We start from the raw sequence: 113,162 nt of genomic DNA, 5'->3' as shown, positions 1-113,162 counted from the left end.
TCAGCGCGACGATGGGGTTCTTGTAGGTCTCGATGGCGCGGTTATAGGTATCGGGGCTGACCCGAACCAGCGCGGTGTCCAAGACGTGCACGAAGAGGAAGAAGAAGATGGTGACACCGGTGATCCGGTGCAGCGCCCACGACCACATTCCGGGGTCGCCTCGGTACAGCGTCTTCCGCTTCGGCTGTGCCGGAGCTTCTATCGTGGTCATAGAGTGCGGTGCCTCCAACGTCGTTGATGGACCCGGTTGCAAGTCCGAGGCAGGCGACGTGGATGTAAATGCCCAGGTGGCTGCGCTTTGCTGCTCCAAATAGCTCGCGCGGGGCCCGCCGCCGGGAACCTGAACCGATCTGTTCTGGACTCTAATCCCCTCCGAATCGCGGAACTAATTCGGCGTGCCGTGCGTTGCGCTACAGTCGGGCGAGTTAGGTTTACCTTTCTTGATGCGTGAAGGGTTCCGTCGTGGCCCTCGCGCGGGCAAGTGAAGCTCGGCTCACGAGGGGTTATCGATGCCGGAAATCGACTGGAAAATCTTGCGCGACAAGGCAATTCAAGTTATGCGCAATGCCTATGCGCCATACTCGCGGTTTCCGGTCGGCGCCGCGGCTCTCAGTTCGGACGGTCGAATTGTGAGCGGATGCAATGTGGAAAATGTCTCATATGGATTAGGCCTGTGTGCCGAATGTGTACTCATCGGTAACTTATTCGCGGGCGGTGGCGGGCGGTTGCTCGCCCTCTCCGTCACCGATTCTCGGGGCGAAATCCTGATGCCGTGCGGCCGTTGTCGTCAGCTGCTCTACGAACACGGCGGACCCGATCTCCTGGTGGACCACAAGGCCGGACCCGTCCCGCTGCGAAGCCTGCTGCCCGACGCCTTCGGGCCCGACGATCTGGATGCCGGACAGCAGTAATGGGTGCGGGCAGATGGCTGCCGCCCGTCAGCATTCCTCCTCGAACGACGCGTCGATTTCGGCTTCGGTAGACATCTCGACCGCTGTGACCTCGATCGGCGAGAACCCCATCCGCTCCATCATCAGCGCAATACCCCTCCCGATGGCGCTCGTCTGATCCGCGAGTCGGCGCGTGCAGATCTTTAGCCCCCGAACGTCTCTGGACAGCTGGTAAAGCGAGTCATCATGGCTGGTCTCGACCTCGTCGAGCCGTGCAGCGAGCCTCTGCACCCGGCGGTCCAGATGCGGTGCCGACGTCATTGCTCCCCCTACTTCGTTGCGATGATGCGCAGAGGCTATCGGAGGGCACCGACAAGTACCAGGGCTCGAGTGTGTCCCGTGCCAGACTGGCCGATGTGACGGCAGTGGACGCGGTTTCGATCATTACGGCCAAGCGGGACGGCGGGGAGCTGTCGGATGCGCAGATCGATTGGGTGGTGAATGGATTCACCAAGGGGGCGGTGGCCGACGAGCAGATGGCGGCGCTGGCGATGGCGATCGTGTGGCGGGGGATGACGCGGCGGGAGACCGCGCGATGGACGAACGCCATGATTGCATCGGGGCGGCGGATGGACTTCACCGATCTGCCGCGGCCGACCGTGGACAAGCACTCGACCGGTGGAGTGGGCGACAAGATCACGCTGCCGCTCGCGCCATTGGTCGCCGCATGTGGTGCGGCGGTGCCGCAGCTGTCGGGGCGCGGGCTCGGGCATACCGGCGGAACGCTCGACAAGCTAGAGGCGATCCCGGGGTGGCGGGCCGATGTGCCGGTGGCGCGGATGCGGGAGATATTGGCCGATCCCGGTATCGGTGCGGTGGTGTGCGCGGCGGGCGCGGATCTCGCTCCGGCGGACAAGCGGCTGTACGCGCTGCGCGATGTGACGGGGACGGTGGAATCCATTCCGCTGATCGCCAGCTCGATCATGAGCAAGAAGATCGCCGAGGGCACCGCCGCGCTGGTGCTGGATGTCAAGGTCGGCTCGGGAGCCTTCCTGAAAACCTTGGAAGGCGCGCGCGAATTGGCAGCAGCGATGGTCGAACTCGGCACCGATGCCGGGGTCCGGACGGTGGCGCTGCTGACCGCGATGGACACCCCGCTCGGCCGCACCGCGGGCAATGCGCTCGAGGTCGCGGAGTCGGTGCAGGTGCTTGCGGGCGGTGGCCCCGCCGATGTCGTCGAACTGACGCTCACGCTCGCGCGCGAGATGGTCGCCCAGGCCGGACTCGATATCGACCCGGCCGATGTCCTCGCCGACGGTCGCGCGATGGACCACTGGCGCGCGATGGTCCAGGCGCAGGGCGGCGACCCGGACGCACCCCTGCCGCGCGCGACGCACACCGAGATCGTGCGGGCCGACGCGGACGGAGTGCTCACCCGCCTCGACGCGATGGGCGTCGGCATCGCCGCGTGGCGACTCGGCGCGGGCCGCGCCCGGCAGGGCGATCCCGTCCAATTCGGCGCTGGCATCGAAATGCACGCCAAGCCAGGCGAGCCAGTGAAAGCTGGCGCCCCCCTCCTCACTCTGCACACCGACACCCCCGCCGCCTTCCCCGGCGCCCTCGCCGCTCTCGCCGACGCAATCACCATCGGAACTCCGCCCCCACCAGTCCCGCTGATCCTGGACCGCATCGCCCCCTGACCCGGCAATCTTCAGTACGGCATCGAAATTCGCCTGCTGAATACGGCTTCGTCCACTGCGCGGTCGCGCTGCCGTGGATGGATCGCTCGCGGTAGGTGGTTTGCTGCTGCGCATGGTGCATCGATCGACTGGAAATCCGATGCGGAGTGCAACTACTCATCCGAGGTATACGCGAGTCGATTGCGGCCCACTGTGTTGTCGGCGGGGTTTGCGGGGCGGGTAGGAAACCGACCGCTACGTTGACTCTTGGCTGGTGTAAGGGAGGTTTCCGATACGGCATGGTGCGGCGATCTGCCACTCGAGCAGGCATATTGAGGGCGATGTCTCGGGTGGGGACGGCGGAGAGCGCAATCACAGCCGCATGGCGGGGTCGGTGCGGCTAACGTGTGGTCATGACAGGACCGATGCCTTTGACCCTTGCCTCGATCCGCCAAGCTCCCAAGGCGCTGCTGCACGATCATCTCGACGGTGGTCTGCGGCCCGCGACGGTGTTGGAGCTCGCCGCCGATTGCGGTTACCACGACCTACCCGCCACCGATGAGGCCGCGCTGGCGGCGTGGTTCCGCGATGCGGCCGACAGCGGCTCGCTCGAGCTCTATCTGGAGACGTTCGCGCATACCGTCGCGGTGATGCAGACCCCGGAGGGCCTGCGCCGCGTCGCTCAAGAATGCGCGGAAGACCTCGCCGCCGATGGTGTGGTCTACGCCGAGGTGCGCTTCGCGCCCGAACAGCATCTGGAGCGCGGCCTGACCCTGGACGAGGTGGTCGAGCACACCCTCGCCGGATTCCGGGAGGGTGCGGCGGTCGCGGCCGCCGCGGGACGCCCGATCGTGGTGATCTGCCTGCTCACCGCCATGCGGCATGCGGCGCGTTCGCGTGAGATCGCCGAACTCGCGGTGCGTTGGCGCGATCGAGGCGTCGGCGGATTCGATATCGCGGGCGCGGAGGCGGGCTTCCCGCCCAGCCGCCACCTCGACGCCTTCGAATACATGCGGGCCAATAGCGCGCATTTCACCATTCACGCAGGTGAGGCGTTCGGATTGCCGTCCATCCACGAGGCGCTTGCGTTCTGCGGCTGCGATCGGCTCGGGCACGGCGTGCGGATCACCGATGACATCCACGTGCCGGGTGCGATCGAGGACGCCGAACTCGGTCTGGTCGCGAACTATGTGCGAGATATGCGAATTCCGCTGGAACTGTGTCCGTCCTCGAATGTGCAGACCGGTGCGGTCCCATCGCTGGACAAGCATCCCTTCGATCTGCTGGCGCGGCTGCGCTTCCGGGTCACGGTCAATACCGACAACCGCCTGATGAGCGATACCAGCATGAGCGAGGAGATGCTCAAACTGGTGGAAACCTTCGGCTACGGCTGGAGCGACCTCGAACGCTTCACCATCAACGCGATGAAGTCCGCATTCATCCCCTTCCCCGACCGCCTACGCATCATCGACGACATCATCAAGCCGGGCTACGCGGTCCTGCTCGGATAACGTTGTGCGGCAACGGGTTTCGTGCACTGGATACGAAACCCGTTGCCCACCGGTCGCGAGCACGCCCGCCGCTGTGAGCGCTGTCCGCTGGTTTCCGGCGCTGTCCGCGGTTTCGAATGTTGCCCGCTGGTCCCGCGCCCTGCCCGCCGGTTTCGGGCGCACCCGACGGGTTCTTCGCCTGCGGTGACTCCGGCGGCGAACCGGCTGAGCACGACGTTGAAGGCGACGGCCATGGCGTTCCCAGTGCGCCGTCGCGAAGGCACGGTCGGCGCGGATCCGCTCACTTCATGCCCGCCCCTCTCGTGCGTATTGATCACTTTTGCGTCGAATATCTGCCATTTTCCGGTGCGCTGAACGCACCCCAAGACGAGGCCGTTACCGTGGCCAAGTGTGACGATGGTGCTGATTCCGAGTCGATTCAATGGTCCGCCCGACTCTGGGAACGGCGGGTATGTGGGCGGCCTGCTGGCCGAGCGTGCGGGAACCGATGACGGTGCGGTGACCGTGATTCTGCGTAGCCCGCCGCCGCTGGAGACGCCGCTGCGGATTCGCGACGGCGAGTTGCTCGATGGCGAGACGTTGGTCGCTCAAATGCGTGCGGGCGAATTCGAGCGCACCGCACCGCAACCCGTGGCGTATGCCGATGCCGTCGCGGCGTCGGGTTCCTATCAGAGCAACGATATGTTCGCGTCCTGCTTCGTCTGCGGCAGTGGCCGCGCCGACGGCCTGCGCATCGAAGCGGGTGTCGTCGGCGAAGGCCGGGTCGCCGCGGCGTGGACCCCCGATGACTCACTGCCGATGGGCCCCGCGGTCCTGTGGGCCGCGATGGACTGTCCCGGCGGCTGGTCCCTCCCCGAAATGTTCGACCGCCCCGCCCTTCTCGGCTCCATGACCGCCGCCGTACACGACCTCCCCGAGATCGGTGAACCCTGCGTGGTGGTCGGGGAGAGCCACGGCGAGCAAGGCCGCAAGTCGTTCGCGTCCACCGCCGTCTACGGCTCCGACAACCGTCTGCTCGGCCGAGCTGAACAGATTTGGATCCGCTTGACCTAGTCGCCGACGAGGCCACTCACGTCGATCCTGCTCGACTACAAGGACCGCCGGATCGACGTGAGTATGTTCGGTCCAGTCGCAAGCCGTGTGCTGATCGTGACCGGCGGGTGGTCGAATCCTTCCGCGCGTTGCGGGAGCCGACCGGAGACCACCACGGCACCATTCGCCCAGCGATGCATGCGATGCCTGAGACGGAGCGGGCTTCTGACGTTGCAAAATGCCGCCGATCGGCAAGCGCGGGTCGGCGGCATGGGCTCGGTGTAGCCGGGCCTACTTCTGCGGTGTGAGTCGGGACTCGAAGTTTCGCTCCAGTTCGCGCCAGCCCTGGGCTTCGGCGGTGAAGGGCGGGTTCGGGGCCATGCGGGTCGGGTCCGGGTTGAGCAGGTAGGAGACGTACCAGCCGAGCGGGGTCGACTGGGCGAGTGCCTGCTCGACGGCGTCGTCGTCGGCGTAATCGGCGGCATCGGTGAACAATTCGACCGCCAGATCGAGCTGTTCGATATCGACCGCCTCCGGGCCCTCGCTCAGATCGTCGGCGAGTCCGGGCAGCACGTACACGTTCTCGTCGGTGACCTCGACCTCGAGTGATCCGTCGACCGCGGCGGTCTGCACATCGGTGTAGGTGCTCACCCGCGCCAGATCGTGTTCGTGGTCATCGGCCAGGTAACGGGCCAGTGCGCGTTCGGAGCCGAAGACCGTGATGGCACCGTCCTTGCCGAGGAAGATCGGCTCGTCGTCGAGGTAGCAGCGCAACGTGAAGTAGCTGCCGTCGGAGGTGACGATCTTGACCGGGTCGATGCCGACCTCGTGCCAGAACGAATCGTCTTCCTCTTCGTCCTCGTCATCCGCATCGAGGTCGACGGATTCGAACTCCTCGTCCTCCTCGCTGTCGGCAGCGTCGTCGGCGTCGACGACGTTCTCCTCCGCGGCGAGCAGTTCGGCCTCCGCGACCGCGACCGCCTCGGCGTCGACCTCGGGGGTCTGCACCACGGAGTCGATGGCATCGAGGACGTCGTCCCAGCCCTTGGCGATGGCGGCGCCGATCTGATCCCACAGCTCTTCGCCATCGCGCCCGACGAACGCGCTGACGCCACTGGCCAGCGCGCCGACCACCGGATGCGACCCGAAGAACTTGGTGACCGTCTCCAGCTCGCACACCTCGCCGATATTGCGCACCATGCTGAGCGTGTCGTCGAGCTCGGCGATGGTGTCCACATCGGGATCGCTGGCGACCAACTCCGGCACACCGACCAGATCGAAGGTGAAGTTCTCCTCCGGCTCCAGTTCCACCGCCGAGAGCCCCGCCACGACCTTCCATGCGGGATGGTCGACGAGATCGTTATCGGAGTTGGTCCGAATGAACGCGGCCAGCTCCGCAACGGTCTCGAAACCGTAGAGGGAGTCCTCATGTCCGAGGAACGCCTCCCACTCGTCGTCACCGTCGCGCCAGCGCGGTGCCCACAGGGTGACGAGATCGCCGTCGGTCAGGCCGAGCTCGATCGGGACGATGTCTCCAGAAGCCATGTGCGGAAGCCTATCGACCTTCCGAGTCAGTGACTATCCGGCCCGCCCCCAACGCCTCCCTGAGCACCCCCCGGGGCCACCGCGAACGACTCGTTCAGTGTCGCAACGACCTTCGAACGCTGTGCGCCCGCGTCCTCGGCGGCCTGGCGACAGGCCCATACGATCAGCTGGCCGACCTCGGCGGGCGCCAGTGCGGTGACCGACTCCGACAGGCTCAACGCGACCAGTGCGCCGTCGCTGTTCACCTCGACGCTGACCGTGCCGTCCTCGGTCCGGAACCGCCCGTGCACCTGCTTCAGGCCGTACAGCGCGGCCTCGAGCGCCTCCAGTTTCGCCGTCGCGTTGGCGACCAACGCGTCCATCTCCGCGCTCATGCCCGCGCCTCGCTCGACTTCAGCCCATCTGCCGTTGTGCTCATCGTCGGCTCGCTCATACCGGCCTCATCCAGCTCGTGGGTCCCGTGTCCGCGTCATCGATCCGGTCCAGCTCGTCCACCGCGGCCTGGCGGGTGGGCAGTCCGAGCTTGTCCAGGATGTCGGCGGGCATGCCCGCCTCGGCGAGCAGTTCGCGTCGGCGGGCTCGCGCCGCGACGGTGGAGCGCTTGGTGAGTCGCAGGATCTCATCGGCGAGAGTCTGTGCGCCGTAACGGTATTCGCTGCGCTCGAACTTGATCTCGATCGGCATGCCCTGATCGGTGGCACGGACCGAGATGGTGCCCGATCGGTTGCTGCTCGACGCCACCGTCACATTCGGTATCGGTGGGGTCTGGGGCTGGGACATTATTCGTTCGCTCCGCTCACTTAAGAGGTCGGCCGGTAGAAGCCGTAGAAGTTCATACCCATGTTGTCCGTTCGAACCGAGCTGATCTGGACCGGATTACCGGCCTCGACGAACTGCCCGTTGCCGATCACCATGGCGACGTGGCCATCCCAGACGGCCAGATCGCCCGGCATCAGATCACCGGGTGACACCTGCATATGGCCGCTGCCCTGTTCCTGGGCCAGGCGGGGCAGATCGACGCCCGCCTCGCCGTAGGCGTATTTGGTGAGGCCGCTGCAGTCGAGTCCGGAGCCGGGCGAATTGCCGCCCCACACATACGGCGTGCCGACGGCGCCGATGGCCGCCTTGACCGCCGTCGCCGCCTTCTCGTTCGGGGCCTCCACGACGCTGCCATCGGGCAGTGTGATCTTCACACCCGTGCCCGAGGTCGACGACTGTCCGGTCCCGGTCGTGCTGCTCGTATTCGGTTTGCTGGTCGACGCCGTGCTCGCGGTCGTCGTGCTCGCTTTGCTGGCAGTGCTCATCAGGCTGCTCAGTACGCTGCCCGCACCGCTCGCGACAGTGCCAACGGTCGAGGACAATTGCGACGCACCCTGCGTGGCGGTGCTGACCGTGCTGGCGATATTGGACAGCGATGGCGTCGACGGCGCGGGCGTCAGCTCGTTCATCGACGCGGTCTGGGTGTCCAGTTCATTGCGCACGCGGCCGACCACATTCAGCCCCTGACCGATGTGGTCGATCGCGGAGCTGACGAGCACCGTCAGACCCTCCGGCGTGGCCAGTGCCGGGCCGAGGCTCGTGGCCTGGTTCACGAACGACTGGACGATCCCGTCCAGATCCTTCTGACCCGATTCGACTTGGGCGGCAGCCTGATTCACGACGGTAGCCATATCGTTGCCACGGTCGGAAATGGTGGCGGCGGAGGTCTGTACCCGCAGCGCCTTCGCGGTCACGGCATCGGCGGCCTCGCCGTCCCATGCGTTGTTCACCTGGTTGATGCTGTTGCGGCCGACCGCGTGCACCTGGTCGATGGCGGTGGAGGTGGAGGTCAGTGCGTCGGCGGGCCCGCCGGTGGGGAGGACGCCGGTGCCGAAACTGGAGAGCAGGTCGAGCAGTGGCTGGACCAGGGCGCTGACATCGATCACCGCGTCACCCGTCCAGTCCGGTGGCGTTGAGCCCGGCGGCATTGTTCAGGTCGGTTTCCTCGAGTACGACGGCCGAACCGGTGGCCGCGCCACCCATGCTCGCGAGGACCGCCGACAACTGACCGATGGACGCGACGTGCCCGGCGTGCGCAGCGGCATAGGCGGCCATGAAATCACCCCCGATCAAGCCCATGATCGGACCGAGGAGGGTGGGATCTGCGGCCGCGGCGCTCACCCCGGCGGCGGCGAGATCACCGGACATGGCCGCGGCGGTCGCGCCGTAGGCGGTTATGCCCTCGGTGTCCGCCGACATCTTTCGCATAGTGCTTCCCCCATCTGTTGTTCCCAGGCAGAGTACGTCATCCACCTAGTTCGACGCGCTGCCTTACCGATCGGTTCCAGCCGTTCGAAAAAAATTCGGGTGGAGGTTCGCCGCCGAACGCGACTTCGACCTTATCGTTCCCTCATGCGCACGCACACCGTGGATCATCCACTCGCCGCCGCCCTGCTGACCACGATGCGCGATGCCCGCACGGCAAATCCGGCCTTCCGTGCGGCACTGCGCGATCTCACCGGGATCCTGATCTACGAGGCGCTGCGCGAAGCGCCGGTGACCCATTTTCCGATCACCACACCGGTGGCCAGCGCCGAAGGGACGCGCCTGGCACAGCCGCCGCTGCTGGTGCCGGTGCTGCGCGCCGGGCTCGGCATGGTCGACGCGGCCGCCGAGCTGATCCCTGACGCCAGAATCGGTTTCGTCGGCATCGCCCGCGACGAGACCACCCATCAGCCGGTCCCGTATATGGAGTCGCTGCCCGAGGACCTGTCCGACCTGCCGGTCTTCGTCCTCGATCCGATGCTGGCCACCGGCGGCTCGATGCGCCACACCCTACAGCTGCTCGCCGCCCGCGGCGCCACCGACATCACCGCGGTCTGTGTCGTCGCCGCCCCCGAAGGCATTGCCGCCCTCGCCGATTCGGGCCTGCCCGTGCGCCTGGTCACCGCTGTCGTCGACACCGGCCTCAACTCCGACGCCTATATCGTGCCCGGTCTAGGCGATGCGGGCGACCGTCAATTCGGCCCCCGCTGAGCCACTTTCGCGGCGAATGCGCGAGCTAAAAGTCCCATGCCGGGCCTGCTTCGCGATCCCGTGGTGGTCCACACGGCGACCGAGTCCGCCGAGTGAGGTCCTCGGCTCAGAGCCCTTGGCAGAAGGCGCGCAGTTCGGCGATGCGTTGTCCGGCCGCGGTTCTCGCCGCAGCGAGAGCCGCACGGTCGGCGACCGGCTCGACCACTTCCAAGTAGCACTTGAGTTTCGGCTCTGTGCCGGATGGGCGGACCACTATGCGTGAGCTGGATCCCTCGAAAATCAGTGCGTCGGTGCGCATTCGGCCGCGTACCTGGAGTAGATCGGTGAATTTGACGGGTTCGGAGGCGATCTCGTCGGGCGGGGCGGCGCGCAGTCGACTCACCAGATCCGCTGCGGCGGCCGGGGTCGGGAGGCGAAGGGCGACCTGGTCGGTGGCGTGCAGGCCGAATTCGACCGCGTAGTCGTCGAGTTCGTCGGCGAGGGTGCGGTCGGCGGTCTTCAGGCGGGCAACGAGGTCGGCGGCTAGCACCGCCGCGGAGATGCCGTCCTTATCGCGAACCGCGGCGGGGTCCACGCAGTGACCGATGGCCTCCTCGTAGGCGTAGACCAGGCCGTCGCCCGCTCGGGCAAGCCATTTGAAGCCGGTCAGCGTTTCGGCGTAGCGAGCGCCGCGGGCGGCGGCGAGTTTGGCGAGCAGTCGCGACGATACGACGGTGGTCGCGACGAGCGAATCCGGGGGTGCGGTGCGCAATACGCAATCACCGAGCAGCACACCGGTTTCGTCACCGCGCAGCATGCGCCAGCCGCCGTTGCGGCCCTGATCGTCGGGTATCGCGATGGCGCAGCGATCGGCGTCCGGGTCGAGAGCGATGGCGATATCCGCGCCGATGCGGGTGGCCGTGGCGAGCAGCAGGTCGGTGGCGCCGGGCTCTTCGGGATTCGGGAAGGCGACGGTGGGGAAGTCGGCGTCGGGCGCGAACTGCTCACCGACGACGTGCACATGGTGGAATCCGGCCGCGGCCAGGGCTGCCACCGCTGTATCGCCGCCGACACCGTGCAGCGGGGTCAGGACGATTCGGATATCGGCGCGTTCACCTGGCCCGCCGATCAACTCGGGCAGCCGGGCCACCCGATCGAGGTAGCGGCGCACCAGATCATCGTCGGCCGGGATGACCGGCATGCGGGCGATCGGTTCGGTGACCGCCTCGATGCAGCGCTCGATCTCGGTATCGGCCGGTGCGATCAGCTGCGAACCGCCGTCCAGATACACCTTGTAGCCGTTATCCGTCGCGGGATTGTGCGATGCGGTGATCTGCACTCCGGCAACAGCTCCCAACTCACGCACCGCGTAGGCGACGATCGGCGTCGGCAGCGGGCGGGGCAGCAGCGTCACCGGAAACCCGGCGGCCGCAAAGATTTCCGCGGTGGCGATGGCGAATTCGGCGGAGCCGTGGCGGGCGTCGCGTCCGACGACCACCGCGCCGCCGCCCAGGCAGCGCCCGCGCAACCAGTCCACCAGCCCCGCCGTCGCCCGGCTGACCGTATCCAGGTTCATGCCGTCGGGGCCGTCCTGTAGCGGCCCACGGAGTCCGGCGGTGCCGAAGCGCAGCATCTAGAGCCGTTCCAGCACGCCGCGCAGCAGTTTGCCGAGTCGCGGTGCGGCCGCATGTCCTTCGGCGAGCACCTCGGCATGGGACAGATGCGCACCCGTGACGCCCGCGGCGAGGTTGGTGACCAGTGAAATGCCGAGCACCCGGGCGCCGAGCGCGCGCGCCGCGATCACCTCGAGCACCGTCGACATGCCGACCAGATCCGCGCCCATGGTGCGCAGCATCCGGATCTCGGCGGGTGTCTCGTACTGCGGTCCGGTCAGACCCGCGTACACGCCCTCGGCCAGACTCGGGTCGATTTCCCTTGCCAGCGAGCGCAATTCGGGATCCCACGCGTCGACGAGATCGACAAAGGTCGCGCCGGTCAATGGCGTGCGGCCGGTGAGATTGAGATGGTCGCCGATGAGAACCGGATCACCCACGCGCAACCCCTCGCGGATCCCGCCCGCGGCATTGGTGAGCACCACGGTTTCCGCGCCCGCCGCGATCGCGGCACTCACCGGATGCACGACCTCGCTCGGCTGGTACCCCTCGTACAGATGCTGACGTCCCATCAGCAGCAGCACCGGAGTGTTGTCGACGGCGACGGAATGCACCATCCCGACATGCCCTTGGGCGCTGGGTGTCCCGAATCCGGGCAGCTCCGGCATCGGTATCGACGCACGCGGCGCACCGATCTCCGCGGCCGCGTCCTGCCAGCCCGATCCCAGCACCACCGCGACCCGGTGCCGCTCCACTCCCGTACGTTCGGCAATCGCCTTCGCGGCCTGTTCGGCAAGCATGAAGATCACGATAGCTGTGTTTGATTTGCAGCGCCTCCGGCGCTGCGTGTTCGCGGCCACCTTGGTCTCGCGTCCGAGCCGTCGAGACTCGCGACTTCGTCGCATGCGCTTCGACGACTCGGACGCGAGACGGGCCGCGAACGTCGCTCGTAAGACTCGCTCCCGTGTGGTCGCCTCGAGCGGGTAGTTCGGCGCCCGAGGTGCACTGTCCGGTGGGCGAGATTCGTGTCTGTGGCGCATGTGCCTCGATGACTCAGCCGAGTTCGATCGCCGCATGCGGACGCGAGAGGGGCCGCGGACGGTCGCTCGTGAGACTCGTTCCCATGTGGTCGCCTCGAGTGGGCGGTTCGGCGCCCGAGGTGCACTGTCCGGTGGGCGAGATTCGTGTCTGTGGCGCATTTCGATGACTCAGCCGAGTCCGATCGCCGCAAGCGGCGCGAGACGGGCACCGAACGGCCGCACGTGAGGCGATTCGTCGGACTCGCGGCGACGGATCGGGCGAGGCGGCGCTCATGGCCGTGTCCGTGCGAGGTGCGCACAGGCCCGCCGAATGTTTGCTACCCGCGAGTAGGTGTGCTGCCGTACACCCGTTACGCTGCACGCATGCCGTATCTGGAACGTGAAGGGGATGTGTTCGTCGTCTACCTCGGGAGCGAGGGGCAGACCGACAGTGAGAACCGTTTCCATCCGGATTGGATCGATGAATTCCACGGGCTGCTCGACCAGGTGGAGGCGTCCGAGGGGCCGGCCGCGCTGGTCACCACGGCGACCGGGAAGTTCTACAGCAATGGCCTCGATACCGACTGGCTGTTCGGCAATGTGGACAAGATGCACGGCTACCTCGACCGGGTGCACAGCATCTACACCAGGCTGCTCACCTTCCAGATGCCGACGGTGGCCGCCGTCAACGGCCACGCCTTCGGCGCCGGCGCCATGCTGGCCACATCGCACGACTTCCGGGTGATGCGCGCCGACCGCGGTTTCTGGTGCCTGCCCGAGGTGCACCTCGGCATGCCGTTCACCGTCGGCATGAACGCGCTGCTCACCGAGCGACTGACCAACCAGGTCTGCGTCCAGGCCATGACCGCGGGTCACCGCTTCGCCGCCGACGAGGCCATCACCGCGGGCATTGTCGATGCGAAGGCCGATGCTGACGAGTTGCTGAAGTCCGCGATCGAGCGCGCGGCTGCACTCGCGGCAAATCGCAAGCCGAATCTGCCGGTGATCAAGCGCGCGCTGCACGCCAAGGCGCTCGCCGGTCTCGCGACCCCAACGACTCCGGAGAATCTGGCGTTCGCCGGGCAATAACCTCAGGCTGATCGCAATCCCGGGGGTGCGCCGGCGCATCGCGCCCGGGCGCAGGGTGCGCTCGATCGGCTGCGCAGTGCAACACTGTGTGCCATGCCACCACCGCGCAGCGGGCAGCCCGAATCACGCACGGACGACCAGGTCGCGCGCGCCGTCGGCGACTGCGCGCCGGTCGGTCCGAACGGCACGGATGCGGCGGCCTCGGATGCCGCGATCCTGGCCGCGGCGGCCGAACTGATCGCGCTCTCGCATTCCATCCACGCCGAACCCGAGTTGGCCTTCGAGGAGACCCGCAGCGTCGCCAAGACCATCGCGCCGCTGGCCGCGCGCGGCTTCGAGATCGAGACCGGCATCGCCGAACTGCCGACCGCATTTCGCGCCAGCTACGGCTCCGGCGAGCTCACCGTGGGTATCTGCGCCGAGTACGACGCGCTGCCCGAGATCGGACATGCCTGCGGGCACAACATCATCGCCGCCTCCGCGGTCGGCGCCGGGCTGGGCTTGGCCGAGGTGGCCGATGCGCTCGGCATCACCGTCGTCGTCTTCGGCACCCCCGCCGAGGAGAGCGGCGGCGGCAAGGTGCTGATGCTGGAGCGCGGCGTTTTCGACGATGTCGCGATGGCGCTGATGGTGCACCCCGGCCCCTTCGATATCGTCGACGCGCGTTCGCTGGCGCTGGCGGATCTGTCGGTGGTGTTCCACGGACTCGAGGCGCATGCGAGTGCCGCGCCGGAATTGGGCCGAAACGCGGGCGACGCAGTGACCGTCGCGCAGGTTGCTCTGGGATTGCTACGTCAGCATCTCCAACCCGGACAGCAACTGCACGGTATAGTCAGCGACGGTGGCGTAGCCCCCAACATCGTTCCCGGACGTGCGGAACTGCTGTATTACCTACGTGCAGTCGACTCCGCATCCCTCGACGATCTGATGCGACGGGCGTCGGCTTGTTTCGAGGCGGGTGCGCTGGCGACCGGCTGCACGCACGAAATCCGAACGGTTGCGCCGACATATACCGAGCTAACCCCCGATTCGGCATTACTGTGTGCCTACCGCGAGCAGATCATCGGCTTGGGCCGGGTGCCGATCGCACCGGAACTCGAGGCGCAGCGACCGCTCGGAAGTACGGATATGGGCAATGTCACCAACGTCATTCCGGGCATCCATCCGGTCATCGGCATCGATGCCGGTGGGGCGGTGACGCATCAGCCCGGCTTTGCCGCGGCGAGTATCAACGCCTCGGCGGATCGCGCGGTGACCGACGGTGCGATCGCCCTCGCTGGTACCGCTATCGCGGTCGCTCGCGATGCAATACATAGAGACAGGTTGTTGCAACGGCTCGTTCAACGACAGGAGGACATTCGGTGAGCAGTACCGGCCGCCCTGCGGCGCGCGCGGGGGGTCCCGAGGCGGCAGCGCGCGTGATCACGGTTGATCCGCGCAGCACCGCTGTGGACATCGCACAGACCGGGCAGGAAGCGGTCGAGGCGTGGCTCGCCGAGCACACCGTCGACCTCGTCCAATGGCGCAGGCATATCCACGCCAACCCGGAGCTGTCCCGCACCGAGTTCGCGACCACCGAGTTCGTCGCCTCGTGGCTGACCAAAGCCGGGCTGACGCCCCAGAAGATGCCCAACGGCACCGGAGTGCTCTGTGACATCGGTCCGGTGGACGCACCGCGGATCGGTTTGCGCGCCGATATGGACGCGCTCCCCCTGCAGGAGTTCACCGGGCTCAGCTTCGCCTCGACCGTCCCCGGCGTCTCGCATGCCTGTGGACACGACGCGCACACCGCCATCGTGCTCGGCACCGCACTCGCGCTGGCCGATCAGGAGCTGCCGGTCGGCGTGCGGTTCGTCTTCCAGCCCGCCGAAGAGATGATGCCGGGCGGTGCGATCGATATGGTCGCCGCCGGTGCGATGGAGGGCGTCGACCGGATCTTCGCGCTGCACTGCGATCCGCGCCTCGAGGTCGGCCGGGTCGGCATCCGGGTCGGTGCGATCACCTCGGCCGCCGACACCATCGAATTGGTGCTCGATTCGCCGGGTGGGCACACCTCGCGCCCGCATCTGACCAGCGACCTGGTCTATGCCATCGGCACCGTGATCACCGGGCTGCCCGGACTGCTCAGCCGCCGCATCGATCCGCGCACCAGCACCGTCATGGTGTGGGGTGCGGTCAGTGCGGGTAAAGCGCCCAATGCGATTCCGCAGACCGGCATGCTCACCGGCACCATCCGCACCGGCGATCACGCGACCTGGTCGTTGCTGGAACCGATGGTGCGCGAGATCGTGGACGGCCTGCTCGCCCCGACCGGGGTGCGCTACCAGCTGAACTACAAGCGCGGCGTGCCGCCGGTGGTCAATGACGAGCAGTCGACCCGGATGTTCGAGGACGCGATCCGCGAACTCGGCACCGACGCACTCGCCGACACCATGCAGTCCGGCGGCGGTGAGGATTTCTCCTGGTACCTGGAGGAGGTGCCCGGTGCGATGGCCCGCCTCGGGGTTTGGTCCGGGCACGGCGAACAGCTGGATCTGCACCAGCCGACATTCGATATCGATGAGCGCGCGCTCGCGGTAGGTGTCCGGGTGCTCAGCAAGATCGTGCTGAACGCGGGCTGACCGCAAATACTGGGAAGTGGCCGATCCGAATGGATCGGCCACTTTCGTTTCCGCTCAACTGCCGAAGAAGCCGGGGCCGACGTTCTTACTGTTGCGCGTGCGCAGCGCGTGCACGTATTCCGCTGGTGCGCCCGCCTTTTCGGCCGCGTCCGCGATCACACCGATATACCGGGCGGAGGGTAACCCGCCCTCATAGGCGTCGAGTACGTACAGCCAGGCCAGGATCGGCTCGGAACCACTGCCCGGGCTCGGCGTGACGCGCAGCCGGACCTTGCGGTGGATGCCGAAGTCGGAGCCCTCCCAGCGGTCGAGGCGCTGTTCGTCCTCGGGGGATACGTCGTACAGCACGACGAACACCCGGGAGTCCGGCTCCTCGACGACGGTTGCCAGCGGGCCCTCCCAGCCGATGTCGTCTCCGCTGAAGGTGAGGCGCCAGCCCTCTAACCATCCTGTCCCGGACATCGGGGAGTGCGGACAGCGCTCGAGCATCTGGGACGAGTCCATGTTCGACCCGTAGGCGGCGTAGATCGGCACGACGCAAGGGTATCCAATAACCTGCGCACATCGTCTCTATCCCGGCGAGATGACCGTGTGTTCGCCAGCTAACGTTGTTTACCGGCACCGGAGATCCCGGTCGAACAGCTCGAGCGGAGGTATCCATGACCCGCATAGCGATCATCGGTGGCGGACCGGCCGGTTATGAAGCGGCCTTGGTTGCGGCCCAACACGGAGCAACGGTCACCCTGATCGATTGCGACGGCATCGGCGGGGCATGCGTCCTGTGGGACTGTGTGCCGTCCAAGACCTTCATCGCCTCGACCGGCGTGCGCACCGATCTGCGTCGCGCTCGTGACCTGGGCATAACCCTCGATCCGAGTCAGGCGCAGATCGAATTGGGCGAGGTGAACGCGCGGGTGAAGGCGCTCGCGCTGGCCCAGTCCTCCGATATCCGATCCAAGGTGCAGGCCGCCGGAGTGACGGTGCTGGCCGGACGCGGACAGCTCAGCGATCCGGCCACCGGGTTGGCCGCGCATCGCGTTCGCGCGCTGCTGGCCGATGGCACCGAGGAGACCATCGAGGCCGAAGTTGTGTTGATCGCCACTGGTGCGAGCCCGCGCGTGTTGCCCGGCGCCGAGCCCGACGGCGAGCGCATCCTGAACTGGCGTCAGCTCTACGACCTGGAAGAACTGCCGGAGACCCTGGTAGTGGTCGGTTCCGGTGTGACCGGTGCCGAATTCGTGTCCGCCTATACCGAGATGGGCGTCCAAGTGAAGTTGGTCTCGAGCCGCGACCGCGTGCTGCCCGGCGAGGACGCCGATGCCGCGCTGGTACTCGAGGACGCACTCGCCGAACGCGGCGTCGAACTGGTCAAGCATGCGCGCGCCGATGCGGTGGAGCGCACCGCCGAGGGCATCGTGGTCAAACTTTCCGATGGCCGCACCGTCACCGGCACGCATGCGCTGATGACCGTCGGCTCGATCCCGAACACCGACGACCTCGGACTGGAGCGGGTCGGCATCGAACTCGACCGTGGCGGGTACCTGCGGGTGGACCGGGTGTCGCGGACCTCGGTGCCCGGTATCTACGCGGCGGGCGACTGCACCGGTCTGCTGCCGCTGGCCTCGGTGGCCGCGATGCAGGGCCGGATCGCGATGTACCACGCGCTGGGCGAGGGTGTCAGCCCGGTCCGGCTGAAGACGGTCGCCTCGGCGGTCTTCACTCGACCCGAGATCGCGACTGTCGGCGTGAGCCAGACCGCCATTGATAACGGCGAGGTGCCCGCACGCACGGTGATGCTGCCGCTGAACACCAATCCGCGGGCCAAGATGTCGGGTCTGCGCCGGGGTTTCGTCAAGATCTTCTGTCGACCTGCGACCGGTGTGGTCATCGGCGGCGTGGTCGTCGCCCCGATCGCCTCGGAGCTCATCCTCCCGATCGCCCTGGCGGTACAGAACAATCTGACCGTCAACGATCTCGCCCAGACCTTCTCGGTGTACCCATCGCTCACCGGTTCGGTCACCGAGGCCGCGCGCCTGCTCATGCGTCACGACGACCTGGACTGAATCTATTTGCAGCGCCTGCGGCGCCGCGAACTCCTCGCTCGTAAGACTCGCTTCGTGCCAATTGCGACTCGAAGTGATCCGGCGGCAACCTGGGTGATCTCGGGTGCCCCCAGACCTCTTGTCTTGTCTGGACTTTCACCGCGTTGCCAGTCCGGCGCTCATGTGGTTCACTTCCGGCAGAGATGCGATCGGCGGGCGATCGCGAGGTTCTGTGTGGGGGGATCGATCCTTTCCAACGGGAACGGCGAACGGCCGCTTGGTCGTTCGCCGGTCCTCGTTTGTGGGCTAAGCGTCTCACCAGGGATAACTGCGTGCGACCCACCCGGTCGCACACGGGAAGGGATTGCGAAAAGTGAAACATCGTAAGCCGAGTCGGGCGCAGCGAGCGATGGCGAGCACGTCGTTGCCACTGGCCACCGCGGCGGCCGTGGCCACTCTCTTCGCGGCACCGGCGGCGGCGGTTCCGGATCAGCCGAGTACACCGACCACCCCGGCACCGGCTCCGGCCGATCCGGGCACCACGGCGCCCACGGATCAGGGCCAGCCGGAGACCACCAAGCCAGACCCGGGCAAGCCGGACACCAAGCCGTCGCCGAGCCAGCCGACACCGAGTCAGCCGGGTGTCACGACGCCGGATCCGAACCAGGTGATGCCGAATCCGCCGAAGGATCCGAAGCTGTCCGTGCCGACCCAGCCGGGTGTCACCACCCCGCGCGTCGCGCCGCTGCCGGTTCCGGGTCAGACCGGACCCGCGGTTCCCGCGGTCGTGCCGGAGACGGCTCCCGGCACCGCGCCCAAGCCCGCGCAGCCCGGCACCACCGGGCCGGGTGCGTCGACTCCGAGCGATCCGAATGCCAGGACCGCGCAGCAACCGGAGACCGAGACGCTGGTGCAGCAGCCGCGTTGGGAGGCTCCGCGCTTCCAGCAGGCCCCGGCCGCACCGGTCGTCGAGATGGACGGTCCGCACCAGGAACTCGGCGCCAATATCGACGGTGGCAGCCTGGCGCCCGGCTATGTGGCCAACACCCACCACTTCAACAATGCCGCTGGCTACGTCGGCACCGTCGGGTACCGCACCCCGACCGGGCAGGGTGAGGCCGGTGTCTCGGTGGAGTACGTCGGAGCCAACACCGTCAAGGTGACCACCTACACCGGTGGTGAGGGCCTGGCCGACAACAAGACCGAGGTGATCCTCGACACCACGCAGGCGAATATGGCCAAGGCCGCTGTCGAGCACTGGATTCGGGAACAGCCGGGTGGCGCGGCTGCGCTCGAGGCCGCCGCGCAAGTTAAACTTCCGGTGCCGCCAGGCGAACTGGCTCCGCAGACGGTCAACGTTGCCGGGGTCACCACCCAGTGGGGTGGGTCACTCCAGTACTGACACGAGCTGATTCGACGGGTGGGGCGGTCGTTCGCGACCGCCCCACACGTGTGTCCTGGGGAAAGGATTTGGTGTGGGCTCCGAGGGTGATGGCAGGAACAACGAATCCGACCAGTCCGGGTCGGAGTTCGGTCCTCCATTGGACGATTTCGGCCCGCCGGTCTCCGAATTCGGCCCGCCGGTCGGTGAATTCGGTCCACCGACGGGTGGTCGGGTTCGACCGCAGTGGTCGGTGCCCGAGCCCGCCACCGATCATCCCGAGCTGATCTGGCGTCCCGCCGACGAACCGCCGACGGTGCCGCCACCTCCTGCGCAGTACCGCGCACCGGATACGACGGTATTCGGCGACGCGCCGCCGCCACCCGCCCGACGGCCGGAGCCGCCGGCCGAACCCGATCCCACCGAGGCCACCGTCCGGCATGCGACGCCGCCGCAGCGCGAGACCTGGTGGAGCAGCCCGACCGAGTCCGGCGGGGTGCCGAAACCACCGTCCGAGCCGTCCGGCCTGTCCTGGGCCGATGATCCGATCGCCAAACGCCTTGCGCCGAAGCTGCTCTCCGATGACATCACCGCGACCCCTGCGCGCTCCGGTTCGCGCGGCCGGTGGATCGCGCTCGGTGTGCTCGCCGCGGTCGTTGTGGTCCTCGCGCTGGTGGTGACCTTTGTCGCGGTCAGCCGCGACGACGACGGCAGCCCGAAGGCGGTGCCACCGCCACCGCCGAGCACCTCCGCCGCGCTGAGCTGCCCAGCGAGTAAGGACGGCAAGGTGACCCGGGGCAATGGCCAGGGCGACACCTCGAGCGGCGCCGGCGCGATCCTCGGCTTCCAGTACGAGTTCTACGTCGGCCGCAATGGCGAGCGGGCCAGGAAGTACGTCGCGTCGGATGCGGAGAACGTGTCGACGGCCGAGATCATCCAGCAGGCCATCAACGAGCAGATTCCGGTCGGAACCACGCATTGCCTGCGGATTGCCGAGGTCGCCACCGACACCTTCGAGGTGGACCTGACCGAGCATCGTCCCGATGGCACGACCAATGTGTACCGGCAGACCGTCACCACGGTGATCCGGGACGGCAAGACCGTCATCTTCGCGATCAAGGAACGCATCTGAGTGGCTCGGTTTCAGATCATGGGATGAATATTTCATATCTTGGCGGCAATGTGGGACAGTGGGGTTTCCGCGTTGTATCGGAGGTTTCCCATGTCGCCGACCAATCCACCGCTCGCGGCCAAACTGGGCGGACTGAAGAGTTCGGCGATCCGTGATCTGCTGACGCTGACCACCCGCGCCGAGGTGATCGGCCTCGCGGGCGGGCTGCCCGATGCGCAGCTGATGCCGCGCGAGCGGCTCGCCGCGGCGGCCGAGGCCGCGCTGCGTAGTTCCGCGGTGCTGCAGTACACCGAGTCGCCCGGGTGGGCGCCGCTGCGTGATGTGCTGCGGCAGCGTGAGTCGGCCAAGCTGGGCCGTGCCGTCGAACTCGGCGAGGTGTTCGTGACTCACGGTTCGCAGCAGGCGCTATCGCTGCTCGCCGAGGTGCTGCTCGACCCGGGCGCACTGGTCGTGGTCGAGGATCCGGCGTATGTCGGTGCGCTGCAGGTGTTCCGGGCGGCCGGGGCGCGAATTGTGGCGGTGCCCTTGGACTCCGATGGCATGCGGGTGGATGTGCTGAAGGAGTTGCTGGCCCGCGGTGAACGCCCGACGGTCGTGCACACGGTGAGCAACTTCCACAATCCGGGTGGGGTCACGATGAGTTCGCCGCGCCGTCGCGAGTTGGCCGAACTGGCCGACGCGTACGGCTTCTGGGTGATCGAGGACGACCCGTACGGTGAGCTCTGGTTCGACCGGCCCTCGCCCGATCCGGTGGCGACCTATTCCCGCAATGTGATCCGGCTCTCCAGTGCCTCGAAGATCCTCTCGCCCGCGCTGCGCGTCGGCTGGCTGGTGGCCCAGGACCGGGTCTGTCGCGCGGTCGAATTGCTGAAACAGGGTGCGGACCTGTGCGGCTCGGCGCTGACCCACCAGATCGCCGCCGAACTGCTCACCGACGAACCGTGGCTCACCGGCCACGTCGATACCGTCCGCACCGCCTACGGCGACCGCGCCAAGGCGCTCGTGCACGCCGTTCGCACCCGCTTCGGCGATCGCCTCACCTGCACCGACGCCACCGGCGGCATGTTCGTCTGGGCCGATTTCACCGATGGCACCGATACCGATCGCCTGCTGCCGCGCGCCATCGAACACGGCGTCGCCTTCGTGCCCGGCTCCGCGTTCGCCGTCGATACCGATTACAGCCACTCGATGCGCATGTGCTTCACCACTTTCGACCCGGCGACACTGGAAGTGGCCGTCGATCGGATGGCCAGGGCCGCCGAGTAGCTGCGAGCCGGTCAGGGCGAGCCCACCCAGTTGTACGTGCGCTCCACGGCCTTGTTCCAAGCGACGAGGTGGGTTTCGCGGTCGGCCGCCGACATCGCGGGCTGCCAGGTCTTATCCGCGGCCCAGTTGGCCCGGATGTCATCGGTGCTCTCCCACAGCCCGACGGCCAGTCCGGCCGCGTAGGCCGCACCGAGTGCCGTGGTTTCGTTGACGACCGGGCGGACCACCGGGACGTCGAGAATGTCGGATTGGAACTGCATGAGCAGATCGTTGCCGACCATGCCGCCGTCGACCTTGAGGGTGGTCCGTTCCAGCCGCAGTTGCTGGGATTCGGCGTCGGCGCGCATCGCGTCCATCACCTCACGAGTCTGAAATGCGGTGGATTCCAATACCGCTCGCGCCAGATGCCCCTTGTTGACGAAGCGGGTCAGGCCCGCGATGACACCGCGGGCATCCGGGCGCCAGCGCGGCGCGAAGAGGCCGGAGAACGCCGGGACGATATAGGCGCCGCCATTGTCCTCGACGCTGCGGGCCAGCGGCTCGATATCGTCGGCGGTGGAGATGATGCCGAGATTGTCCCGGAACCATTGCACCAGTGCCCCGGTCACCGCGATGGACCCCTCCAGCGCGTATACCGCGGCCTCGCCGCCGAGCCGGTAGCAGACCGTGGTGAGCAGCCCGTGCTTGCTGAATACCGGTGTGGTTCCGGTGTTGAGCAGCATGAAATTGCCGGTGCCATAGGTGTTCTTGGCCTCGCCGGGGGAGAGGCAGGCCTGGCCGAAGGTCGCCGCCTGCTGATCGCCGAGGATGCCCGCGACGGGTATGCCCGACAACGGGCCGGAGCCGATCTCCGCGTAGATCTCCGATGAGCTGCGGATCTCGGGCAGCATCGACCGCGGCACGCCGAATTCGGCGCAGATCTGCGGATCCCATTGCAGCGTACGAAGATCCATCAGCATGGTGCGCGACGCATTGGTCACATCGGTGATGTGCTGACCGGTGAGATTCCACAGCACCCAGCTGTCGATGGTGCCGAAACACAGCTCGCCCGCCTCGGCACGTGCCCGCGCGCCCTCGACATTGTCGAGGATCCAGCGCAGTTTCGGCCCGGCGAAGTAGGTGGACAGTGGTAGACCGGTGCGGTCCTGGTAGCGCGTCGCGCCGAATTCACCGCCGAGTTCGGTCACCAGACGATCGGTGCGAGTGTCCTGCCAGACGATCGCGTGGTGAATCGGCTTGCCGCTGGCCCGATCCCACACCACCGTCGTCTCGCGCTGATTGGTGAGCCCGACCGCGTTGATCTCATCGGCGGCGATACCCGTGCTGCGCAGCACCTCGCCGAGCACGAATTCGGTATTGCGCCAGATGGTTTCCGGATCGTGTTCGACCCAGCCCGGCCGCGGGAAGATCTGCTCGTGCTCGCGTTGCGCGATACCGACGACGCGGCCCTGTCGGTCGAAGATGATGCACCGACTCGAGGTCGTGCCCTGATCAATGGCGGCCACATAGCGACGCATTCGTGCAGGCTACTAAAAGCGGCGCGGCCCGCGGGGAAAACAGCGGAGCGGCCCGCGCATCACCTCGCGACCAGCAGCCTGCCGGACGAGTGTCGGTATCGGTTACCGGCGAGTAGCACAGGCTATCGGCCCCGGCGACACGGCTGCGGCTCTGACACGCTGACCGGCACCTACGGGTGCTGGTGAAACCGGCCCGGAAGACGCCGGAACCGACGTTCATACCTTCGTGGCGTTAACCGACGACGCCCCAGAAGGGGGGTGCCTGCATACCCACATGGGTTTCGGACGCGCTGTTAGCCTGTACAACAGAACACCCCCTGAGCAGCTCGATCGTGGGCCCGAAGACCACAAACGCCGTCTACACCCCGACGCCGCGTCGGCGGGAGGAGTCGAGCATGACCAATAAACCGGAATCGCAGTTTCTCGGCCCCGAGCAGCGCGCGACGGCATGGGAGCGCTTCGGCAAAGACCACTTCGATGTGGTCGTGGTCGGTGGCGGTGTGGTCGGCTCGGGCATCGCGCTCGACGCCGCGACTCGCGGTCTCAAGGTCGCGCTGGTCGAGGCGCGTGATCTCGCCTCCGGTACCTCCAGCCGGTCCTCGAAGATGTTCCACGGCGGTCTGCGCTACCTGGAGCAGCTGGAATTCGGGCTGGTGCGCGAGGCCCTGCGGGAGCGTGAACTCGCACTGTCCACCCTCGCCCCGCATCTGGTGAAGCCGCTGCGCTTCCTCTACCCGCTGACCCATCGCGGTTGGGAGCGCCCCTACGTGGCGGCCGGGCTGGTGCTCTACGACACCATGGGCGGCGCGAAATCCGTTCCCGGCCAACATCATCTATCCCGGCACGGCGCAATGCGGCTGGCCCCCGGCCTGCGCCGCGATTCGCTGATCGGCGGCGTCAGCTACTACGACACCGTCGTCGACGATGCCCGGCACACCATGATGGTCGCCCGCACCGCCGCGCACTACGGCGCGGTGATCCGCACCTCCACCCAGGTCGTCGGCTTCCTGCGCGAGGCCGACCGGTTCGTCGGGGTGAAGGTGCGCGACAGCGAGGACGGGCGCACCGGCGAGATCCGCGCGCATGTGGTGATCAATGCGACCGGTATCTGGACCGATGAGGTGCAGGCGCTCTCGCACAATCGCGGTCGCTTCCATGTGCGCGCCTCCAAGGGGGTGCACATCGTGGTGCCGCGCGACCGCATTGTCAGCGATGCCGCGATCATCCTGCGCACCGCCACCTCGGTGCTGTTCGTGATTCCGTGGGGCGCGCACTGGATCATCGGCACCACCGATACCGACTGGAATCTGGATCTGGCCCATCCGGCGGCGACCAAGGCCGATATCGACTATCTGCTGAACCGGGTCAACCAGGTGCTGGTCACGCCGCTCACCCCCGGTGATATCGACGGCGTCTACGCGGGTCTGCGGCCTTTGCTCGCGGGCGAGAGCGATTCGACATCCAAGCTGTCGCGCGAGCATGCCGTCGCGCGGGTGGCACCGGGTCTGGTCGGCATCGCGGGCGGCAAGTACACCACCTATCGGGTGATGGCCTACGACGCGGTGGACGAGGCGGCCCAGGATATTCCGGCGCGGGTCTCGCCATCCATTACCGCGAAGGTCCCGCTGCTCGGTGCCGACGGCTATTTCGCGCTGATCAATCAGACGGTGCAACTGGCGGAGGCATATGGCGTGCATCCGTACCGGATCAAGCATCTGCTCGATCGCTACGGCTCGCTCATCGACGAGGTGATGGCCATGGCCGATGGCAAACCCGAACTGCTGCAACCGATTATGGACGCACCGTCGTATCTGCAGGTGGAGGCGGTGTACGCGGTGGCGGCGGAGGGCGCGCTGCACCTCGAGGACATTCTGACCCGCCGGACCAGGATCTCCATCGAATATTCGCACCGCGGCGCCAACTGCGCCGAGCAGGTGGCCCGGCTGGTCGCGCCGGTGCTCGGCTGGGACAATGACGAAATCGACTGGGAGGTAACGACCTACCAGGCCCGAGTCGCGGCCGAGATCCGTTCCCAGACCCAGCCGGACGACGAATCCGCCGATGCCCTGCGCATCGTGGCCCCGGAACCGCGCCCACAGATCCTGGAACCGGTCCCGTTGGACACCTGAGGATTATCCGATCGGCGGTGGCGGCAGCACGATCGCCGCAATGGTGCCGCCACCGGCGGCCGGCTCCATTGTCGCAGTGCCGCCGTGTAATTCGGCGATCCAGGCCACCAGCGCCAGTCCGATGCCGCTGCCGCGGCCGGCGGTCACCCCGCGCTGGAACGGATTGCTCGACAGCTGTGGCGTCAAGCCAGCGCCATGGTCGCGCACGCTGACGCGGCCGTCGGCCACATGCACCTCAATGGGCGCACCCTGATTGACCGCGCCGTGGGTGATCGCGTTCTCGATGAGATTGCGCACCGCCAGGCTCAGCAGATTCGGATCGCCGACCACCACCGTGGGATCGGCCCGCAGCACGATGCCGGCCTTCGGGAACTCCTCGACCACCGATTCGGTGAGCTGGTCCAGCAGTAGCTGCACCTGCTCCATGGTGGTGACGCCCGCTTGCATCCGGGCGCGCGCCAACAGTCCGGCGACGATCCGCTCCATCCGCGCGCCCAGCGCCCTGGCATCGACCAGCGCCCGTTCGACCTCGTGCGGATTGCGGCGGCGCGGCGCGGTGACCAAACCGAGAGTCGTGAGCGGTGTCCGCAATTCGTGCGCGGCGTCGCCGAGGAAGCGCTCCTGCTCTTCGACCATGACGATGGCCTGGCGCATGCTCCGACTCGCGAGCAGATGTCCGGCCACCGCGGACAGCGCGACCAGCGTGAGTCCGCCGACCACGAGCCCCCAGATCAGCAGGGCCCGATCACGGTCGAACGCACTGGGATTCGTGCCCGCGATGACGACCGCCTTGGTCTTGGACTCCTCCCAGATGATCGGCGTCGCCGCGATCCGGACCGGGCGCCCGGCACCGTCGTATGCGTCGCGGAAGATGGTTTCATCGGCCAGGTCGGCATCATCGGCCAATCCGGCGGCGCCGTCGTCCTTGGGCAGCCAGGAGCGCAGATGCGCGAAGCTCTCCTGCCATGTGCCATCGCCCGGCGAACTGAGCACCAGCACCGCCACCTCGCCATTGGCGAGTGCGTCGTTCTCGAGCTGGCTGACATCGATGGTTTCCTCGCCCTCGGGCAGGTTGACGGCGCGGAAGAGCCCGCTCACCACCCGATCGAGGGAATCATCGAGGGCGCTCGCGCGTGAGCGGGCGTCGATGGTCGCCGCGACAATGCCGAGAATGATCAGACAGGCCGCGGTGATCGCGGTGATCAGCGCGGTGAGCTGCCAGCGGGTGCGGCGCAGCCGGGCCACGGCGGGGCGGGCGTCCGCCGTGGAGATCAAGGTGCGAATGGGTCACTTCCGATCATGAAGCCGGTGCCACGCACGGTTTCGATGACCGGCGGTGCGCCGAGCTTGCGGCGCAATTGCGCGATTACGGCGTCGACGACATTCGATGCGGGTTCGGCCATTTCGTCCCAGCAGCATTCGATCAGCTCCGAGCGCGAGACGACATTACCGGCGCGGGTGGCGAGCAATTCGAGGACGGCGAATTCCTTCGGAGTGAGCGAGCGCAGAATGCCCGCGCGCTGCACCCGATGGCGCGGCAGGTCGATATCTATGTCGCCGAGCAGGATACGCGCCGGTGCCGGATGCTCGCGCCGCCGCGACAGTGCGCGGACCCGGGCGGCGAGTTCGGGCAGTGCGAAGGGTTTGACGAGGTAGTCGTCGGCGCCGTTGTCGAATCCGGCGATGCGATCGGCCAGTGCGTCGCGGGCGGTGAGGATCAGGACCGGAACCCGCTGGCCCCTGGCTCGATGTGCCGAGACCAATTGCAGGCCATCGCCATCGGGCAGACCACGATCGACGACGAGGACGTCATAGACATTGACGGAGATCTTGAAATCGGCATCCGCGAGATCGGGGGCGAGGTCGACCGCGAAACCGGCCGATCGCAGTCCCGCGGCGACTTCATTGCCAAGACCCGCATCGTCTTCGATCACCAGCACCCGCACGAGGTCCGAGAATAAGGTATTTCACACGCCGTGCGGAGGCCGGAGTCCGAGTGGCCGACCCCCTTCGGCCACTCGATCCGCAGCTGCTGCTCAGTAGGTGTAGAGATCCCAGCCGTCGGCGACCTCGCGGCATTCCCATTGGGTGCCACCGGTCTTCGGCGAGTTCCCATCGGCGGCGCAGGCATCGTAGGTCGCGTAGTTGCCGATGAAGGGGGTGTGCATCGGGGTCGGCGCGGCCGATGCGACACCGGCGCCCGCGGCGACGGCGCCGAGGGCGAACATTCCGGCGGCGATTGCGGAGCGGATCTGCATGGTCGTTTCCTCTCGTTCTCGCGGGTCGTTCCCGCGGTGGAACAAGAAAACCAATGCGTCCATGAGAATTTCGTGATGTAGGTGAAACCGCTGTTCAGTGGGTATTTTTCGGTGCTTCGAGGTGCACCGCCCACGAGACGAGGGATCGAATGTAGCGCAGTACCAGCTCATCAGGGTATTGCTGCGGATCGACCAGATGCAGCCGGGCCAGTTCCTCCAATGCCGCGAGCAGGATGCGCTCGGTCGCGCCGTTCGGATCGACCGTGACCCCGGCATAGCGCGACAGATGCCGCGCGCCGATCGCCCGCGCATAGGCCCGGCCGAGCTCGAGCCGGTCGCGCAGATCGGGTGGTCCGCCGTCGGGTGGGCTGAGAATGATCCGCCAACTGGTCGGCGCGGTGTGCAGATAGGCGAGGATGCCACGGCCGAGCTCATCGACGTCGTCGTCGGTGCCGGTCCGATCGACAGTGCCGATGCCGGCGAGCGCGATCGCCGATTCTCGATCCACCAGGGCGGTCATCAGTCCGGACAGATCGGTGAACTGCTGATACACCAGGGCTCTCGCGACCTGTGCCTCGCGCGCGACCCGGTCGATGCTCACCGCGCCGAAGCCGTCGGCGGCGACGATATCGCGCGCCACGTCTAGTAGCTGTGCGCGCCGGTCGGCCGCGGACATGCGGCGCTTGGGCGTGGTGCATGGCTTCGCGCTGGGGTGTTCGGACGTCGAGCGCTCCGTGGTCACGGCAACGACGGTAGCGCAAGCAGCAGATCCACCGCCTTGGCGGCGCTCTGCACCGCGCTCTCCATGGTGGCCGACCAGTCGGTTGCGGTCCAGTCACCGGCCAGTACCAGCGTCGGTATCGAGGTGCGCTGGTCCGGGCGCAGGCCGTGCGTGCCGAGTACCTGTGAGAAGGTCGCCTTCGGCATCCGAACCACGTGTCCCTGAACGACTTTCGCGTTTTCCGCGGCCGGGTAGTAGCGGCGCAGCAGCCGCATCTGCTCGTCGAGGATCTCCTCGTTGGTCTTGTGGATCTGCTCGTAGGCGCCGCTGGTGGTCAGGCAGTACAGCCAGGCCTGGTCGGTGCTGCGACCGGTCATCAGCTGCCGGTCGAAGACCTCGTCGATAATGCCGGTGCCGCCGATCAGCGCCTCGAATTCGGCCTTGGTGCCGAGCGGACGATCCAGGTAGAGGTTGGTGCTGACGATCGGCGTGTAGCCCAATTTATCTGCGGCGGCGTAGATTTCGGCATGTTCGGGCAGTTCGTCGAGCAGGCCGCCGATATTGGAATTCGGCACCGCGCAGACGACGGCATCGGCAGGGACGACCGATCCGTCGGCGAGGACGACCCCGGTCACCGCCCCATTGTCGATATTGATGCGGCGAGCCACGGCGCGGTGCCGGACCTCGACACCATACTTCTCGAAAACCCTGTGGGCCCCGGCGATGAAGAGCGTATCGAGGTCGGTGGTCGGATGACCGATGGTGACCGCCCTGCGGTGTCGGATCCCGAGCCGGATGCCGGTTGCCAGCAGATCGGCGAGGATCTTGGCCGATTCCTGCTGCACTGGCTCGGCCGCGAGACCGAGAGCGAGCCAGTCCCACAACGCTTCTCGCGCCGCAGCGGGCATACCCACCCGGTTGAACCACTGTTCGGTGGTGAGGTCGGCGAGGTCGGCGGGCTGGTGCAGACACTGCCAGCCCAGTCGCACCGTGGCGCGGGCGGCGCGCAGCCGATCGAGCAGGCTCGCGTCGGGATGTGCGCCGAACAGGGTGCGCCACGCGCCCCAGCCCTTGGTCGACATGAACACGCTGCGCCCGCCCGGCCAGCGCAGCGTCCCACCGTGCGGGAAGGCGACGTGCCCGCGGGTGCCGACGCTGGTCAGATAGCGGAACAGATGGTCGTAACCGCTGGCGATCACATGCTGGCCGTTATCGGGAAGGTCATCGGCCGCTTCGACCTTCATCGCATGTGTCCGGCCGCCGAGTCTGCCGCGACGTTCCAGCAGGGTGACCTGCTTGCCCGCCTCGGCCAGCCAGACCGCGGACGCGAGTCCGGCCAGGCCGCCACCGATGACCACGTACCGCCGCGGATCGTTCACGATGCACTCCCTAATCAACTTACATTTTGCAAGTTAATCGGGAGTGCTTGGGCCGTCAAGGGTTTGGGGATCGACTAAACGACAACCTGCTCCAGGGCGTGGAATTCGATCGAGCTGTGCGCGGAGAACACCGTGACCTCATCGCCGTGGTCGCGCACGAGTTCGCCCATCCGCCGCTGATTCTCGATGCGCGCGGCCGGAAGTATCTGCACTTTCCTTTCGAACAGCGCCGTCCCGATGGGCTGATGCGGACGCACCAGGTCGAGGACGCCAGGATGGAAGTACGAGTCGCCCGCTGACAGCAGCCAGCCGCTTCCCGTATCGACGGCGACGCCGGTATGACCGCGGGTATGTCCGGCGAGCGGGATCAGCAGGATTTCCGGTGGCAGCCCGGTCAATTCGCGCACCGCGTCGAATCCGAACCAGCTTTCGCCGGTATCCGCGTACGACTCCCAGCGCGGACCGTGCCGGAACTGAGGTTCCCGGTAGCGCAGGCGTTCTTCCTGGGTGTGTCCGCCTTGCAGGGCGTTCAACTCTTCGGCGTGAACGTGCACCCGGGCGTGCGGGAAGTCGGCGATGCCGCCCGCGTGATCGAGATCGAGATGGGTGAGCACGATATCGCGAACGTCCTCGCGCCGGTAGCCGAGCGCTTCGATCTGATGCGCTGCCGTCTGGGTCAGGTCGAGGACGGGGTTGTTGCGCCGGACGAAGCGGCGGCCGAGCCATTCCTCGGGCCGGTGCACCGCCTGCTCGCCCAGACCGGTCTCCACCAGGACGAGTCCGGCATCGAGTTCGATGAGCAGGCAGTGGCAGACCAGTTCGGCGCGGCGGAAGATGCTGCCGGTGCCGTCGACGAGTCGTCCGCCGAGTGGGCGCATGGTTCCGCAGTTGAGGTGGTGCACTCGCATCAGGAAAGCTCCCGTTCGAAGGTGGTACGCAGATGAGCGGCGACGGCCCGCAGCGGGGCGGTATCGCGTTGGGTCTTGGCGAGCAGCAGGGCGCCCTCGATCATGGCGAGGGCGACGGTGGACAATTCGGCGGCGCGCGGTCGATCGATCCCCTTGTCCCGCAGGAACTTTTCGATCGACACCCGCCAGGATTCGAAACCGGTGACGCAGGCCTGCCTGATCGGTTCGCTCTCGCGTCCCGCGTCGAGTGCGATGGTCGCGATCGGGCAGCCGCGTTCGAAGTCGGAATCGACCAGCAGTGCGGTCAGGGCGTCGAAGACGGTATCGAGATCGCCGCCATTGGCGAGGATCGCGTCGAGTTGGTCGTGCAGTTGTCTGCCCGACTGGGCGAGAGCCTCGGCGGCGAGCTGTTCCTTGCCGCCCGGAAAGTGGAAATACAGCGAGCCCTTGGGTGCGCCGCCCGCGCTGACGAGTTGATTCAAGCCGGTGGCGTGATAGCCCTGGGTGTGGAAGAGGTCGGCCGCGGCGTCAATGAAGCGCTGGCGCGAGTCGGTGCGAGGTGCCACCCGCCCTACGGTACGCGAACTATGACGACCGGTCTAGTGAGTTCTGGAAACTGGCGCACTGTCGATGTGGCCGGTGGTGTTGGTTGCGGGGTGTCCGAGTCGCCGGCCGGTGAAAATGTGTGCAGCAGCAGATAACTGAAAGCTGCGGTTGCGGCGATGGCGAGCAGCGCGGTGAACAGCCGACTGGCAATCGCGATCAGGCGACGCGTGTCCGTGCCCATTGCTATCACGCTTGCCAGCTCCTGCCCGCTTGTCGGTGTTCCGAGGTGTTAGTCGTTGAAAAATGGACAAGTGTTAGCAACTGAATGGCAAATAGATCCGCTGGCTCTAGTGCGCGACGGTGCTCAGGCGGGTTCGGGCTGGCACCGCGGGCAGAAGTAGATGCCGCGTTCGCGCTGGGTGATGCGGTCGGACTGGGTGATGCGCGCGGTTCGGCCGGGCTTGGGCTCGGGCTCGGGTTCGCCGAGCAGATGGACGACCATGCGGGTGCCACAGCGCTGGCACGGGCGGCGCGCCCGGCCGTAGGCCAAGGGCCGCCATGGTGGTTCGGTGGCGGCCTTGGTGAGCACGCGGTGCGCCTCGTGCACCAGTGCGAGCAGGTCGGGGACCTCGCCGACCGGGGTGGCCGGGTGCACGCGGCGCAGGAAGCAGATCTCGCTGCGGTAGATATTGCCGATGCCAGCCAGGTTGCGCTGGTCGAGCAGGGCAAGGCCGATCGGCTGGGCCGGATACCGTGACAGCCGCCGCACCGCCTCGGTCACATCCCAGTTGTCGCCGAGCAGGTCGGGACCGAGATGGTCGGTGGCGGTGTGTTCTTCCGCGCGCCGCAGTACCTCGACCGTACCGAGCGAAAAGCCTACCGCCTCGGTGTCGTCGGTGCCGAGCACCAGCCGGGCGGTGACCGGTGGTCGCGTCCACCGCTCACCGGCGCAGTAGGTCCGCCACTCGCCCTCCATCTTCAGGTGGGTGTGCACGCTGACCTCGTCGGTTCTGACGAAAAGATGTTTGCCATAGCTGGCGACACCCTCGACCCGCTGTCCGACCAGATCCACCGTGGCATAGCGCGGCACCCGGAAGTCGCTGCGGATCAGCGTCTTTCCCGCCAACGCCAGCCGCAGCCGAGCCGCGGTGAGGAAAACGGTGTCGCCTTCAGGCATGGCTCGACCATAGGCCGGTCGGGATCGAACGGAGAATCGTCGGCTCCATACGAGTCCGCTCGTCGGGTCCTGCTTCGCCGCGCAGTTCGGGCCGGGCGGTGATCCCTCGTCGGATCACGGCTTGCTCCGTAGTCGTAGGCCGCGCGGCGTCGCGGAGAATCCGGCCTCGGTCAGGAAACCGGCGAAGGTGTTGCCGTGCACGGTTTCTCCGTCGACTCGGTCGATCACCAAGGAGTCGACGCGGCGGTCGCGCACCAGATCGGCCAGGGCGGTGGCCGCGGCTTGGCGGGTGTTCGGGTCCTCGGTGAAGGTGAGCAGGGTCTTGCCGCCGCGCTCCAGGTACAGCGCCAGTTCGCCGTCGATGAGCACGACTATCGCGCCCGCCTTGCGTCCGGGGCGGTGGCCGGCGCCCTCGGATGGTCCCTTCGGCCAGGGCAGTGCCGCGCCGTAGGGGTTCGCGGGATCACTGGCGGCCAAGGCGAATGCGGTGCTTCGGCGTTGTCCGCCGGTGCCCTGCCGTGCGCGATCGGTATCGAAGGAGCGCAATCGGTCCACCACATCGGTGGTGGAGAACTGGGCGCCGCCGAGCGAATCGACGAAATAGCCACGGCGGCACCGGCCGCGATCCTCGAATTCGGTGAGCACGCGGTACATGAGCGCGAAGCCGCCGGGCACGCCCTCGTTCTGCACCGAGCCGCGGGTCAGCACGCCGTAGCGCTCCAGCAGGGTGTCGGCGGTCGCATGGGCGCGCAGGGTGTTGTCGGCCACCCGTTCCGGCAGTAGCGACCAGCGGCCGGCCACCGCGGGCGGTCCGGATCTGGTCGGCAGATTCGGGCGCGGCAGATACGCCCGTCCGCGCGGTGCGCGCCGTGGCGTGCGATGGGCGGTTGTGGTCCGTGCCGTGCCCGAGAGCAGCGCACGCACGGGTGCGAATGTGTCACCGGAGACGACACCCGCCCAGACGAGTTCCCACAGTGCGGCCGCGACCCGGGGGTCGTCGAGTAGTCCGGTGGCGTCGGCGAGCTGCCGGAAGAAGTACGCGCCGCCGCCGTGCAGGACAGGCGGAAGTCGAAGTGGTGCACCGCCTGGGTCTGTCGGGCGGTCCCGCTCCGCTGAAACTCCCGGTGCCGCCTCGTCATCCAGCGATACGACCTGGTCGGTGCCCGATCCTGGCGCACTGAGCGATGTCTGCGCACCGGAATCGATGGGAGTCCACGGCGTGATCGATGCCCCCAACGCGTTGAGCAGGCGCAGGTGCACCTCGGACAGTTCGATCTCGTCGGCGGGTGTCAGGGTGAACGGTGCCTGATCGGCCAGATGCAGTGCGATCCAGCCGTCCTTCGCGGTAATGGCACCGTGTCCGGACCAGATGACCTCGCCGGTGGCCATCAGTTCGTCCAATAGGGCGGGGGAGTAGTCGCGGACCCGGGCGGGCAGCACGAGCGATTCCCACGCGGACGCGGGAATCGGCACTCCGGCAAGCTGTTCCACCACGGCTGCGACCCCGTCGACTCCACGCAGTTCACCGGTGCCGACGTGCTGCCACGAGGGCAGGAAGCGGCCGAAGGCGGCGGTGGCGACCGGTTCCACCTCGTGCCGGGCGGCCGCCAGCGAGCGGCGGCGCAACCGGCGCAGCACCTGCGCGTCACACCACTCCGAGCCGCTGGCCGCCGGGCTGAATTCGCCTTCTACCACGCGTTTTTCGACTATCAGCCGATGCAGCGCCGTCGCGGCGACCGCGGTGCCGAGGCCGAAGCGGGCGGCCACCGCCTCGGTGGTGAACGGTCCATGGGTGCGGGCGTAGCGCCCGATCAGATCGCCGAGCGGATCGGCGACCGGTTCGATGAAGGCGGCCGGGGTGCCGATCGGCAGCGGTACGCCGAGCGCATCGCGCAGGCGTGCGGCGTCCTCCACCGCGACCCACCAGGTTCTACCGGCGAAGGTAACCTCCAGTGCGCGCTTGGCTTTCAGCAAGCTGGCGAACCATTCGGTCGGGTCACCCTGCGGTGGGCCAGCATGCCTGGTCTCGCTGGGCTCGTCATCGTCGAGTGAAACGGCAGCCGCCGCACCGACACAGCGCAGCGTCGCCTCCTCGGCGGTGAGCGGTCCGAGCAGCCGCAGCAGATCGGCCAGTCCCTCCGCGTCTCGCGCCTGCCGTTCGGGGGTGAGCCGCTGCAACTCCCGCTCGGTCTGCTCGATAACGCTGGCGTCCAGTAGTTCTCGCAGCTCCACCCGGCCGAGCAGTTCGGCGAGCAGACTCGAATCCAGTGACAGCGCGGCGGCCCGGCGTTCGGCCAGCGGGCTGTCACCGTCGTACATGAACTGCCCGATGTAGTCGAACAGCAGGGAATTGGCGAACGGTGAGGGTGTCGCGGTCTCCACCTCGACCAGCCGCACCTGACGCCGCGCCACCCGCCCGAGCAGATCCCGCAGTGACGGCAGATCGTAGACGTCACGCAGACATTCGCGCACCGTCTCCAACAGGATCGGAAAGTCCGGGAACTTCCGGGCCACATCGAGCAGCTGCGCCGACCGCTGCCGCTGCTGCCACAGTGGCGCGCGCTTACCGGGATCGCGCCGGGGCAGCAGCAGCGCCCGCGCCGCACACTCCCGGAACCGCGATGCGAACAGTGCCGACCCGCCGACCTGCTCGGTGACGATCTCATCGATCTCATCGGGATCGAAGACGAAGAGCTCCGCACCGGGCGGATCGTCGGTGGTATCGGGCAGCCGCACCACAATGCCGTCATCGGAGGCGTTGGGCGCCACATCCACCCCGAACCGCTCCCGCAACCGCGCCCCGATCGCCAATGCCAACGGCGCGTGCACCGGCAGTCCGTAGGGCGAATGCAATACCAGCCGCCAGTCGCCGAGTTCGTCACGGAACCGCTCGACGATCAGCGTCTTGTCGGTGGGCAATTGTCCGGTGGCCGTGCGCTGTTCGTCGAGCAGGGCCACCAGGTTGGCGACCGCATTGTCGTCGAGACCGGCACCGCGCATGAGCTCGTCGGTGATCGGGTTGTCCGGGGTCGTCCGGGTGCTCTTCTTGCCGTCGCCCCCGGTTCCGAGATCTGGATCGGACTCGTTTCGTCTCGGCCCGTGCGTACCGGCCTTGCGGATGAATTCGCCGAGGGCGGCGCCTAGTTCGGCCGGTCGCCCGAGTCCGTCGCCATGCCAGAACGGCAACCGCCCCGGCTGTCCGAAAGCGGGCGTGACCAGCACCCGGTCGAAGGTGATCTCCTCGATGCGCCAGCTGGTCGCGCCGAGGGCGAAGATATCGCCCACCCGCGACTCGTAGACCATCTCCTCATCGAGTTCACCAACCCGCGAGGCCTTTTCGCCGACCATGTAGACCGCGAACAGACCACGGTCCGGAATCGCGCCACCGGAGGTCACTGCCAGTCGCTGCGCTCCGGGGCGACCGGTGAGCGTGCCCGCGTCGCGGTCCCACACCAGCCGGGGCCGCAGCTCGGCGAACTCGTCCGACGGATAGCGACCGGCGAGCAGATCGAGCACCGACTCGTACGCCGACCGGGGCAGTGCGGCGTAACTGCCGGTGCCGCGCACGGTTTCGAACCACGCGTCGACATCGATCGGTTCGAGCGCACAGGCCGCGACGGTCTGCTGGGCCAGAATGTCCAAGGGATGTGCCGGGATCTGCAGCGCCTCGATCTGCCCCGCCGTCATCCGCTGTGCAGCGACCGCGCAATGGATGACATCGGTGCGGTGCTTGGGGAACAGCACCCCGCGCGAGATCTCGCCGACCTGGTGTCCGGCCCGTCCGACCCGCTGCAATCCGCTGGCCACCGACGGCGGCGCCTCCACCTGCACCACCAAATCGACCGCGCCCATATCGATTCCGAGTTCGAGACTGCTGGTGGCCACCACGCAGCGCAGCCGTCCGCTCTTGAGATCGTCCTCGATGATCGCCCGCTGCTCCTTGCTCACCGAACCGTGGTGCGCGCGGGCCAGCAGCGGTTCCGCACCATGGATCACCTCGGTGGACGCGCCCAGCTGCGCGGGCGGTTTGTGATCCGTTTCGACGGCATCGCCGAGCCGAGCCGCGTAGGCCTCGTTGAGCCGCGCGGTGAGCCGCTCGGCGAGCCTGCGCGAGTTCGCGAAGACGATCGATGACCGGTGTTGCAGCACCAGATCCACGATCGCCTCATCCACATGCGGCCAGATCGAGCCGGGCTGATCGGAGTCGCCCGGCTCGGTCATATCGGTGATCGGTACCTGCACGGACAGATCGAAGGTCTTGGGCGCGGGCGGCGAGACAATGGTGATCGGCGCATTTCCCACCAGGAATCGTCCGACCTCCTCGGGGGGCCGCACCGTCGCCGAGAGTCCGATCCGCTGAGCGGGCCGCTCGGTCAGCAGATCCAACCGGGCCAGCGACAGCGCCAGATGCGCACCGCGCTTCCCACCCGCGATGGCGTGCACCTCGTCCACGATGACCGTGCCGACCTCGCACAGCGTCTGCTTGGCCGCCGAGGTGAGCATGAGGAACAGCGATTCGGGTGTGGTGATCAGAATGTCGGGCGGTGTGCGCTGCATCGATCGCCGATCCGCCGCACTGGTATCGCCGGAGCGGACACCGACGCTGATCGCGGGCGGATCCAGCCCCAGCCGTTTCGCGGTCTGGGTGACCCCGACCAGCGGTGCTCGCAGATTCCGCTCGACATCCACCGCCAAGGCCTTGAGCGGTGACACATAGAGCACCGAGGTGCCGCGCGCCGTCTTACCCTCCGGCTTCGCCCTTGTCGCAAGCTGATCGATGGCCCACAAGAATGCCGACAGCGTCTTACCCGAACCGGTCGGCGCGACGACCAATGTGTGTTCACCTGCGGCAATGGCTTTCCACGCGCCGAGTTGGGCGGCCGTCGGCGCGGGAAAGGCGCCGTCGAACCACTCCTGGGTCGCGGTGGAGAATTGAGCCATAGCATCAGTGTGCACCTGGGCACCGACAACCCGGCGGGCGCTGGTGAAACGCTCGAGTCCGGCAAATGGCCCGCGGTGACACGGGAGCCGAGCGAAGGGGTGGCAATCGAAGTACGACCACCACTGACGCCCCGTACGCTTCCAAACGTGCAGAAGGTGCTCAGACTCGACCTGGTCAGCCATGGTATGACCGAGGCGATGCGAAAGGCACGTTTTCCAGTCGATGAGTCGCTGACCGAGGCCGGTCGCCGAGCAATCGCGGCAAGTGGGCGCCTGACCGCGGCTCGCGTACTCACCGGACCCGAGCGCAGGACCGTGGAAACCGCTGCGCTGATGGGACTTCCGGGCGAGGAGGACACTCGACTGCGCGATCTGGACGCGGGGGCGTGGCGCGGAGGTGAACTGATGTCGGTGCCCCAGGACGAGCTATACGCCTGGCTGACCGACCCGCAATTCCGTGGCCACGGCGGCGAATCCGTGATCGATGTGGTCGAGCGGACCAGGTACTGGATGGCCGAAATCGCATCCGAGGGCATGTCGACCATCGCGGTCACCCATCCGGCGGTAATCCGTGCGGCGCTGCTGGTGACCCTGGACGCCCCGCCGAAATCGTTCTGGCGGATCGACATTCCGCCGGGCAGCGTCACCCGGCTGCACTACCGCGGCGAATGGACGCTGCACTTCACGGCGTGAGATTCGTACTCATCCCACGCAGCGGTCCCGCGCCGACCGTCACGAGCAGCCGCACCGCGTCGGTGATCAGCCGAGCGGGTATCGAAGGATCAACGGCCCGTTGCATGCCCAGGCCGATACCCAAGCTCAGGACCGCGGTCGCGGCATCTTCGGCGGGTATCGGCAGTGGGATTCCGATCGTGTCCGAGAGCGTCTGCAGCTGCGCCGCGACGGCCCCGCGCATCATGGCGAGGCTGGAGACCAGTGCGGCCTGCAGTTCCGGATCGTCGCGGGCGACCGTGGCGAATTCGAATTCGAGCAGGGTCCAGCCGACATCGCCGATGGTCCGCTCGGCCCATTCGTGGAACCGCGCCAGCTGATCGTCCAAGGTCTCGCCCGCCGCGAGCAGATCGGTCACCTCGCCGAATTTCGTCGCGTGGATCAGTGCGAGCACCTCCAGGCACAGCTCCTTCTTGGTGCGGAAATTCGAGTAGACCGCACCCTTCGAATAGCCCGCCTCCTCGGCGACGCGCTCGAGGCTGGTCTTCGCATAGCCCTCGGCCAGGAAGAGATCGCGTGCGGTCGCGATCAGATCGGCCCTGGTGCGGGCCTGACTTTCGGACCGGGTCAGACGTGCCATACCGGTGATTCTACGTACCGATAGATTTCGGATACCGAAGGTATTTGAATTCTGCTAGTGTTTGAAACCATGGGTAACAAGAACGGGTCGCATCGGCGCGGCCTGGCCATCGGCTGCGGTGGCACGCTCGGGTTCGCCTGGATCGTCGCCGCGCTGGCCGCCACCCGCGAGGTGCTGGACTGGGATCCGCGCGAGGCCGATGTGCTCATCGGCACGTCCGCGGGTGCGGAGACGGTCACCATGCTCGGCAGCGGCATCGCGGTGGACGAGCTCGTCGCGATGCAGCGCGGCACCTCGACGAATCCGATTCTGCTCGCGCATATGCGTGCCGAGCCCGGACGGTTCCCGCCGCTGCCCCGGCCGCGGTTGGGTGGGCCGGGTTTGGGCCTGCGTGCGCCCAAGACCGGACAGCGTTTGCTGACCGCGGCCAGTGGCCTGCTGCCGGTTGGCGGTGGCGATGCGAGTTGGCTACAGCATTTGGCGGATCGGCTGAATCCGGGTCGCCCCTGGGTATCTCATCCCGCGACCTGGTTGGTGAGCATGGATTACGTGACAGGAGAACGGGTTCCGTTCGGTGCACCCGATGCGCCACCTGCCGACTTGGGTGCGGCGCTGCGCGCATCGTGGGCGGTGCCCGGCTGGTTCCCACCCGTAACCATCGCGGGGCGGCGCTTCGTCGACGGCGGCGCCGGATCGAGCGCATCGGTGGATCTACTCGCGGCACGACAACTCGATGAGGTGCTGGTGCTCGCACCGATGGCCTCCGTCGACAAGGTTCCCGCGACCGGTCCCGGCCATTTCCTGGAACGGCAGCTGCGCAATCGGATGAGCGCCCAGCTCGCGGCCGAGGTCGCCGTGCTGCGCGCCGCGGGCACGCGCGTGCTCGTCATCGGTGCCACCGCGGCCGATCTCGCGGTGATGGGTCCCAACTTCATGGACGGCCGTCGCCGCCGCGCGACCTTCGAACACAGTCTGCACAGCACCCGTACGGCGCTGGAACAAGGAGAATTCGCATGAAAATCCTCGGTCACGCTTATCCGGATATCGACCTGAAGGGCGCGCGGGTATTGATCACCGGCGCGGGCCGCGGCATCGGCCGGTCGACCGCGGAACTGTTCGCGGATGCGGGCGCTCGGATCGCCATCGCCGATGTGGACACCGCCGCAGCGGAATCCGCCGCGGCCGCGATCGGCGCGCACGCATACGAGCTCGACGTGCGTGCCCGCGAGCAGTGGGACAAGGTCGTCGCCGACTTCGGTGCGGTGGACGTCCTGGTCAACAATGCGGGTGTCATGCCAGCGGGCGCGTTCCTCGACGAATCCGACGCGGTCGGCCACGCCACCATCGATATCAATGTCTGGGGTCTCATCCACGGCATGCGCGCCGTGGTGCCCGGCATGATCGAGCGCCGCCGCGGCCACGTCGTCAATGTCGCCTCGCTCGCGGGCAAGGTTCCGGTGCCCGGCCTCGCCGTCTACAACGCCAGCAAGTTCGCGGCCGTCGGCCTGTCCGCCGCAACCCGTTTGGAGTTCGCGCCGCAGGGCGTCAGCGTCAGCTGCGTCATGCCATCGGCAGTACGCACCCGCCTGTCCTCGGGCCTGACCCTCGGCAAGGGGATGCCCACCGTCGACCCGGAAGACGTCGCCGCCGCCATCCTGCAGACCTGCCACACCCGCAAGGCCGAGGTGGCCGTCCCGAACTACTTGGGCCCCATCGATATAGCCCTGGCCGCCGCTCCCGAACGCGCGGTCCGCCTGGTACGCAGGCTCTTCGACGGTGACCGCGCCCTGCATCCCGCCGATGGCGAAACCCGCGCGAAGTACGAAGAGCAGGTTCGTTCGATCACCGAGTAACCATCGGTGCCAACAAAAGCGGTCCCGGAGCGCACCTCCGGGACCGCTTTTGTTATCAGCAGCTGGTCGGGACCGGATCGCCCCGGAACCGGGCTTCCACGTAGTTCCACGCGTCGGCGAAACCGGCGACCGCGGTGGTCATATGCTCCGCGATTTCATAGGGGTGGAAGTCGATCGGCGCGCCCGCCTTGCAGTAGCGGTCGGCGACCTCGGCCACCGGATTGAAGAAGGTCAGAGTGTCGAAGCGGCCCTGCCAGATGAAGGTGGGCACCGCTGGAACTCCGGGGAAGTACCGCAAGCTGTTCTCCCGCAACACCGCTCGCGCCTCTGGACTGTCCATCAGACTCTTCGACGCCGCCATCTGCTCGGCACTGCGGAAGGCCCCGTGGAACAGCAGGAAGCGACGACAGGCGTCGTGCGTGAATTCCCGGAACCACAAACCGTTCTGGTTGAGCTGATCCGAGATCGGCAGCCGGTTCGGATATTCGCGCTCCAAGCCCATGGCGGCGGCGAAGGCCAACCCGAAGCCGGGGTGCGGATCGAAGCCGAGGGCGAGGGCCATCTCCTCCATATCGGCGGGGATGCCGCCCGCGACCGCGGCGGTCAGCTTCAGGTCCGGGGCGTAGGTGGGTTGCAGCGCGGCCGCCCAAGCGGTGGCCATGCCACCGCCGGAATAGCCCGCGATCGCGACCGGCGAGTTGGCCAGACCGAGGTCGGCCACCTTCTGCACGGCCTTGACGCTGTCCAGCGTCATCATGCCGCTCAACCGCGCCGCACCGTAGGCAGCGGTGGGGCCGAGGTAGTCGGGCAGTGAGATCGCCCAGCCGCGGCCGATGGGCAGCATGGCGCCGACCGCGTCCTGCAGTTCGCCATTGAACAGTGACCGCGATGGATTGCACTGGGTGCCAAGGGAATTGATCAGCGCCTGATAGGAGACCAGCGGTGGGTTCTTGACACCGGCCGGGAGCAGTACGGTGGTCACGCCCATGACCGGGTTGCCCTGCGAGTTGGTGGAGCGGTACGCCACCTGCCAGCCCTCGGTGCCGACGTAGAGTCCGGTGTCGATCTTGCGGGTGCGCACCACATCGCCGGGCTGTAGCGCACCGAGATCGGCCGGTGCGCTGTAGAACAGATCGGGATCGGGGGTCGGGTAGAGCGGATCGGCCTGCGCCGGCAGGCCCAACAGCCCGAGCGAGACGATACTCGAGATCAGGACCGCGATCCTGAAGAGATCTCTGGACAAGACTTTCCTTCGATGGTCAGCCGCCACCGACGACACGACCGAAGGCCCCGACACACCTCGGCCGACGTCGGACGGACCGGCACTACAAGGGGATTCGCAGCGATTCACTGCACGGATGGGAAGAAGGAACCGGCGGCCGAATCGAACGCGAGCCGATCGCGGCAGACTTCTCGCACCTCCTTCGGCTCCGCGGCCACCCGGTTGCCGCGAGAAGCGGCACCATCCGCTGCGAAATTAGCGCAAGGCCGGGCGATTTCGCGATGCGATTCCGATGGAATGAGATACCTCACAATGCAGACCGCGAGCCTATCGGCCCGCGCACACGATCTTGTGCCGGTCGGTACTGCCGCTGGACGGCCGAGCGCGGGGTATGGCGCCGCTCATTTCCCCTCGCGTGTCCGAGGTCACATTTCACCTCGCATCCTGCATAGCCTGTGCCCATCGCGTTGAGAAAGAATTGAGCAGTTTGCTCAATGTTGCGGGCATCGGTTGTGCGTTCAGCTCATCAAGGACAGTATGACGGCAAGAAATGCTCAACGAAGCGAAGCGCCAGATCGGCGCCTAGCGGACGGGTGGACGATATGACCGAGCTCGCCGACCGCGAACTGATCCCAGCCCCCTATGACCTTGCCGACCGCTACCGCGTCGGCGCGGGCACCGTTGTCCTCACCGGCGTCCAGGCGATCGCTCGACAGCTCGTCGAGCAGCATGTTCGTGATCTGCGCGCCGGACGACGGGTCGGCACCTTCGTCTCCGGATACCAGGGCAGCCCGCTGGGCGGCGTCGACAAGATGCTGAACGGTATGCCGAATGTGTTGGCCGAGCACGATATTTCCTTTGTGCCCGGCTTGAACGAGGAGCTCGCCGCCACCTCGGTGTGGGGCAGTCAGGCCGATCTGCCCGCGGGCAATGCGACCCATGATGGGGTTGTCGGGGTTTGGTACGGCAAGGGTCCCGGGCTCGACCGCGCGACGGATGCGCTGCGGCACGCCAATATGTACGGCGCCAATGCCCATGGCGGTGTACTCCTGCTGGTCGGCGACGATCCGGCCTCGAAATCCTCCACCGTGCCAGCGGTGAGTGAGCGCTCGCTCGCCGCGATGGGCATTCCGGTGCTGTTCCCTCGCAATGCGCGCGAGATCATCACCATGGGTCTGCACGGTGTGGCGCTGTCGCGGGCATCGGGATGTCTGGTGGCGCTGAAGATCGTCGCCGACGTGGCCGATGGCGCGTGGACGGTCGAGGGCACGGTGGGCGATATCGACATCACGGTGCCCGAGATCGAATGGGAGGGTGAGCCGTTCACCTACCTTCAGCGGCCGATGGCCGCGCCGACCGACAGTGTGATCGCCGAGGCGGATCTGTACGGACCGCGCTGGGAGCTGGTCAAGGCCTACAGCACGGGCAATGAACTCGATGTCATCGAGGTGAATCCGGCACGTGCGGCCGTCGGAATCGCCGCCACCGGAACCACCTTCGACGCCGTGCGCCAGGCGCTGATCGATCTCGGCGTCGACGATGACGCACTGCTTCGCGCGGGCGTCCGGCTGCTGCGTATCGGCATGCCGTATCCGATCGCACCCGAGCGGGTCCGGCAGTTCGCCGACGGGCTGGAGCGAATCGTGGTCGTCGAGGACAAGACCGCGTTCATCGAAACCCAGATCCGCGAAATCCTCTATGGCACCGCAGATGCGCCGCAGATCATCGGTAAGCGCGATGCTGCGAACCGGCCGCTGTTCGCCCAGGACGGCGAGCTCACTTCGGGTCGGATCGCCGCACCGCTGCGCCGTGCGCTCCAAGGCCAGCTGGAGATGAAACGTCCCTTGCCGCAACCACTGTCGCTGGCCGTGCTGCCCGCGAAGCGCGCCGCCTACTTCTGCAGCGGCTGCCCGCACAACCGGTCCACCGCCGTACCGGAGGGATCGCTGGCCGGTGGCGGCATCGGCTGCCACACCATGGTGACGATGTCGGGCCGCGATGACAGCAAGGTCACCGGGCTGACCCAAATGGGTGGTGAGGGTACGCAGTGGATCGGGCAGGCACCGTTCACCACGGTGCCGCATCTGTTCCAGAACATCGGTGACGGAACATATTTCCACTCCGGCCAACTCGCCGTGCAGGCCTGTATCGCCGCGGGCGTGAACATCACCTACAAGCTGCTCTACAACGATGTCGTCGCGATGACCGGCGCACAGGACGCCGAAGGCGCTCTGGCGGTGCCGATGCTGACCCATAAACTCACCACCGAGGGCGTGCGGCAGATCATCATCTGCGCCGACGAACCCAAGAAGTACCGCAAGCGCGACCTCGCCGCTGGAACCCTCCTGTGGCACCGGGATCGGCTCGACGAGGCGCAGCGCACGCTGCGTGAGATTCCGGGCGTAACCGTGCTCATCTACGACCAGCACTGCGCCGCCGACGCGCGCCGCCGACGCAAGCGGGGCACCCTGCCGGTCCGGCAGACCCGGGTGGTCATCAACGAAGCGGTCTGCGAGGGCTGCGGTGACTGCGGCGTCAAGAGCAACTGCCTGTCGGTGCAGCCGGTCGACACCGAATTCGGCAGCAAGACCCGGATCGATCAGACCTCGTGCAATACCGACTACAGCTGCATGGACGGTGACTGCCCGTCCTTCGTCACCGTCGAATTGCCGGATCCGGCGAAAGCGAAGAAGCGTAAAGGAATTCGACGCGCCGAGCCGCCGGTGCTGCCCGACCTCCCGAACGCTGTTCCGGCGACAACCCAGAATGTCTTTCTCGCTGGCATCGGCGGTACCGGCATCGTCACGGTGAACCAGGTGCTGGCGACGGCGGCGATGCGCGCCGGATACGAGGTGGCGAGCCTGGATCAGATCGGCCTGAGCCAGAAGGCCGGACCGGTCGTCTCGCACCTGCGTTTCGCGAGTGGCGAATTGGAACCGGCGAACCGGCTGGCACCCGGTTCGGCCGACTGCATTGTCGCCTTCGACCTGCTCGCCGCTACCGATAACAAGAATCTGGCCTACGGCTCGACGCAGACCACGTTATCCGTCGCGTCGACCAGCAGGACCCCGACCGGCGAAATGGTCTATGACCGGACCATCGCGTATCCCGAAGAGCGCGAACTGCTTTCCCGGCTCGAGCAGGTATCGCATTCGGTGCGCTCCTTCGATGCGCTGGCCGCGGCCGAGGTGCTGTTCGGCAATACCGCCGCCGCCAACTTCCTGCTGGTCGGTGCCGCCTACCAGATCGGTGGCCTGCGCCTGCCGGCGTGGGCGATCGAGGAGGCCATCGAGATCAACGGTGTCGCCGTGCACGCCAATATCGCGGCATTTCGCTGGGGCCGGGCGGCCATCGCCCGACCCGCCGAATTCGCCGCCGCCACCGGCCGCAAGGTGCGCGAACGTGCCGAGGCCGCCATTCCGGCGGATCTTTTCGACGGTGTGACCGCGATGGGTGAGACCAGGCGGCTGCTCGAATTGCGGGCCGCTGAACTGATCGGCTTCCAAGGCGTGCGCACTGCCCGCGATTATGTCCGCACCGTGCAACGCATGTGGGAGGCCGAGCAGCGCGTCACCGACCGCACCGAGTTCAGCGAGCAGGTGGCCCGCGGCCTCTACAAATTCACCGCCTACAAGGACGAATACGAAGTCGCCCGCCGACTGACGGATCCGATCTTCCTCGCCGAGGTCGCCGAGCAACTCCCCGACGGCGCCGACCTCACCTACCGGCTGCACCCACCCGTCCTGCGCGCCATGGGACGCAAGAAGAAGATCGGCCTCGGCCCGCGCAGCCATTTCGCGCTGCGCGTGCTGGCGCAGGGAAAGCGCCTGCGCGGCACCAAATTCGATCCGTTCGGCTATGCCCACGTCCGCCGGGTGGAGCGGGCCCTGCTGGCGCACTACACCGAGATGGTGACGGCGCTGGCCGCAGATCTCGATCGAACAAGCTACGACCGCGCCGTCCGAGCCGCCGCGCTGCCCGACGTGGTCCGCGGGTACGAAGACATCAAACTCGCCAATGTTGAACGCTACCGAAACAGCCTGCAGGAGCTCGACATCGAGCCACCACCGCGCTGAGCGCGGACGCGCCGATCATCGGTAATCGGCCGCACTCGCGGGGTCGGTCGGGTAGACCCGGGCGCCGGGCCGAGTGGCGGGGTGGTGATCAGGATGTGGCGGTCGATACCTTCAGCCGAACCATCGGCAGCGTGTCGACCGGCCTTCCGGTTGCGTGTTCGATGGTGCCGCGCAGCTTGTCCCAAGCGCCGGGATGGTGGTGGATGTAATGCTCGAGCGCGGTCGCTGATTCGTCGTCGGTCATCGGAGTCGCGATCGCGGCGACATTGCGCCACCTGGCGGTGGAGATCCGGACCTGTGGGTGTGCCTGAATATTGCGGTACCACTGGGCTTTCGTGCCGAACCCGGAGACGATGACGAACTCGTCCGGCGCGGGCCGGTCGACGACCTCGAGCACGACGAATCGGCGTTCGCCGGATATGCGCCCGATATGTTGCAACATCAGCATCCGGGTACCGAAGAGGAACCCGAGCCCGGCTCGATAGAGCCGGATGGGCGCGCGCACCAGCCATCGGGTGTGGAGCGCGCGGGCGCCCAGCCCGGCGGCGAGGTTTGACAAGGTCACTTCCGTTCTCCTCCAGTAGGTTTCAGCGGCGGGGTTTACTGAGCCCGTTCCCGTACCACGCGGGCGACGTCGATCCGTTCGACGAGTCGGGCGGCGGGAAGTTGGGACAGTGCGGCGGCGGCCATGACCGAGACGATCGCGAGTAGCGGTGGTAGGACACCGAGGGATAGGTGCAGGCTGAACATGTCGCTGTCGAACGAGCGCAGGAACGCTGATGCGGCAAAGACTCCCGCGACGAGTCCGATCGGAACCGCGAACAGGGTGGCGGTGAGGTTTTCAGTGGCGAGTGCAGCGGTGAGCCGACGCACCGGCACGCCTGCGGCCCGCAGCGTGGCCAGCTCGGTGGTCCGTTCGGCGAGGTTCACCGTCATGGTCACATAGATCACGGTGAACGCCAGCATCGCGCCGAGTGTCAGCATCACCACGATGAAAACCCAGAACAGTCCGAGGAATTGGTCGGCTCGATCTTCCAGGGCGTGCGTGTCGGTGTAGGCGAGGACGCCCGGAAGTGAGGTGATCGACGCTCGTAGCGCGTTCCGGTCGGTGTTGCCGTCGAAGCGCAGTAGATAGCCGCTGAGACCTACTCCGCCGATCCCGCGAGCGGTCTCGGCGTTGGCGTAGAGGAAGGTGCCGAGAGGCTCGTCGAGCAGACCCGCGACCCGTACCTGGTGCGGGCTGCCGAGGGCGGCAGTCACAGTGACAATGTCGCCGACGCCGATGCCGAGCTTCTCGGAAAGTGATGCGCCGGCCAGTATTCCGTCGGCGGGCAGGGCCCTGGTGCCACCGTCTGGAGTGCGGAAGCCGTGCATGGTCGTGTCGGGTGCCAGCCCGTTCAACGTGGTCGTGTACGACTTGCCGTCGGCTGCCGCGACGGTGACCGGGGTCAGCGTCACTGGCTCGACGGTGCCGACCCCGGGCAGCTTCCGCAGGTCGGTGGCAAGATCACCGGCGCCTGCGTCGGTCACCGCGGTCGCGTCTTCGCGTTCGATCTGCTGGAACTGGATGTCGAGCACGCCGCGCATGCTGGTGAGCATGCCGACCGAGGCCAGGATCAGTATCAGCGCAAGTACGGTGCCGGTCATGGTGGCCAGCGTGCGGCGACGGCCCCGCGAGAGTGAACGCAACGCCATACGGGCCACCACCGGCATCCGATTCCAGCGCGCGGACAACCGGGTGAGTGGACCCACTCGGGGCGCGCGGATGCCGTCGCCGCGCATCGCTTCGGCTGGTGCGGTGCCGACCGCGGCGATGGCCGGGGCCAGCCCAGCGATGAGGCCGGTGAGCAGGCCGAGCGCGAATCCGATGAGCGCGGTAGGGAATCGGTGTGCGACGACGGTGTCGGGTATGCCGATCGCTGAGGTATAGGCCGCGGTGACAGCGGAGGTGGCGACGAACCCGCCGAGCACACCGAGCGCGGCGCCCACAGCGGCGATGCCGAGGCCATAGCTCACGTAGTGGCCGATCACCGTCCGGCGGCGGGCGCCCATCGCGAGCAGAGTGCCGATGATCGGGCGTTCGGTCTGGACGAGCCTGGTGATCAGCACGTACTCCGCGATCGCCGCGGCCGTCAGGAACAAGGCCGGGAAACCAAGGGCGAGTTCGGAGAATCCGTTGAGGTCTTCGCGCAGTGTGGCGTTGGAGGGCTGATCGGCCTGGGGCGCGACATCGAGCGCGCCCCCCGATCGCAGCACCGAGGCCGCCTTGTCGCGCTCGGATGCCGTTGCCGTGCTGGCCATTTCGACCAGCGTCTGATTCGGTCGCGGCTGCCCGGTCAGGCGCAACGCTTCGGCTTGCGGTGCATAGACGACCGCAAATGCGTGCGGGTCGTCGAGCACGTCCTGGCGATTGCGGGCGGGCCACAGGTATTCGGCCGATCGGGCGATCCCGGAGACGGCCACCGGATGCCACGCGGTGCCATCGAAGATCCGAAGTCCGCTGCCCACCTTCAAGGCGAAGGTATCGGCGGCATGGTGCTCGACAACCACTTGGTCGAGACGGTCGGGGTCGGGCAGTTTTCCGGCGGTGAGGTCGATGTCGTTCACACTCGGTCCCGCCACTTCGGGTAGCCCCACAACGCGCCCGAGGAGTTTGGTGTCGCCGATCGAGAACGGGACGTCGGCCTGGGTGCGTACCCTGGTCCGCTCGACGCCGTCTACGGCCCGGACGGCCGCGACGATGTTCGCCGGGTCGCCCCCCGTGGCGGTGAAGTCGGCCAGGTGCAGCCGATCATAGGTTCGCTGGTACGAGGTTTCGAGGTTGCGGAACGAATCGTAACTGGCGACGAACAGCAGCACACCGAGCAGCACGGTGGCGGCGATCGCGGCGACCTGTGCGCTGCGGCGGCGCAGGTCGCGCAGCATCTTCTTGGGCAGCACGCGATTCGATGCGGGCAACACGACGATCACCACCTGATGGTCGCGGCGTCGGCGGGGGCGGCGTTGATGTCCGCGGAGACGATGCGGCCGTCGCGCATCCGGACCACGCGGTCGGCGATTTCGGCGGCGACCTCGTTGTGGGTCACCATCACCACGCCGCGTCCCGCGCGGCTGGTGCGCTGCAGCAGCTCGAGCACACCGCGTCCGGTGGCGACATCCAGTGCGCCGGTCGGTTCGTCGGCCAGTAGCAGGTCCGGGTCGGTCGCCAGCGCACGCGCGATGGACACCCGCTGCTGCTGACCGCCCGACATCTGGGCCGGGAAGTGATCCGCGCGATCGTTCAGCCCGACCGCCGCCAGCAGGTCCGGAACCTGGCGCCGCTCGCCACGGCCGGTCAGCTCGACGATGATCTCGACGTTCTCCCGCGCGGTGAGGCTCGCAATCAGATTGAAGAACTGGAATACGAATCCGACGTGATCGCGCCGGAACGCCCCGAGGGCCGCCGGGTGTTTGTTCGAAATATCCTGACCTGCAACGGTTACCGATCCACTGTCGGCCGATTCGATGCCGCCGATGATATTGAGCAGCGTGGTCTTCCCCGAGCCGCTGGCACCGAGTATCGCCACCAGCTCGCCCGGTGCTACTTCGAGGTCGATATCGGTGAGGGCGTGCACGGCGGCCTCACCCTCGCCGTAGGTCTTGCACACTTCGCGCAGGCTGAATCCGCCGCGAGGTCGGTCGGTCGTCGGTGTGCTCGCATCAATGCGTTCGGTCACCGGAAATTCCTTCGCTATCGGGGCTTTCGGTGAACCCCGCCGCGCGAAGCAGCGGACCGTTCACATTCACTGCACGCAAGGTGGGGTCTATCAGGCGGTGCAGGATCAGGCCGTCGACAAGTGCCAGCACCACCGCCGCGGTGGCTTCCGGGTCCACGGTCGACCCCTGCTCACGCAGCCATGCGGTCATGGCGGCACGCGCTTCGGCGACGAAACGTCCCAACTCGATTCGCAGCCGCTCATGACGGGTGGCGGCCAGCATCATCTCGCTCATCGCCACCGTTGCCGTATCCGTCCCGGTGTAGGAACCGATCGCGATGAGCATTTGAGACATCGCGGCCGGCCCGGATGCCGCCAGCACTCCGGCCATCACGGTGTCGTATTCCGTGCGTGCCAGCCGCAACGACGCGTCGATGAGCAGGTCGGTCACCGACGGGAAGTGGTAGTGCACCGATCCTGGTCGTACGCTCGCGCGGTCGGCGACCATCCGCGTGGTCACCGCGCCCCACCCGGCCTCGGCGATCAGCTCGACCGCGGCCGTCATCAGTTTGGCGCGCGTTTCCTGACCCTGCTCGGCCGCCGTGACCACGGATTTCCTCCCATCGGGCCCCGAATTGGGCAATCGCCTTGGGTGGTTGCCCAAACCATATTAATAGCAGTATGCAACAATTGCTATAGGCAACTTGGGGTGATCGGTGGTTCAGCGTGTGCCGTGAGGGTGGCCATCGCGACCGCGGCCAGGCGTATGCACTTCAGTGCCTCGCTGAATCACTTCCTCACCGGAGACGCTTACCCGAGTGCGTCAGATCATGCACTGTGGGCCGCGCACTTCGGCGCTGAAAGCATCGCCTGCCCAACCCTGGAGAACTCAGCCTTCGGAGTACTGCCGGGGAGCAGGCGGCCGCGGTCGCCGCGCGGCTCGCCACCGTTGACCTGGTGGCAGTCGAGGCCGCGGTCGCCGAGCTCGGCGTGGTCACGTACACCACCTGACAAACCACTGCGCCAGACGGCTCGGCGAGTGATTTATCGCGGGGCCGAACGGGACGGCGGCTCAGCCGAATTGGATGCCCTGGGCGAGGGGGAGCTGGTCGGAGTAGTTGACGGTGTTGGTGGCCCGACGCATATACGCCTTCCACGAATCCGAGCCGGACTCCCGTCCGCCGCCGGTGTGCTTCTCACCGCCGAACGCGCCGCCGATCTCTGCACCGGAGGTCCCGATATTGACATTGGCGATGCCGCAGTCCGAGCCGTCGGCGGCGAGGAAGCGTTCGGCCTCGCGCTGGTCGCCGGTGAACACGGCGGAGGAAAGCCCCTGTGGCACACCGTTGTGCATGGCGACGGCGGAATCGAAATCGTGGTAGGTCAGCACGTACAGGATCGGTGCGAAGGTCTCCTCGCGCACCACCGCGGTCTGGGCGGGCATGCGCACGATCGCGGGACGCACGTAGAAGGCGTCGTCGCCGAAGCCGTCGACGCGCTCACCGCCGCACACCAGTTCACCGCCGTCGGCGAGTGCGCGGTCGATCGCCGCGCGCATTCCCTCGTAGGCTCGGCCATTGATCAGCGGACCGACCAGCACACCGTCATCGAGCGGATTGCCGACGCGCAGTTGCCGATACGCGCCAGCGACCCGATCGAGCAACGGTCCGACGATATCGGCGTGCGCGATCAGCCGCCGCAATGTCGTACAGCGCTGCCCGGCCGTGCCCGCCGCGGCGAAGACGATACCGCGCGCCGCCAGCTCCAAATCCGCTGTCGGGGTGACGATCGCACCGTTATTGCCACCCAGCTCCAGCAGACACCGCCCGAATCGCGCGGCCACCCGTGGTGCGACGATGCGGCCCATCCGCACCGAACCGGTCGCGCTGACCAGCGCTACGCGCTCGTCGTCGACCAGCCGGGACCCGACTTCGGCCCCGCCCTGAATCAGTTGGTGCACTTCGGGATCCGCGCCGACATCGGCGGCCGCGCGGCGCAACAGGGTGTGGCAGGCCAGTGCGGTCAGCGGTGTCGTCTCCGATGGCTTCCACACCACCGTGTCACCGCAGACCAGCGCGATCGCGGTATTCCACGCCCATACCGCGACCGGGAAGTTGAAGGCCGAGATCACCCCGACCACGCCGAGCGGATGCCAGGTCTCCATCAGTCGATGTCCGGGCCGCTCCGATGGCATGGTCCTGCCGTACAGCTGCCGCGACAACCCGATCGCGAACTCGCAGATATCGATCATTTCCTGCACCTCGCCGACCGCCTCGGCGCCGATCTTCCCCGCCTCCAGGGTGACCAGCTCGCCGAGTTCGGCCTTGTGCGCGGTGAGCAATTCGGCCAACCGCCGCACCACGGCGGCGCGCACCGGCGCCGGTACGCCGCGCCAGTCGCGGAATGCCCGCGCCGCTCGGTCGATCGCGGCATCCACCTCGTCGATGGCATCGGCGCGCAGGGTCAGCAGCGTGCCACCGGTAATCGGAGTACGCGCGGGTAACTCCCCCGCTATCGGCTGCTGCGCGCCGAGCGCGCGCAGGCACTGCGTCGCGCGGGCGGCGAGATCCTTGGTCAAATGGTCGTCGAGCGTGTGTGTCATCGGTTGCTCCGCTGTGGCTTTGGGTCGCTGGACGGTCTCGGATGGGTACGGCGAGTTAACGACTGAAAGTTTTCGCCACGAGCAGCGTCCGCTGGGTTAGCCTTCGCTGATGGCGGATACACCGGCAAGACCCGTACTCGATGACATCGATCGCCTGCTGATTCGTGAACTGATGGCCGATGGTCGCGCCACCCTGTCGAATCTGGCCGAGAAGGCGAGCCTATCGGTGTCGGCTGTGCAATCGCGGGTCCGCAGATTAGAGGCGCGTGGGGTGATTCGGGGATATACGGCGCATGTCGACCCCGAGGCGCTCGGACAACTGTTGTCGGCATTCGTCGCCATCACTCCTCTCGACCCCTCGCAACCCGATGACGCGCCTGCCGTGCTGCAACATATCCCGGGTATCGAGGCATGCCACTCCGTGGCCGGTGACGAGAGTTACGTGCTGCTGGTGCGGGTGGCCTCTCCTCGGCACCTCGAGCAGTTGCTGCAGGAGATCAGAGCGACCGCCAACGTGAGAACTCGAAGCACCATCATCTTGCAGACATTCTACGACAGGTAGCCGTCTGGCCGTAATTACTACGTTTGTTCTGTAGATCTTTCGTAAAGATTTCCGTACCCTACGGATGTGACCATCGAACTGGAGCGCACCCGCGCGGGGAGTGGCACTGCACCGGTCACCCCCGCCACCCGGGTACACGAGATCTTGTCGGCGCACATCCTCGCCGACGGATTCGACTTGGTGCTGGATCTACGGAAATCCCGTGGCTGCCGGATCGTCGACGAACGTGACGGCAGCTCCTACCTGGACATGTTCGGCTTCTTCGCCTCGAATGCCCTTGGCATGAACCATCCCGCCTTGGCCGACGACGAAGAGTTCCGCACCGAGCTCGGCGTGGCCGCGCTCAACAAGCCGAGCAACTCCGATATCTACACCGTCGAAATGGCCCGTTTCGTCGAGACCTTTGTGCGGGTGCTCGGCGACCCCCGGCTACCGCATCTGTTCTTCATCGAAGGCGGCGGACTCGCGGTGGAGAACGCGCTCAAGGTCGCGTTCGACTGGAAGAGCAGACATAACGAATCCCACGGGCGGGCACCGGAACTCGGCACCAAGGTGCTGCATCTGACCGGAGCGTTCCACGGCCGCACCGGCTACACCATGTCGCTGACCAACACCGATCCGGTGAAGGTGGCGCGCTTCCCCAAGTTCGATTGGCCGCGCATCGAGGCGCCCTACCTCGCCGACGGCGTCGATATCGCCGCCGCCGAGGCGAACGCGCTCGACCAGATGCGTCGCGCCTTCGCCGAAAATCCGAACGACATAGCATGTTTCATTGCCGAGCCGATCCAGGGCGAGGGCGGTGACCGCCATCTGCGTCCGGAATTCCTGCAGGCCGTGCAGCGACTCTGTCACGAGCACGATGCGCTGTTCATCCTCGACGAGGTGCAGACCGGTGTCGGCATGACCGGAACCACTTGGGCCTACCAGCAATTCGGGCTCGAACCGGATGTGGTCGCATTCGGTAAGAAGACCCAGGTCTGTGGCGTGATGGCGGGCGGTCGGGTGCTGGAGGTGCCCGATAACGTCTTCGTCGTCAGCTCCCGGCTGAACTCCACCTGGGGTGGCAACCTCACCGATATGGTGCGCGCCCGGCGCATTCTCGAGGTGCTCGAGCGCGAGGAATTGATCGAGCGATCACGGTCGCTCGGCGCGCATCTGCTGCGGCGGCTGGAACAGCTTTGCGCGGATCACCCTCGGATCACCGAACCCCGCGGGCGCGGGCTGATGTGCGCGATCACGTTGGCCACGGCCGAGCTGCGGGACGAGGTGCTGACCGCACTGCGGGAACGCGAGCATGTGCTGATCCTCGGCACGGGCGAGCGTGGCATTCGCTTCCGGCCGCCGCTCACCGTCACCGAGGCCGAATTGGATGCCGCGGTCGACGCCATCGAGCGGGTGCTCAGCGACGCGGGGTAGTGGGGTCGGTATTCGGCCAGTATCGGAAATTTGACTGGCCGAGTACACATTTCCGGATGATTCGGGCAATCCGTCCCATGTCGGCGGGGATACTGCGGAATCCGGGCGGCAACGCCTAGGCTTCGCATACATGTCATCTCGTCTTCACCACCTCCTGGCACGGTGCAGCGCGTGAACCGACAGCGCAATCACCGAAGCTGCGCACCGAACGGTGAGACCAGCAGGTCCGCCATCCATTCACTGATCGCGTCGCTGACCGTCCTCGTGACGGTCGCGGGGTGTGCCTCCAGTGAGGCCGGATCGGTAGGTGTGGCGAATCCGCCGCCCGCGAGCACGGTCGCCGCCGCCGGCACGGCGCCGCCGCCGTATCTGGAGAAGCTGCTGCCCGGCATGCCGCCGCCGCTGTCACCGACCGATGTCTATGCCGCCGACCGGGAGCTGAGTCCGTCGGTGGCCGACCATCGGTCCCTGGTCTATGTGCCCAATAGCGAATCGCATTCGGTCACGGTGATCGATCCCGGCACGTTCCAGGTGATCGACAGCTATCCGGCGGGCGGCCGGGAGCCACAGCATGTGGTGCCGTCCTATGACATGCAGACGCTGTATGTGACCAATGATCTGCCGATCGGCGGGGGCAGCCTGCTGCCGATCGATCCGCGCACCGGTAAACCCGGTGAACCATTCCCGGTCCGCGATCCCTACAACATGTACTTCACGCCGGACGGTCGATACGCACTCGTGGTCGCCGAGGCGGATAAGTCGCTGGACTTCTACGATCCGCACACCTGGCAGAAGGTGCACTCGCTGGCGGTGCCCGACTGCGCTGGCGTCGACCATATGGACTTCACCGCCGACGGCCGGTTCGCCTTGGCCAGTTGCGAATTCATCGGCCGGATGCTGGTCTTCGATGTCGCCGAGCGCACGGTTGTCAAGCTGATCGATCTGCCGGGCGGTCGCAGCGGTAAACCACAGGACGTCAAGCTCTCGCCGGACGGACGCACCTTCTTCATCGCCGATATGGTCGCCGACGGCATCTACACGATCGACGCGTCGTCGTGGGAGAACACCGGTTTCGTGCCGACCGGCAAGGGGGCGCACGGGTTGTACGTCACCCGCGACTCCAAACTGTTGCTCATCACCAACCGGCACGAGGGCAGCATCTCGGTGTGGGATTTCGCCGAGAACAAGCTGGTGCACAAGTGGTTCATCCCGGGCGGCGGCAGTCCGGACATGGGCAATCTGTCCGCGGACGGGCGGATCTTCTGGGTATCCGGTCGCCATCACGGTGAGGTCTACGCGATCGATATCGTGAACTGGAATCTGTTGGCGCGCATACCTGTTGGGCGTGGGGCGCACGGGCTCACCATCTGGCCGCAGCCGGGGCGTTATTCCACGGGCCACACCGGTGTAATGCGCTGAGTGGCCAGCGCGCGATGCCGATCCGCTACTGCGGCATGGGCATCGGCGTGTGCCTGCTGCTGCCGCTGGTCAATTGGCTACTGGCTCAGGGCAGCCGGAGGCCGAGGCCGCCTTCGACGAAGCGGCGGACCGCTGTCGTACCTGTTTCGAGGGCGGGTTCATATCCGGGGCGGGCCCAGCCGGTGAGTTCGGCGGTGTCGTCGGCGCCGGGGGTCACCACGATCTCGGCGACCAATTCGGCCGTGGTGGGTTCGCAGACAGCCCAGGAGAAGTGGGTTTCCTCGGCCCACTGTTCGGTGCGGCGGGCGACGTAGTCGGGATCGGTGATGCCGCCGTCGGCGAGGGCGGGGCGGTCATCGATGCGGTCGTCGGCGCGCAGTGCGCGCAGGTACCAGGTGCCCGCATTGATTTCGACGGGTTCCACTAGTCCTCGATCCTCCTGCGGCCGCGGCGGCCCTGGCGGCGCCGGTGGTGCTCGCGCCGATCGCCGAACAGCAGTGCGCCCGCCAACGGGATGGCCAGGAACCAGAGCCAGCTGCCGGTGACGAAGAAGAGGATGACGGCGAGAATCGGGATCACCGCCATCACTCGCTCCGGCCATTCGTCGAGGAAACCGTCGCGTTTGGCGGCGACCGCGGCGATGGGGGCGGGTTCGGGCAGGTCGACGAAGACCTTGTCCAGGTCGCCTCGGGTCAGCGCGGCCGCGACCACGGCGCTGCGCTCGTCGAACTCGGCCACACTGAGCCGCCCGGCGGCGAAATGATCGGAGAGTCGCTGCATCGCTTGCTCACGCTCCGCGGTGCCGATGCGGATCTCGGGCACGTCACTCATAGCAGCCAGGCTAGCGGCTTTCGCTGTACCTGTTCTCGCCGTCTCGCGTACCGCGGTCGTGGGGGCGCGGTCGGCGAATTTCGCGATCTGACGCGCCGGGTTGCGACATGATCGGTCGGCCGCCACATCAGTTTCGCGGATTATGTGGAGCCGGTGTGGATTTCGGGTAACTCGAAGATGAGTGCAAGGCTAGCGGGAGGTTTCGAATGGGCGAGACGCGGTTCGGTCATTACCGCCTCGACCGGTTGCTCGGCAGCGGCGGTACCGGGCAGGTCTGGCTCGCTCGCGATACCGTCGCCGACCGCGATGTGGCGCTGAAGGTACTGGCCGCGACGCACGCCGCGGATCCGACGTACCGGCTGCGGTTCACCAGGGAGGCCCGCCTGGCGGCCCACGCTCCCGGGCCGCATATGGTGCCGATCCACAACTTCGGCGAACTCGACGGCCGCCTATATATCGACATGGAGTTCATCGAGGGCACCGACGTCGCCGCCCTGCTGCGCCGCGACGGGCCGATGTCTCCGGCGAGGGCGGTGGCGATCATCGGACAGACCGCGATGGCGCTCGATACCGCCCACCGGGCGGGTTTGGTGCACCGCGATGTCAAACCGTCCAACATCATGGTCACTCCCTGCGGCTTCGTCCGCCTGATCGATTTCGGCATCGCGCAGCGGATCGATCAGCCGGCCATCACATCCCACGGAAATGTGGTCGGCACCCTGGCATATATGGCGCCGGAGCGCTTCAGTGGCATCGCCGACGCCCGCGCCGACCAATACTCACTGGCCTGCGTCCTCTACGAATGCCTGACCGGCCAAAGACCTTTCGGCACTATCGATTCGCCGCAGCAATTCCACGCCCACCTGCTCGTCGATCCACCCCGCGCCGCAGCCCTGAATCCAGCTGTGGCCCTTGCACTCGATGCCGCCATCGCCCGCGCCATGGCCAAGAATCCCGCCGAACGCTGGTCCAGCGCAGGTGAATTCGCATCCGCCGCCTACGCCGCGGTCACCGGTCGCGAGGCATCGACCGTCGAGATCGCAGCGAGGACTGTGCCCATTACCCGCCCGCTACCCGATGGGTGGCTTGTCGGGGCCCAGGATGCGGACGGGGTGGCGTCGTTGGATGGGGCCGAGTTCGGGTCGCGGTGCGAGAGCGGGGTGGAGTCGCTGGGGGCAGCTGAGCCCGAGACGCGGTGTGCGGGTGGGGTGGCGTCGTTGGGTGGGGTCGCGATGGAGTCGCGAGGCTCGGATGCGATGGAGGCTGCGGCCGCGGTCGGGACCCGGGCTGTGCCAGTGTCCGAGTCGCGGTGGGCTGGTGGGGGCGAGTGGTTGGGTCGGGCTGCGGTGGAATCGCGGTACTCAGGTGCGGCACAGGGCGCGAGCGCGGCCGGGGCGCAGGGCGCTGGTGGCGTCGGGGCGCCGGGCGGGGACGCGGTCGGGTCGCGGGGTGCGGGTGTGGTCGAGTCGTCGGGGCTGGGCGCGGCCGGGTTGCTGGGTGTGCCCGTGTCCGAGTCGCGGTGGGCGGTTGGGTCGCCGGGTGCGGCTGCAGCTGGGTCGCCGGGTGCGTCGGTGGCGGGGGCGCAAGGCACGGCTCAGGTTGGGTCGCCGGGTGCGGCGGCGGTCGGGGCGTGGGGGGAGCGCCCGGCTGAGTTGCTGGGTGTGCCTGTGTCCGAGTCGCGATGGGCGGTTGGGTCGCCCGGTGCGGCTCAGGTTGGGTCGCCGGGTGCGGCGGCAGTTGGGGCGTGGGGTGCGGGTGCGGCGGAGTCGCCGAGAGTGGCGGCGGTGGGGTCGCGGGATGGGGGTGTGGTCGAGTCGCGGGTTCTGGGGGCGGTTGAGGCGCCGGGTGGGGCTGCGGTCGAGGCTTGGAGTGCTGGTGTGGCCGGGGCGCGAGGTGTAGTTGCGGTCGGCTCGGGGGGTGTGGGGCCGGTGGGCTTTCGGGGTGTGGGTGCGGCTGGGGCGCTCGGTGTGGGTGGGGGCGAATCGCCGAAGGCTGCGGTGGGGGAGCGGGGTTCGGGTGCGGTGGGGGCGCGGGGTGTGGTCGAGTGGGGTGGGGTGGGAGTAGGGGATGTAGGTGCGCGGAAACGGGGTGGCGGGGGTGGGCGGGACACTGAGCCGAGGGATGATCGCGAGGGCGAGTGGATAGTCGGGCCGGGGCACGCGGCTGCCGCCATCGCGGCGCTTGTCGCCCTGATCGGGTTTGCGCTGTGGCTGGGGCGGCCCGGAGGAGCCGAAACAACATCGGCTGCACCGTCATCCGCCCGGCCGGCGCCCTCGCATCCCGGCCCCGCACTGGGATCGGCCCCGGCCGAGTCGGCCCATGCGGCGGCGCCCAACGCGTCGATCCCGATCGCCGGACAGCCGTGCAATCCCGACGTGGACGGCAATGCCGTCGCCGGTGACGGCACCCCACTCGCGTGTCGTTCCGCAGGTGGCCACATAGCGACCTGGATCCCGATGCAGCCTTCTGGCGGCAGCCCGAAACCCGACGCCGGGCAATCGGCCGCCGGCCCAGCAGCCCCCGGCCCAGCAGCCCCCGGCAACTCGGGCAACAGCGATTCGGCCGACGACAAGCCGAGCAATGGCAAACCCGGCCACGGCAACCGCTTCAAGCCCGGTAAGTAGGCGTCGCCAGGCGAACACTTCGCCTGGGGCAGTGGATCTTTGGCGCCCTAGTGGCGATAAGCCGGCCGGTACCGGACGAGGCACTGATCGCGGTGGATCCTGCCCGGCGATCGGTGACCGGACCGGCTGTGCATACCGGCACGGTGCGCCCTGGTCTTGCCGCAGTTGGTGGGTCTGAGCAATGGGGTATGGCTGTCGCCACCATCGTCCTTCGCAGCGGAGTACATTGTAATTTGTCTCTGACAAGTGTCACTCGCTGCTTCACAACGACGTGAGGACCGAGGAAGCACTTCTCACAACGGCGTGAGAGGTGAGGAAGATGGGCGACCGAAAGGTGGGTCGGTTCAAAATTTGGCGGATGGCATCGGCATTCGCGGTCTTGCCGATCGCCGCGAGTGTCGTGCTGGCTCCGCAAGCGGCGGGCCAATCGTGCGCGGCGGTGGACTTGGTGGTGGCCAGGGGAACTCAGGAACCCGGGTATCTCGGAACCTTCGTCGGTGATCCGCTGTACGCCGCGATGGGGGAGGCGCTACCGATGAGCGTGCGGGCGTATCCGGTGAACTACTCTGCGAATCCGACGGATCCGTTGTCAGTGAGCACCGGTAGCGCCGATCTGGTCGCACACGTCGTCGATCGGGCCGCGGCATGTCCGGCCGAAGAGTTCATCCTGGTCGGCTACTCGCTGGGCGCGGGCGTGGTACACGCCGCACTCGGCACCGATATCGTCACCGGGCTGCCGGGCGTGGCGCGGCTACCCGGTGATCTCGTCGACCGCGTCGCCGTCATACTGCTCTTCGGTGACCCGCTGCGGCTGATCGGGTGGAGCGTTCCCGACCAGTATTCGAACCGCACCGCCGATTTCTGCGCGGCCGGTGACCCGGTCTGCGGCGGGGGAGTCGACCCCACCGCGCACACCCACTACGGCGATTTCATCGGCGCCGCAGTGGGATTCAGCGCCGCACACGTCCGGCATCGGATCGGCTCCGCATGAGATGTATGCCGCCATCGCTGCCCAACCCCACGCACGGCGGTCCGCTAGTTTGGTGGTCGATACTGACATTCGGTGATCTGGAGATTCGATGGAACTCAAAGCGGTGCTGGGACCGGCTGCGCGCGGATTCAACGCGGGGGTCATGGCATTGACCAAGGCGCCATGGATCGGGCCCAAGGTAGCCCGGTCGCTCACCGAGATCACTTACGTCGGTCGACGTTCCGGACGCACCATCAGCACACCGGTGAGCTTTCGCCGCTCTGGCGACGAGATCACCATCGCGGTGGCCCTGCCGGACCAGAAGACGTGGTGGCGCAACTTTCTGGGCGCTGGCGGCCCCATCTCGCTGCGGCTGGACGGCGCCGAACGGTCCGGACACGCCGTCGCACGACGCGATGATAAGGGGCGCGTCAGCGTCACAGTGCGCCTGAACGAGGCTGATTAGCCCGCAGCCGGGGACCGGATCGCCCTAGGGGGTCTGGTTTGTTGCGTCGGATCGTGTCGAGGTCCGGGGTGTTCGCTGAGTAGTTGTACGTAGGGGAGGTCACACTGTTCGAGGGGGAGTGGCGGGGCTAGGGTCGGGATAGGTTCGGGCGATGCGGTTTCGATCGGGTTGCCGCCCCACTTCCGCAACGGCGCGGCCACCGGGAGGTCAGTGATGGGGGAACAGTTCGGGAAGTACCGGCTCGACCGATTGCTCGGGCGGGGCGGTATGGGGGCGGTGTGGCTGGCCCGTGACACCGATACCGGGCGCACGGTTGCGCTGAAGGTGTTGGCGGAGCGGGTGGCCGCCGATGCGGAGTATCGGCAGCGGTTCGAGCGGGAGGCGCGGCTCGGATCGAGTCTGCGGCATCCGAATATCGTGCAAATTCACGGGTTCGGGGAGCTCGACGGCCGGTTGTTCATCGATATGGAGTACATCGATGGCATCGACCTGGCCGAAATGCTGACCAGAGTCGGCACATTGACACCCACCGCGGCCGCGGACTTCGTGACGCAGGTCGCCTCAGGTCTGGATGCCGCGCATCGGGCCGGGCTGATCCACCGTGACGTCAAACCGTCGAACATCCTGATCGGCACCGGTGGGCACGCGTATCTCATCGACTTCGGCATTGCCCAGAGCCTGGGCCAGACGTCCGTCACCGCCACCGGAATGGCCATCGGCAGCTGGGCCTACATGGCACCGGAGCGCTTCAACGGCACCGTCGACGCCCGCTCCGACGTGTACTCACTCGCCTGCGTCCTCTACGAATGCCTGACCGGCCGCCGCCCCTACGGTGACACCGATCCGGCCCGCCAAATGCACGGCCACCTGATGACCGCCCCACCCAACGCCTCGACGGTGAACCCGGCGGTACCCGCGGAAATGGATGCGATCATCGCCCGCGGCATGGCCAAGGACCAGGCCGCGCGCTATCGGACCGCACGCGAATTCGCCGCCGCGGCATATGCGGCGGCGCAGCCGAAAACCGCGCACCCTCCGCAGGCGTATGCGCACATGCAGGCTGCGGCGCCGCAGCAACTGGCGGGTCACCAGCCGAGTCCGACGCGGGTGCAGACGCGCGCGCCGATGTCATCGGCGGCATCGGCGGTGCCGCTGGTCGAGTCGTCGCCGAAGCCGCGTGCGGCGACCAAGGTGTTGCCGGAACCCGGTCCGACGCCGACGCTGGTGGCGACGCGGCTGGACCCCGCGCCGCCCTTCGTCTCAGTGGAAAGTGCTGCACCGCAACAGAATTCTCCGTGGTCGCCGAACCGTGCGGTGGTACCGCCGGGATCGCTCGTCCGCCCGCCGTCTGCGGCCGGACGGGTGGTGCCGCAACCGAAGCGGGCGGCACGCATCCCGGTGGCTCCACGCTGGACGGTCTCGCAGCGCCGTCCCTGGCTCGTCCCGCCCGCGCGCCGGGCCGCACGGCGTCGGCCACGGCGTAAGTCCTTCCTGTCTAGGGTGATCGGCGCGCTCGTCGTCATGTTCCTGACCCCCTTCATGCTGGCGGCGGGGTGTGCGGCGCTGGTCGCATTCGGCAATACCGGCAGTGGTGGCGGCCCGCGCACGGCCGATCCGTCCGTCGCGGTGCGCGATGGCGACACCGCACAATCGGCCGAACCACCCGCGCCGGTGTTCTCCGGTCTGAATACCCCGGTGCGGGATGGCAAGTTCGAATTCGTGGTCACCGCGGTCGATTCCGGGATTCCGCGGATCGGGCTGCAGAATGCGGGCGGCACCTACTCCGTCGTCACGGTCGCTGTGCGCAATATCTCCGACGAGCCGAAGTGGTTCCTGCCCGTCGGACAACGTCTCGTCGATACCCAGGGCCGCCAGGTCGACCACAATGCGATCGCGAGCATGTGGCAGAACACCCAACGCCGCTACAACTACTCATTCGAACTCCAGCCCGGCCAGTCCGCCACCACCCAACTGGTTTTCGACGTCCCGCAGGACGCTACCCCGAGCCAGCTCGAACTACACGACTTTCTGCTCTCCAACGGCGTAACCGTCCACCTGAATTGACCGGTGCCACAAGCCGCCGACATCGGACGTCGGCAAGTGATGCCGGCGGTTCAGCGGGCGCTTTCTGCCGAATCGACCAGGGCCGCCATCGATGCGTGCACGGCCTGACGTCCGATGGTCAGCGCCTCGGCCAGCAAGTCGGTATCCCTTGCCGCGCTGTCGATATTCGGGGAGCCGAGGGGTGGGTGGATCTGGAGGGCGGCATCCCCCAGGCCGGAGAGGAAGCGGTCCTCGATGGATTGCTGGTGCGGCCGCTGGAGCCAGGCGCGGTAGGCCCCGGGGGCGCGTACGCGCAGATAGCCGCCTCCGACCACCCGATGCAGACGGGAGGCGGGTGGGCGCTGTTCATCGGTGCGCCGGGTGCGCAGCACCAGCGCATGCGTCGCACCGTCGCGAACCGCGGTGCGAATGGGCACGGTTTCGGCGAGCCCGCCGTCGAGGTACTCGGCATCGCCCAGCGGCACCGGTGGTCCCGCGAGTATCGGCAGCCCCGCGGAGGCCCGCAGCGCGGTCATCAGGGTGCGTTTATCCACGATGTGGCGGTGCAGGTCGACCGCGCACCCGGAGCGGATATCGGTGCCGATGGGGTGAAAGGTGGTGGCGTTGGCCAGAATCGCCGGAAAGTCCATCGGCTCGATGCCGTCGTACACCTGGTGCACCAGGTAGTCCAGATCGAAGGCGGGACGTCCGCGCAGCAGTCGAGCCGGATCGACCGCGCGCCGCATGATCACCGGATCGGTCCAGGCGCGCATGCCGGACAGCGCGCGCCCGGACAGGAACCACGCGCCATTGATCGCGCCCGCCGAAGTGCCGTAGACGGCGTCGAAGATCGAGGCCAGCCCGAGTTCCTCTAGCGCAAGCACCATTCCGCTGGAGTACACGCCCCGACTGCCACCGCCCTCGATGACCAGGGCGAGGCGATATCCGTCGGCACGGCTTGCTGATTCACGTCTGCCGCGGATGACTTCCGTGGCAGTGGGCACGACGGCAGAGCTGGTCACCGAACCACGATACGACAGAGCGGGCGCGGACGTCGTCGTCCAGCGCCCGCTCCGAAACGGTCTTCGCCAGCTGTTTACTTATTTGATCTCGGCGAGCACGGTGCCCTGGGTGATGGCCGCACCGGCCTCGACGGACAGTCCGGTGACCACACCCGCCTTGTGCGCGTTGACCGGATTCTCCATCTTCATGGCCTCGAGCACCACGATCAGATCGCCTGCCTCGACGGACTGGCCCTCTTCGACCGCGACCTTCACCACGGTGCCCTGCATGGGCGCGGTGACCGCGTCACCGGAGGCCGCACCGGCGCCGGCGCCGCCACGCTTGCGCGGCTTGGGCTTCTTGCGGATCACTCCGGCGCCATTGCCGCCCGCACCCGCGGCGCCCGCGCCCACGGTGAAATTACCGGGCAACGACACCTCGACCCGACGCCCACCGACCTCGACGACGACCTTCTGCCGTGGCAGCTCCTCGTCCTCGGCCTCGGTGACACCGGCCGGGGTGTACGGCTCGACGTTGTTGACCCACTCGGTCTCGATCCACTTGGTGTAGACGTCGAACTTCTCGCCGTCACCGATGAACGCCGGATCCTCGACGATCGCGCGGTGGAACGGGATGACCGTGGCCAGTCCCTCGACGTGGAATTCGGCCAGTGCGCGCCGGGCCCGCTGCAGCGCCTGCTCGCGGTTCTCGCCGGTGACGATCAGCTTGGCCAGCATCGAGTCGAACTGACCGCCGATCACGCTGCCCTGCACCACACCGGAGTCGACGCGCACGCCGGGACCGCTCGGCTCGGAGTAGACCGCGACCGGGCCGGGGGCCGGCAGGAAGCCGCGACCGGCGTCCTCGCCGTTGATCCGGAATTCGAAGGAGTGCCCGCGCGGCGCCGGGTCCTCGGTGATCGCCAGCTCGTGGCCCTCGGCGATGCGGAACTGCTGACGCACCAGGTCGATGCCCGCGGTCTCCTCGGTGACCGGGTGCTCGACCTGCAGGCGGGTGTTCACCTCGAGGAACGACACGGTGTCGCCCTGCACCAGGTACTCCACGGTGCCAGCGCCGTAGTAACCGGCCTCGCGGCAGATGGCCTTGGCCGAAGCGTGGATGCGCGCGCGCTGATCGTCGGTGAGGAACGGCGCGGGGGCCTCCTCGACCAGCTTCTGGAACCGGCGCTGCAGCGAGCAGTCGCGGGTACCTGCTACCACCACATTGCCGTGCTTATCGGCGATGACCTGCGCCTCGACGTGGCGGGCCTTGTCCAGGTACTGCTCGACGAAGCATTCGCCGCGACCGAAGGCGGCGATCGCCTCGCGGGTCGCCGATTCGAACAGCTCCGGAATCTCCTCGATGGAGTGCGCGACCTTCATGCCGCGGCCACCGCCACCGAAGGCGGCCTTGATCGCGACCGGCACGCCGTACTCCTTGGCGAACTCGACCACTTCGGCCGCGTTCTTGACCGGATCCTTGGTGCCGGCGGCCATCGGCGCCTTGGCGCGCTCGGCGATGTGGCGCGCGGTGACCTTGTCACCGAGGTCGCGGATGGACTGCGGGGAGGGGCCGATCCAGATCAGCCCGGCGTCGATGACGGCCTGGGCGAAGTCGGCGTTCTCGGAAAGGAATCCGTAGCCGGGGTGGATGGCGTCGGCGCCGGATTTGGCCGCGGCGTCGAGGATCTTGTCGAAGACGAGGTACGACTCGGCCGAGGTCTGCCCGCCAAGGGCGAAGGCCTCGTCGGCGAGCTTCACGAATGGGGCTTCGGCATCGGGCTCCGCGTATACCGCGACGCTGCCGATACCGGCATCCTTGGCCGCCCGGATCACGCGAACGGCGATCTCGCCTCGGTTAGCTACGAGTACCTTCGATATCCGCGCGCTGGCATGGCTGGGCACTGAGCCTCCTGTTAGCAATCTTTTTGGTCGCCCCGTGGTCGACAAACTTACGTCTGGGGCGAGTGTAGGCAGTCTGCCAACAGAGGCCGAACTCGGATAGCCCTACTCAACAGTAGGTCGTGGATCACACCCGGTGGCGTCGGCGTCGGGCTGGGAAGAAGCAGCCGCGAATCCGTGTATCGGATTCGGCCGATCAGGGGTGCTGGACGCGAATCGGGCTATCTGGTGCGGACCTTGCGCATACTGCCCGCGGGTGCGTCGCCGGGTTCATACCCCTTGGCAATCGGCATGCGCACCGAGTTGCCCCATTCGGTCCAGGACCCGTCGTAATTGCGCACGCCGTCGAGGCCGAGCAGATAGGTCAGGACGAACCAGGTGTGGCTGGATCGCTCGCCGACCCGGCTGTAGACCACCAGATCGTCCGCGGCCGCGAGCGCGCCGTAGATCTGGTCCAACTCGGCGCGGGGACGGAAGCGGCCGTCGGTATTGAAGGCCTCGGTCCAGGCGATGTTGACCGCGGTGGGAATATGCCCGCCGCGCAACGCCGCGTCTTCGGGATTGATCGGCGGCTGGATCAGTTCGCCGGAGTACTCCTCGGGGGAGCGCACATCGATCAGTGGCTTGCCGAGGTGTGCGAGCACGTCCTCGCGGAACGCGCGCACGGTGGTGTCGTCGCGATCGACGAGCGGATACTCGCTGCGGATGAGATAGGGCAGGTCGAAGGTGGTGTCGCGCGCCTCGGAGATCCACGCGTCCCGGCCACCGTCGAGCAGCCGCACATCCGGATGCCCGAACAGGGTGAAGACCCAGCAGGCGTGCGCGGCCTGCGCGTTGCCGCGATCACCGTAGATCACCACGGTATCGTCGCGCTCGATGCCCTTGGCGCGCATCAACTCGGTGAACCGAGCTCCGTCGATATAGTCACGCGTTACCGGATCATTCAGGTCGCCCCGCCAATCGATCTTGGTGGCGCCGGGAACGTGTCCGATGTCATAGAGCAGTATGTCCTCGTTGGATTCGATGATCTTCAGTCCCGGCGCGCCGATGTTTGCCGACAGCCACTCTGTGGTTACTAGTCGGTGAGGATGTGCGTAAGAACCGAAAGCGGGATGAGGGTCCGAGGCAACGCGCACGATATGGGTCCTTCACACGAGGTAGACGGGTGGTTATAGCGATTCGGGTCTCACAGCGATGTTAGGTGTGAGGCGTTAGGGAAACTCGTTTCAGATCACAAATCGGCTGAATGGGCGAATAAATCGCACCCTCATCCGATAAAGTCTCCCGGGAGGAGGGGTGAGCTATGTCCGATTCTTGGCCGAGGCGTCGACTGCTCGCGATCCTACGTGGCGCCAGCGAACCTCTCGACGCCCAAGAACTGGCCAGAATCACCGGACAGCACGTCACCACGGTTCGGTTCCATCTGGATGTACTCACCAGGGAATCGCTGGTACGGCAGTTCCAGCAGCCCCCGCGCGGCCGCGGCCGTCCGCGCATCGGCTATAGCGCGGTTCAGCGATCGGTCGGTTATCAGGACTTGGCCCAAGTACTCGCCGATCAGCTCGGCCCCGATCCACGGCGCCGCTCCGAGGCGGCCATCGCCGCCGGACGCGCCTGGGGTGCCAAGCTCGACGCGGGCGATCATGCGGTCGAATCGCTGGAGGACGCCAAGGACGTCACCATCACGCTGCTCTCCGAGCTCGGCTTCGCCCCGGAACGCGATCCGGCCGCCGAGACCAACGAGCAGGTGCTGATCCGGCTGACCGCCTGCCCGCTGCGTGAACTCGCGCGCACCCACTCCGAAGTGGTGTGCGGTGTGCATCTGGGCCTGATCAAGGAGGTCCTCGACCGCAATGGCGCGCGCGGCGAGATGAATGTCCGGCTACACCCTTTCGTCGAGCCGGAGCTCTGTGTGGTCCGTTTGGAGCTCATGGCCCAGCAAGCCCGGCGCGACCAGGGCGTGCCTCGGGAGCCGGAGCACGACCGCGAGGTGGCGCCGGTATCGATCGGCGCGGAACCCGGGGCGGAGCCGCGGCTGGGCCCCGGCGAGCCGCGGATCGCGCCGCCGTCAGCGGGCCGAATGGCTCCACAGCTGCGCAATGCCGACCCCAACGTCGCCAAGCAGTCGGCGCAGCAGTGGTAGTCCGATTCCGATAACGCTCGATGGATCGCCATCGATGCGATCGACGAACCAACCGCCCATGCCGTCGAGGGTGAACGCGCCAGCCACCTGCAAGGGCTCACCGGTCGCGATGTAGGCGTCCAGCTCTTCGGGGTCGGGTTTGGCGAAATGCACTGTAGTGGAACTGCAATCGACGGATTCGGCGATGACCTCACCGTCCCGCAGCCGCAGTACGCAGTGGCCGGTGATGAGATCGGCACTGCGCCCGGCCATTTCGGCCCAGCGCGAGCGCGCCACCTCGGGCGTGTGCGGCTTGCCCTGCAATTCGCCGTCGACGAGCAGCATCGAATCGCAGCCGACCACGACGAAATCCGTGGCGAAGTCCGGGATCGTCGCGGCCACCGACCGGGCCTTGGCCCGCGCCAGCTCGACCACGACGACCTCGGGTGCCGTGCCGGGCGGCAGTGCCGCGGCTACGGCGTCCTCGTCGACATCGGAGATCCGGACGACTGGGTCGATGCCCGCCGAGCGCAGCACCTCGCGGCGGGCGGGCGAGGCGGAGGCGAGAACGAGTCTCGTCATCCGATCAGTCGCGCAGGTGTGACAGTTGTGGGAACGCGTACGGAGAGAACGGTGAGGTGCCGCGATGCATCAGCGTCGGGCGACCCCAGGTGTCGGATGGACCGGTCGTTCGGCTTCCGCTGGCGCTATTCGCGGCCGCCGACAGCACGCAGACGAGCGCCGCGACTTCCTCGTCGGACGGCGCGCCCTTGATGACTCGAATGAACGGTTGCTCGGCCGCCTCGGCGGCCGGGTTCGTCGCGGGTGCGACAACCTCGACCACGTCCGCGATCGGGTCGACTGTGAGATCCAGTTCGGCGGCGGTCAACACGTCTTCTTCTGCCACGGTCGTCACAGTGCCAGATCCTCTCTCTATATCGATCGAGCCCATGCCCAACGCGATGTCATGTGGAGCAAGCGACCATCATCGTCGAATTCACTCATTGTGTCTCTACAACCAGTGTGCGCGGCCCATCGAGGCTATCGCTTGATCACAGCGGAATGTTGCCGTGCTTCTTCGGTGGCAGGGACACCATCTTGCGCTCGAGCAGACGCAGTGCCGAGACGATCTGGCCACGGGTGTGCGAGGGCGGAATGACCGCGTCCACATAGCCGCGCTCGGCGGCGACGTAGGGGTTCACCAGGGTGTCCTCGTACTCGTTCTGCAGCTCGAGACGCAGCGCATCCACATCGTTTCCGCTCTTGGCGGCCTCTTGCAGCTGCTTGCGGTAGACGAAGCCGACCGCGCCCGAGGCGCCCATGACGGCGATCTGGGCGGTCGGCCATGCCAGGTTCACATCGGCGCCCATGTGCTTGGAACCCATGACGTCGTAGGCGCCGCCGTAGGCCTTGCGGGTGATGATGGTGATTTTGCCCACAGTGGCCTCACCGTAGGCGTAGAGCAGCTTCGCGCCGCGTCGGATGATGCCGTTGTATTCCTGGCCGGTGCCGGGCAGGAAGCCCGGGACGTCCACCAGGGTGATGATCGGGACATTGAAGGCGTCGCAGGTGCGCACGAAGCGCGCGGCCTTCTCCGAGGCGTCGATATCGAGGCAGCCCGCGAACTGGGTGGGCTGGTTGGCGACGATGCCGACGCTGCGGCCGTCGATCCGGCCGAAGCCGACGATGATGTTCATCGCGCGCTCGGCCTGCACCTCGAGGAATTCGTCGTCATCGAGCAGGCGACGGATGATCTCGTGCATGTCATAGGGCTGGTTCGGCGAATCCGGGATGATCGTGTCCAGCTCGAGGTCTTCCTCGGTGAGCGAATCCTCGATGGCGCCGGTGATCGGGTCGGTGGCCGGGAAGCGCGGTGCCTCGGCGCGGTTATTGCTCGGCAGGTAGCTCAGCAGGTCCTTGACGTAGTCGAGGGCGTCCTGCTCACCGGAGGCGACATAGTGCGCGACACCGGACTTCGTCATATGCGTGTGCGCGCCACCCAGGTCCTCCATGGTGACGTCCTCGCCGGTGACCGTCTTGATGACATCCGGGCCGGTGACGAACATCTGGCTGGTGCCATCGACCATGACGACGAAGTCGGTCAGCGCGGGGGAGTAGACGTGGCCGCCGGCGGCCGGGCCCATGATCAGCGAGATCTGCGGGATCACGCCGGAGGCCTGGATGTTGCGGTGGAAGATCTCGCCGTAGAGGCCGAGCGAGACGACGCCCTCCTGGATGCGCGCGCCCGCGCCCTCGTTGATGCCGATCAGCGGGCGGCCGGTCTTGAGCGCCAGATCCATCACCTTGACGATCTTCTCGCCGTAGACCTCGCCGAGGCTGCCGCCGAAGACCGTGACGTCCTGGCTGAAGATGCACACGTCGCGACCGTCGATGGTGCCGTAGCCGGTCACCACACCGTCGCCGAGCGGCCGGTTGTTCTCCAGGCCGAAGTTCACGCTGCGGTGGCGGGCCAGCGCGTCGAGTTCGACGAAGGAGCCCTCGTCCAGCAGTGCGAGGATGCGCTCGCGGGCGGTCATCTTGCCCTTGGCGTGTACCTTGTCCACCGCGGCCTCACCCATGGGGTGCTGCGCTTCGTCCAGCCGATTACGCAGGTCAGCCAGCTTCCCAGCGGTGGTGTGGATATCGGGGGCGCCCGCCGATTCCGATGCGGGCTGCTGCTGGACACTCGTCATGGCTCCGGAGTGTAACCAGTGCCAGTGCTTCGCTCTAACCGAGTGCCGTTTACCGGTGAGTAGAAAACCCCAGCTAGATCATGTTCCGGTACGCGAATGACCGCAAACTTCCTGGTTGACTACCGAACCGAGACGGGGCTCGTGCGATATCCGGCGCCGCGAAAATCGGTGGCGGGTCGTTGTCGTGCCCAGATAGCCTGGGGGCGTCAGTAATTCGACCGAGGGGAGGTCCGAGAAATGTTCGATCGGAGGCGAGCGCTCACCGCGCGCATGGCGACCTGAGCCGTACTGAACTGACCGAGGGGAGGGAAAATCATGTGGGAGTGGAGTCGAAGGACCGCCGAATACGCGTCGGCGGCGTCCTGGACCAGCTGGCAGACCGTGCGCACCGAACCGACAGTGGTCGAGCCGGAGCACTGGGCCGAGGCCAGCGAGTCCGCCACGGCGGAGGAGAGCTCCGCCATGGCGGAGTCCGTCGAATACGACCTCTGCGGATAGCTCCGACCCGCACGACCTGCCGCGATAGCGATGGCGTCGACCTACCGCGGCGGGTCGGTGCGCACCGAGTAACCTGCCGGTGTGCACAGGCCACCATTGGATGCAGAGCAGTTGCGGCGCAGCCTCATCGAGTCACCCGAGCTGTCGTTCTTCTCTCACATCGATGTGGTGGAGTCGACCGGGTCCACCAACGCGGATCTGATCGCCCGGGCCGGGGACGCCGACGCCGATCGTGCGGTTCTGCTCGCGGAAACCCAAGAGCAGGGCCGAGGGCGGCATGCCAGGACCTGGATCAGCCCGCCGCGCGCACAGATAGCGATGTCGCTGTTGGTGCGGCTGCACGGTATCGAGCCGTCCGCGCTCGGTTGGCTGCCGTTGCTCACCGGCGTCGCGGTGGTGGACGCACTGCGCGCAACCGCCGGTGTGGACGCGAATCTGAAGTGGCCCAACGATGTGCTGATCGATGGCCGCAAAGTCGCGGGCATCCTGGCCGAAGTCGCCTCCGGTGGTGGGGCGCCCGCCATTGTCGTCGGGGTCGGCCTGAACGTCGGCCTCACCGAGGCGGAACTGCCGGTGCCGCATGCCACTTCGCTCGCGCTCGCGGGTGCGAAGGTCACCGACCGCACCGAGCTCGTGCGGTCACTGCTGGCCGAATTCGCCCGCCGCTTCACCGCGTGGCGCGACGCCGGTTGGGCTACCACCGACCTGATCGGCGGCTACCGCGACCGGTGCGCCACCCTCGGCGCACTCGTGCGCGCCGAATTGCCGGGCGGCCAGACCATCGAGGGCATTGCCACCGACATCGACACCGCAGGCCGCCTCCTGATCGGCGACCACGCCGTGTCCGCGGCCGATGTCACCCATTTGCGCGCCGACTACTGAACCGCACCACCTGAGATCCGCACCCTTGTGAAGAGGGCGGATCCCGACGGGTGTGCGGCTGATTGGGCGGGACCTGTTGCGGGGCACCGACTTTCGGGTCGAGTGTTCGAGTCAGACGGGCTGCATGATGCCGCGTGCCGCTTCCCTGGCGAGCAAGCGGTCGCGCTGTTCTTCGAACTTGAGCACGTCCTTCTCCAGCTTCTCCAGGAATGTGGCGAGTTCCTCGCGGGCCTGCTCGCCGCGCGGGCCGAAGTCGGTGCGGTCGAAGATGTTCCACTTCTTGAGCACCGGCTGCACCACCTCTTCGAGGTGTTGGCGCAGGTCGTAGATGCCGTGTTTGGCCATCAGTGCGCCGTTGCGGCGGAAGTTCGGCATTCCGAAGCCGGGCATGACGAAATTGGTGAGGATCGTGGTGATCGCGGCCATGGCCTGGTCGGGTACCAGGTCCAAGCCCGCGCCGCACATATTGCGGTAGAAGATCATGTGCAGGTTTTCGTCGGCGGCGATGCGCTGCAGCATGCGGTCGGCGATGGCGTCATCGCAGACCCTGCCGGTATTGCGGTGGCTGACCCGGGTGGCCAGCTCCTGGAATGTCACGTACGCGACGTTCACCAGGAATCCGCCCCAGCCCCAGCCATCGGGCGAGGGCACGCCGCGGGTCATATGGATCATGCGGTCCTGTTCGAGCGCGACCGGATCGACGCCGCGGGTGACCACGAGGTAGTCGCGTATGACGATGCCGTGCCGGTTCTCCTCGGCCGTCCAGCGCCCGACCCAGCTGCCCCAGGCGCCGTCCTGGGAGAAGTGCTCGGCGATCAGTCGGTGGTAGGAGGGCAGATTGTCCTCGGTGAGCAGATTGGTGATCATGGCGGCCTTGGCGACCTCGTTCAGTTTGGACTGCTCCGGTGCCCAGTCCACACCGCCCATCGCGGCGAAGTTGCGAGCCTCGTCCCACGGGACGTAGTCGTGCGGATGCCAGTCCTTGGCCAACGACAGGTGGCGGTTGAGATTCTGTTCGGCCACCGGTTCGAGTTCGGTCAGGATTTGCAGCTGGGTTAGATCCTTGGTCACACACGCCTCCACGGTTCGTTTATCGACGTCTTGTCAAGCCGGACTTGTCTTTTCACAGGCAGAGCGTTGAGCAGAACAAAACGAGAGCAAGTCGAACGGGCAGAGCCGAGCCCCGGCCGGGGTCGAGCGGCTGCCGTCGGGGCGGGGTTGGGTAGCGAAGCTGTGCCGAAACTCGAGCTGACTCGAGAAGGGCTCGAGCCGCCGACGGCGCGAGGTGACGATTGTGCAGCACGGCACGCGTCATTGTCCACGCTTTCGGGCGTGTTCTCGCGGTAGGGTTCCGTCATGGGTTATCCGGAGGAGGTGCTCGCCCCGGACGAGCAGTTGATACTCCATCGTCATCCGCATTGGAAAATGCTGTTCTGGCCGATCGTGACGCTCATCGTCGCGACCGCGCTCGCCGGATTCGCCGGGGGGTTCATCTCGCGCAAGGCCGAGGGCACGAGTCGTTCGGTACTGCTGATCGTAGTGCTCGTGGTTTGGCTCGGCATCCTCGTATGGCGTTGTGCCGCACCGGTTATCAGCTGGAAGTCGACGCATTTCATCGTGACCGACCGCCGGGTGCTGATCCGTCAGGGCGTGCTCACCCACACCGGCATCGATATCCCGATGAGCCGGATTTCGAGTGTGCAGTTCCGCCACGGTCTGTTCGACCGGCTGCTCGGCACCGGCACCCTGATCATCGGTTCGTCTTCGGAGGAACCGCTCGAATACGACGACATTCCGCAGGTGCAGCAGGTGCACGCCCTGCTGTACCACCAGGTATTCGAACAGTCGCGCGATAATCTGGGTCAATGACCGCCGTACTACTGGCCGAAGACGATGAGGCCATCGCCGCACCGCTCTCGCGTGCGCTGGGGCGTGAGGGCTATTCGGTCACTGTCGAGCGTTTCGGGCCCGCGGTGCTGAAGCGGGCGCTCGAGGGCGATCACGATCTGCTCATTCTCGATCTCGGTCTGCCCGGAATGGACGGACTCGAGGTATGCCGTCAGGTCCGTGCCCGTGGCGCCGACCTGGCCGTGCTAATGCTCACCGCGCGCACCGACGAGGTGGACTTCGTCGTCGGCTTGGACGCGGGCGCCGACGACTATGTCGGCAAACCGTTCCGGCTGGCCGAATTGCTCGCGCGGGTGCGAGCGCTGTTGCGACGCAGTGGAATCGGCGACGAGGCCGTCGAGGTCGGCGGCATCCGGCTGGAGCCGGCGGCGCGTCGAGTGCTGGTCAACGGCGTCGAGGTCGGTTTGGCCAATAAGGAATACGAGTTGCTCAAGGTGCTGATCGATCGGGCGGGCCAGGTGGTCGCGCGCGAGACGATTCTGCGCGAAGTATGGGGCGACGCCGAGCTACGCGGTTCCAAGACCTTGGATATGCACATGTCCTGGCTGCGCCGCAAGATCGGCGACGAGGGCCCGATGGCGGAGCGGCGCATTGTCACCGTGCGCGGGGTCGGCTTCCGTTTGAACACCGACTGATGGTGTGGCGCAGCTGATATGAGACGCAGAATTCTGCGATCGATCCTCACCGTGCTGACCATCACCACGGTGGTGCTCGGGGTTCCGCTGATCTATACCGCGTGGCTGTGGGTCGAGGACATCACCCGCAACGACCTGGAGAACCGGCTGGAGCGGATCGCCGCCGAGATCATCGCCCAGGAACACGGTGAGGGTATGGTGCTCGGCGAGCTCGACACCCGTTTGGTGCGGCCGCTGATCCCCAAGGACGGCAAGCTGACCATCATCTATCCGGCGCCGCAGGACAATGCGTCCCGGCTCGATATCGGCGCGGAAGAGATCGAAAACCCACTGGTCGAATCGCTGTCCATGGGCACAAAGGGGTCGCTGCGCTTGGAGATCCCGTCCGGACCCATGCATGTGATGCAGATCCAGGCCGTCGCGGTGGTGGCCTTCGCGGTGCTCGCCTCGCTCGGCGCGGCGGTGTCGGTGGCGATGATCACCGCGCGTCGCGTCGCCGATCCGCTGCGTGATGTGGCGGCCAGGGCGGCACGGCTGGCGATGGGCGACTTCCGGCCGGATCCGCGTCGGCACGGTATCTCCGAACTGGACCGGGTCTCCGATGTGCTCGATTCGGCGACCGTCGAGATCGCCGGGCGGCTGCAGCGCGAGCACGCACTGGTCGCCGACGTTTCGCATCAGCTGCGCAGCCGCCTGACCGCGGTGCGCCTACGGCTGGACGAGCTGTCCGCGCACTCCGACCCGGCCGTCGTGCACGAGGCCGAGGAGGCGATGGCGCAGGTCGATCGACTCACCGACGCCATCGATGATCTGGTCCGCGCCTCGCGCGACGAGGATGCCGCCGACCGCGATCCGGTGCCGGTGATGGATGAATTGCGCGGCGTCGTCGAGGAGTGGTCGCATCCGTTCACCGAGGCGGGCCGCACCCTGCGACTGATCGGTGACGAATCCCTGCGCGCCCCGATCACCGGATCCCGCCTGCGCGAATCACTGGCCGTCCTGGTCGACAATGCGCTGATGCACGGCGGCGGCACCTGCACGGTGTCGGTGCGCACCGTGCGCACGGTCAGCGATCGCGAGCCGCTGGTGGTGGTCGAGGTGGCCGATGAGGGCGATGGTGTGCGTGACGAACTCGCGCCGCACATCTTCGATCGCGGCTTCTCGGCGGGTGGATCCACCGGTGTCGGGCTGGCCCTGGCCAGGGCGCTCGTCGAGGCCGATGGTGGACGGCTGGAGTTGCAGCGGCGCAGGCCCGCGCTGTTCGCGATGTTCCTCGGATCCAGTGCGTCGCCGCCGCGCACGTCCAATGGCGCGCAGGTGCCGGAGCCGCGCTAGCTGTGGCCGAGCTGCTCTTCCTCGAGCATCTCTTCGATTTCCTCGACGAGCTCACTGATCTCGTCCGGGAACACCCAGCGGCGCATCGCCCAGAAGCGGAAGGCCATCTGCAGCAGATTGCCGATGATGAAGGCGCTGATGAAGTCCGCGATGTTCTCGACGGTGAAGCTCACATCGGGTTGGCGCAGGTCGAAGACGTAGCTGGAGATCCAGAGCGGAATGAAGCTCAGCACCACCCCGACACCGCTGACACCGAAGAACAGCAGCGCCTCGTGATGCTTCTCGCGTCCGCCGCGGTTCTTGAACGACCACTCGCGGTTGAGGATGTAGGAGCAGATGACCGCGATCACCCCGGAGATGATCTTCGCGGTGACCGGCTTGGTCTCCAGCACGGTCCACTTGAGCACGTAGAAGATGCCCGAGTCGATGATGAAGGTGGTGGCGCCGACGATGGCGAATTTGATCAGCTCGTGGTGGCGGTACGCGATCTCCCGCAGCGGTTTGGGGAGGACGTTGACCACGTCGTCGACGAATGACACAAGGCCCGAGTGTACCGGTACGAATCCCGGCCCTCGGACATGACAAGATTGCACGACGTGAGTGCCCACCGTTCGTTCGATCCTGCCGCCATGCCCACCGTCACCATGATCGGTGGTGGTCAGCTTGCGCGCATGACGCACCAGGCCGCCATCGCCCTGGGCCAGCGGCTACGGGTGCTCGCCGAGCGTCCGGACGACCCGGCCGCCCAGGTGAGCCCCGAGGTGGTGCTCGGCAGTCACACCGATCTGGCCGCGCTGCGCAAGGCCGCCGTCGGCTCGCACGCGCTCACCTTCGACCACGAGCATGTGCCGACCGAATATCTGGAGGCACTGGTCGCCGAGGGCGTGAATGTGCAGCCGCCGCCGCGCGCACTGGTCTTCGCGCAGGACAAACTCGCCATGCGGACCAAGCTGTCCGAACTCGGACTGCCGGTACCCGCGTTCATCCCGGTCACCTCGGTGGCCGATGCGGTGCGGTTCGGTACCGAGCACGACTGGCGGGTGGTGCTGAAGGCGGTGCGCGGCGGTTACGACGGGCGCGGTGTCTGGATGCCGGAGTCGGCGGCCGAGGCCGAGACGATCGTGGCCGACCAGCTCGCGCACGGTGTGCAACTGCTCGCCGAGGCCAAGGTGGACCTGAAGCGCGAACTGTCGGCGATGGTGGCCCGTTCGCCGTTCGGTCAGGCCGCGACCTGGCCGGTGGTCGAGACGGTGCAGCGCAACGGCCAGTGCGCCGTGGTGATCGCGCCGGCGCCGGACCTGAGCGACGAACTGGCCACGCGGGCCGAAACGCTCGCGCTGAACCTGGCCAGCGAACTCGGCGTCGTCGGCGCGATGGCGGTCGAGCTCTTCGAAACCACTGACGGCGCGATCCTGATCAATGAACTGGCCATGCGGCCGCACAACTCCGGGCACTGGGGCATGGACGGCGCGTGCACCGGCCAGTTCGAACAGCATCTGCGCGCGGTACTCGACTATCCGCTCGGTGATACCCGTCCGCTGGCACCGGTCACCGTGATGGCCAATATCCTCGGTGCGCCCGAGGCGCCGACCATGTCGATGGACGAGCGGCTGCACCACCTGTTCGCCAGAATGCCGCAGGCGAAGGTGCATCTCTACGGCAAGAGCGAACGCCAGGATCGCAAGATCGGGCATATCAACGTGCTCGGCGACAATGTCGCCGTGGTGCGCGAGCAGGCCGAGCGCGCGGCGCATTGGATGTCGCACGCGATGTGGACCGACGGATGGGATCCCCACGGTGAGTAATGCGCAAGTTGGCCTGATCATGGGCAGCGACTCCGACTGGCCGACCATGGAGGCCGCCGCGGTGGCCTTGGCGGAGTTCGACATTCGGTTCGAGGTCGGCGTCGTCTCGGCCCACCGCACCCCCCAGCGCATGCTCGACTACGCGCGCGAAGCGGCGGGCCGCGGCCTGCGGGTCATCATCGCGGGCGCGGGCGGCGCGGCCCACCTGCCCGGTATGGTCGCCTCCGCCACCGCGCTCCCCGTCATCGGCGTGCCCGTTCCCCTCAAATACCTCGACGGCATGGACTCGCTGCTGTCCATCGTGCAAATGCCCGCGGGCGTGCCGGTCGCCACCGTCTCCATCGGCGGCGCCCGCAATGCGGGCCTACTCGCCGTGCGTATCCTCGCCGCCCACGACCCCGCCCTGCGCAGTCGCATGGAACAGTTCCAGGCCGGTCTCGAAACAATGGTCCTGGAAAAGGACCAGGCCCTGCGCACCAAACTCCTCGGCTGACCGAGCCGCCCGCCCGGAGCACGGTGACCGATTCGGTAATGCATTCCGACCAGTCGAAATGTCGCTGGCCTCGAGCAGGTCGACCACATGCGCTCGGCGGGGCTCAGTACGGTGATCGGGTGGTGACTGGTGAGAGTGGGCGGCCGCGCAATGGCGACGATACGGCTCGGTTTCGGCTGACGGTCGTGGATCAGGCACTGCGGTTGTTCGCCGAGCAGGGGTATGAGTCGACCTCGGTGGATGAGATCGCGGAGGCGGCGGGGATTTCGCGGCGGACGTTCTTTCGGCAGTTCCGGTCCAAGGAAGACGTGATCTTCGCCGATCACGAATCGCAGTTGGTGCAGGCGGCGCAGTTCTTGGCGGCGGCGCAGGGTGATCCGTGGGAGGCGGTCTGTGCCGCGGTGGTGCAGGTATTCGAGCGGTTCACGCAGTGGCGCGAGATCGCCGAGCGGCGTTATCGGGTGGTGCGGCGGGTGCCGGCGCTGCGCGAGCGCGAGATCGTGACCGTATTCCGGTACGAGCGGCTGTTCACCGACTATCTGCGTGAGCGGCTGCCCGAGGTGCCGGATCTGGCGCGGGTGCAGTTCACGGCCGCGGTGACGGCCACGCACAACTACCTGTTGCGGCGCATGGTGCGTGGTGAATCGGATGCGGGTGCGGCGGATCTGCGGGGGGAGCTGGCGGCGATTCCGCGCGGTGGCGGGCGCGGGCCGGGCGCCGGGGAACTGGTGGTGGCGGTGTTCCCGCGGGATATGCCGCCGAGGCAGGTCGCCGATCTGGTGACCCGGCAGCTCGGCAATCTGTGACAGGAATCACAGTATGCACTATCTGACACTCAGTGCCATGATGTAACCGCACTTGACGCCCCATTCTGGACGTACACTGGTCAGAAGATGGCACTGAGTGCCGAATGCTGGATATCGACCCGGCACCATCACGACCGACAAACCAGGAGTGTGCCCCCATGGCGGGAAATCCGGACTTCAATCTGTTCCAGTTGGAGGACTTCCACGACGAACTTCGTGCGGCCATCCGCGGACTGGCGGAGAAGGAAATCGCTCCCTACGCCAAGGATGTCGACGGCAACTCCCGCTTCCCGGAGGAGGCGCTCAACGCGCTGACCGCCGCGGGCTTCAACGCGGTGCACGTGCCGGAGGCCTACGGCGGCCAGGGTGCGGACTCGGTCGCCACCTGCATCGTGATCGAAGAGGTTGCCCGCGTCTGCGGTTCGTCCTCGCTGATTCCGGCGGTCAACAAGCTCGGCACCATGGGTCTGATCCTCAACGGCTCCGAGGACCTCAAGCACAAGGTGCTGCCGGATGTCGTCAATGGCGAGATGGCCTCCTACGCGCTGTCCGAGCGTGAGGCGGGCTCGGATGCCGCCGGCATGCGCACCCGCGCCAAGCAGGACGGCGACGACTGGGTCATCAACGGCTCCAAGTGTTGGATCACCAACGGCGGCAAGTCCTCCTGGTACACCGTGATGGCGGTAACCGATGCGGATAAGGGCGCCAACGGCATTTCGGCGTTCATGGTGCACAAGGACGACGAGGGCTTCGTGGTCGGCCCGCTCGAGCACAAGCTCGGCATCAAGGGATCGCCCACCGCCGAACTGTATTTCGAGAACTGCCGGGTGCCGGGTGACCGCATCATCGGCGCGCCGGGCACCGGTTTCAAGACCGCGCTGCAGACCCTCGACCACACCCGCCCGACCATCGGCGCGCAGGCCGTCGGCATCGCGCAGGGCGCGCTGGACGCCGCGATCGCATATACCAAGGACCGCAAGCAGTTCGGCACCGCGATCGCCGACTTCCAGAACACCCAGTTCATGCTCGCCGATATGGCGATGAAGATCGAGGCCGCCCGTCTCATGGTCTACACCTCGGCCGCCCGCGCCGAGCGTGGCGAGAAGAACCTCGGGTTCATCTCCGCCGCCGCCAAGTGCTTCGCCTCGGATGTGGCCATGGAGGTCACCACCAACGCCGTGCAGCTCTTCGGCGGCGCGGGCTACACCACCGACTTCCCGGTGGAGCGGATGATGCGTGACGCGAAGATCACCCAGATCTACGAGGGCACCAACCAGATCCAGCGCGTCGTCATGTCGCGCGCGCTGCTGCGGGGCTGACAGCTCATACCGACCGGGTGTTTCCTACTCTGCCGAGTATGGAACACCCGGTCTTTTTTTATGCTCTCGAAACCCCCGATATTTCGGGGCACGATCTTGTGTGGAAATATTTCGAAGCCGTTCGGTTGTTTGATCGTGTTCATGCCGGCGGCGACTCGATACATGACATCGCAGATAAAAGTTGCGAAAGAGGTTCGGGCTGATCCGGCTGGCAGTCGCCGAAAATTGGCACAGATCCGCTGGCCTGCGATGCGCTGAACACGGTCTTCGGCGTTATGTCGGCTCCGGGCGGCGAAGCGTTACACTTTTTTGCACTACATTTCGTACGGAAGTTGCCCAAGGAATTCGGGTGCCTTGCTACCTATTTAACCAGCCGCAATAGGTGGATACTCGACTTCGTAAACAATACGAGGTGGGGTTATGACCAAGATCGTAATTGGACCGCGGTCGGGGATGAATTGGGTCCCGCTGTCCATGACCGAAATGCCATGTCCATTCACGAGAAACGCGATGGACGTGGTCCGAATGTGGGCCGAGGACCATTTGGCGGCCGATAACCAGGAGTTGGGCCGCGATGGACCGGTCTGTCCGTATGTCGCACCGTCCATGCGCCGCGACCTGATGTGGGTCGGGCGGATCCCCGGTGCGCGTCCGTGGCCGTCATTCGTTCGCCTGGTGCTTTCCGATGCGATGGAGCTGTACCGGACCCTGCCGCCCACCGAAGGTGGTGCGGCGGTACTGCGCACGCTGATCACGGTATTGCCGGATCTGCAGGACTACACCCTGATCGATGAGCTGCACGCGGAGCTCAAGGGTGCGTTCGTGGCACGCGGGGTCATGCTCGGTCAGTTCTATCCGGGTTGCGATCAGCCGGGGCTGTGGAACAAGGACTATCGACCGCTCGACGCGCCGATTCCGATGATCGTCGTGCGCAGCATGATGACCACGGACTTTCCCTTCCTGCTCGAACAGCCGGAGTGGATGTCGGCCTACGTCAAGAAGTTCGCGCCCGCATTGCCCGCGCACGTGCGCCACGTCGTGGTGAACAGGCTGATCGCGGCTCGGACCGCGGATGTCGAGGCGTATCAGCTCGAGCCGGAGGAGGTCGAGATCGAAGCGCTCGCACGGACCAATGGAAAACCGGTGTCCGCCGGACCACATCGAAGCGACTGATCCGGGCGGGCGGTCGGGCCGCGCGCGAGTTCGAATCCGGTGTGCTGCGGTTGATCGGCGATTCGATCATGGCGATGGGCCCGAAGCGCTCGCGGTGCCCGATTCTCGCCGACTACCTGCGCGCTGACCTTTTCGAGCGACCCGCGAGCGATCGCTACGGCTAGGCCACCAGATCCGAGTATTCGCGGTGCTCGGCGATGTACTTCTCGACATACCAGCAGGTCGGGATGATGGCGAAGCCCTCGGCGCGGGAATCGTTCAGCGCGTATTCGACCACCTGGGCGGCCACGCCTCGGCCACGGAACTCCGGGAAGGTCATGGTGTGGTGGAAGTCGCGGATCTTCTGATCGTCACGTTCGGCGTAGTCGGCGTATCCGGCGAGGGTGTCGTCGAGATAGATCTCGAACCGGGTGTCGGCGACATTGTGCTCGAGCCTGGTGGTCATGTTCGGGTGAAACTCCTTCGCGGCCGGGAATGTTCCTAGAGGATCGCGCCTGGGTTGAGGATGCCATGCGGGTCGAGCGAATCCTTGATGCGGCGAGTGAGTGCCATCACATCGGGGCCGAGCTGATCGGGCAGCCACGCTTTCTTCAATCGGCCGACCCCGTGTTCGCCGGTGATTGTGCCGCCGAGTTCGATGGCCAGATCCATGATCTCGCCGAAGGCGCGGTGTGCGCGCTCGGTCATCGCCGGGTCGGCGGGGTCGTGCACGATGAGCGGGTGGGTATTGCCGTCCCCGGCGTGTGCGATCACCGAGACCAGCACATCATTGCGGGCGCCGATGGCCGCGATCCCATTGACCAGATCGGCGAGCCGCGGCAGCGGCACACCGACATCCTCGAGCAGCAGCGGCCCGATCTTCTCCACCGCCGGGATGGCGAAACGCCGTGCGGCGGTGAAGGCCTCACCCTCCTCCGGATCCTCGGTGTGGAAAACCTCGGTGGCACCGGCCTTTTCGCAGATGCCGACCATGACTTCGGCTTCGTGCCCGGCGAATTCGCCGGGCGCGTCCGAGCGCGCGACCAGCAGCGCCGCCGCCTCGCGATCCAGACCCATCCGCATTTCGTCCTCGACCGCGTTGATCGCCACCGTGTCCATGAATTCGAGCATGGCGGGGCGCAGCGTCCCGGTGATGCCGAGGATGGCATCGGTGGCGGCGGTCAGCGTCGCGAAGCTCGCGACCACGGTGGACTGCGGTGGTTGCGCGGGCAGCAGCCGCAGGGTGAGTTCGGTGATGATCCCGAGCGTGCCCTCGCTGCCGACGAACAGCTTGGTCAGCGACAGGCCCGCAGAATCCTTCAGGCGCGGTCCGCCCAGCCGCACCACCGTGCCATCGGCGAGCGCCACCTCCATGCCGAGCACGTAATCGGTTGTCACGCCGTACTTCACACAGCACAGGCCGCCCGCATTGGTGGCGGCATTGCCGCCGATCGAGCACATCTCGAATGACGACGGGTCCGGCGGGTACCACAGACCGTATTCGGCCACTGCGCGTTTGACCTCCGCGTTGAGCAGGCCCGGCTGCACCACGGCGGTGCGGGTGACCGGATCGACCGTGATCGCGCGCATGCGTTCGGTGCTGAGCACGATGCCGCCGTCGACGGCCGTCGCACCGCCGGACAGCCCGGATCCGGCTCCGCGCGGCACCACCGCGACCCGGTGCTCATGCGCCCAGCGCAAGGTTGCCGCGACGTCATCGGTGCCGGTCGCACGAACCACCGCCAGCGGCGTGCCCGCATCGGGGTCGCGTGCCCAGTCCTGCCGATAGCCCGCCAACAGGTCGGGATCGGTGAGTACCACACCGTCGGGCAGGCGGGAGATCAGGTCATGCAGGTCCACACAACTCACGCTATACGGCGGGAAAGCCGGAGTGGACGCTCGACCCTAACAGTCGGGGCGCCGGTTCTCCCTGGAGGTTTGCTACAACGCGGAGACCGGCGGGATGTGGGGCGGTCCAGTGGTGCCGGACCGGTTCGACGGTAAGAATTCCGAAGCAAAGGCATCCTGCGGTATCGGGAGGGATGCCCCATCCAAGGTGCGCAGCGACACCAAGGGAGGTTTCATGCAGGTTGATTCGCCGGATTACCGCGAACTGGTCGCCGCCGTGTTCTCCTACGAATTCGTCGACGGCGATATCGATACCGACGCGCTGTGCCGCATTCACGCGGGCGACGTCAGCGAATGGATCACCGCACTGGATCGCTCCGGCATGTTCGGCAAGACCGCCATCGCGACCCTGTCCGACAAGTGGCAGCGCGAGCCTCGCATGCTCCTGGACGCCCTCCTGGAGGAAGTCGACGACGTCACCCGCCGCCGGTGGCTGGTCGCCTGGTCCGACATGGACCGTCGCGCCCCGCTCACCCAAATCGGCTGATCGAGGTCGGGTGCATGCCACGGCGGCAGCGTCGAGAGGCCGCCACCTGATCTTGTCGCGGCGGGCGCGGTTCGCTCGGTGATCACTTGGTGGACACCTGTCGCTGGCATGCTGGCGGCGTGACGAGCACTGAGGCCGTGGTGGCCGGCTTCTCTCGGTGGTGTGCGGCGGTGGTCGCTCGGCTGCCATGGGGGCTCGACCGGCTGGTCGCGCCGACCTTCCTCGGTTTCGCGCTGATCAATGGCTTCACCTTCGGCGTTGATCTGGCGCTGCTCACGGCGCTGCACGGCTGGTTGGGGCTGCCGGTGTGGCTCGCGGTGACCGTCGCCTATGTCTGCGCGTTCGGGCTCAGTTTCGTGCTCAACCGCACCTTCAACTTCCACTCCCACGCACCCGTCGGCAGACAGGCCGCGGTCTATGTGGTGGTGGTCATCATCAACTACCTCGCCTTCATCCTCGGCGTCGGCAGCGGGCTGACCGCGCTCGGCCTGGAATATCACCTCTCGCGCCTGCTCGCGGGGGCTTGTGAGGCCGTCTACATGTACAGCGCGATGCGCTGGGTGGTGTTCCGCGGCCGCGAGGCGGTGCGCCCGGAATCCGAACTCGCCCCTGACGCGTTGTGAGGTCCTGGCGTCGGCGGTGTAGCGATTACCGCAGGACTTCGGTTCGGTCGCCGTCCACCACGACGACGTCATTGTCGGTCAGCGCCCAGTGCGCGATGCCCTCGGCGCGGTAGCGGGCGGCCAGCCGTGCGGACGCGCCGTCCGGGTCGGTCGCGGAGTTCAGATGTGGCACGATCCGGTGGTCGACCAAACCCATTCCGTCCCACCGCGGTTCGATGCCGCAGGCGGGTGCGACCTCGGCGGGATCATCGGTCGATTCCAGGCCGTGCAGATCCGGTGTCAGCAGACAGGCGCCAGCGCTGTATCCGGCGTACACCAGCGCGTCGGCGGCGAGCAGTTTCGGTAATACGACATCGGCTCCGCTGCGAGCGAATTGGGCGCGCAGTACGAAGGTGTTGCCGCCGCGCACCCATACCAGCGGATATTCGGCCAGGGCCAGCTCCAAATCGGTTGTGCGCCCGATGAAATCGCGCAGGTCCAGCACTTCGGGGGCGTAGCCGAGTCGGCGCAGCGGGGTCACATCGCTGGTGACCGCGCTCGCCCAGGCCGCGGGCCAGGCGTCACATGCGTTGGGGATCACCGCGACTCGGCCCGGCTCGCCGACAAGTGCGGCGAGCCGGTCGTAGTGCGCACCGAATCGGTAGCTGGACAGGAACAGCCGCACCAAGACTCAGATGGTGAAGGCCAGATTGCGGACCAGACGGCTGCCGAGGTCCTGATCGCCGGAGATGGTGAACTCACCCGCGTGCGCCTCGGCCTCGGTGCGTCCGCCGCGCAGCCGGGCGAACAAGCCGGAGTCCATGCCGACCACCACGGTGGCGGGCGCGTCCAGGGTTTCGACGATATTGGCCCGGCCGTGCACCGCGACATGCAGAGTTCTCGGCAGCGCTCCGGTCAGCTCGAAGGTGATCCGGGAGCCATCTGGTGCCTGCGCACCCTTGGCCACCGCCCGGCCGATGCTGTTGGTGAGTTCGACGAAGGCCAGTTCGGCGCGCGGTCCGCCCTCGTCTACGGAAACGCCGAGTCCATCGGCGATATCGAGTTCGTGCATCCAGCAGTCGAACAGCCGAATCAGCATGAACCGGCTGTAGCTGATCTTGCCGATCGGCGATACGGTCTCGGCCTCCCATTCGGCATCACCCATACCGGCCAGCGCCGCGCGCCTGCGTTCGGTGACATCGGTGTACAGCGCCAGCAGCCGCCTACCCGACAGCGGCCGCAGGCGATCGACCCAGATCTCGTTGAGCACACCGGTTTCATTGCGCACATGCGGCAGCGTGGTGACATCGGTCTTGGGCCGGATCGGATCGTGTGCGGGCGGGCGCTCGCCGAGCAGCCACGATTCGGTGCCGACGACATGGGCGACCACATCGAACAACGACCACCCCGGCAGCGGAGACGGTGTGCGCCAACGTTCTTCGTCCAGATCGGCGACCAGGGCCGCGATCGCATCCCATTGATCCGAGAGCAGGTGGGCCAGCTCGCTCCGGTGCAGGGCGGGGGCGGTCATCCTTGTTGTCCTTCCTCATCTTGTTGACCAGCCCAGCGTCGTCCATGCTCGGCGGTTGTCTCGTCATCGTTGTCCAACGCCGATATTCCGGCCTGGATGGCCGCCGCGGTGGACTGCGGATCATGCGGACGTCGTAGCAGTAGTCCGGCGGCGAAGCTCAGTCTGTCGCCGTGTCGGCGCGGGATCACGTGCAGGTGGACATGCGCGACGGTCTGGAAGGCGGCGGTGCCGTCGTTGAGCACCAGGTTCGCGCCGTCGGCGGCCAGGCCGCTGCGCCGGATCGCCAGCGCGAGCCGATGTCCGGCACGGAAGATCTGGGCACCCAATTCGGCGTCCAGATCTTCCAGCTCGGTGGCGTGCCGTCTCGGGATGATCAGGGTGTGGCCGCGCGCGATGGGGCGAATGTCCAGGAAGGCGCACAGCGTGTCGTCCTCGTAGACCTTGGTCGCCGGGGCCTCGCCCGCCGCGATGCGGCAGAACACGCAGTCGTTCACATGGCCGACCATACGGCGTACGACTCATTGGCGACAGACTCCGGCATGATGCACATCACGCCACTCGAGTTTTGTGTCGCACTGACCAGGATTCATACCCGAGGGTTAGTAAGGGACTTCTCCGTTCGTTCTTGTGGCCGTTACCTGCGACGACAACTATCAAAACCGATAAAGCCCTGATCAACCGCATGCGCCGGAGGTAGCCGCCATGTCCGTCCCGATGTCGCGAATCCGACATACCGGCGGATTCCGGCCGCAACTTGTGACCGCCATCTCAGCTACGCTCACGGCGAGCCGGGTACAGTTGCGAGGATTTGGACGAACTTACTCCCTAGTAACATCGTCCGGCCGTCGACCGGTTGCTTGAAGCTCAGCCAGAGAAGGAAGTCTGACAAGTGGAGACAACGCAGAGCGTAGGCGACCAGTCGCCGCGCGGAGCGCGTGTCGGAGTCGTTCGCGAGTCAAACGCGGGCGAGCGGCGTGTCGCATTGGTGCCGAAGATCATCCCCAGCCTGCTCAAGCAGGGCGTGGAGGTGGTGATCGAAGCGGGTGCCGGACTCGGTGCGCTCATTCCGGACACGGCCTATGAAGAGGTGGGCGCGACCATCGGTGATCCGTGGTCGGCCGACGTGGTCGTGAAGGTGGCTCCGCCCAGCGACGCCGAGGTGGCGAAGCTGGCCAGCGGGCAGACCCTGATCGGCTTTCTCGCCCCCCGCAATGCCGACAACCAGATTCCCGCATTGAAATCGGCCGGGGTGCAAGCCTTCGCCGTCGAGGCGATTCCGCGGATTTCGCGTGCCCAGGTGATGGACGCGCTGTCATCGCAGGCCAATGTCGCCGGGTACAAGGCCGTGCTGCTGGCCGCCTCGGAATCCACCCGCTTCTTCCCCATGCTCACCACCGCGGCGGGCACGGTGAAGCCCGCGACCGTGCTGGTGCTCGGTGTGGGCGTTGCGGGTTTGCAGGCCCTGGCCACGGCCAAGCGTCTCGGCGGCCGGACCACCGGCTATGACGTGCGCCCCGAGGTCGCCGATCAGGTGCGGTCGGTGGGTGCGCAGTGGCTGGATCTGGGTATCGACGCCGCCGGTGAGGGCGGGTATGCGCGGGAACTCACCGATGAGGAAAAGGCCAAGCAGCAGCAGGCGCTGGAGGATGCGATCAAGGGCTTCGACGTGGTGATCACCACCGCGCTGGTGCCGGGACGCCCCGCGCCGCGCCTGGTCACCGCCGCGGCGGTACAGGGGATGAAGCCCGGCAGTGTGATCGTGGACCTGGCCGGTGAGACCGGCGGCAACTGCGAGCTGACCGAACCCGGCCAGACGGTGGTCAAGCACGAGGTGACCATCGCCTCGCCGCTGAACCTGCCCGCCACCATGCCCGAGCACGCCAGCGAGCTGTACTCGAAGAATATTGCGGCCCTGCTGGAACTGATGTTGGTCGACGGGAAGATCGCGCCCGACTTCGGTGACCAGGTGCTCGCGGACTCCTGTGTTACCCGTGAGGTGGAAGCCTGATGTACACCGAACTGCTGGCCAATATCGCGATCCTGGTGCTGTCCGGGTTCGTCGGGTTCGCCGTCATCTCCAAAGTCCCGAATACCCTGCACACGCCGTTGATGTCGGGTACGAACGCCATTCACGGCATCGTCGTGCTCGGCGCTTTGGTGACGTTGGGCAATGTCGAGGATCCCTCGATCCTGACCCAGATCATCCTGTTCGTCGCCGTCGTGTTCGGAACCCTGAACGTCATCGGTGGTTTCGTGGTCACCGACCGGATGCTGGGCATGTTCAAGGCCAAGAAGGCCGCACCCGTGAAGGCTGCCGCAGCGGAGCGTTCAAAGGAAGCAGCGTGATGCATACCTTCGACAATGTGACCTATCTCGTCAACGGTCTCTACATCATCGCCTTCGGCATGTTCATCTACGGTCTGATGGGCCTGACCGGCCCGAAGACCGCCGTGCGCGGCAATCTGATCGCCGCCGCCGGCATGGTCATCGCCGTGGTGGCCACCCTGATCTCGATCCGCCACACCTCCAACTGGATTCTGATCGTCGCCGGGCTCGTGGTCGGTGTCGTGTTGGGTGTGCCGCCGGCGAAGTACACCAAGATGACCGCGATGCCGCAGTTGGTGGCCGCGTTCAATGGTGTCGGTGGTGGCACCGTCGCGCTGATCGCGTGGTCGGAATTCCTCAACAGTCAAGGCTTCTCGCACTTCGACGAGGAACCCACCGTCCACATCGTGATCGGGTCGCTGTTCGCGGCGATCATCGGTTCGGTGTCGTTCTGGGGATCGCTGATCGCGTTCGGCAAGCTGCAGGAAATCCTGCCCGGGCGTCCGATCGGTCTCGGCAAGCTCCAGCAGCCGCTGAACCTGCTGCTGCTGCTCGGCGCGATCGCCGCCGCCGTGGTGATCGGTATCGGCGCCACCAAAGACGGTGTGCCCCAGTACTGGATGATCGCGGTGCTCGTGCTCGCCGGTGTGCTCGGCCTGATGGTCGTGCTGCCGATCGGTGGCGCGGATATGCCGGTCGTCATCTCCCTGCTCAACGCTTTGACCGGTCTTTCGGCTGCCGCGGCGGGTCTGGCGTTGAACAACACCGCCATGATCGTGGCGGGCATGATCGTCGGCGCGTCCGGCACCATCCTGACCAACCTGATGGCCAAGGCCATGAACCGCTCCATCCCCGCCATCGTCGCCGGTGGCTTCGGTGGCGGCGGCACCGCTCCCGGCGCGGGTGATGGTGAGCAGAAGCAGGCCAAGGCCACCTCCGCCGCCGACGCCGCGATCCAGATGGCCTACGCCAACCAGGTCATCGTGGTCCCCGGCTACGGTATGGCGGTGGCCCAGGCCCAGCACGCGGTCAAGGAAATGGCCTCGCTGTTGGAGGCCAAGGGTGTCGAGGTCAAATACGCCATTCACCCGGTCGCCGGTCGTATGCCCGGCCACATGAACGTGCTGCTGGCCGAGGCCGAGGTTTCCTATGACGCGCTCAAGGAAATGGACGACATCAACGGCGAATTCTCGCGCACCGATGTGGCTTTGGTGATCGGCGCCAACGACGTCACCAACCCTGCCGCCCGCGAGGACTCCTCGTCCCCGATCTACGGGATGCCGGTCTTGAACGTCGACCAGGCCAAGTCCGTGATCGTGCTCAAGCGGTCGATGAACTCCGGCTTCGCCGGCATCGACAACCCGCTGTTCTACGCCGACCACACCTCCATGCTCTTCGGCGACGCCAAGAAGTCCGTCGGTGAGGTGACCGAGGAACTGAAGGCGCTGTAACCCGCTACAGCGCGGCAATTTTCAAAGCGACGGCCCTCTGTTCGATACGAACAGGGGGCCGTTCGCTATTCGCGCGACGCTATTCGCCCTCAGCATGCAGGGCGTCGGCCTCGACGCGTAGCCGATCCGGCCGATCCGGTGCCGCATCACAAAAAGCGGTCATCCTTATCGCAAACGCCGCTCGCGCGCCTCGACCGCATCCTTGGCCTCCCGCAGGCTGCTGCCCGGATCGAGGTCGCGATAGAGCTTGATGGCCTGGATCTTCTTGCCCTGCCGAATGAGTTCGTCGATTTCTCCGGAGGCCGACGCCGGGACGAGATCGGGGAGACCGAGATGCTTCATGATCATGTCGAGCTTGCGTTCGAGGTGATCGATCCTGCGCTCGAGCCTGTTGTTGTCGAACATCCCTCGAACTTACCGATATCGCTGGGGCGCGGCGCTATTCGCTCGGACAGCGCAGCGCGTCCATGACAAAGCCGAGCAGGCGGTCCGGTTGGTCGGGGTCGCTGCCATGACGTGCTGCGAGGGCAATGCCCGCAACCAGTTGGATGACGTCGTCGACAGCGATATCCGCGCGGATGCCCCCGCTGCGCTGTGCTCTGGCGAGCAGGGCGGCACCTGATCGGTGAATGGCCTGCTGACAATCGAAATCCAGGTCGACCGGTCCGGCCAGCACCGCGCCGCCGAGGCCGTGGTCGGTACGGGCGTGCGCGAGCAGAGCCCGCAGCCATTCGGTGAGCGCGATGATCGGCTCGGTCGACCCCAACGCCTCGGCGTGCCCGCAGAGCGTTTCGATCCGCTCCCGTAGTACGGCCGCCTGCAGTGCCTGCCGGTTGGGGAAGTGCCGGTAGAGAGTTCCGGGACCGACTCCGGCGCGGCGGGCGATGTCATTGAGGGAGGCCTCGGGGCCCTCCTGGGCGAATACCGCGGTTGCGGCCTCGAGCACGCGTTCGTAGTTCCGCTGAGCGTCGACCCGCATACGCACCTCTTGTTAACCGGAGAAGTTCTCCGCTATCGTACCGTTCAGGGAAACGGAGAACTTCTCCGTTTTAGCGTTGGGAGCACGGTGATGGTGGAGCATGAACTCGGTCGCGTCGGCATCTGGACCTTCGCCTTCGATGGACAACCGGTCGGGCGGGTGCGCGATGCCGCCGCCGAAATCGAGGAATTGGGTTACGGCGCACTGTGGTTCGGTGAGGGATTCGGCCGCGATACGGTCGGGCAGGCGTGGCTGTTGCTCGGGGCGACCGAGCGGATCGTGGTCGCCGCGGGCATTGCCAATGTGGCACTGCGTGATCCGCTGGCCATGGCCACCGCCGAGCGCGCGCTCGGCGAGGCGTTTCCTGGCCGATATCTACTCGGGCTCGGCGGCCAGCGGGTCGGCGGACGATCCATCGAAGCCGAGGGCTACACGGTTCCATCCGGTGGCAAGCCGCTGGCGCTGATGCGCGGATATCTCGATGCGATGGACGCCGTCCCGCAGTACGTGCCGGAGCCGGACCCCGCGCCGCGCCGGGTCCTCGCGGCGCTCGGACCCAAAATGCTGGCCTTGGCCGCCGAACGAACCTGGGGTGCGCATCCGTTTCACGCGCCGGTCGAGCACACCGCGGATGCACGGCGGATCATCGGGCCGCAGGCGTTTCTCGGTGTCGAGCAGGTCGTCGTTCTCGATACCGACCGGGCGCGGGCCCGCGAGGTGGCCAGGGCGCATATCGCGGGGTATCTCGAATCCGCGCCACATCAGGTGGCCAATCTGCGCCGATCGGGTTTCGGCGACGAGGACATTGTCGGCGGCCCGAGTGCGCGGCTGGTGGATTCGGTGGCGGCGTATGGGGACGTGGATGTGATCGGCGAGCGCGTTCGACAGCACCTGGACGCGGGCGCCGATCACGTGTGTTTGCAGGTGCTCACCGCCGATCCGATGACGCTACCCCTTCCGCAATGGCGCGAACTCGGCGCGCTCGCCCGGGATTCGGCATTCGTGCGAGCCGCCATCCAATAGGTGTCGATCCGAATTGGCGCGCGCCGCTCGGTCGCTAATTCCGCTGTGGGCCGACCACACCGGCGTAGCGGCAGCACAGTAGTACGGCGATGAGTGGGACGATCATGGCGGCGGTGAGGGGGACGATGGTGGTGATCCAGCCGATGATGGAGGGGCCGGCCAGCAGGCCGAAGTAGCCGAGGCTGAAGACGCGCGACATATCGGTCGCCGCCGTGCTGGAGCCGAGATTGCCTGCGGCGGTGAAGATTTGCGGTATGCCGCCGGAGACGCCGAGGCCGCACATGGCCCAGCCGAGCAGCGTGAGCGGCACCCATCCGGATGTCATTATCAGCACCAGCCCGCATGCGGCGATCACTGTGCCGTAGCGGACAACGGCGACGCGGCCGACGGCCCCGGCCACCCGGTCGGTGGCGAAGCGGCCCGCGGTCATGGTGGCGGAGAATGCGCCGAATGCCAGTGCGGCGGTGGCGTCGTCGACATCGAGGTGGTCGCGGACCTGCAGTGCGCTCCAGTCGGCGGCCACGCCCTCGGTGAGCAACAGCGCGAAGGCGATTGCGGCCAGTGCCAGGACTTTTCGCGAGCGGTTCGGCGCGAGAGCCGGAGCGGATTCGGTAGTCCGCGGGGTGGCGCGGGCACTGTCCGATGCGGCTGTGTCGCTGAGCATTTCGGATCCGAGATCCCCGTCCTGCGGAATGCGATCCGGTTGACGGGGGACCGCTACCTCTGCAGGGCCGCCGCGCTGCGGATCCGGACTCGGCACATCCGGGTTCGGTTCGCGCGTAACCGATCCGGTATCGCCGAGCAGCCGAGGCACAAGTGCGGCGAGCACCAACAACCCACCCACCGCGGCGAGCGACAAGGTCAAGCGCAGATCCCATCCCGCGCCCTGGGCAGCCGCCCCCAATAGCGAGCCGAGCAAGCCGCCACCGGAGAACAATGCGTGGAATGCCGACATGATCGGCCGCCGATACGCCCGCTCGACATGTATCGCCTGGGTATTCATCGAGACGTCGAGTGCGCCGTTGCCGAAACCGAAGCAGGCCAAGGCGATCGCCAGGGTGACCGGCCCGGTCGCGAGCCCGGGTCCGAGCACCGACACCGCGGTGATCGCCGCGGCGGCCGCGACCATGGCCCGGCTGCCGAATCGGTCCGCCAGCGGCCCCGCGATGCGCATACCGACAATGCCGGCACCGGCCAGCATCAGAATGAACATGCCGAGTGTGGAGTGTGCGATACCGGTTCGATCGGTGATGGCCGGGATGTGCACCACCCACATGGCCAACAGAAGACCGTTCAGTGCGAACACCACGAATACCGCGGCGCGCGCTATCCGGGTCTGCGGATCGATCGTCGTGGTGGCCACCGATTCACGGTACCGATCGATCGGCCAGCGCGGTTCGCGATCGGCGCCTCGAACGGCGCTATTCGAGGGCGCGTCCGAGCGTGCGACCTCCTGGTCGCGGTTGATCCAGGAACCGCGCGGGGAGTCGGTCCGGGACATCATCGGCTCGGTTGACCGACTCCGCGGATCTCGCCGTTGAGACCGGCGTCCGCGCGGTGGTCTCTGCATCCTTTCAACTATGTTACGAGCCCTGAATGTTCCAGATTTCTGTGGCTGCCGTCACATCGGCGAAATCCCGGAAATCTTTCGGTTCCCGCCCCAGCGCCCGCCGTACGCCATCCCCGGTTTTGGAATTTCTACCGTCCAATACGGTGCCGAACAGGTAGTCGAGCAGGCTGACCACATCGGCGGGAACCTGGTATTCGGTCAGCGCCGCGACGAAATCGGTGCGCGAGATCGGGATGAACTCGATCGCTCGTCCGGTCGCCGCGGCGATCTCGGCGACCGCCTCGGCGAAGGTCAACGACCTCGGTCCGGTCAGTTCGTAGAGTTCGCCGCCGTGCCCGTCCTCGGTTAGCGCGGCGACGGCGACGTCGGCGATATCGTCGGCGTGCACGAACGGTTCCGGCACATCGCCATTAGGCAGCGCCACCGCACCGGCGAGGATGTATTCGAGGAAGGCGCCCTCGCTGAAATTCTGTGCGAAGAAACTGCAGCGCACGATGGTCCAGTCCAGCCCCGAGCCCTGCACTATCCGCTCGCACTGCTCGGCCTCCGGCTCGCCGCGACCGGAGAGCAGGACGAGCCTGCGCACCCCGTTGGCCTTCGCTGCGTTGACGAATGCGCGGATGGTCTCGGGCGCGCCGGGCACTGCCAGATCCGGCTGGAATGCGATGTACACCGCGTCGACACCGAACAGCGCCGGTGTCCAGGTGCCGCGATCGGCCCAGTCGAACGGGATCTCGGCCGTGCGCGATCCGATGCGGACCGCGTGACCGGCCGCGCGGAGCCGGGCGACGACGCGGCCGCCGGTCTTGCCCGTGCCGCCGGTGACGAGGGTAAGACGCTGGTGAGAGCTGCTGTTTGTCATGTTCTCAGTACATCGGTGCTGGCCGCGACGAAACATAGTTCAGCGGCTCGTGCTCATGCGTCAGCGTCTACTGTTGATGTGTGGATGCGCTCGCCAGTCTGCTCGAAGGTCCACGCGCCCGAGGTGCGTTCGTCATGTGTTCACTGCTCGATCCGCCGTGGTCGCTGCGCATTCAGGACCGGGCGCCGCTGACGGTGGTCTCGATGATCCGCGGTACGGCCTGGATCATGACCGATGTGGCCGGCAGTAAGCCACGGGAGCTGAACGCGGGCGATATCGCGATCTTCCGCGGTCCCGATCCGTATACGGTCGCCGACGATCCGGCCACCGAACCGCAGATATTCATCGACCCGGGCAATGTCACCAAGACGGCCGACGGTGAAATCCTCTGCGAGACACTGAGTCTGGGCGTGCGTCAGTGGGGGACCCATGCGAACGGTGCCACGCTGATGGTGACCGGCACCTATGAGTCCGCGGGCGCGGCCAGTCAGCGGCTGCTGCGTGCCCTGCCGCCGGTAATCGTGCTGCAGCGCGGCGATTTCGACACCCGGCTGCTCGACATCCTGGTCGACGAGGCCACCAAGGACGAGCCCGCGCAGGGCGTCGTACTGGACCGGCTGCTCGATATGGTGCTGATCGCGGCCCTGCGCGCCTGGTTCGCCCGCAATGACGCGCCCGCCTGGTATCACGCCTACAGCGATCCGCTGGTCGGCAAGGCGCTGCGCCTGCTGCAGCACAATCCCGCGCACGGCTGGACGGTCGCCAGCCTGGCCGACGCGGTCGGTGTCTCACGGGCCGCGCTGGCCCGCCGGTTCACCGATCTGGTCGGCGAGCCGCCCATGTCGTTCCTCACCGAATGGCGCCTGGCCCTGGCCGCGGACCTGCTGCAGGAATCCGATGCCACCATCGAATCCATTGCCCGCCAAGTCGGTTACGGCAGCGCGTTCGCCCTGAGTACGGCGTTCAAACGGCACTTCGGCGTGAGTCCGCGCGACCATCGGCAGGGCACCACACCGACTGAGCTATCGTCGGCCGGGTGACGCAGCAGTATCCAGTCCTCTGGCCGGTGCCGACCCGCTGGGCCGATAACGACCACTACGGCCACGTGAACAACGTGACGTACTACTCGTACTTCGACACCGCGGTCAATGCCTGGCTGATGCACGCCACCGGCACGGATATCCGCGAACTTCCGGCCGTCGGGGTCGTCGCCCAGACCTCCTGCCAGTACCACGGCTCGCTCAGCTTCCCGGACCAACTCGAGGTCGGCCTGCGCATCTCCCGCCTCGGCCGCTCCAGCATCACCTACGACCTCGCTATCTTCCGCAAGGACGGCGACGCCCTCGAACTCGCCGCCACCGGCACCTTCGTCCACGTCTACGTAGACAACGAAACCCGCAAGCCAGTAGAAATCCCCGAAATAATCCGCACCGCCGCCACCACCCTCCTCACCGACTGATCCCAGTCGGACGATGCGGCAGCCGAAGACCTTGTGGGACACTACTTCCATGGCTGATCAGCGAGTATTGACGGCTGCGGTGCACCAGGAAGAGGACTGGTATGTCGCGCAGTGCCTCGAGGTCGATGTAGCCAGTCAGGGCCAGACGATCGAGGAGGCCCTGAACAATCTCCGTGAGGCGGTCGCGCTCTACCTCGCCGAGACGCCGGAACCGCAGCTAACCGCCACACCGTTGGTGACTTCCTTCCAGGTTCCCGGCACTGCGGCGTGAGCCCGGCGCTGTCCGACCTTCCGGTGCGGAAGGTCTTGCGGGTCTTGGAATCTGTCGGGTTCGAACACGTGCGAACGGCTGGCGGCCATGCGGTCTATCGCCGTGAGACGGCAGGACTGCGGTCGTGCCGCTGCACGGCACGGTCAAGCGCGGCACGCTTGCCTCGATCCTCCGGCAGGCCGGAATGACAGCAACTGAATTCCTCAACCTGTTGTAAGTGTCAGTTCCCAGCGGAAGATCAGCTGGATCCGGCCAGCCGGTCCAAGAGTGGGGCCGTGCGCGGGCCGACCAATTCCCGCATCACCAATGCCATATTCGTGCGCTCCACACCGGGAATCTTCAATATCTGTCCGGCGATCCGATACAGATCGTCGGCATCGGTCGCGACCACCCGCACGGTGAGGTCGGTCAGCCCGGTCATGCCGCACACCTCGGTCACCTCGGGCACCTCGGCGAGTTCGTCGACCACCGAATCCAGTCGGTGCTGATCGGCGACGACCGCGACGAAGGCCGCCAGCGGATAGCCGAGCGCCCGCGGTTGCACCCGGCGCTCGAAGCTGGCGAGTACCCCGCTCGCCTCCCAGCGCGACAGCCGCGCCTGCACGGTATTGCGGGACAACCCGAGCCGGGTGGCCAACTCGACGCCGGTCGCGCGCGGGTTGGCGACCAGTTCCAGCAACAGTCGCGCGTCGGTGGCGTCCAAGGTCACGTCGGCGGGTTCTCTACTGGTCATACAACGCAGTATGGCACCAGTTCCCCGACCAGATTTGGGCATTCTGCTCACTCGCGTAGTGATCACTTGCGCACATCGCCTTCTCGTGGATGCTATGTGATATAGGGCACACCCGCCCTGCTCGCGGTCAGGAGGCGATCCCGAATGACGAACAAGTCCGAGTATCCGGTTCAGTTGGTACAACCCGACGGCCGTCGCGTGTTCGATCGCGAGCATGCCGCCCTGATCACCGATATCGGGCCCGAACAGTTGCGCGCGCTGTACCAGGACCTGGTCGTGACCCGTCGGATCGACGTCGAGGCAACCGCGCTGCAACGGCAGGGTCAGCTCGGCCTGTGGGCGCCGATGCTCGGGCAGGAGGCCGCGCAGGTCGGCTCGGCGCACGCCTTGAACCCCGACGATTACGTCTTCTGCAGCTACCGCGAGCACGCCGTGGCCTACTGCCGCGGCGTCCATCCCACCGAACTCACCCGGATGTGGCGCGGGGTCGCGCACTCGTGCTGGGATCCCGGCGCGGTCAATATGACCAACCCGAATATCATCGTCGGCTCGCAGGGCCTGCACGCGACCGGTTACGCCTACGCCGCCCACCTCGACGGTGCGGAGATCGCGACCATCGCCTACTTCGGTGACGGTGCGTCCAGTCAGGGCGATCTCGCCGAGGCGCTCGGCTTCGCCGCGAGTTGGAGCGCGGCGGTGGTGTTCTTCTGTCAGAACAATCATTGGGCGATCAGTTCCCCGGTCCGCGTTCAGAGCGCGACCCCGATCGCGCGGCGCGCCTATGGATATGGGATTCCGGGTGTGCAGGTCGACGGCAACGATGTACTCGCCGTACTCGCGGTCACCCGACAGGCTGCCGCGCGGGCCAGGACCGGTGGCGGCCCCTCCTTCATCGAAGCCCTCACCTATCGGATGGGCCCGCACACCACCGCCGACGATCCGACGCGCTACCGCTCCGCCGCCGAGACCGAGGAGTGGGCCCGCCGCGACCCGATCGAGCGAATGCGCAAGCTACTGCAGCGAGAGACGCTGTGGGACGAGGCATTCGAGCGACAGGTCGGTGCGCGCGCGGATGAAGTCGCGCACCAGGTGCGCACCGCGACCATCGATATGCCGGATCCGGCACCGTCGCAGCTGTTCGATCACGTCTATGCCACCTCGCATCCGCTCATCAGCCAAGAGCGCGGCGAGTACGCGGCGTACCTGGCCGGTGATCCCGGCGAGGCCACCGCGCGACCGGAAGGAGTTCCCACATGATCACGACCTTCGCCGCCGCACTCAATGCCGGGCTGCGACGGGCCATGGACGACGACCCGAAGGTCGTGCTGATGGGGGAGGATATCGGTCGCCTCGGCGGGGTGTTCCGGGTCACCGACACGCTGCAGAAGGATTTCGGGAACAACCGCGTCATCGATACGCCGCTGGCCGAATCCGGCATTGTCGGAACGGCTTTCGGCATGGCGCTGCGCGGCTGGCGGCCGGTCTGTGAGATCCAGTTCGACGGCTTCGTCTATCCGGCCTTCGACCAGATCGTCTCGCATGTCGCCAAGATCCACTACCGGACGCAGGGAAAGGTGATCGCGCCCATCACGATTCGCATCCCGTTCGGCGGTGGAATCGGTTCGGTGGAGCATCACTCCGAGTCGCCCGAAGCGTATTTCGCGCACACCGCCGGACTGCGCGTGGTGACGCCGAGCAATCCCACCGACGCGTATTCCATGATCCGCCAGGCGATCGCACTCGATGATCCGGTGATCTTCTTCGAACCCAAGCGGCGCTACTGGGATAAGGCCGAGGTCGACTTCGATGCCGAGGCGTTGCCGCTGCACCGGGCCCGCGTCGTCACCGATGGTGATGACGCCACCATCGTCGCCTATGGCGGCACCGTGGCTTCTGCCATCACCGCCGCGAAAATCGCTGCGGAGGAAGGTCATTCGCTCGAGGTGATCGATCTGCGCAGTCTCTCGCCGATCGACTTCGACACCATCGAGGCATCGGTGGCCAAGACCGGCAGGCTGATCGTGACGCACGAGGCGCCGGTCTTCGCCGGGCTCGGCGCCGAGATCGCCGCGCGGATCACCGAACGCTGCTTCTACTACCTGGAGGCGCCGGTCCTGCGCGTCGGTGGGTTCGACATCCCCTACCCCCCGGCTAAGCTCGAAAAGCACCACCTGCCCGATCCGGACCGCATCCTCGCCGCGGTCGATCGCTCGCTCGCCGCCTGACTACCGCTCACTGAGAGGTGCCCCAGTGGAAGATCGCGCCCCAGCCGACGATCAGGGTCATATCCTGGAATTCCGACTACCCGATCTCGGCGAGGGACTCGCCGACGCGGAGTTGGTGTCGTGGTCGGTGGGTATCGGCGAGACGGTGCAGCTGAATCAGACGATCGCCGAGGTGGAGACGGCCAAGGCGGTGGTGTCGTTGCCCTCGCCCTTCTCGGGCACGGTGGTCGAATTGCTCGCCGAACCCGGCCAGACGATCGCCGTGGGCGCCCCGTTGATCCGGGTGCGCAATGACCTGGAGATGGCGGCCGCGCAGGAGGGGGCGAACGGGCGGACCTCGGTGCTGGTCGGGTACGGGCCCGAAGGGGAGCCGGTGTCCCGGCGACGGCGGCCCGTGTCAGCGGAATCCGCTGCGCCGCAAGATGATTCACGGGTCGCCACCGGAAAGCCCGGCGGGCTGGGCGCGAGCGATACGTCGGGCCTGCGCCGAGCCGCGGCCACCCCGGCGGCACGCAAACTCGCCAAGGAACTCGGGATCGACCTCTGGTATATCGCGGGTTCGGGCCCCGATGGCGCGGTGACGGTCGATGACGTGCGCGGCGCGGTCCCGGTATCGCAGCCGCGGGCCGTGGCGAACAGCACCGGCGACCAGGCCACCACAACACCCGCGCCGCCCTCGGTCACCGATCCGAACGCGGGGATCATCCGGCCCGCCGTTCGTGAGGAACGCACGCCGGTCAGCGGGATTCGCAAACGCACCGCTGCCGCAATGGTGATAAGCGCCCGCACCATCCCGCAGGCCAGCACCTTCGTCACCGTCGATTTCACCGCGTCGATGGAATTGCTCGACCACCTGCGCACCACCAAATCCTTCGAGGGCCTGACCTTGACGCCGCTGGCCCTGGTCGCCAGATCGGTGCTGGCCGCGCTCGCGGAGTATCCCGGTATCAACGCGTTCTGGGACGAGGCGAATCAACAGATCGTCACCAAGCACTACGTGAACCTCGGCATCGCGGTCGCCACCGAACGCGGACTGATGGTGCCCAATCTCAAGGAAGCCCAGGCATTGAGCCTGCGCGACCTGTGCCGCGAAATCGGCTGGCTGGCCGAGACCGCCCGTTCCGGCGCTGCCACGCCGACGGACCTGCGCGGCGGCACCTTCACCATTACCAATGTCGGCGTCTTCGGGGTCGACACCGGTGTTCCGCTGGTCAACCCGGGAGAGGCGGCCATCCTGTGCCTCGGCTCGATCCGTAAGCGCCCGTGGGTATTTCGCGATGAGCTCGCCGTTCGCTGGGTGAGCACCCTCGGTATCAGCTTCGACCACCGGATGATCGATGGTGAGCTCGCCGCCCGGTTCCTCGCGACCGTCGCCGGATTGCTCGAGGACCCGTTGACATTGCTGAGCCGCATGTAGCAGAGCGCAGGCGCGGTTGCGCCCTTCGGAGGCTGCCGCTGCCCCCGATGTTCAGGGCAGACCTCTCGGTCCGAGCCGCACTGTCGTTCGGCTCGGGCCATCCCCGAGAAGACGTCAGTCTTGGCGGTGAGCCAGGACTTGGCGGACGAGCAGACCCACGACCAGGGCCCAGAAGGCCGCTCCGATGCCGAGGAACCCGACGCCGGAGGCGGCGATCAGGAAGGTGACGACACCCGCCTCGCGGTGCTGTTCGGACTTCAGCACGCCGGCCAGCGCCGCGGCGAGGGTGGCCAGCAGGGCAAGTCCGGCAACGGTTTCCAGAGTGCCCCTGGGGGCAGTGGCGATCAACGTGACGAGCGCGGCCGAGCCGAGGGCGAGGACCAGGTAGGTGGCGCCCGCGGTACACGCCGCGATCCAGCGACGCTTCGGATCCGGGTGTGCGGCCGGAGCCGCCGAAAGCGCGGCGCTGATCGCGGCGAGGTTGATGGCGTGGCCGCCCGCGGGCGCGCCGAGGATGGTGCCGATACCGGTGACGGTCATCGCAGCGCGCCACGGCACTTGGTAATCGAAGGACTTCATCACAGCCGTGCCGGGAATGTTCTGGGAGGCCATGGTGACGATGTAGACCGGGATGGCGATGCCGATCACCGCCTGCCAACTCCATTGCGGCACGGTCAATTCGAGCGAGGGCGCCATGGCGGCGAGATCGAGATGTTTGTGCTGCACCGCGATGCTGATGCCCGCCCCGATCGCGGCGGTGGCGAAGGCCGCGATCACCGCCGAGCGCTTGGCGAATCGCTGCAGCACCAGCCACACCACGATCACCGGGACAACTACCGCCGGACTGGTCTGCACAGCCTTCACCGGCGCGAGACACAGCGGCAGCAGCACTCCGGCGAGCATGGCCTGCGCGATCTCCACCGGAATCGCGGCGACCAGATTGCCGAGCCGCTGCCACAGTCCGGTGATCACGATCAGCACTCCGGTGATCGCGAACGCGCCGACCGCCGCCGCCCAGCCACCGGCAACCGCGCCCGTGCTGGCGAGCAGTGCCGCGCCCGGTGTCGACCAGGCCAGTGTGATGGGCAGCCGATACCGGTAACTCAGCAGCATCATGCCGATGGCCTGGGTCACGCAGAGCGCCAAGAGTCCCGATGCCGCCTGCGCCGCGGTGGCGCCGACCGCGGTCAAACCGCTGAGCACTACCGCGAATGCGCTGGTGAACCCGACCAACGCGGTCACGACACCCGCGGCGAGCGGCTGCGATAGCCGCACCTTCGCGGTAGCCGATGCTGCTGGCGAGGTTTCGGCGAGCGCCGGGGAAAGCCTGGACATTTCTGGGATCTTCCCCGGTCATCAGTCCAGTTGTCACAGCCAGTCGCTCGAAACTGGACTGAATTGCTGAAGCTCACACCCACCGAGGGTGTGCGCAGCTGGCAGAAAGGGGTCTTGTCTACCCGCCGGTACCTCTCATGGCGCACTGACATCTGTGCTAGGGAATGCGTAGGGTGAGCAATGTCGGTGCTCGTAGGGTACGGATTCAGAACTAGGAGCTTTGTTGAGCGCGGTACTGATCTCGACGAATGAACTTCGGGAAGTATTGGCGGACAAGCGGGTTCGTCTACTCGATGTACGGTGGGCACTGGGTGATCCCGACGGCCCGCAGCATTATCTGGAAGGGCATATCCCGGGCGCGGTCTTCGTCGACCTGGAAACCGAACTGGCGGCGCCACCGTCACCGGCGCGCGGGCGGCATCCGCTGCCCGATCCGACGCAGCTGGAGAAGTGCGCGCGCAGCTGGGGTGTGCGCAACGGTGATCCGGTGATCGTCTACGACGCGACCGGCGGTATGGCCGCGGCCAGGGCCTGGTGGCTGTTGCGCTGGGCCGGGATCGCGGATGTGCGCATTCTCGACGGTGGCCTGCCCGCGTGGATCGGTGCCGGCGGCGACATCGCCACCGGCGCGGAGCCCGATCCCGAACTCGGTGATGTCGAGTTGAACCCGGGGCAGATGCCGGTCATCGACGCCGATGCCGCCGCCAAATGGTCCGGCGTACTGCTGGATGCGCGTGCGGGCGAACGCTATCGCGGCGAGGTGGAGCCCGTTGATCCGCAGGCCGGACACATTCCGGGCGCGATCAGCGCACCGACCGCCGACAACCTCGACGCCAACGGACGATTCCATGCCCTGGACGCATTGCGGGATCGGTTCGCCGCCTTCGGTTCCGGACCGGTCGCGGTCTACTGCGGGTCCGGCGTCACCGCGGCCCACCAAGTTGCGGCGCTCGCCGCCGTCGGCATCGAGGCGGCCCTGTACCCGGGTTCGTGGTCGCAGTGGTCGAACGACCCTAAGCGTCCGGTAGCCACCGGGCCCGAGTCCGGCTCCATCCGAGTTCCGGCGCGGTAGAGGTTCCCGAGACGTACGCACCCCGGGGTTGTCGTGGGACAGCGGGCGCGAATCACGGGCAGGTGCGGGCTATATCGTTCAGCACCACGCTGTCCGCGGCCGTCACCGGCAGGTCGTACCGGACCGCGACGGTGAGGTACTTGCCCGCATAGAGGCAATGGTTCGCCCGTGCGGGCGGTAGCCATCGGGACGGCGTGCTGTCACCCTTGACCTGATTGGCGCTCGCAGCGGTGGCCAGCAGGTTCGCATCGATATCGTTGGCGAACCGCACCCGGCGCTCGCGCGGCCAGTACACCGCGCCCATATCCCAGGCCGCGGCCAGCGGGTAGATGTGGTCGATCTGGATGTCGCCCGCATCGGCTTTGGTGAATGTGATCCGGTTGCCGGTGTACGGATCGTCGAGCCTGCCCGCGGTGACCACGCAGTTGTTGGTGCCGGACCGAAAGCTCACCCCGGTCAGCTGTCTGCGTAGCACGTTGTTGCGGGTATCGCAGCCGTCGTGTCCACCGGGTCCGTCGTAGTCATCGGTCCAGGACGGACCGAATACGCACCCCTGACCCGCCTGACATCCGCGCTCATAACCACCCGGATGCCCGCGCGCGCCGACGACCCGCACCGAGACGAGCAAATGCTCGAGCTGCACCCGGCTGGGGCTGCCCGGTGTGGGCACGACCGGTTCGGTGCCCAGGTCGGCACATGCAGACATGGCGAGCAGCGCCACTGCGAGCGGGGCACGCATCGTGTGCATGGCGCGCAGCGTGAGCGGGGCACGCAGCGTGCGCATGGCCCGCAGCGTGAGCGGGGCACGCAGCCATCGTCGAATGTCGGCACGCACTGTGCCAGATGTACCCGCATGCACCGACATTCGTAGCACCCAGCTGGAGCGCCTTCACCAGAGGAGCCGGTCAGGGCTCACAACCAGGCGCGCGCCAGCAGTTCGTCATTGGCGACTTCGCTCGTCCGTGGCGGGAATCTGGTCGCCGATATGGACTCCGGGTGCGCGCCATCGTGCCCGATCAGCCACGAGCCGCCGCGCTCCTCGCATTCGGCGATCTTCGCGAAGGTGTTGAGCAGGAACGTGACCGCCTCACGCGGGTCCAGGGTTCGGGCCAGACGCTGAGATTCACCGGGACGCGACAGGTCCAGCCAGACGCCCGATTGGCCGTCGAGTCGCATGCCGACGATCTTGTCGGCATTGACGAAGGTGAATTTGCGCCGTTCCCACGGCGTAGTCGGCGTGAAGCTCTGCTCGAGTACCTGGAGCAGAATCGTCATGCTTTGCCCTCCGCTTCCGTTGACACCCAACTGCGGTTCTCGTGCGATGACCAGCGGATATACCAGTATTCTCCGAATTTTGTCCGAGTGGTAGCGATCAGTCCATCTAGTCGAGGTCAGAGACTGATTCGTGTCCAGCCGGTATCGCTGTGTCCAATCTATATGTGTCTGGCCCTGCATCCTGGAAACTATCGTTGACCAGCGATGTCGCCGCCGTCAGATGTTCACATCCGCGATGCGCGGTCGGTCGGTATGCGCTCGACTTCGCCGGGTAGGTGTCGCGAAACGCGTCGCGGACGGTTGCCGCATCCGGTGCGTCTCGGCCCTCGATTCCGGAGACCACCTCGGCGACGCGCCAGAAGTTCGACGGGACCAGGCGGCCGGAAATCACGGCCGCAAGCGTGACGTCAGCCGCCTCGTCCGGCTTATCGGCCGCTACCAGCGCCAAGCCCAGATCTATATTCGCCGTCGCGATTCGGCGCGGCCGGACCGACGCAGCGCCCGCGAGATCGGCAAGGACATTCCGCGCATACGCCTCGGCGGCGGGATCCCCGATCCATGACAACGTCGTGGCTACGTAGGCGTCGGACTTCGCGGGGTCATAGCGGAAATGGTGTTCGGGTCGATCGGGGACGCGCATCCCGGACACCAACCGGGCGACCTTGCGCAGCGCCCCGTATGTGCCGTGGCTGTCACCGAGCCGCGACAACGCGCGGCCCTCTTGTGCGGTCGCTTGGATGTAGGCCGAGCCATCCGCCGGGGCGATATCCTGCGCGGCGCGTGACAGTTCGGCGGCTACGGCGAACTCACCATTGATGAGCTGTTGCCAGGCGCGTGTTTCCAGGCACCACGCCGAAATCTCCGGGTGGTTCGCTTCGTCGGCGATATCGCGGGCCACGCGCAGCCGCGCCGCCGCGGCCGACAGTTCACCCAGGTCGATATGGCAGGTGCCCGCCAGCAAGGACAGCCAACCGGCTGCGACCAGGAGACGCCGATGTTGGATCAAGGTCTTCTTGCCATCCATCAATCGTGCGGCATAGCCGAGATGCTGCCGGATATCGTCCAGCAGCTCACCGGGCGGACTGGTCGAGTACGCCGACGCCAGATCATCGACAGCCAGTTCCAGGCGGTCGAGGGTGTCACCACCGACATCCGACGCGGCCACGCGCCGAACCCACTCGGCGCCAGCCCGCTCGCCGTCTGCCGATTCGCCCAACGCGGTCGTACGCGGCGATGACAGCGGCGGGCACAGCACGTTTGCCGGACTCGATCAGCGACAGACCAGTGGTGTCGCCACCGCCAGGTGTCATGTCTGCGATGCGAACGAATCGCCCGCGCTCATGTCCGGGTCGACGCGGCAAAGCGCTGATGCCAACCACTCGGACCTGCGATGCTCGGCTGGCATCGCGGCCAGCCCGTGTGTCGCTTCCTCGATTGCCTCGCCTGTGTACCCCAGCAGCGCCAGAACGCCGCCACGCTGCACGGCTCCGAATCCAGTGCTCCACCAGTACATCGACGCGGGGGCCTCGATGCCGTCCGCCGCTTCCGTCGCAGCGTCGGCCAGAGCCAGCGCGCGTTGTGCTCGGCGCGTATGTCCGTGCGAGGCCAATAGCTCGGCTCGCCGCATCCGTCCGTAGGCCGTGATGACGGGGTGCGCGTCCCGTACCGCGAGCGCGGCGTCCGACAGTGCTAGGACTTCGCCGTAATTCCCCGCGCTGACAGTCACGTAGCCCAGAAAGCCCAGGCTGTGCGCAATCCGATCCGGGTCGCGGGACTCCTTCGCCAGGCTCACTGCCGTGCCGAGGCTTCGCCGGGCGGCAGAGTCGGCTCCGATCGCGTGCTCCAGCCATCCCCGATACTGCGTGATCTCTGACGCGAGGCACGCCGCGTTGCTCCGTCCCGTACGCGCCTCACCGGCAAAGGCCTCGGCCATCTCGGCCATGCCCCGGACGGCCGGTAGAACTGTCAAAGCCCCTGCCGCGTCCTCGATTCGGCGCGTAGCCGCCAGCATTAGTGCCACGTCGGACAGGGCGACGGGGTCGACGCTGGCTGGCGCTCGCGCCACCGCCGTCAGCCGCTCCAGGTCCGCGCCCAGCACCCTTTCGTAGGCAGCGACGACACCGGCAGGCACCGGGCGCTGGCCGGTCTCGATGAGTGACAGGTACGCCCGGCTGTAGTAGCTCCGCTCGGCCATAGCGCGCAGCGAGATACCCGCCGCCTCGCGAGCGGCGCGCATCAGCGCACCGGGTTCCATACGACCAAGCCTAACGTGCTCAGTGCAGTAGACGCCTGTGGACGCCGAACTACTCCATTACCGAAAGTCGCACGCCCAGCGTGTTTTTCAGCCCCGCCGCCGGGTCGATGCCATGCCCTCATCGGCACCCCGGCGGTGGGTGCTCACCACCACGGACGGCTGAAGGGGGTCGGGAGATGGAACTGCCCGCGCGATTCGATGACGAAGACGCAAGGAAGCTGGCGATAGCTCCGGACGACGACCAGGGGTACAGCTATCTCCAGCGCGACGACGGGGCATGGTCACTGGTCGATAGCGACGGATGGGAAGTCGAGTTCGCCGAGCCCGACGCCGACGTGCTTTCGGCGATTGCCGCGGCGATGCGCGCGCCGACCGACGTAGACCCGCTGTCCGTCGTGCACAGCGAGACTCGATGAGCAGCGGATGGATCGTGCTCGGGTACGTCGTCGCGATCGGGCTGCCCCTGGCCGTGATCGTCGCGGTGACCTGCTGGCCCGAGCGCATCCCGAAAGACCGTACGGTGCAGGCGATCCGAGCACGTATCGAGGACGAAGATCGGGACCGATGAGCGATCCGAGGCCAGAACAGTTTCGCCGCTACCGACTTCGGTTCCGGACGAGTCGTTTTCACTGCGCCTGGGCGGTGGGTCCGCCGCCACCGGAATTCGATTGTCGCGAGGACGTGTCGGCGAACCAGCGAATGTCGAACCGAATGATCGGCCGCCTTCGGTGTCGACGCCTGACCAGCGGCCGCGGCACCGGCGAGCTGACCGGCATCTCCGGCACCGGCGGTCTCACCGTCGACGCCGATGGCGTGCACCACATCTGGTTCGACTACGAACTCGACTGACCGTCCTCAGACGACGAAGGCCTCGCCGATCTGGCGGGTCAACGTGTCACGGGCCGTGGTGTTCGTTCTCATCGGAGTTGACGCATCTGAGCTGGGGTGCGTCAAGTAGGTGAGAAGGTTTGGGCGGCAAGGTTTCTCATGTAGTTGTCGCAGATTGTTGTTTTTTCACCAGTCGATGGCGTGTGGGCTGATGGGTGGTGGGTCTTGTTCGCGGATCCAGCGGGTCATCGGGTCGCGGTTGCTGGAGGGTTGATAGGGCTGGCCGATCCGGCGGCTGATCTCGGCGCAGAGTTGGTCCAGGTCGTGCGCGTCGTTGGTGCTGGCGAGGCCGCGCCAGCGGGGTTCGCAGAACATGCTGGTCAGGGCGACGATTTCGGGGTAGGGCTGGCGTGAATCCGTGCTCGTCGGCCAGGATCTTCTCCACCCGCCGCCGCAGCCGGCTGACGGTGCCGGTCGAGCGATCGGCCTCGCCCGCGACGGCGGCACGAACCGCCTCCACGACCCGGTCATCGATGCGCGTTGCGCGCCGCCCGGCGGTGCGGCCGTCGACGAGCCCGAGTAGCCCTTCGGTCTCGTAGCTGCGCCGCATCCGCTGAAACTTCCTCAGCGACACCGGATTCCCGGCGGCCTCCAGCTCGGCGACCTTGGCGATCTCCCGCTGCCGCAGCGTGCTGGTTGTAATGTCGTATTCCGGCCGGGGCGTTACCCCTGGATCGGCCCGCGGCGGCACCCCGGACAGCACCTCCACCAGGTGCTGCTCCCACCAGCGGGCCTGGTCTGCCACCTCCGGTGAGAAGCCGTCCAACAGCGCCTGCGCGGGAAGCGGAGCCCGCGTCGAGTCGGCCATCCCGAATCCAGGATCGGCGAACAGGGCGGCTCGCTCGACCGAGGACTCCTCGCCGTCCTCGTCGACGAGCCAGACCGTGGCCGCCGATACCCCGGACACCGCGTAGTGGGCCTCGCCCAAGCGAATTCGGTTGCCGGGCCGCAGATCCGGTGGTCGCGATACCGTCACCGACGGTCTCCGGCGACGGTGACCACGGTCGCCGCGGTCAGCGGAGCCGTGGTCAGATCCGCAGTCAGCGCACCCGACCACAGCAGGTGGAACAGCACCGGAAGCACCGCGATCCGGTCTCCGGCCCGCTCGGCCGTCTCCAGCAGCAGGCCCGGCCGGGCGAACAACCCCATCAACGCGCCGGCGTATTCGCGATGGTGGCACCGTGGATGCCGGTAACCGGCAAGCCAGCGCAGATTCGCCGCCAGCACCGGCTCGAGTGCGCCGACCCTCCGATAGCTCCACCCGACGCTCTCGCATGCCTGCGCGGTGAGCGCGAACGCTTCGGCGTCCTGCGGTTCGATCGCATCATCGGCCCGGACATCGATGACCACGCCGGTTCCGTCGGCCAGCCGGGCGAAGTAGTCCGGGGCGTGACGCCGTTCGCGGCTGCCATCGCGCCAAGTCAGCCAAAAGGGTTGGGAGGCAAAACCGATCACATCATGCGCCTGATCCATGACCATCACTTGGTTGCGTTCCAGCCACGATTCGAACCCGACCATCTCACCCGAGGTAGCCGCCCACCACGATCCTGAAAAGCTACGTTGACCAGGGAACGAGGTGAACCCCCGGACCGGGAGAACCCGCTCGAACTGGATACTCCAGTCCAGAGCGGCCAGCGGGATTCTCCGTTCTTCGATCCCCCGCTTCCCTTGCGCCAGATACCGCACAGCGAACCGGTAGCCGAACGGATGCTCCGCTGTCGACGAAACGGCTACTGTCACATCACATCCCAAGATTGCTCACGGCATCAACGACGGCACTGCAGCGGCCCTGCGTCATGTACGTGAGAAAAACTCAAGATGCGTCCGGTTTGTGAGAATCTGCGTCAAGTGCAGCGAGAACGAACACGTGGCCAGTGACGGGCCATACCAGGTGAGGCTGCGGCCTTCGACCAGGGCAACCGGATGACAAGGAGGCATTGGGTGTTGAGAAGGGATTCTCGACACCCGTCATTCGCCGTGAGCCGACGGCGGCGTAGTGGCCGGTGGCCAATCTAGAGGTTCGACATTGGCAGGCTTCTGAGTGACGTTGGTGTCCCAGTCGAACACTGGAGCCGGAGCGGGCGGGCCCCACTGCTTTGGTGCGACGAACGAGGTGATGCCGGAGAAACTGGCGCCCAGGAATCGGGTGTCACCGCAGAACGCCGCGTGGTCGAAGGAAGTGATGCTGGAGAACTTGGCACCCCCGAACGAGGTGTTGCTGCGAAACTTCGCTTCCTTGAACGAGGTCTCGCCGGAGAATGTCGCTTCCATGAACGTGGTGTCGCGGGTGAATATCGCATTCCGGAACGCGGTGTCGCCGGTGAACGTCGCTTGTTTGAACGAGGTGTCGCCGGTGAACGTCGCATTCCGGAACGCGGTGTCGCCGGTGAACGTCGCTTGTTTGAACCAGGTGTCGCCAGAGAACGTCGCATTCGCGAACCACGCTTCGCCGGAGAACGTCGCATTCGGAAACCAGGCGCTGAGGGAGAACTTCGCATTCCCGAACAGGGCATTACGGGAGAAGGTCGTGTCCACGAACCGGGCATCGCCACAGAAGGTCGCGTTCCTGAACAGGGTATCGCGGGAGAAGGTCGCGTCCATGAACCGGGCATCGCCAGAGAAGGTCGCCTCCACGAACCGAGCGTCGTCGGTGAACGTCGCACCCTCGAACTCGGCGGTGCCAGAGAAGGTCGCGTGGTCGAACGACGTGATGCCGGAGAACGTCGCTTCCTTGAACCGGGCGTTGCCGGAGAAGGTCGCGTGGTCGAACGAGGTGATGCCGGCGAACTCGGCACCCCCGAACGAGGTGTCGTCGGTGAACGTCGCATCCTCGAACCGGGCATCGCCGGAGAACGTCGCGCCGTTGAAATCAGAGTCTTCAAAGTGTGCCGTGCAGAAGTCGAAATCACATGCAGACCAGCTGTATTCAGCGTTGGGGCGCAGATGGGTGACGATGGCGCGGACGATAGTTTTGCGGACTTCGCGGTCGTTTTGCCGGTATTCGAAGTGCTGTTCCCGCTCCGAGCCAGCATCCGGGGTCGGGTGCTTGAGCACTTCCTTGGTCTGGTGGTTGCCGCCGAGTTCGGGTGTATAGGGCAGGCGGAGATACCCGCATAGCACGTCGATGCACTGCTGGCGGCGTAGTCCGTTGGATTCGTCGGCGACACCGGCCATCGCGTATACCCCGGCGATACGGACCGCGACATCGCTGGCGCCGAGCTGCGCGGCCGCGGCGCCGAACCGTTCCACGAACCGACTCTGCTCGACATCCCGCTGGCGCCGGTAGGCGATCACCAACGCGACCACACCACCAACTCCGGCGACCACGGTAAACGCAAGCTTGGTGATATCGATCGGCGCGGCGGCCACATCGCTGGTCGGCGTGATCCTGTGCAGGACCTGGTAGGCGACAAACGCCACGGCTAGTCCGCCGCACAGCGCGCCGGAGACTGCGGAGGACAGTCCGATCCGTCCGACCCGACGGCCGATTACTTTTCGGATCCCTGTGGCGCGGCGGCCGACTGCTTCGTTGCGCTCAACCACCCACTCGAGCATCGCTCGATTCTGGCCGAGCCCCTGCTGCGCGACCTGTTCGACACGCACGTGGAGTCGGCATGGCCCGTACGACAACCGAAGTCTGCTGTTCAGGACGTCTCGCGGTCGCCGGTGGAGCGTCGCATCGCTTCGGAAATCCGTGCAGCCGACTCCGAAATCTGACCGCGCGGAGACCGACGACGGCGTGCCGAAGTCCGAGCGCAGCCGCCGCGATTTCCCCCCACCGTCCGATCTCGCGGCAGCGCTCAACAGGCTGAAGGTTCTGCAGTCGGGTGAGGTGACCGCCGGCCGCCGGCCGCGCGTTGTCGGAGGCACCTGATTGGATGGGGTGATGCTGCACGGTCTGTGGTCGCCGGGATCGGGGTTGCTGCTGTGGCAGGAGGCCCCGGTTGTCGCGCTGCCCGATCCGCTGGGTGCGGTGCTGGTGGCGTCGAAGTTCCGGCATCGGGCGCAGGTGCTGGTCAACGGGGTGGATGCGGAGACCGAGCAGGTTCGGGCGCATGCGATGGTGCCCGCTGCGGCCGCGGTGGCCTTGCGCCAGCGGCTGCCCGTCGAGGCGGTTTCGGGGGATCTGCGGTTTCTCGCGCATGTGGCGCACGGGGTCGAGCGGTGGGTGCGGGCCGGGCGGGTGACACCGGAGCTGCGCCGGGATGACGGGCAGTGGTGGGTGCGATGGCGATTGGTCGGCGGGGAGCGGCAGCGCGCGTGGCTAGCGGAGTTGGCGGTGGCGATGCCGCCCGCACTGCGCGTCGCGGGCAAGCCCGCAATGCTGCTCGAGGATATGGTCACCGAGCTCGCCGATCCGATCGCCAGGGAGCTGATGGATCCGCCGCCGTCGGCGCATCCGCTGGTGGCCGCGCTGATCGATGATGTCGCCCTCGATGGCGGCAGTCATCAACTCGCCGAGGTACTGGAACGCTGGCGGGCGAGTCTGACCGGGGATGAGCCGGAGTTGGTGCTGCGGTTGCTGGAGCCGGAGGGCGATATCGCCTTCGGCGAGGCCGATGTCGATGCTGATGCCGATGATTCGGTGGCGCTGTGGCGACTACAGGTCTGTTTGCGCACCGATGGACAAGCGCCGGATCCGGTTCCGCTGCTGGGTGATCCGGTGCTGGTACGGACGGCGATCGAGAAGCTGGGGGAGGCGACGCGGGCCTATCCGCGACTGCGTGACCTGCCGAACGATCCGCAATCGATGGATCTGCTGCTGCCGACCGAGGTGGTCGCGGATCTGGTCGAGCACGGTGCACACGCGTTGCAGGCCGCCGGTGTCCGGCTACTGCTGCCGCGGGCCTGGAATATCTCCGCGCCGACCATGCGGCTGCGGGTGGACAGCGCCGTCCCCGCCGCGGAGAGCACCGTCGGTATGCGCGGACTCGTCTCCTACCGTTGGGAACTCGCGCTCGGCGATACCGTGCTGACCAAGGCCGAAATGGTCCGGCTGATCCGCTCGAAATCGGATCTGGTGCAGTTGCGCGGCGAATGGGTGCAGGCCGACCACAAGATGCTGGCCGCGGCCGCCCGCTATGTCGCAGCCCATCTCGACGACTCCGAAATCACCTTCGCGGATCTGGTCGGCGAACTCGTCACCGGTCATGTCGAGAAGGTCCCGATCACCGAGGTCACCGCGACCGGCTGGGCCGCGGACCTCTTGGACCGGACCCGCGAACCCGAACCGGTCACTCCGCCGGTCGGCCTCAAAGCGCAACTGCGGCCGTACCAGGAACGCGGCCTCGCCTGGCTCGCCACCATGAGCCGCTATGGCGTGGGCGCAATCTTGGCCGACGATATGGGGCTGGGGAAGACGGTGCAGGTGCTCGCCCTGCTGGTGCACGAACGCGAGACCAGCCGCTCGCGGACCGAAGACGCCGCCCGCACCGGCCAAGAGGTAGGCACCGCGCTACCGGTCGCGGCCAACGAATCTGAGGATTCCGCGCAATACGTTGCGGCGGAAGTCATTTCGCTCAGTGCGGCGCGGCGCGGCGGAGCCGAACGGATCGAGGGCCGCATCCGACCAGACGATGGTGCACCGGGGCCGACACTGCTGGTGTGCCCGATGTCGGTGGTGGGCAACTGGCAGCGCGAAGCCGAGCGGTTCGCGCCGGACCTGCGTGTACTGGTGCATCACGGCGCGGGGCGGCGGGTCGGCGACGAACTCGACGAAGCCGTCGCCGATGCGGATCTGGTGATCACCACCTATTCGCTCCTGGCAAGGGACGCGGTCGAATTGGCCCGCCAGCAGTGGGACCGCGTGGTGCTGGACGAGGCACAGCACATCAAGAATGCCGGGACCAGGCAGGCGAAGGCCGCCCGCGCGCTGCCCGCGCGACATCGGTTGGCGCTCACCGGAACTCCGGTGGAGAACCGGTTGGAGGAGTTGCGCTCGATTCTGGATTTCACGATGCCGAAGGTGCTCGGCAGCGCACAGACCTTCCGTGCCCGCTTCGCCGTGCCGATCGAGCGCGATCGGGACGAGAACGCGATCAGCAGGCTGCGCACCCTGACCCAGCCGTTCGTGCTGCGCCGGGTCAAGACCGATCCCACCGTCATCAGCGATCTGCCGGAGAAGCTGGAGATGACGGTGCGCGCCAACCTGACCGTGGAGCAGGCGGCGCTGTACCAGGCGGTGGTCGACGACATGATGGCCAAACTGAAGGATGCGAAGGGTATGGCGCGCAAGGGTGCCGTGCTCGGCGCGCTGACTCGGCTCAAGCAGGTCTGCAACCATCCCGCGCACTTCCTCGGTGACGGTTCGGGCGTACTGCACCGGGGACGCCACCGCTCCGGCAAGCTCGCACTGGTCGAGGATGTTCTCGATGCGGTGCTCGCGGACGGCGAGAAGGCATTGCTGTTCACCCAGTTCCGGGAATTCGGTGATCTCATCGCCCCGTATCTCATCGAGCGCTTC

108 protein-coding genes and 1 pseudogene (2 of these 109 cut by a window edge) are annotated in these 113,162 nt (G+C 66.8%); 54 read left to right on the top strand and 55 right to left on the bottom strand.

The window, feature by feature from the left end:
• Window positions 1–211 carry the 5' portion of a succinate dehydrogenase, cytochrome b556 subunit gene (gene sdhC, locus ACQP0C_RS36020; protein WP_433727406.1) on the bottom strand. It extends 188 nt beyond the left edge of the window, so 211 of the gene's 399 nt are visible here — the first part of the coding sequence; it begins with the start codon at window positions 209–211; the stop codon falls past the left edge of the window.
• A gap of 298 nt (window positions 212–509) precedes the next feature.
• On the opposite strand from sdhC, the gene ACQP0C_RS36015 reads away from it, so the two are divergent.
• Window positions 510–911, top strand: coding sequence for a cytidine deaminase (locus ACQP0C_RS36015; protein ID WP_433727404.1), 402 nt, complete (start codon window positions 510–512; stop codon window positions 909–911).
• 27 nt (window positions 912–938) lie between these two features.
• Here ACQP0C_RS36015 and ACQP0C_RS36010 read toward each other — a convergent pair whose 3' ends face one another.
• Window positions 939–1,211 carry a hypothetical protein gene (locus ACQP0C_RS36010; RefSeq protein WP_433727402.1) on the bottom strand — a complete coding sequence of 91 codons (273 nt, stop codon included), beginning with the start codon at window positions 1,209–1,211 and terminating at the stop codon, window positions 939–941.
• Window positions 1,212–1,306: 95 nt separating this feature from the next.
• Here ACQP0C_RS36010 and ACQP0C_RS36005 point away from each other — a divergent pair, with 95 nt between their 5' ends.
• The 3 genes from ACQP0C_RS36005 (at window position 1,307) to ACQP0C_RS35995 (ending at window position 5,133) form a co-directional block, all read left to right on the top strand.
• Window positions 1,307–2,590 carry a thymidine phosphorylase gene (locus ACQP0C_RS36005; protein WP_433727400.1) on the top strand — a complete coding sequence of 428 codons (1,284 nt, stop codon included), beginning with the start codon at window positions 1,307–1,309 and terminating at the stop codon, window positions 2,588–2,590.
• A 392-nt stretch (window positions 2,591–2,982) separates the two neighbouring features.
• The gene (locus ACQP0C_RS36000) at window positions 2,983–4,080 is read left to right on the top strand and encodes an adenosine deaminase (protein ID WP_433727398.1); all 1,098 of its coding nucleotides are present in this window, start codon (window positions 2,983–2,985) and stop codon (window positions 4,078–4,080) included.
• Between the two features lie 396 nt (window positions 4,081–4,476).
• Entirely contained in the window at window positions 4,477–5,133 is a 657-nt protein-coding gene (locus tag ACQP0C_RS35995) for a hypothetical protein (RefSeq protein WP_433734751.1), read from the top strand.
• Window positions 5,134–5,403: 270 nt separating this feature from the next.
• Here ACQP0C_RS35995 and ACQP0C_RS35990 read toward each other — a convergent pair whose 3' ends face one another.
• The 5 genes from ACQP0C_RS35990 to ACQP0C_RS35970 are packed head-to-tail and all read right to left on the bottom strand — an operon-like array spanning window position 5,404 to window position 8,895.
• Window positions 5,404–6,657, bottom strand: a complete 1,254-nt coding sequence (locus ACQP0C_RS35990) for a primosomal protein (protein WP_433727396.1) — start codon at window positions 6,655–6,657, stop codon at window positions 5,404–5,406.
• A 26-nt stretch (window positions 6,658–6,683) separates the two neighbouring features.
• Window positions 6,684–7,031: a YbaB/EbfC family nucleoid-associated protein gene (locus ACQP0C_RS35985; protein WP_433727394.1), complete on the bottom strand. Its 348-nt coding sequence runs from the start codon at window positions 7,029–7,031 to the stop codon at window positions 6,684–6,686.
• Between the two features lie 55 nt (window positions 7,032–7,086).
• Window positions 7,087–7,437: a hypothetical protein gene (locus tag ACQP0C_RS35980; protein WP_354961722.1), complete on the bottom strand. Its 351-nt coding sequence runs from the start codon at window positions 7,435–7,437 to the stop codon at window positions 7,087–7,089.
• 20 nt (window positions 7,438–7,457) lie between these two features.
• Window positions 7,458–8,582, bottom strand: coding sequence for an NlpC/P60 family protein (locus tag ACQP0C_RS35975; protein WP_433727392.1), 1,125 nt, complete (start codon window positions 8,580–8,582; stop codon window positions 7,458–7,460).
• 4 nt (window positions 8,583–8,586) lie between these two features.
• Window positions 8,587–8,895: a hypothetical protein gene (locus ACQP0C_RS35970; RefSeq protein ID WP_433727390.1), complete on the bottom strand. Its 309-nt coding sequence runs from the start codon at window positions 8,893–8,895 to the stop codon at window positions 8,587–8,589.
• A 153-nt stretch (window positions 8,896–9,048) separates the two neighbouring features.
• Here ACQP0C_RS35970 and upp point away from each other — a divergent pair, with 153 nt between their 5' ends.
• On the top strand, window positions 9,049–9,672 hold the full coding sequence (gene upp / locus ACQP0C_RS35965; RefSeq protein WP_433727388.1) for a uracil phosphoribosyltransferase: 624 nt from the start codon (window positions 9,049–9,051) through the stop codon (window positions 9,670–9,672).
• A 106-nt stretch (window positions 9,673–9,778) separates the two neighbouring features.
• On the opposite strand, the gene ACQP0C_RS35960 is transcribed toward upp, so the two are convergent.
• Together ACQP0C_RS35960 and ACQP0C_RS35955 are read right to left on the bottom strand one after the other, a co-directional pair.
• Window positions 9,779–11,284 (bottom strand): phospho-sugar mutase, encoded by a 1,506-nt coding sequence (locus ACQP0C_RS35960; RefSeq protein WP_433727386.1) that lies wholly within the window; start codon window positions 11,282–11,284, stop codon window positions 9,779–9,781.
• Window positions 11,285–12,064 carry a purine-nucleoside phosphorylase gene (locus tag ACQP0C_RS35955; protein ID WP_433727384.1) on the bottom strand — a complete coding sequence of 260 codons (780 nt, stop codon included), beginning with the start codon at window positions 12,062–12,064 and terminating at the stop codon, window positions 11,285–11,287.
• A gap of 603 nt (window positions 12,065–12,667) precedes the next feature.
• On the opposite strand from ACQP0C_RS35955, the gene ACQP0C_RS35950 reads away from it, so the two are divergent.
• The 3 genes from ACQP0C_RS35950 to ACQP0C_RS35940 all read left to right on the top strand — a co-directional run bounded on the left by ACQP0C_RS35950 (window position 12,668) and on the right by ACQP0C_RS35940 (window position 15,993).
• On the top strand, window positions 12,668–13,372 hold the full coding sequence (locus ACQP0C_RS35950; protein ID WP_433727382.1) for an enoyl-CoA hydratase-related protein: 705 nt from the start codon (window positions 12,668–12,670) through the stop codon (window positions 13,370–13,372).
• Between the two features lie 93 nt (window positions 13,373–13,465).
• Complete coding sequence (locus ACQP0C_RS35945) at window positions 13,466–14,737, top strand: M20 family metallopeptidase (RefSeq protein WP_433727380.1); 1,272 nt, start codon at window positions 13,466–13,468, stop codon at window positions 14,735–14,737.
• A gap of 89 nt (window positions 14,738–14,826) precedes the next feature.
• Window positions 14,827–15,993 (top strand): M20 family metallopeptidase, encoded by a 1,167-nt coding sequence (locus tag ACQP0C_RS35940; RefSeq protein ID WP_433734750.1) that lies wholly within the window; start codon window positions 14,827–14,829, stop codon window positions 15,991–15,993.
• A gap of 54 nt (window positions 15,994–16,047) precedes the next feature.
• Here the strand turns inward: ACQP0C_RS35940 and ACQP0C_RS35935 are convergent, their stop codons facing one another.
• A complete protein-coding gene (locus ACQP0C_RS35935; RefSeq protein WP_433727378.1) occupies window positions 16,048–16,527 on the bottom strand; it encodes a gamma-glutamylcyclotransferase in 480 nt (159 codons plus the stop codon).
• 125 nt (window positions 16,528–16,652) lie between these two features.
• On the opposite strand from ACQP0C_RS35935, the gene ACQP0C_RS35930 reads away from it, so the two are divergent.
• From ACQP0C_RS35930 to ACQP0C_RS35915, 4 genes are all read left to right on the top strand, one after another.
• Window positions 16,653–18,056: an NAD(P)H-quinone dehydrogenase gene (locus ACQP0C_RS35930; protein WP_433727376.1), complete on the top strand. Its 1,404-nt coding sequence runs from the start codon at window positions 16,653–16,655 to the stop codon at window positions 18,054–18,056.
• A gap of 388 nt (window positions 18,057–18,444) precedes the next feature.
• Window positions 18,445–19,437: a hypothetical protein gene (locus ACQP0C_RS35925; protein ID WP_433727374.1), complete on the top strand. Its 993-nt coding sequence runs from the start codon at window positions 18,445–18,447 to the stop codon at window positions 19,435–19,437.
• A gap of 73 nt (window positions 19,438–19,510) precedes the next feature.
• A complete protein-coding gene (locus tag ACQP0C_RS35920) occupies window positions 19,511–20,548 on the top strand; it encodes a hypothetical protein (RefSeq protein ID WP_433727372.1) in 1,038 nt (345 codons plus the stop codon).
• Between the two features lie 90 nt (window positions 20,549–20,638).
• Entirely contained in the window at window positions 20,639–21,814 is a 1,176-nt protein-coding gene (locus tag ACQP0C_RS35915) for a PLP-dependent aminotransferase family protein (RefSeq protein WP_433727370.1), read from the top strand.
• 11 nt (window positions 21,815–21,825) lie between these two features.
• Here ACQP0C_RS35915 and glpK read toward each other — a convergent pair whose 3' ends face one another.
• Entirely contained in the window at window positions 21,826–23,331 is a 1,506-nt protein-coding gene (gene glpK / locus ACQP0C_RS35910; protein ID WP_433727368.1) for a glycerol kinase GlpK, read from the bottom strand.
• Between the two features lie 395 nt (window positions 23,332–23,726).
• On the opposite strand from glpK, the gene ACQP0C_RS35905 reads away from it, so the two are divergent.
• Window positions 23,727–25,460: a glycerol-3-phosphate dehydrogenase/oxidase gene (locus tag ACQP0C_RS35905; protein ID WP_433727366.1), complete on the top strand. Its 1,734-nt coding sequence runs from the start codon at window positions 23,727–23,729 to the stop codon at window positions 25,458–25,460.
• A 3-nt stretch (window positions 25,461–25,463) separates the two neighbouring features.
• Here ACQP0C_RS35905 and ACQP0C_RS35900 read toward each other — a convergent pair whose 3' ends face one another.
• The 9 genes from ACQP0C_RS35900 to ACQP0C_RS35860 form a co-directional block, all read right to left on the bottom strand.
• On the bottom strand, window positions 25,464–26,735 hold the full coding sequence (locus ACQP0C_RS35900; RefSeq protein WP_433727364.1) for a sensor histidine kinase: 1,272 nt from the start codon (window positions 26,733–26,735) through the stop codon (window positions 25,464–25,466).
• Window positions 26,732–27,406 (bottom strand): winged helix-turn-helix domain-containing protein, encoded by a 675-nt coding sequence (locus ACQP0C_RS35895; RefSeq protein WP_433727362.1) that lies wholly within the window; start codon window positions 27,404–27,406, stop codon window positions 26,732–26,734. Before ACQP0C_RS35895 ends, ACQP0C_RS35900 begins: the two co-directional genes overlap by 4 nt.
• Before the next feature lie 90 nt (window positions 27,407–27,496).
• A complete protein-coding gene (locus ACQP0C_RS35890) occupies window positions 27,497–27,718 on the bottom strand; it encodes a hypothetical protein (protein ID WP_433727360.1) in 222 nt (73 codons plus the stop codon).
• Between the two features lie 94 nt (window positions 27,719–27,812).
• Complete coding sequence (locus ACQP0C_RS35885) at window positions 27,813–28,394, bottom strand: TetR/AcrR family transcriptional regulator (RefSeq protein WP_433734749.1); 582 nt, start codon at window positions 28,392–28,394, stop codon at window positions 27,813–27,815.
• Between the two features lie 62 nt (window positions 28,395–28,456).
• Entirely contained in the window at window positions 28,457–29,821 is a 1,365-nt protein-coding gene (gene hpnE / locus ACQP0C_RS35880; protein ID WP_433734748.1) for a hydroxysqualene dehydroxylase HpnE, read from the bottom strand.
• 71 nt (window positions 29,822–29,892) lie between these two features.
• The gene (locus ACQP0C_RS35875) at window positions 29,893–30,726 is read right to left on the bottom strand and encodes an MBL fold metallo-hydrolase (protein ID WP_433727358.1); all 834 of its coding nucleotides are present in this window, start codon (window positions 30,724–30,726) and stop codon (window positions 29,893–29,895) included.
• A complete protein-coding gene (locus tag ACQP0C_RS35870; RefSeq protein ID WP_433727356.1) occupies window positions 30,726–31,292 on the bottom strand; it encodes a TetR/AcrR family transcriptional regulator in 567 nt (188 codons plus the stop codon). Before ACQP0C_RS35870 ends, ACQP0C_RS35875 begins: the two co-directional genes overlap by 1 nt.
• Before the next feature lie 344 nt (window positions 31,293–31,636).
• On the bottom strand, window positions 31,637–32,449 hold the full coding sequence (locus ACQP0C_RS35865) for a DNA-formamidopyrimidine glycosylase family protein (RefSeq protein WP_433727354.1): 813 nt from the start codon (window positions 32,447–32,449) through the stop codon (window positions 31,637–31,639).
• A gap of 114 nt (window positions 32,450–32,563) precedes the next feature.
• Window positions 32,564–37,390 carry an ATP-dependent helicase gene (locus ACQP0C_RS35860; RefSeq protein ID WP_433727352.1) on the bottom strand — a complete coding sequence of 1,609 codons (4,827 nt, stop codon included), beginning with the start codon at window positions 37,388–37,390 and terminating at the stop codon, window positions 32,564–32,566.
• Window positions 37,391–37,537: 147 nt separating this feature from the next.
• Here ACQP0C_RS35860 and ACQP0C_RS35855 point away from each other — a divergent pair, with 147 nt between their 5' ends.
• Window positions 37,538–38,083 carry a histidine phosphatase family protein gene (locus tag ACQP0C_RS35855; protein ID WP_433680755.1) on the top strand — a complete coding sequence of 182 codons (546 nt, stop codon included), beginning with the start codon at window positions 37,538–37,540 and terminating at the stop codon, window positions 38,081–38,083.
• Here ACQP0C_RS35855 and ACQP0C_RS35850 read toward each other — a convergent pair.
• Window positions 38,073–38,702 (bottom strand): TetR/AcrR family transcriptional regulator, encoded by a 630-nt coding sequence (locus ACQP0C_RS35850; protein ID WP_433727350.1) that lies wholly within the window; start codon window positions 38,700–38,702, stop codon window positions 38,073–38,075. The genes ACQP0C_RS35855 and ACQP0C_RS35850 overlap by 11 nt on opposite strands.
• 69 nt (window positions 38,703–38,771) lie before the next feature.
• On the opposite strand from ACQP0C_RS35850, the gene ACQP0C_RS35845 reads away from it, so the two are divergent.
• The gene (locus ACQP0C_RS35845) at window positions 38,772–39,719 is read left to right on the top strand and encodes a patatin-like phospholipase family protein (protein WP_433727348.1); all 948 of its coding nucleotides are present in this window, start codon (window positions 38,772–38,774) and stop codon (window positions 39,717–39,719) included.
• Window positions 39,716–40,555, top strand: coding sequence for an SDR family oxidoreductase (locus ACQP0C_RS35840; protein ID WP_433727346.1), 840 nt, complete (start codon window positions 39,716–39,718; stop codon window positions 40,553–40,555). Before ACQP0C_RS35845 ends, ACQP0C_RS35840 begins: the two co-directional genes overlap by 4 nt.
• A 55-nt stretch (window positions 40,556–40,610) precedes the next feature.
• Here ACQP0C_RS35840 and ACQP0C_RS35835 read toward each other — a convergent pair whose 3' ends face one another.
• The gene (locus ACQP0C_RS35835; RefSeq protein ID WP_433734747.1) at window positions 40,611–41,777 is read right to left on the bottom strand and encodes a lipase family protein; all 1,167 of its coding nucleotides are present in this window, start codon (window positions 41,775–41,777) and stop codon (window positions 40,611–40,613) included.
• A 602-nt stretch (window positions 41,778–42,379) separates the two neighbouring features.
• On the opposite strand from ACQP0C_RS35835, the gene ACQP0C_RS35830 reads away from it, so the two are divergent.
• Window positions 42,380–45,853, top strand: coding sequence for an indolepyruvate ferredoxin oxidoreductase family protein (locus ACQP0C_RS35830; RefSeq protein ID WP_433727344.1), 3,474 nt, complete (start codon window positions 42,380–42,382; stop codon window positions 45,851–45,853).
• A gap of 88 nt (window positions 45,854–45,941) precedes the next feature.
• Here the strand turns inward: ACQP0C_RS35830 and ACQP0C_RS35825 are convergent, their stop codons facing one another.
• The 5 genes from ACQP0C_RS35825 to amaB form a co-directional block, all read right to left on the bottom strand.
• Window positions 45,942–46,418 carry a nitroreductase family deazaflavin-dependent oxidoreductase gene (locus ACQP0C_RS35825; protein ID WP_433727342.1) on the bottom strand — a complete coding sequence of 159 codons (477 nt, stop codon included), beginning with the start codon at window positions 46,416–46,418 and terminating at the stop codon, window positions 45,942–45,944.
• Between the two features lie 35 nt (window positions 46,419–46,453).
• A complete protein-coding gene (locus tag ACQP0C_RS35820; protein WP_433727340.1) occupies window positions 46,454–48,823 on the bottom strand; it encodes an ABC transporter permease in 2,370 nt (789 codons plus the stop codon).
• Window positions 48,820–49,569, bottom strand: coding sequence for an ABC transporter ATP-binding protein (locus ACQP0C_RS35815; protein ID WP_433727338.1), 750 nt, complete (start codon window positions 49,567–49,569; stop codon window positions 48,820–48,822). The genes ACQP0C_RS35820 and ACQP0C_RS35815 overlap by 4 nt, the downstream gene beginning before the upstream one ends.
• Complete coding sequence (locus ACQP0C_RS35810; protein WP_433727336.1) at window positions 49,553–50,158, bottom strand: TetR/AcrR family transcriptional regulator; 606 nt, start codon at window positions 50,156–50,158, stop codon at window positions 49,553–49,555. The genes ACQP0C_RS35815 and ACQP0C_RS35810 overlap by 17 nt, the downstream gene beginning before the upstream one ends.
• Window positions 50,159–50,620: 462 nt before the next feature.
• Window positions 50,621–52,150 (bottom strand): L-piperidine-6-carboxylate dehydrogenase, encoded by a 1,530-nt coding sequence (gene amaB, locus ACQP0C_RS35805; protein ID WP_433727334.1) that lies wholly within the window; start codon window positions 52,148–52,150, stop codon window positions 50,621–50,623.
• Window positions 52,151–52,259: 109 nt separating this feature from the next.
• Here amaB and ACQP0C_RS35800 point away from each other — a divergent pair, with 109 nt between their 5' ends.
• From ACQP0C_RS35800 to ACQP0C_RS35790, 3 genes are all read left to right on the top strand, one after another.
• The gene (locus tag ACQP0C_RS35800) at window positions 52,260–52,712 is read left to right on the top strand and encodes an Lrp/AsnC family transcriptional regulator (protein WP_040686931.1); all 453 of its coding nucleotides are present in this window, start codon (window positions 52,260–52,262) and stop codon (window positions 52,710–52,712) included.
• 66 nt (window positions 52,713–52,778) lie between these two features.
• A complete protein-coding gene (lat, locus tag ACQP0C_RS35795) occupies window positions 52,779–54,128 on the top strand; it encodes an L-lysine 6-transaminase (RefSeq protein ID WP_433727332.1) in 1,350 nt (449 codons plus the stop codon).
• Window positions 54,129–54,299: 171 nt separating this feature from the next.
• Complete coding sequence (locus ACQP0C_RS35790) at window positions 54,300–55,547, top strand: hypothetical protein (protein ID WP_433727330.1); 1,248 nt, start codon at window positions 54,300–54,302, stop codon at window positions 55,545–55,547.
• Between the two features lie 85 nt (window positions 55,548–55,632).
• Here the strand turns inward: ACQP0C_RS35790 and ACQP0C_RS35785 are convergent, their stop codons facing one another.
• Both ACQP0C_RS35785 and ACQP0C_RS35780 read right to left on the bottom strand, forming a co-directional pair.
• Window positions 55,633–55,971: a hypothetical protein gene (locus ACQP0C_RS35785; RefSeq protein ID WP_433727328.1), complete on the bottom strand. Its 339-nt coding sequence runs from the start codon at window positions 55,969–55,971 to the stop codon at window positions 55,633–55,635.
• Window positions 55,971–56,378 (bottom strand): DUF1707 SHOCT-like domain-containing protein, encoded by a 408-nt coding sequence (locus ACQP0C_RS35780; RefSeq protein ID WP_433727326.1) that lies wholly within the window; start codon window positions 56,376–56,378, stop codon window positions 55,971–55,973. The genes ACQP0C_RS35785 and ACQP0C_RS35780 overlap by 1 nt, the downstream gene beginning before the upstream one ends.
• Window positions 56,379–56,584: 206 nt before the next feature.
• Between ACQP0C_RS35780 and ACQP0C_RS35775 the strand changes: the two genes are divergently transcribed.
• From ACQP0C_RS35775 to ACQP0C_RS35760, 4 genes are all read left to right on the top strand, one after another.
• Window positions 56,585–59,002: a serine/threonine-protein kinase gene (locus ACQP0C_RS35775; RefSeq protein ID WP_433727324.1), complete on the top strand. Its 2,418-nt coding sequence runs from the start codon at window positions 56,585–56,587 to the stop codon at window positions 59,000–59,002.
• Window positions 59,003–59,360: 358 nt separating this feature from the next.
• Window positions 59,361–59,993, top strand: a complete 633-nt coding sequence (locus tag ACQP0C_RS35770; protein ID WP_433727322.1) for a cutinase family protein — start codon at window positions 59,361–59,363, stop codon at window positions 59,991–59,993.
• Window positions 59,994–60,081: 88 nt separating this feature from the next.
• The gene (locus tag ACQP0C_RS35765) at window positions 60,082–60,438 is read left to right on the top strand and encodes a hypothetical protein (RefSeq protein WP_433727320.1); all 357 of its coding nucleotides are present in this window, start codon (window positions 60,082–60,084) and stop codon (window positions 60,436–60,438) included.
• Between the two features lie 213 nt (window positions 60,439–60,651).
• Window positions 60,652–62,502 (top strand): protein kinase domain-containing protein, encoded by a 1,851-nt coding sequence (locus ACQP0C_RS35760; RefSeq protein ID WP_433727318.1) that lies wholly within the window; start codon window positions 60,652–60,654, stop codon window positions 62,500–62,502.
• A 50-nt stretch (window positions 62,503–62,552) separates the two neighbouring features.
• Here ACQP0C_RS35760 and ACQP0C_RS35755 read toward each other — a convergent pair whose 3' ends face one another.
• The 3 genes from ACQP0C_RS35755 to ACQP0C_RS35745 all read right to left on the bottom strand — a co-directional run bounded on the left by ACQP0C_RS35755 (window position 62,553) and on the right by ACQP0C_RS35745 (window position 66,520).
• Entirely contained in the window at window positions 62,553–63,503 is a 951-nt protein-coding gene (locus ACQP0C_RS35755) for a patatin-like phospholipase family protein (protein ID WP_433727316.1), read from the bottom strand.
• A 78-nt stretch (window positions 63,504–63,581) separates the two neighbouring features.
• A complete protein-coding gene (locus ACQP0C_RS35750) occupies window positions 63,582–65,387 on the bottom strand; it encodes an acetyl/propionyl/methylcrotonyl-CoA carboxylase subunit alpha (RefSeq protein WP_433727314.1) in 1,806 nt (601 codons plus the stop codon).
• A 218-nt stretch (window positions 65,388–65,605) separates the two neighbouring features.
• The gene (locus tag ACQP0C_RS35745) at window positions 65,606–66,520 is read right to left on the bottom strand and encodes a sulfurtransferase (protein ID WP_433727312.1); all 915 of its coding nucleotides are present in this window, start codon (window positions 66,518–66,520) and stop codon (window positions 65,606–65,608) included.
• A 167-nt stretch (window positions 66,521–66,687) separates the two neighbouring features.
• On the opposite strand from ACQP0C_RS35745, the gene ACQP0C_RS35740 reads away from it, so the two are divergent.
• Window positions 66,688–67,527, top strand: coding sequence for a helix-turn-helix transcriptional regulator (locus ACQP0C_RS35740; RefSeq protein WP_433727310.1), 840 nt, complete (start codon window positions 66,688–66,690; stop codon window positions 67,525–67,527).
• On the opposite strand, the gene ACQP0C_RS35735 is transcribed toward ACQP0C_RS35740, so the two are convergent.
• From ACQP0C_RS35735 to ACQP0C_RS35725, 3 genes are all read right to left on the bottom strand, one after another.
• Complete coding sequence (locus ACQP0C_RS35735; RefSeq protein WP_433727308.1) at window positions 67,453–68,088, bottom strand: Maf family protein; 636 nt, start codon at window positions 68,086–68,088, stop codon at window positions 67,453–67,455. The two genes, ACQP0C_RS35740 and ACQP0C_RS35735, sit on opposite strands and share 75 nt — an antisense overlap.
• 4 nt (window positions 68,089–68,092) lie before the next feature.
• Entirely contained in the window at window positions 68,093–68,422 is a 330-nt protein-coding gene (locus tag ACQP0C_RS35730; protein ID WP_433727306.1) for an acyl-CoA carboxylase subunit epsilon, read from the bottom strand.
• Between the two features lie 136 nt (window positions 68,423–68,558).
• Complete coding sequence (locus ACQP0C_RS35725) at window positions 68,559–70,199, bottom strand: acyl-CoA carboxylase subunit beta (protein WP_433727304.1); 1,641 nt, start codon at window positions 70,197–70,199, stop codon at window positions 68,559–68,561.
• A gap of 315 nt (window positions 70,200–70,514) precedes the next feature.
• Between ACQP0C_RS35725 and ACQP0C_RS35720 the strand changes: the two genes are divergently transcribed.
• Both ACQP0C_RS35720 and ACQP0C_RS35715 read left to right on the top strand, forming a co-directional pair.
• Window positions 70,515–70,697 (top strand): hypothetical protein, encoded by a 183-nt coding sequence (locus ACQP0C_RS35720; protein ID WP_433727302.1) that lies wholly within the window; start codon window positions 70,515–70,517, stop codon window positions 70,695–70,697.
• Between the two features lie 81 nt (window positions 70,698–70,778).
• Window positions 70,779–71,579 (top strand): biotin--[acetyl-CoA-carboxylase] ligase, encoded by an 801-nt coding sequence (locus tag ACQP0C_RS35715; RefSeq protein ID WP_433727300.1) that lies wholly within the window; start codon window positions 70,779–70,781, stop codon window positions 71,577–71,579.
• Window positions 71,580–71,690: 111 nt separating this feature from the next.
• Here the strand turns inward: ACQP0C_RS35715 and ACQP0C_RS35710 are convergent, their stop codons facing one another.
• Window positions 71,691–72,650, bottom strand: coding sequence for an acyl-ACP desaturase (locus ACQP0C_RS35710; RefSeq protein ID WP_433727298.1), 960 nt, complete (start codon window positions 72,648–72,650; stop codon window positions 71,691–71,693).
• 285 nt (window positions 72,651–72,935) lie between these two features.
• Here ACQP0C_RS35710 and ACQP0C_RS35705 point away from each other — a divergent pair, with 285 nt between their 5' ends.
• Genes ACQP0C_RS35705 through ACQP0C_RS35695 form a run of 3 tightly spaced genes read left to right on the top strand, consistent with a single transcriptional unit; the run spans window position 72,936 to window position 75,457 of the window.
• A complete protein-coding gene (locus ACQP0C_RS35705; RefSeq protein ID WP_433727296.1) occupies window positions 72,936–73,448 on the top strand; it encodes a PH domain-containing protein in 513 nt (170 codons plus the stop codon).
• A complete protein-coding gene (locus tag ACQP0C_RS35700) occupies window positions 73,445–74,122 on the top strand; it encodes a response regulator transcription factor (protein WP_433727294.1) in 678 nt (225 codons plus the stop codon). Before ACQP0C_RS35705 ends, ACQP0C_RS35700 begins: the two co-directional genes overlap by 4 nt.
• Before the next feature lie 18 nt (window positions 74,123–74,140).
• A complete protein-coding gene (locus ACQP0C_RS35695) occupies window positions 74,141–75,457 on the top strand; it encodes a sensor histidine kinase (protein ID WP_433727292.1) in 1,317 nt (438 codons plus the stop codon).
• Here ACQP0C_RS35695 and ACQP0C_RS35690 read toward each other — a convergent pair.
• Window positions 75,454–75,996, bottom strand: a complete 543-nt coding sequence (locus ACQP0C_RS35690; RefSeq protein ID WP_433680727.1) for a GtrA family protein — start codon at window positions 75,994–75,996, stop codon at window positions 75,454–75,456. The genes ACQP0C_RS35695 and ACQP0C_RS35690 overlap by 4 nt on opposite strands.
• 90 nt (window positions 75,997–76,086) lie before the next feature.
• On the opposite strand from ACQP0C_RS35690, the gene ACQP0C_RS35685 reads away from it, so the two are divergent.
• From ACQP0C_RS35685 to ACQP0C_RS35660, 6 genes are all read left to right on the top strand, one after another.
• On the top strand, window positions 76,087–77,262 hold the full coding sequence (locus ACQP0C_RS35685) for a 5-(carboxyamino)imidazole ribonucleotide synthase (protein WP_433727290.1): 1,176 nt from the start codon (window positions 76,087–76,089) through the stop codon (window positions 77,260–77,262).
• Complete coding sequence (gene purE / locus ACQP0C_RS35680) at window positions 77,246–77,755, top strand: 5-(carboxyamino)imidazole ribonucleotide mutase (protein WP_433734746.1); 510 nt, start codon at window positions 77,246–77,248, stop codon at window positions 77,753–77,755. The genes ACQP0C_RS35685 and purE overlap by 17 nt, the downstream gene beginning before the upstream one ends.
• 122 nt (window positions 77,756–77,877) lie before the next feature.
• Window positions 77,878–78,561 (top strand): TetR family transcriptional regulator, encoded by a 684-nt coding sequence (locus tag ACQP0C_RS35675; RefSeq protein ID WP_433734745.1) that lies wholly within the window; start codon window positions 77,878–77,880, stop codon window positions 78,559–78,561.
• A gap of 158 nt (window positions 78,562–78,719) precedes the next feature.
• Complete coding sequence (locus ACQP0C_RS35670; RefSeq protein ID WP_433727288.1) at window positions 78,720–79,880, top strand: acyl-CoA dehydrogenase; 1,161 nt, start codon at window positions 78,720–78,722, stop codon at window positions 79,878–79,880.
• 38 nt (window positions 79,881–79,918) lie between these two features.
• Window positions 79,919–80,083, top strand: a complete 165-nt coding sequence (locus tag ACQP0C_RS35665; RefSeq protein WP_433727286.1) for a hypothetical protein — start codon at window positions 79,919–79,921, stop codon at window positions 80,081–80,083.
• 307 nt (window positions 80,084–80,390) lie between these two features.
• Window positions 80,391–81,053 (top strand): DUF6875 domain-containing protein, encoded by a 663-nt coding sequence (locus ACQP0C_RS35660; protein WP_433727284.1) that lies wholly within the window; start codon window positions 80,391–80,393, stop codon window positions 81,051–81,053.
• Between the two features lie 160 nt (window positions 81,054–81,213).
• On the opposite strand, the gene ACQP0C_RS35655 is transcribed toward ACQP0C_RS35660, so the two are convergent.
• Both ACQP0C_RS35655 and ACQP0C_RS35650 read right to left on the bottom strand, forming a co-directional pair.
• Window positions 81,214–81,498, bottom strand: coding sequence for a GNAT family N-acetyltransferase (locus ACQP0C_RS35655; RefSeq protein ID WP_433727282.1), 285 nt, complete (start codon window positions 81,496–81,498; stop codon window positions 81,214–81,216).
• A 35-nt stretch (window positions 81,499–81,533) separates the two neighbouring features.
• A complete protein-coding gene (locus tag ACQP0C_RS35650; protein WP_433727280.1) occupies window positions 81,534–82,892 on the bottom strand; it encodes an FAD-binding oxidoreductase in 1,359 nt (452 codons plus the stop codon).
• A 223-nt stretch (window positions 82,893–83,115) separates the two neighbouring features.
• Between ACQP0C_RS35650 and ACQP0C_RS35645 the strand changes: the two genes are divergently transcribed.
• The gene (locus ACQP0C_RS35645) at window positions 83,116–83,427 is read left to right on the top strand and encodes a hypothetical protein (protein WP_433727278.1); all 312 of its coding nucleotides are present in this window, start codon (window positions 83,116–83,118) and stop codon (window positions 83,425–83,427) included.
• 119 nt (window positions 83,428–83,546) lie between these two features.
• The gene (locus ACQP0C_RS35640; RefSeq protein ID WP_433727276.1) at window positions 83,547–84,050 is read left to right on the top strand and encodes a GtrA family protein; all 504 of its coding nucleotides are present in this window, start codon (window positions 83,547–83,549) and stop codon (window positions 84,048–84,050) included.
• Window positions 84,051–84,075: 25 nt separating this feature from the next.
• On the opposite strand, the gene ACQP0C_RS35635 is transcribed toward ACQP0C_RS35640, so the two are convergent.
• Genes ACQP0C_RS35635 through ACQP0C_RS35625 form a run of 3 tightly spaced genes read right to left on the bottom strand, consistent with a single transcriptional unit; the run spans window position 84,076 to window position 86,054 of the window.
• Entirely contained in the window at window positions 84,076–84,714 is a 639-nt protein-coding gene (locus ACQP0C_RS35635; RefSeq protein ID WP_433734744.1) for a Type 1 glutamine amidotransferase-like domain-containing protein, read from the bottom strand.
• A gap of 6 nt (window positions 84,715–84,720) precedes the next feature.
• Window positions 84,721–85,560, bottom strand: coding sequence for a maleylpyruvate isomerase family mycothiol-dependent enzyme (locus ACQP0C_RS35630; RefSeq protein WP_433727273.1), 840 nt, complete (start codon window positions 85,558–85,560; stop codon window positions 84,721–84,723).
• Window positions 85,557–86,054: an HIT family protein gene (locus ACQP0C_RS35625; protein ID WP_433727271.1), complete on the bottom strand. Its 498-nt coding sequence runs from the start codon at window positions 86,052–86,054 to the stop codon at window positions 85,557–85,559. Before ACQP0C_RS35625 ends, ACQP0C_RS35630 begins: the two co-directional genes overlap by 4 nt.
• Window positions 86,055–86,449: 395 nt before the next feature.
• Between ACQP0C_RS35625 and ACQP0C_RS35620 the strand changes: the two genes are divergently transcribed.
• The 3 genes from ACQP0C_RS35620 to ACQP0C_RS35610 are packed head-to-tail and all read left to right on the top strand — an operon-like array spanning window position 86,450 to window position 89,336.
• Entirely contained in the window at window positions 86,450–87,568 is a 1,119-nt protein-coding gene (locus tag ACQP0C_RS35620) for a Re/Si-specific NAD(P)(+) transhydrogenase subunit alpha (RefSeq protein WP_433727269.1), read from the top strand.
• Entirely contained in the window at window positions 87,568–87,906 is a 339-nt protein-coding gene (locus tag ACQP0C_RS35615; protein WP_433727267.1) for an NAD(P) transhydrogenase subunit alpha, read from the top strand. The genes ACQP0C_RS35620 and ACQP0C_RS35615 overlap by 1 nt, the downstream gene beginning before the upstream one ends.
• Window positions 87,907–87,923: 17 nt before the next feature.
• Entirely contained in the window at window positions 87,924–89,336 is a 1,413-nt protein-coding gene (locus ACQP0C_RS35610) for an NAD(P)(+) transhydrogenase (Re/Si-specific) subunit beta (protein WP_433734743.1), read from the top strand.
• Window positions 89,337–89,501: 165 nt separating this feature from the next.
• On the opposite strand, the gene ACQP0C_RS35605 is transcribed toward ACQP0C_RS35610, so the two are convergent.
• Both ACQP0C_RS35605 and ACQP0C_RS35600 read right to left on the bottom strand, forming a co-directional pair.
• Window positions 89,502–89,741, bottom strand: coding sequence for a hypothetical protein (locus ACQP0C_RS35605; RefSeq protein ID WP_433727265.1), 240 nt, complete (start codon window positions 89,739–89,741; stop codon window positions 89,502–89,504).
• A 34-nt stretch (window positions 89,742–89,775) separates the two neighbouring features.
• Window positions 89,776–90,315 carry a TetR/AcrR family transcriptional regulator gene (locus ACQP0C_RS35600; protein ID WP_433727263.1) on the bottom strand — a complete coding sequence of 180 codons (540 nt, stop codon included), beginning with the start codon at window positions 90,313–90,315 and terminating at the stop codon, window positions 89,776–89,778.
• A gap of 90 nt (window positions 90,316–90,405) precedes the next feature.
• Here ACQP0C_RS35600 and ACQP0C_RS35595 point away from each other — a divergent pair, with 90 nt between their 5' ends.
• Window positions 90,406–91,338, top strand: coding sequence for a TIGR03620 family F420-dependent LLM class oxidoreductase (locus tag ACQP0C_RS35595; protein ID WP_433727261.1), 933 nt, complete (start codon window positions 90,406–90,408; stop codon window positions 91,336–91,338).
• Between the two features lie 34 nt (window positions 91,339–91,372).
• Here ACQP0C_RS35595 and ACQP0C_RS35590 read toward each other — a convergent pair whose 3' ends face one another.
• Both ACQP0C_RS35590 and ACQP0C_RS35585 read right to left on the bottom strand, forming a co-directional pair.
• Complete coding sequence (locus ACQP0C_RS35590; protein WP_433727259.1) at window positions 91,373–92,701, bottom strand: MFS transporter; 1,329 nt, start codon at window positions 92,699–92,701, stop codon at window positions 91,373–91,375.
• Window positions 92,702–92,921: 220 nt separating this feature from the next.
• On the bottom strand, window positions 92,922–93,770 hold the full coding sequence (locus tag ACQP0C_RS35585) for an SDR family oxidoreductase (protein WP_433727257.1): 849 nt from the start codon (window positions 93,768–93,770) through the stop codon (window positions 92,922–92,924).
• A gap of 80 nt (window positions 93,771–93,850) precedes the next feature.
• Here ACQP0C_RS35585 and ACQP0C_RS35580 point away from each other — a divergent pair, with 80 nt between their 5' ends.
• The 4 genes and pseudogenes from ACQP0C_RS35580 to ACQP0C_RS35565 all read left to right on the top strand — a co-directional run.
• A complete protein-coding gene (locus tag ACQP0C_RS35580) occupies window positions 93,851–94,810 on the top strand; it encodes an AraC family transcriptional regulator (RefSeq protein ID WP_433727254.1) in 960 nt (319 codons plus the stop codon).
• Complete coding sequence (locus tag ACQP0C_RS35575) at window positions 94,807–95,229, top strand: acyl-CoA thioesterase (protein WP_433727252.1); 423 nt, start codon at window positions 94,807–94,809, stop codon at window positions 95,227–95,229. Before ACQP0C_RS35580 ends, ACQP0C_RS35575 begins: the two co-directional genes overlap by 4 nt.
• Window positions 95,230–95,278: 49 nt before the next feature.
• Window positions 95,279–95,500 carry a type II toxin-antitoxin system HicB family antitoxin gene (locus ACQP0C_RS35570; RefSeq protein WP_433727250.1) on the top strand — a complete coding sequence of 74 codons (222 nt, stop codon included), beginning with the start codon at window positions 95,279–95,281 and terminating at the stop codon, window positions 95,498–95,500.
• Between the two features lie 121 nt (window positions 95,501–95,621).
• Window positions 95,622–95,717: pseudogene (locus ACQP0C_RS35565) on the top strand (type II toxin-antitoxin system HicA family toxin); the annotation flags it as partial.
• Window positions 95,718–95,738: 21 nt separating this feature from the next.
• Here ACQP0C_RS35565 and ACQP0C_RS35560 read toward each other — a convergent pair.
• Window positions 95,739–96,233, bottom strand: a complete 495-nt coding sequence (locus ACQP0C_RS35560; protein ID WP_355186610.1) for an Lrp/AsnC family transcriptional regulator — start codon at window positions 96,231–96,233, stop codon at window positions 95,739–95,741.
• Window positions 96,234–96,377: 144 nt separating this feature from the next.
• On the opposite strand from ACQP0C_RS35560, the gene pdhA reads away from it, so the two are divergent.
• Genes pdhA through ACQP0C_RS35545 form a run of 3 tightly spaced genes read left to right on the top strand, consistent with a single transcriptional unit; the run spans window position 96,378 to window position 99,875 of the window.
• On the top strand, window positions 96,378–97,490 hold the full coding sequence (gene pdhA, locus ACQP0C_RS35555; RefSeq protein WP_433727248.1) for a pyruvate dehydrogenase (acetyl-transferring) E1 component subunit alpha: 1,113 nt from the start codon (window positions 96,378–96,380) through the stop codon (window positions 97,488–97,490).
• Entirely contained in the window at window positions 97,487–98,458 is a 972-nt protein-coding gene (locus tag ACQP0C_RS35550; RefSeq protein ID WP_433727246.1) for an alpha-ketoacid dehydrogenase subunit beta, read from the top strand. Before pdhA ends, ACQP0C_RS35550 begins: the two co-directional genes overlap by 4 nt.
• A 25-nt stretch (window positions 98,459–98,483) precedes the next feature.
• The gene (locus ACQP0C_RS35545; RefSeq protein WP_433727244.1) at window positions 98,484–99,875 is read left to right on the top strand and encodes a dihydrolipoamide acetyltransferase family protein; all 1,392 of its coding nucleotides are present in this window, start codon (window positions 98,484–98,486) and stop codon (window positions 99,873–99,875) included.
• 114 nt (window positions 99,876–99,989) lie between these two features.
• Here ACQP0C_RS35545 and ACQP0C_RS35540 read toward each other — a convergent pair whose 3' ends face one another.
• The gene (locus tag ACQP0C_RS35540; RefSeq protein WP_433727242.1) at window positions 99,990–101,210 is read right to left on the bottom strand and encodes a benzoate/H(+) symporter BenE family transporter; all 1,221 of its coding nucleotides are present in this window, start codon (window positions 101,208–101,210) and stop codon (window positions 99,990–99,992) included.
• Between the two features lie 223 nt (window positions 101,211–101,433).
• Here ACQP0C_RS35540 and ACQP0C_RS35535 point away from each other — a divergent pair, with 223 nt between their 5' ends.
• Window positions 101,434–102,282, top strand: coding sequence for a sulfurtransferase (locus tag ACQP0C_RS35535; protein WP_433727240.1), 849 nt, complete (start codon window positions 101,434–101,436; stop codon window positions 102,280–102,282).
• A 52-nt stretch (window positions 102,283–102,334) separates the two neighbouring features.
• On the opposite strand, the gene ACQP0C_RS35530 is transcribed toward ACQP0C_RS35535, so the two are convergent.
• From ACQP0C_RS35530 to ACQP0C_RS35515, 4 genes are all read right to left on the bottom strand, one after another.
• A complete protein-coding gene (locus tag ACQP0C_RS35530) occupies window positions 102,335–103,066 on the bottom strand; it encodes an HNH endonuclease family protein (RefSeq protein WP_433727238.1) in 732 nt (243 codons plus the stop codon).
• 128 nt (window positions 103,067–103,194) lie between these two features.
• Entirely contained in the window at window positions 103,195–103,557 is a 363-nt protein-coding gene (locus ACQP0C_RS35525) for a hypothetical protein (protein WP_433680695.1), read from the bottom strand.
• Between the two features lie 106 nt (window positions 103,558–103,663).
• Window positions 103,664–104,722 carry an XRE family transcriptional regulator gene (locus tag ACQP0C_RS35520; protein ID WP_433727236.1) on the bottom strand — a complete coding sequence of 353 codons (1,059 nt, stop codon included), beginning with the start codon at window positions 104,720–104,722 and terminating at the stop codon, window positions 103,664–103,666.
• A gap of 141 nt (window positions 104,723–104,863) precedes the next feature.
• Window positions 104,864–105,811 (bottom strand): helix-turn-helix domain-containing protein, encoded by a 948-nt coding sequence (locus ACQP0C_RS35515; RefSeq protein WP_433727234.1) that lies wholly within the window; start codon window positions 105,809–105,811, stop codon window positions 104,864–104,866.
• Between the two features lie 176 nt (window positions 105,812–105,987).
• Between ACQP0C_RS35515 and ACQP0C_RS35510 the strand changes: the two genes are divergently transcribed.
• The 3 genes from ACQP0C_RS35510 (at window position 105,988) to ACQP0C_RS35500 (ending at window position 106,660) form a co-directional block, all read left to right on the top strand.
• Window positions 105,988–106,227 (top strand): hypothetical protein, encoded by a 240-nt coding sequence (locus ACQP0C_RS35510; RefSeq protein ID WP_433727232.1) that lies wholly within the window; start codon window positions 105,988–105,990, stop codon window positions 106,225–106,227.
• Window positions 106,224–106,379, top strand: a complete 156-nt coding sequence (locus ACQP0C_RS35505) for a hypothetical protein (RefSeq protein WP_433727230.1) — start codon at window positions 106,224–106,226, stop codon at window positions 106,377–106,379. Before ACQP0C_RS35510 ends, ACQP0C_RS35505 begins: the two co-directional genes overlap by 4 nt.
• Window positions 106,380–106,522: 143 nt before the next feature.
• Complete coding sequence (locus tag ACQP0C_RS35500) at window positions 106,523–106,660, top strand: DUF3224 domain-containing protein (RefSeq protein WP_433727228.1); 138 nt, start codon at window positions 106,523–106,525, stop codon at window positions 106,658–106,660.
• A 136-nt stretch (window positions 106,661–106,796) separates the two neighbouring features.
• Here ACQP0C_RS35500 and ACQP0C_RS35495 read toward each other — a convergent pair whose 3' ends face one another.
• From ACQP0C_RS35495 to ACQP0C_RS35485, 3 genes are all read right to left on the bottom strand, one after another.
• Complete coding sequence (locus ACQP0C_RS35495; protein WP_433727226.1) at window positions 106,797–107,675, bottom strand: hypothetical protein; 879 nt, start codon at window positions 107,673–107,675, stop codon at window positions 106,797–106,799.
• Window positions 107,672–108,385, bottom strand: a complete 714-nt coding sequence (locus tag ACQP0C_RS35490) for a TnsA-like heteromeric transposase endonuclease subunit (protein WP_433734742.1) — start codon at window positions 108,383–108,385, stop codon at window positions 107,672–107,674. The genes ACQP0C_RS35495 and ACQP0C_RS35490 overlap by 4 nt, the downstream gene beginning before the upstream one ends.
• 282 nt (window positions 108,386–108,667) lie before the next feature.
• The gene (locus ACQP0C_RS35485; protein WP_433734741.1) at window positions 108,668–109,993 is read right to left on the bottom strand and encodes a pentapeptide repeat-containing protein; all 1,326 of its coding nucleotides are present in this window, start codon (window positions 109,991–109,993) and stop codon (window positions 108,668–108,670) included.
• Window positions 109,994–110,585: 592 nt separating this feature from the next.
• On the opposite strand from ACQP0C_RS35485, the gene ACQP0C_RS35480 reads away from it, so the two are divergent.
• On the top strand, window positions 110,586–113,162 hold the 5' portion of the coding sequence (locus ACQP0C_RS35480; protein ID WP_433727224.1) for a DEAD/DEAH box helicase. Its footprint extends 414 nt past the window's final position; 2,577 of the gene's 2,991 nt are visible here — the first part of the coding sequence; its start codon is at window positions 110,586–110,588; the stop codon falls past the right edge of the window.

It is taken from the genome of Nocardia sp. CA-129566 (genome assembly GCF_050956075.1).
Classification (GTDB): domain Bacteria; phylum Actinomycetota; class Actinomycetes; order Mycobacteriales; family Mycobacteriaceae; genus Nocardia.
This window is presented reverse-complemented; position numbering and strand designations above follow the sequence as displayed.

Excerpts from the sequence above, each read along its gene's own strand:
- ACQP0C_RS35770 (WP_433727322.1), top strand. The coding sequence starts at position 59,361 with ATGGCATCGGCATTCGCGGTCTTGCCGATCGCCGCGAGTGTCGTGCTG.
- ACQP0C_RS35695 (WP_433727292.1), top strand. The coding sequence starts at position 74,141 with ATGAGACGCAGAATTCTGCGATCGATCCTCACCGTGCTGACCATCACC.
- ACQP0C_RS35845 (WP_433727348.1), top strand. The coding sequence starts at position 38,772 with ATGGGTAACAAGAACGGGTCGCATCGGCGCGGCCTGGCCATCGGCTGC.
- ACQP0C_RS35615 (WP_433727267.1), top strand. The coding sequence starts at position 87,568 with ATGTACACCGAACTGCTGGCCAATATCGCGATCCTGGTGCTGTCCGGG.
- ACQP0C_RS35970 (WP_433727390.1), bottom strand. The coding sequence starts at position 8,895 with ATGTCGGCGGACACCGAGGGCATAACCGCCTACGGCGCGACCGCCGCG.
- ACQP0C_RS35980 (WP_354961722.1), bottom strand. The coding sequence starts at position 7,437 with ATGTCCCAGCCCCAGACCCCACCGATACCGAATGTGACGGTGGCGTCG.
- pdhA (WP_433727248.1), top strand. The coding sequence starts at position 96,378 with ATGACGAACAAGTCCGAGTATCCGGTTCAGTTGGTACAACCCGACGGC.
- ACQP0C_RS35600 (WP_433727263.1), bottom strand. The coding sequence starts at position 90,315 with ATGCGGGTCGACGCTCAGCGGAACTACGAACGCGTGCTCGAGGCCGCA.
- ACQP0C_RS35505 (WP_433727230.1), top strand. The coding sequence starts at position 106,224 with ATGAGCAGCGGATGGATCGTGCTCGGGTACGTCGTCGCGATCGGGCTG.
- ACQP0C_RS35655 (WP_433727282.1), bottom strand. The coding sequence starts at position 81,498 with ATGACCACCAGGCTCGAGCACAATGTCGCCGACACCCGGTTCGAGATC.
- ACQP0C_RS35860 (WP_433727352.1), bottom strand. The coding sequence starts at position 37,390 with ATGGCTCAATTCTCCACCGCGACCCAGGAGTGGTTCGACGGCGCCTTT.
- ACQP0C_RS35740 (WP_433727310.1), top strand. The coding sequence starts at position 66,688 with ATGTCCGATTCTTGGCCGAGGCGTCGACTGCTCGCGATCCTACGTGGC.
- ACQP0C_RS35530 (WP_433727238.1), bottom strand. The coding sequence starts at position 103,066 with ATGCGCACGCTGCGTGCCCCGCTCACGCTGCGCGCCATGCACACGATG.
- ACQP0C_RS35665 (WP_433727286.1), top strand. The coding sequence starts at position 79,919 with ATGGAACACCCGGTCTTTTTTTATGCTCTCGAAACCCCCGATATTTCG.
- ACQP0C_RS35515 (WP_433727234.1), bottom strand. The coding sequence starts at position 105,811 with ATGGAACCCGGTGCGCTGATGCGCGCCGCTCGCGAGGCGGCGGGTATC.
- ACQP0C_RS35995 (WP_433734751.1), top strand. The coding sequence starts at position 4,477 with ATGGTGCTGATTCCGAGTCGATTCAATGGTCCGCCCGACTCTGGGAAC.
- ACQP0C_RS35865 (WP_433727354.1), bottom strand. The coding sequence starts at position 32,449 with ATGCCTGAAGGCGACACCGTTTTCCTCACCGCGGCTCGGCTGCGGCTG.
- ACQP0C_RS35985 (WP_433727394.1), bottom strand. The coding sequence starts at position 7,031 with ATGAGCGCGGAGATGGACGCGTTGGTCGCCAACGCGACGGCGAAACTG.
- ACQP0C_RS35550 (WP_433727246.1), top strand. The coding sequence starts at position 97,487 with ATGATCACGACCTTCGCCGCCGCACTCAATGCCGGGCTGCGACGGGCC.
- ACQP0C_RS35660 (WP_433727284.1), top strand. The coding sequence starts at position 80,391 with ATGGACGTGGTCCGAATGTGGGCCGAGGACCATTTGGCGGCCGATAAC.
- ACQP0C_RS35775 (WP_433727324.1), top strand. The coding sequence starts at position 56,585 with ATGGGCGAGACGCGGTTCGGTCATTACCGCCTCGACCGGTTGCTCGGC.
- ACQP0C_RS36015 (WP_433727404.1), top strand. The coding sequence starts at position 510 with ATGCCGGAAATCGACTGGAAAATCTTGCGCGACAAGGCAATTCAAGTT.
- ACQP0C_RS35925 (WP_433727374.1), top strand. The coding sequence starts at position 18,445 with ATGGCGAGCACGTCGTTGCCACTGGCCACCGCGGCGGCCGTGGCCACT.
- ACQP0C_RS35585 (WP_433727257.1), bottom strand. The coding sequence starts at position 93,770 with ATGACAAACAGCAGCTCTCACCAGCGTCTTACCCTCGTCACCGGCGGC.
- ACQP0C_RS35595 (WP_433727261.1), top strand. The coding sequence starts at position 90,406 with ATGGTGGAGCATGAACTCGGTCGCGTCGGCATCTGGACCTTCGCCTTC.
- ACQP0C_RS35990 (WP_433727396.1), bottom strand. The coding sequence starts at position 6,657 with ATGGCTTCTGGAGACATCGTCCCGATCGAGCTCGGCCTGACCGACGGC.
- ACQP0C_RS35725 (WP_433727304.1), bottom strand. The coding sequence starts at position 70,199 with ATGACGAGTGTCCAGCAGCAGCCCGCATCGGAATCGGCGGGCGCCCCC.
- ACQP0C_RS35500 (WP_433727228.1), top strand. The coding sequence starts at position 106,523 with ATGATCGGCCGCCTTCGGTGTCGACGCCTGACCAGCGGCCGCGGCACC.
- amaB (WP_433727334.1), bottom strand. The coding sequence starts at position 52,150 with ATGACACACACGCTCGACGACCATTTGACCAAGGATCTCGCCGCCCGC.
- ACQP0C_RS35850 (WP_433727350.1), bottom strand. The coding sequence starts at position 38,702 with ATGGCACGTCTGACCCGGTCCGAAAGTCAGGCCCGCACCAGGGCCGAT.
- ACQP0C_RS35955 (WP_433727384.1), bottom strand. The coding sequence starts at position 12,064 with ATGCTTGCCGAACAGGCCGCGAAGGCGATTGCCGAACGTACGGGAGTG.
- ACQP0C_RS35885 (WP_433734749.1), bottom strand. The coding sequence starts at position 28,394 with ATGTCCGCGGCCGACCGGCGCGCACAGCTACTAGACGTGGCGCGCGAT.
- glpK (WP_433727368.1), bottom strand. The coding sequence starts at position 23,331 with ATGCGTCGCTATGTGGCCGCCATTGATCAGGGCACGACCTCGAGTCGG.
- ACQP0C_RS35540 (WP_433727242.1), bottom strand. The coding sequence starts at position 101,210 with ATGTCCAGGCTTTCCCCGGCGCTCGCCGAAACCTCGCCAGCAGCATCG.
- ACQP0C_RS35875 (WP_433727358.1), bottom strand. The coding sequence starts at position 30,726 with ATGCGAGTGCACCACCTCAACTGCGGAACCATGCGCCCACTCGGCGGA.
- ACQP0C_RS35760 (WP_433727318.1), top strand. The coding sequence starts at position 60,652 with ATGGGGGAACAGTTCGGGAAGTACCGGCTCGACCGATTGCTCGGGCGG.
- ACQP0C_RS35800 (WP_040686931.1), top strand. The coding sequence starts at position 52,260 with ATGGCGGATACACCGGCAAGACCCGTACTCGATGACATCGATCGCCTG.
- ACQP0C_RS35670 (WP_433727288.1), top strand. The coding sequence starts at position 78,720 with ATGGCGGGAAATCCGGACTTCAATCTGTTCCAGTTGGAGGACTTCCAC.
- ACQP0C_RS35560 (WP_355186610.1), bottom strand. The coding sequence starts at position 96,233 with ATGACCAGTAGAGAACCCGCCGACGTGACCTTGGACGCCACCGACGCG.
- ACQP0C_RS36010 (WP_433727402.1), bottom strand. The coding sequence starts at position 1,211 with ATGACGTCGGCACCGCATCTGGACCGCCGGGTGCAGAGGCTCGCTGCA.
- ACQP0C_RS35525 (WP_433680695.1), bottom strand. The coding sequence starts at position 103,557 with ATGACGATTCTGCTCCAGGTACTCGAGCAGAGCTTCACGCCGACTACG.
- ACQP0C_RS35890 (WP_433727360.1), bottom strand. The coding sequence starts at position 27,718 with ATGCAGATCCGCTCCGCAATCGCCGCCGGAATGTTCGCCCTCGGCGCC.
- ACQP0C_RS35950 (WP_433727382.1), top strand. The coding sequence starts at position 12,668 with ATGCCGTATCTGGAACGTGAAGGGGATGTGTTCGTCGTCTACCTCGGG.
- ACQP0C_RS35705 (WP_433727296.1), top strand. The coding sequence starts at position 72,936 with ATGGGTTATCCGGAGGAGGTGCTCGCCCCGGACGAGCAGTTGATACTC.
- ACQP0C_RS35720 (WP_433727302.1), top strand. The coding sequence starts at position 70,515 with ATGTGGGAGTGGAGTCGAAGGACCGCCGAATACGCGTCGGCGGCGTCC.
- ACQP0C_RS35765 (WP_433727320.1), top strand. The coding sequence starts at position 60,082 with ATGGAACTCAAAGCGGTGCTGGGACCGGCTGCGCGCGGATTCAACGCG.
- ACQP0C_RS35510 (WP_433727232.1), top strand. The coding sequence starts at position 105,988 with ATGGAACTGCCCGCGCGATTCGATGACGAAGACGCAAGGAAGCTGGCG.
- ACQP0C_RS35905 (WP_433727366.1), top strand. The coding sequence starts at position 23,727 with ATGACCAATAAACCGGAATCGCAGTTTCTCGGCCCCGAGCAGCGCGCG.
- ACQP0C_RS35685 (WP_433727290.1), top strand. The coding sequence starts at position 76,087 with ATGCCCACCGTCACCATGATCGGTGGTGGTCAGCTTGCGCGCATGACG.
- ACQP0C_RS35830 (WP_433727344.1), top strand. The coding sequence starts at position 42,380 with ATGACCGAGCTCGCCGACCGCGAACTGATCCCAGCCCCCTATGACCTT.
- ACQP0C_RS35645 (WP_433727278.1), top strand. The coding sequence starts at position 83,116 with ATGCAGGTTGATTCGCCGGATTACCGCGAACTGGTCGCCGCCGTGTTC.
- ACQP0C_RS35915 (WP_433727370.1), top strand. The coding sequence starts at position 20,639 with ATGTCGCCGACCAATCCACCGCTCGCGGCCAAACTGGGCGGACTGAAG.
- ACQP0C_RS35605 (WP_433727265.1), bottom strand. The coding sequence starts at position 89,741 with ATGTTCGACAACAACAGGCTCGAGCGCAGGATCGATCACCTCGAACGC.
- upp (WP_433727388.1), top strand. The coding sequence starts at position 9,049 with ATGCGCACGCACACCGTGGATCATCCACTCGCCGCCGCCCTGCTGACC.
- ACQP0C_RS35840 (WP_433727346.1), top strand. The coding sequence starts at position 39,716 with ATGAAAATCCTCGGTCACGCTTATCCGGATATCGACCTGAAGGGCGCG.
- ACQP0C_RS35780 (WP_433727326.1), bottom strand. The coding sequence starts at position 56,378 with ATGAGTGACGTGCCCGAGATCCGCATCGGCACCGCGGAGCGTGAGCAA.
- ACQP0C_RS35960 (WP_433727386.1), bottom strand. The coding sequence starts at position 11,284 with ATGCTGCGCTTCGGCACCGCCGGACTCCGTGGGCCGCTACAGGACGGC.
- ACQP0C_RS35930 (WP_433727376.1), top strand. The coding sequence starts at position 16,653 with ATGACCCGCATAGCGATCATCGGTGGCGGACCGGCCGGTTATGAAGCG.
- ACQP0C_RS36000 (WP_433727398.1), top strand. The coding sequence starts at position 2,983 with ATGACAGGACCGATGCCTTTGACCCTTGCCTCGATCCGCCAAGCTCCC.
- ACQP0C_RS35570 (WP_433727250.1), top strand. The coding sequence starts at position 95,279 with ATGGCTGATCAGCGAGTATTGACGGCTGCGGTGCACCAGGAAGAGGAC.
- ACQP0C_RS35735 (WP_433727308.1), bottom strand. The coding sequence starts at position 68,088 with ATGACGAGACTCGTTCTCGCCTCCGCCTCGCCCGCCCGCCGCGAGGTG.
- ACQP0C_RS35630 (WP_433727273.1), bottom strand. The coding sequence starts at position 85,560 with ATGACCGCCCCCGCCCTGCACCGGAGCGAGCTGGCCCACCTGCTCTCG.
- ACQP0C_RS35945 (WP_433727380.1), top strand. The coding sequence starts at position 13,466 with ATGCCACCACCGCGCAGCGGGCAGCCCGAATCACGCACGGACGACCAG.
- ACQP0C_RS35700 (WP_433727294.1), top strand. The coding sequence starts at position 73,445 with ATGACCGCCGTACTACTGGCCGAAGACGATGAGGCCATCGCCGCACCG.